This window comes from Streptomyces sp. Je 1-4 4N24, from assembly GCF_026239515.1.
In the GTDB taxonomy this organism is placed as follows: Bacteria; Actinomycetota; Actinomycetes; order Streptomycetales; family Streptomycetaceae; genus Streptomyces; species Streptomyces nigrescens.
This window is the reverse complement of record NZ_CP110836.1, coordinates 1,769,275-1,884,617: the sequence shown is the minus strand read 5'-3', so window position 1 is coordinate 1,884,617 and position 115,343 is coordinate 1,769,275. Positions and strand designations below refer to the sequence as shown.

At 68.5% G+C, this 115,343-nt stretch carries 88 protein-coding genes and 21 pseudogenes (2 of these 109 only partly in view); 52 read left to right on the top strand and 57 right to left on the bottom strand.

The window, feature by feature from the left end; genetic code table 11:
* Positions 1 to 549, top strand: partial view of an ABC transporter substrate-binding protein gene (locus SLV14N_RS07985; protein WP_263268772.1) — the 3' portion only. It extends 591 nt beyond the left edge of the window; 549 of the gene's 1,140 nt are visible here — the last part of the coding sequence; its start codon lies beyond the left edge, outside the window; it ends in the stop codon at positions 547 to 549.
* A gap of 233 nt (positions 550 to 782) precedes the next feature.
* Here the strand turns inward: SLV14N_RS07985 and SLV14N_RS07980 are convergent, their stop codons facing one another.
* Both SLV14N_RS07980 and SLV14N_RS07975 read right to left on the bottom strand, forming a co-directional pair.
* Positions 783 to 1,157 (bottom strand): hypothetical protein, encoded by a 375-nt coding sequence (locus SLV14N_RS07980; protein WP_263268770.1) that lies wholly within the window; start codon positions 1,155 to 1,157, stop codon positions 783 to 785.
* A gap of 399 nt (positions 1,158 to 1,556) precedes the next feature.
* Positions 1,557 to 1,970, bottom strand: a complete 414-nt coding sequence (locus SLV14N_RS07975) for a MerR family transcriptional regulator (protein WP_263268768.1) — start codon at positions 1,968 to 1,970, stop codon at positions 1,557 to 1,559.
* Positions 1,971 to 2,399: 429 nt separating this feature from the next.
* Here SLV14N_RS07975 and SLV14N_RS07970 point away from each other — a divergent pair, with 429 nt between their 5' ends.
* The 5 genes from SLV14N_RS07970 to SLV14N_RS07950 all read left to right on the top strand — a co-directional run bounded on the left by SLV14N_RS07970 (position 2,400) and on the right by SLV14N_RS07950 (position 8,605).
* On the top strand, positions 2,400 to 3,905 hold the full coding sequence (locus SLV14N_RS07970) for a SulP family inorganic anion transporter (protein WP_263268766.1): 1,506 nt from the start codon (positions 2,400 to 2,402) through the stop codon (positions 3,903 to 3,905).
* Between the two features lie 422 nt (positions 3,906 to 4,327).
* The gene (locus SLV14N_RS07965) at positions 4,328 to 6,031 is read left to right on the top strand and encodes an amidohydrolase (RefSeq protein ID WP_263268765.1); all 1,704 of its coding nucleotides are present in this window, start codon (positions 4,328 to 4,330) and stop codon (positions 6,029 to 6,031) included.
* A gap of 31 nt (positions 6,032 to 6,062) precedes the next feature.
* Positions 6,063 to 6,836: a LuxR family transcriptional regulator gene (locus SLV14N_RS07960; protein WP_208680351.1), complete on the top strand. Its 774-nt coding sequence runs from the start codon at positions 6,063 to 6,065 to the stop codon at positions 6,834 to 6,836.
* Positions 6,837 to 6,982: 146 nt separating this feature from the next.
* Entirely contained in the window at positions 6,983 to 7,762 is a 780-nt protein-coding gene (locus SLV14N_RS07955; protein WP_259670179.1) for a peptidase E, read from the top strand.
* 249 nt (positions 7,763 to 8,011) lie between these two features.
* Positions 8,012 to 8,605 carry an isochorismatase family protein gene (locus SLV14N_RS07950; protein ID WP_208680349.1) on the top strand — a complete coding sequence of 198 codons (594 nt, stop codon included), beginning with the start codon at positions 8,012 to 8,014 and terminating at the stop codon, positions 8,603 to 8,605.
* A gap of 138 nt (positions 8,606 to 8,743) precedes the next feature.
* On the opposite strand, the gene SLV14N_RS07945 is transcribed toward SLV14N_RS07950, so the two are convergent.
* From SLV14N_RS07945 to SLV14N_RS07890, 12 genes are all read right to left on the bottom strand, one after another.
* Positions 8,744 to 9,907, bottom strand: coding sequence for an oxygenase MpaB family protein (locus tag SLV14N_RS07945; RefSeq protein ID WP_208680348.1), 1,164 nt, complete (start codon positions 9,905 to 9,907; stop codon positions 8,744 to 8,746).
* Between the two features lie 45 nt (positions 9,908 to 9,952).
* Entirely contained in the window at positions 9,953 to 11,005 is a 1,053-nt protein-coding gene (locus SLV14N_RS07940; protein ID WP_263268646.1) for a polyprenyl synthetase family protein, read from the bottom strand.
* Complete coding sequence (locus tag SLV14N_RS07935) at positions 10,998 to 11,279, bottom strand: hypothetical protein (RefSeq protein ID WP_263268644.1); 282 nt, start codon at positions 11,277 to 11,279, stop codon at positions 10,998 to 11,000. Before SLV14N_RS07935 ends, SLV14N_RS07940 begins: the two co-directional genes overlap by 8 nt.
* A gap of 334 nt (positions 11,280 to 11,613) precedes the next feature.
* Complete coding sequence (locus tag SLV14N_RS07930) at positions 11,614 to 12,432, bottom strand: urease accessory protein UreD (protein WP_208680347.1); 819 nt, start codon at positions 12,430 to 12,432, stop codon at positions 11,614 to 11,616.
* A complete protein-coding gene (gene ureG / locus SLV14N_RS07925) occupies positions 12,429 to 13,130 on the bottom strand; it encodes an urease accessory protein UreG (protein WP_208680346.1) in 702 nt (233 codons plus the stop codon). Before ureG ends, SLV14N_RS07930 begins: the two co-directional genes overlap by 4 nt.
* A 40-nt stretch (positions 13,131 to 13,170) precedes the next feature.
* Positions 13,171 to 13,845, bottom strand: a complete 675-nt coding sequence (locus SLV14N_RS07920; protein WP_208680345.1) for an urease accessory protein UreF — start codon at positions 13,843 to 13,845, stop codon at positions 13,171 to 13,173.
* A 73-nt stretch (positions 13,846 to 13,918) separates the two neighbouring features.
* Positions 13,919 to 15,892 carry an urease subunit alpha gene (locus SLV14N_RS07915; RefSeq protein WP_208687762.1) on the bottom strand — a complete coding sequence of 658 codons (1,974 nt, stop codon included), beginning with the start codon at positions 15,890 to 15,892 and terminating at the stop codon, positions 13,919 to 13,921.
* 5 nt (positions 15,893 to 15,897) lie between these two features.
* The gene (locus tag SLV14N_RS07910; RefSeq protein ID WP_263268761.1) at positions 15,898 to 16,611 is read right to left on the bottom strand and encodes an urease subunit gamma; all 714 of its coding nucleotides are present in this window, start codon (positions 16,609 to 16,611) and stop codon (positions 15,898 to 15,900) included.
* Positions 16,612 to 16,891: 280 nt separating this feature from the next.
* Positions 16,892 to 18,196 carry a hypothetical protein gene (locus SLV14N_RS07905; RefSeq protein ID WP_263268759.1) on the bottom strand — a complete coding sequence of 435 codons (1,305 nt, stop codon included), beginning with the start codon at positions 18,194 to 18,196 and terminating at the stop codon, positions 16,892 to 16,894.
* 41 nt (positions 18,197 to 18,237) lie between these two features.
* Positions 18,238 to 21,855: a hypothetical protein gene (locus SLV14N_RS07900; protein WP_263268757.1), complete on the bottom strand. Its 3,618-nt coding sequence runs from the start codon at positions 21,853 to 21,855 to the stop codon at positions 18,238 to 18,240.
* Positions 21,848 to 24,196 (bottom strand): hypothetical protein, encoded by a 2,349-nt coding sequence (locus SLV14N_RS07895; RefSeq protein WP_263268755.1) that lies wholly within the window; start codon positions 24,194 to 24,196, stop codon positions 21,848 to 21,850. The genes SLV14N_RS07900 and SLV14N_RS07895 overlap by 8 nt, the downstream gene beginning before the upstream one ends.
* A complete protein-coding gene (locus SLV14N_RS07890) occupies positions 24,193 to 28,941 on the bottom strand; it encodes a YncE family protein (protein ID WP_263268754.1) in 4,749 nt (1,582 codons plus the stop codon). Before SLV14N_RS07890 ends, SLV14N_RS07895 begins: the two co-directional genes overlap by 4 nt.
* A gap of 414 nt (positions 28,942 to 29,355) precedes the next feature.
* On the opposite strand from SLV14N_RS07890, the gene SLV14N_RS07885 reads away from it, so the two are divergent.
* Positions 29,356 to 30,063 carry a hypothetical protein gene (locus SLV14N_RS07885; protein WP_263268753.1) on the top strand — a complete coding sequence of 236 codons (708 nt, stop codon included), beginning with the start codon at positions 29,356 to 29,358 and terminating at the stop codon, positions 30,061 to 30,063.
* 434 nt (positions 30,064 to 30,497) lie between these two features.
* Positions 30,498 to 31,478, top strand: coding sequence for a helix-turn-helix domain-containing protein (locus SLV14N_RS07880; RefSeq protein WP_263268752.1), 981 nt, complete (start codon positions 30,498 to 30,500; stop codon positions 31,476 to 31,478).
* A 107-nt stretch (positions 31,479 to 31,585) separates the two neighbouring features.
* Here SLV14N_RS07880 and SLV14N_RS07875 read toward each other — a convergent pair whose 3' ends face one another.
* The 4 genes from SLV14N_RS07875 to SLV14N_RS07860 form a co-directional block, all read right to left on the bottom strand.
* Positions 31,586 to 32,455 carry a hypothetical protein gene (locus SLV14N_RS07875; protein ID WP_263268751.1) on the bottom strand — a complete coding sequence of 290 codons (870 nt, stop codon included), beginning with the start codon at positions 32,453 to 32,455 and terminating at the stop codon, positions 31,586 to 31,588.
* 148 nt (positions 32,456 to 32,603) lie between these two features.
* Complete coding sequence (locus SLV14N_RS07870; RefSeq protein ID WP_263268749.1) at positions 32,604 to 32,978, bottom strand: peptidase inhibitor family I36 protein; 375 nt, start codon at positions 32,976 to 32,978, stop codon at positions 32,604 to 32,606.
* 1,079 nt (positions 32,979 to 34,057) lie between these two features.
* Positions 34,058 to 34,864 carry a S9 family peptidase gene (locus SLV14N_RS07865; protein ID WP_030984182.1) on the bottom strand — a complete coding sequence of 269 codons (807 nt, stop codon included), beginning with the start codon at positions 34,862 to 34,864 and terminating at the stop codon, positions 34,058 to 34,060.
* A 122-nt stretch (positions 34,865 to 34,986) separates the two neighbouring features.
* Positions 34,987 to 36,531, bottom strand: a complete 1,545-nt coding sequence (locus tag SLV14N_RS07860) for an FMN-binding glutamate synthase family protein (protein WP_263268746.1) — start codon at positions 36,529 to 36,531, stop codon at positions 34,987 to 34,989.
* 382 nt (positions 36,532 to 36,913) lie between these two features.
* Between SLV14N_RS07860 and SLV14N_RS07855 the strand changes: the two genes are divergently transcribed.
* The gene (locus SLV14N_RS07855; RefSeq protein ID WP_263268744.1) at positions 36,914 to 38,344 is read left to right on the top strand and encodes a cellulase family glycosylhydrolase; all 1,431 of its coding nucleotides are present in this window, start codon (positions 36,914 to 36,916) and stop codon (positions 38,342 to 38,344) included.
* A gap of 367 nt (positions 38,345 to 38,711) precedes the next feature.
* Here the strand turns inward: SLV14N_RS07855 and SLV14N_RS07850 are convergent, their stop codons facing one another.
* Both SLV14N_RS07850 and SLV14N_RS07845 read right to left on the bottom strand, forming a co-directional pair.
* Positions 38,712 to 39,287 (bottom strand): hypothetical protein, encoded by a 576-nt coding sequence (locus SLV14N_RS07850; protein WP_317633738.1) that lies wholly within the window; start codon positions 39,285 to 39,287, stop codon positions 38,712 to 38,714.
* Positions 39,241 to 39,492: pseudogene (locus SLV14N_RS07845) on the bottom strand (serine/threonine protein kinase); the annotation flags it as partial. The gene SLV14N_RS07850 and the pseudogene SLV14N_RS07845, both read right to left, overlap by 47 nt.
* 501 nt (positions 39,493 to 39,993) lie before the next feature.
* Here SLV14N_RS07845 and SLV14N_RS07840 point away from each other — a divergent pair.
* Positions 39,994 to 40,572, top strand: a complete 579-nt coding sequence (locus SLV14N_RS07840; protein WP_208680330.1) for a hypothetical protein — start codon at positions 39,994 to 39,996, stop codon at positions 40,570 to 40,572.
* Positions 40,573 to 40,902: 330 nt separating this feature from the next.
* Here SLV14N_RS07840 and SLV14N_RS07835 read toward each other — a convergent pair whose 3' ends face one another.
* Entirely contained in the window at positions 40,903 to 41,076 is a 174-nt protein-coding gene (locus SLV14N_RS07835; RefSeq protein ID WP_263268742.1) for a hypothetical protein, read from the bottom strand.
* 14 nt (positions 41,077 to 41,090) lie between these two features.
* Positions 41,091 to 41,225, bottom strand: a pseudogene (locus tag SLV14N_RS07830) (hemerythrin domain-containing protein); the annotation flags it as partial.
* A 526-nt stretch (positions 41,226 to 41,751) separates the two neighbouring features.
* On the opposite strand from SLV14N_RS07830, the gene cseB reads away from it, so the two are divergent.
* The 8 genes and pseudogenes from cseB (at position 41,752) to SLV14N_RS07790 (ending at position 49,417) form a co-directional block, all read left to right on the top strand.
* A complete protein-coding gene (cseB, locus tag SLV14N_RS07825) occupies positions 41,752 to 42,450 on the top strand; it encodes a two-component system response regulator CseB (protein ID WP_221174681.1) in 699 nt (232 codons plus the stop codon).
* A gap of 5 nt (positions 42,451 to 42,455) precedes the next feature.
* On the top strand, positions 42,456 to 43,718 hold the full coding sequence (locus SLV14N_RS07820; protein ID WP_263268739.1) for a HAMP domain-containing sensor histidine kinase: 1,263 nt from the start codon (positions 42,456 to 42,458) through the stop codon (positions 43,716 to 43,718).
* Between the two features lie 156 nt (positions 43,719 to 43,874).
* Positions 43,875 to 44,627 carry an ABC transporter ATP-binding protein gene (locus tag SLV14N_RS07815; protein WP_127155576.1) on the top strand — a complete coding sequence of 251 codons (753 nt, stop codon included), beginning with the start codon at positions 43,875 to 43,877 and terminating at the stop codon, positions 44,625 to 44,627.
* An 84-nt stretch (positions 44,628 to 44,711) separates the two neighbouring features.
* On the top strand, positions 44,712 to 47,240 hold the full coding sequence (locus SLV14N_RS07810; protein ID WP_263268737.1) for an ABC transporter permease: 2,529 nt from the start codon (positions 44,712 to 44,714) through the stop codon (positions 47,238 to 47,240).
* Between the two features lie 13 nt (positions 47,241 to 47,253).
* The gene (locus SLV14N_RS07805) at positions 47,254 to 47,910 is read left to right on the top strand and encodes a hypothetical protein (RefSeq protein WP_317633733.1); all 657 of its coding nucleotides are present in this window, start codon (positions 47,254 to 47,256) and stop codon (positions 47,908 to 47,910) included.
* A 277-nt stretch (positions 47,911 to 48,187) separates the two neighbouring features.
* A pseudogene (locus SLV14N_RS07800) lies at positions 48,188 to 48,277 on the top strand (3-oxoadipate enol-lactone hydrolase); the annotation flags it as partial.
* 254 nt (positions 48,278 to 48,531) lie between these two features.
* The gene (locus tag SLV14N_RS07795; RefSeq protein WP_263268734.1) at positions 48,532 to 48,867 is read left to right on the top strand and encodes a hypothetical protein; all 336 of its coding nucleotides are present in this window, start codon (positions 48,532 to 48,534) and stop codon (positions 48,865 to 48,867) included.
* Between the two features lie 295 nt (positions 48,868 to 49,162).
* Entirely contained in the window at positions 49,163 to 49,417 is a 255-nt protein-coding gene (locus SLV14N_RS07790) for a restriction endonuclease (RefSeq protein WP_263268732.1), read from the top strand.
* 468 nt (positions 49,418 to 49,885) lie between these two features.
* Here SLV14N_RS07790 and SLV14N_RS07785 read toward each other — a convergent pair whose 3' ends face one another.
* Positions 49,886 to 50,629, bottom strand: a complete 744-nt coding sequence (locus SLV14N_RS07785) for a tetratricopeptide repeat protein (protein ID WP_263268731.1) — start codon at positions 50,627 to 50,629, stop codon at positions 49,886 to 49,888.
* On the opposite strand from SLV14N_RS07785, the gene SLV14N_RS07780 reads away from it, so the two are divergent.
* The gene (locus tag SLV14N_RS07780) at positions 50,536 to 50,892 is read left to right on the top strand and encodes a hypothetical protein (protein ID WP_263268729.1); all 357 of its coding nucleotides are present in this window, start codon (positions 50,536 to 50,538) and stop codon (positions 50,890 to 50,892) included. The two genes, SLV14N_RS07785 and SLV14N_RS07780, sit on opposite strands and share 94 nt — an antisense overlap.
* Positions 50,893 to 50,972: 80 nt before the next feature.
* Here the strand turns inward: SLV14N_RS07780 and SLV14N_RS07775 are convergent, their stop codons facing one another.
* From SLV14N_RS07775 to SLV14N_RS07745, 7 genes and pseudogenes are all read right to left on the bottom strand, one after another.
* On the bottom strand, positions 50,973 to 51,698 hold the full coding sequence (locus SLV14N_RS07775; protein WP_263268728.1) for an SDR family oxidoreductase: 726 nt from the start codon (positions 51,696 to 51,698) through the stop codon (positions 50,973 to 50,975).
* A gap of 89 nt (positions 51,699 to 51,787) precedes the next feature.
* A complete protein-coding gene (locus SLV14N_RS07770) occupies positions 51,788 to 52,117 on the bottom strand; it encodes a type II toxin-antitoxin system PemK/MazF family toxin (RefSeq protein WP_208680322.1) in 330 nt (109 codons plus the stop codon).
* Between the two features lie 93 nt (positions 52,118 to 52,210).
* A pseudogene (locus SLV14N_RS07765) lies at positions 52,211 to 52,333 on the bottom strand (IS5/IS1182 family transposase); the annotation flags it as partial.
* Positions 52,334 to 52,422: 89 nt separating this feature from the next.
* Positions 52,423 to 53,457 carry an NADP-dependent oxidoreductase gene (locus tag SLV14N_RS07760; protein ID WP_263268725.1) on the bottom strand — a complete coding sequence of 345 codons (1,035 nt, stop codon included), beginning with the start codon at positions 53,455 to 53,457 and terminating at the stop codon, positions 52,423 to 52,425.
* A 165-nt stretch (positions 53,458 to 53,622) separates the two neighbouring features.
* Positions 53,623 to 54,519, bottom strand: a complete 897-nt coding sequence (locus SLV14N_RS07755) for an RNA polymerase sigma-70 factor (protein WP_263268724.1) — start codon at positions 54,517 to 54,519, stop codon at positions 53,623 to 53,625.
* A 93-nt stretch (positions 54,520 to 54,612) separates the two neighbouring features.
* Positions 54,613 to 55,821 (bottom strand): NAD(P)/FAD-dependent oxidoreductase, encoded by a 1,209-nt coding sequence (locus SLV14N_RS07750; RefSeq protein WP_263268723.1) that lies wholly within the window; start codon positions 55,819 to 55,821, stop codon positions 54,613 to 54,615.
* 367 nt (positions 55,822 to 56,188) lie between these two features.
* Positions 56,189 to 56,563, bottom strand: a pseudogene (locus SLV14N_RS07745) (pyridoxamine 5'-phosphate oxidase family protein); the annotation flags it as partial.
* A gap of 66 nt (positions 56,564 to 56,629) precedes the next feature.
* Here SLV14N_RS07745 and SLV14N_RS07740 point away from each other — a divergent pair.
* Both SLV14N_RS07740 and SLV14N_RS07735 read left to right on the top strand, forming a co-directional pair.
* Positions 56,630 to 57,145: a winged helix-turn-helix domain-containing protein gene (locus SLV14N_RS07740; RefSeq protein WP_263268719.1), complete on the top strand. Its 516-nt coding sequence runs from the start codon at positions 56,630 to 56,632 to the stop codon at positions 57,143 to 57,145.
* Positions 57,142 to 57,732 carry a transposase gene (locus SLV14N_RS07735; protein WP_263268718.1) on the top strand — a complete coding sequence of 197 codons (591 nt, stop codon included), beginning with the start codon at positions 57,142 to 57,144 and terminating at the stop codon, positions 57,730 to 57,732. Before SLV14N_RS07740 ends, SLV14N_RS07735 begins: the two co-directional genes overlap by 4 nt.
* A gap of 162 nt (positions 57,733 to 57,894) precedes the next feature.
* Here the strand turns inward: SLV14N_RS07735 and SLV14N_RS07730 are convergent, their stop codons facing one another.
* Positions 57,895 to 58,683 carry a hypothetical protein gene (locus SLV14N_RS07730; protein ID WP_263268717.1) on the bottom strand — a complete coding sequence of 263 codons (789 nt, stop codon included), beginning with the start codon at positions 58,681 to 58,683 and terminating at the stop codon, positions 57,895 to 57,897.
* 357 nt (positions 58,684 to 59,040) lie between these two features.
* Here SLV14N_RS07730 and SLV14N_RS07725 point away from each other — a divergent pair.
* The 3 genes from SLV14N_RS07725 to SLV14N_RS07715 all read left to right on the top strand — a co-directional run bounded on the left by SLV14N_RS07725 (position 59,041) and on the right by SLV14N_RS07715 (position 61,376).
* Positions 59,041 to 59,870 (top strand): IS5 family transposase gene (locus SLV14N_RS07725; RefSeq protein WP_263273057.1). Its coding sequence is split into 2 segments (ribosomal slippage): positions 59,041 to 59,359 and positions 59,359 to 59,870, totalling 831 coding nucleotides; the frame shifts between segments, so codons are not numbered across the junction.
* 151 nt (positions 59,871 to 60,021) lie between these two features.
* Positions 60,022 to 61,077 (top strand): hypothetical protein, encoded by a 1,056-nt coding sequence (locus SLV14N_RS07720; protein WP_263268715.1) that lies wholly within the window; start codon positions 60,022 to 60,024, stop codon positions 61,075 to 61,077.
* A gap of 23 nt (positions 61,078 to 61,100) precedes the next feature.
* Positions 61,101 to 61,376 carry a hypothetical protein gene (locus SLV14N_RS07715; RefSeq protein ID WP_263268713.1) on the top strand — a complete coding sequence of 92 codons (276 nt, stop codon included), beginning with the start codon at positions 61,101 to 61,103 and terminating at the stop codon, positions 61,374 to 61,376.
* Positions 61,377 to 61,693: 317 nt separating this feature from the next.
* On the opposite strand, the gene SLV14N_RS07710 is transcribed toward SLV14N_RS07715, so the two are convergent.
* Positions 61,694 to 61,846 (bottom strand): hypothetical protein, encoded by a 153-nt coding sequence (locus tag SLV14N_RS07710; protein WP_263268712.1) that lies wholly within the window; start codon positions 61,844 to 61,846, stop codon positions 61,694 to 61,696.
* Between the two features lie 387 nt (positions 61,847 to 62,233).
* On the opposite strand from SLV14N_RS07710, the gene SLV14N_RS07705 reads away from it, so the two are divergent.
* Positions 62,234 to 63,247 carry a DUF2599 domain-containing protein gene (locus SLV14N_RS07705; protein WP_263268710.1) on the top strand — a complete coding sequence of 338 codons (1,014 nt, stop codon included), beginning with the start codon at positions 62,234 to 62,236 and terminating at the stop codon, positions 63,245 to 63,247.
* Positions 63,248 to 63,325: 78 nt separating this feature from the next.
* Here SLV14N_RS07705 and SLV14N_RS07700 read toward each other — a convergent pair.
* The 6 genes and pseudogenes from SLV14N_RS07700 to SLV14N_RS07675 all read right to left on the bottom strand — a co-directional run.
* Positions 63,326 to 63,585 (bottom strand): annotated as a pseudogene (locus SLV14N_RS07700) (alpha/beta hydrolase fold domain-containing protein); the annotation flags it as partial.
* Positions 63,586 to 64,113: 528 nt separating this feature from the next.
* Positions 64,114 to 64,560 (bottom strand): cupin domain-containing protein, encoded by a 447-nt coding sequence (locus tag SLV14N_RS07695; protein ID WP_263268708.1) that lies wholly within the window; start codon positions 64,558 to 64,560, stop codon positions 64,114 to 64,116.
* Between the two features lie 30 nt (positions 64,561 to 64,590).
* Positions 64,591 to 65,322 (bottom strand): SDR family oxidoreductase, encoded by a 732-nt coding sequence (locus tag SLV14N_RS07690; protein ID WP_263268706.1) that lies wholly within the window; start codon positions 65,320 to 65,322, stop codon positions 64,591 to 64,593.
* A 230-nt stretch (positions 65,323 to 65,552) separates the two neighbouring features.
* On the bottom strand, positions 65,553 to 66,689 hold the full coding sequence (locus SLV14N_RS07685) for a recombinase family protein (RefSeq protein ID WP_263268705.1): 1,137 nt from the start codon (positions 66,687 to 66,689) through the stop codon (positions 65,553 to 65,555).
* A 21-nt stretch (positions 66,690 to 66,710) separates the two neighbouring features.
* Positions 66,711 to 67,187 carry a DUF4158 domain-containing protein gene (locus SLV14N_RS07680; RefSeq protein ID WP_263268703.1) on the bottom strand — a complete coding sequence of 159 codons (477 nt, stop codon included), beginning with the start codon at positions 67,185 to 67,187 and terminating at the stop codon, positions 66,711 to 66,713.
* Between the two features lie 205 nt (positions 67,188 to 67,392).
* Positions 67,393 to 67,539, bottom strand: a complete 147-nt coding sequence (locus SLV14N_RS07675) for a hypothetical protein (protein ID WP_263268701.1) — start codon at positions 67,537 to 67,539, stop codon at positions 67,393 to 67,395.
* An 894-nt stretch (positions 67,540 to 68,433) separates the two neighbouring features.
* Here SLV14N_RS07675 and SLV14N_RS07670 point away from each other — a divergent pair.
* Together SLV14N_RS07670 and SLV14N_RS07665 are read left to right on the top strand one after the other, a co-directional pair.
* Positions 68,434 to 68,826 (top strand): peptidoglycan-binding protein, encoded by a 393-nt coding sequence (locus tag SLV14N_RS07670; protein WP_263268700.1) that lies wholly within the window; start codon positions 68,434 to 68,436, stop codon positions 68,824 to 68,826.
* Positions 68,827 to 69,776: 950 nt separating this feature from the next.
* Positions 69,777 to 70,576, top strand: a protein-coding gene (locus SLV14N_RS07665; protein WP_263273055.1) for an IS5 family transposase whose coding sequence is annotated in 2 segments (ribosomal slippage) — positions 69,777 to 70,116 and positions 70,116 to 70,576 — 801 coding nt in all. Because the reading frame shifts where the segments join, the coding sequence is not laid out codon by codon here.
* Positions 70,577 to 70,606: 30 nt separating this feature from the next.
* On the opposite strand, the pseudogene SLV14N_RS07660 reads toward SLV14N_RS07665, so the two are convergent.
* Positions 70,607 to 71,423: pseudogene (locus tag SLV14N_RS07660) on the bottom strand (IS5 family transposase).
* 357 nt (positions 71,424 to 71,780) lie between these two features.
* On the opposite strand from SLV14N_RS07660, the pseudogene SLV14N_RS07655 reads away from it, so the two are divergent.
* A pseudogene (locus SLV14N_RS07655) lies at positions 71,781 to 71,969 on the top strand (transposase); the annotation flags it as partial.
* Positions 71,970 to 72,080: 111 nt separating this feature from the next.
* Here SLV14N_RS07655 and SLV14N_RS07650 read toward each other — a convergent pair.
* The 5 genes and pseudogenes from SLV14N_RS07650 to SLV14N_RS07630 all read right to left on the bottom strand — a co-directional run.
* Entirely contained in the window at positions 72,081 to 73,871 is a 1,791-nt protein-coding gene (locus tag SLV14N_RS07650) for a SelB C-terminal domain-containing protein (RefSeq protein WP_263273053.1), read from the bottom strand.
* A pseudogene (locus SLV14N_RS07645) lies at positions 73,868 to 74,611 on the bottom strand (aminotransferase class V-fold PLP-dependent enzyme); the annotation flags it as partial. The pseudogene SLV14N_RS07645 and the gene SLV14N_RS07650, both read right to left, overlap by 4 nt.
* Before the next feature lie 7 nt (positions 74,612 to 74,618).
* Positions 74,619 to 76,184 (bottom strand): annotated as a pseudogene (locus SLV14N_RS07640) (DUF4118 domain-containing protein); the annotation flags it as partial.
* A gap of 96 nt (positions 76,185 to 76,280) precedes the next feature.
* On the bottom strand, positions 76,281 to 76,421 hold the full coding sequence (locus SLV14N_RS38965; RefSeq protein WP_369292828.1) for a potassium-transporting ATPase subunit C: 141 nt from the start codon (positions 76,419 to 76,421) through the stop codon (positions 76,281 to 76,283).
* Between the two features lie 456 nt (positions 76,422 to 76,877).
* Positions 76,878 to 77,159: pseudogene (locus SLV14N_RS07630) on the bottom strand (hypothetical protein); the annotation flags it as partial.
* A gap of 93 nt (positions 77,160 to 77,252) precedes the next feature.
* Here SLV14N_RS07630 and SLV14N_RS07625 point away from each other — a divergent pair.
* Both SLV14N_RS07625 and SLV14N_RS07620 read left to right on the top strand, forming a co-directional pair.
* Positions 77,253 to 78,061, top strand: a protein-coding gene (locus tag SLV14N_RS07625) for an IS5 family transposase (protein WP_263268696.1) whose coding sequence is annotated in 2 segments (ribosomal slippage) — positions 77,253 to 77,592 and positions 77,592 to 78,061 — 810 coding nt in all. Because the reading frame shifts where the segments join, the coding sequence is not laid out codon by codon here.
* A 95-nt stretch (positions 78,062 to 78,156) separates the two neighbouring features.
* Positions 78,157 to 78,273, top strand: a pseudogene (locus tag SLV14N_RS07620) (IS5/IS1182 family transposase); the annotation flags it as partial.
* On the opposite strand, the gene SLV14N_RS07615 reads toward SLV14N_RS07620, so the two are convergent.
* Positions 78,232 to 79,248 (bottom strand): hypothetical protein, encoded by a 1,017-nt coding sequence (locus SLV14N_RS07615; RefSeq protein ID WP_263268695.1) that lies wholly within the window; start codon positions 79,246 to 79,248, stop codon positions 78,232 to 78,234. The pseudogene SLV14N_RS07620 and the gene SLV14N_RS07615 overlap by 42 nt on opposite strands.
* A 387-nt stretch (positions 79,249 to 79,635) precedes the next feature.
* Here SLV14N_RS07615 and SLV14N_RS07610 point away from each other — a divergent pair, with 387 nt between their 5' ends.
* Complete coding sequence (locus SLV14N_RS07610) at positions 79,636 to 80,376, top strand: helix-turn-helix domain-containing protein (protein WP_263268693.1); 741 nt, start codon at positions 79,636 to 79,638, stop codon at positions 80,374 to 80,376.
* 35 nt (positions 80,377 to 80,411) lie between these two features.
* Positions 80,412 to 80,639, top strand: a pseudogene (locus tag SLV14N_RS07605) (transposase); the annotation flags it as partial.
* Here SLV14N_RS07605 and SLV14N_RS38960 read toward each other — a convergent pair.
* The 4 genes from SLV14N_RS38960 to SLV14N_RS07590 all read right to left on the bottom strand — a co-directional run bounded on the left by SLV14N_RS38960 (position 80,610) and on the right by SLV14N_RS07590 (position 83,470).
* Positions 80,610 to 80,714, bottom strand: a complete 105-nt coding sequence (locus tag SLV14N_RS38960; protein WP_369292818.1) for a DUF397 domain-containing protein — start codon at positions 80,712 to 80,714, stop codon at positions 80,610 to 80,612. The pseudogene SLV14N_RS07605 and the gene SLV14N_RS38960 overlap by 30 nt on opposite strands.
* An 11-nt stretch (positions 80,715 to 80,725) precedes the next feature.
* Positions 80,726 to 81,835, bottom strand: a complete 1,110-nt coding sequence (locus SLV14N_RS07600; RefSeq protein WP_263268691.1) for an alpha/beta hydrolase — start codon at positions 81,833 to 81,835, stop codon at positions 80,726 to 80,728.
* 94 nt (positions 81,836 to 81,929) lie between these two features.
* On the bottom strand, positions 81,930 to 83,033 hold the full coding sequence (locus SLV14N_RS07595) for a DUF1648 domain-containing protein (protein WP_263268690.1): 1,104 nt from the start codon (positions 83,031 to 83,033) through the stop codon (positions 81,930 to 81,932).
* On the bottom strand, positions 83,030 to 83,470 hold the full coding sequence (locus tag SLV14N_RS07590) for a GntR family transcriptional regulator (protein ID WP_263268689.1): 441 nt from the start codon (positions 83,468 to 83,470) through the stop codon (positions 83,030 to 83,032). The genes SLV14N_RS07595 and SLV14N_RS07590 overlap by 4 nt, the downstream gene beginning before the upstream one ends.
* 294 nt (positions 83,471 to 83,764) lie before the next feature.
* On the opposite strand from SLV14N_RS07590, the gene SLV14N_RS07585 reads away from it, so the two are divergent.
* On the top strand, positions 83,765 to 84,235 hold the full coding sequence (locus SLV14N_RS07585; protein WP_263268688.1) for a hypothetical protein: 471 nt from the start codon (positions 83,765 to 83,767) through the stop codon (positions 84,233 to 84,235).
* Between the two features lie 492 nt (positions 84,236 to 84,727).
* Here the strand turns inward: SLV14N_RS07585 and corA are convergent, their stop codons facing one another.
* Positions 84,728 to 85,819 (bottom strand): magnesium/cobalt transporter CorA, encoded by a 1,092-nt coding sequence (gene corA / locus SLV14N_RS07580; RefSeq protein WP_263273051.1) that lies wholly within the window; start codon positions 85,817 to 85,819, stop codon positions 84,728 to 84,730.
* A gap of 79 nt (positions 85,820 to 85,898) precedes the next feature.
* The gene (locus SLV14N_RS07575) at positions 85,899 to 86,852 is read right to left on the bottom strand and encodes an IS481 family transposase (protein ID WP_263268687.1); all 954 of its coding nucleotides are present in this window, start codon (positions 86,850 to 86,852) and stop codon (positions 85,899 to 85,901) included.
* Positions 86,853 to 87,196: 344 nt separating this feature from the next.
* Between SLV14N_RS07575 and SLV14N_RS07570 the strand changes: the two are divergent.
* The 7 genes and pseudogenes from SLV14N_RS07570 to SLV14N_RS07540 all read left to right on the top strand — a co-directional run bounded on the left by SLV14N_RS07570 (position 87,197) and on the right by SLV14N_RS07540 (position 92,126).
* Positions 87,197 to 87,532 (top strand): annotated as a pseudogene (locus tag SLV14N_RS07570) (ArsR/SmtB family transcription factor).
* Positions 87,532 to 88,245, top strand: a complete 714-nt coding sequence (locus SLV14N_RS07565) for a cation transporter (protein ID WP_263268685.1) — start codon at positions 87,532 to 87,534, stop codon at positions 88,243 to 88,245. Before SLV14N_RS07570 ends, SLV14N_RS07565 begins: the two are co-directional and overlap by 1 nt.
* A gap of 201 nt (positions 88,246 to 88,446) precedes the next feature.
* Positions 88,447 to 88,758, top strand: a pseudogene (locus SLV14N_RS07560) (transposase); the annotation flags it as partial.
* A 48-nt stretch (positions 88,759 to 88,806) separates the two neighbouring features.
* The gene (locus SLV14N_RS07555; protein ID WP_263268684.1) at positions 88,807 to 88,965 is read left to right on the top strand and encodes a hypothetical protein; all 159 of its coding nucleotides are present in this window, start codon (positions 88,807 to 88,809) and stop codon (positions 88,963 to 88,965) included.
* Between the two features lie 101 nt (positions 88,966 to 89,066).
* Positions 89,067 to 89,159, top strand: a pseudogene (locus SLV14N_RS07550) (3-oxoadipate enol-lactone hydrolase); the annotation flags it as partial.
* A 494-nt stretch (positions 89,160 to 89,653) separates the two neighbouring features.
* A pseudogene (locus SLV14N_RS07545) lies at positions 89,654 to 89,797 on the top strand (IS256 family transposase); the annotation flags it as partial.
* Positions 89,798 to 90,257: 460 nt separating this feature from the next.
* Complete coding sequence (locus SLV14N_RS07540) at positions 90,258 to 92,126, top strand: Ig-like domain repeat protein (RefSeq protein ID WP_263268681.1); 1,869 nt, start codon at positions 90,258 to 90,260, stop codon at positions 92,124 to 92,126.
* A gap of 706 nt (positions 92,127 to 92,832) precedes the next feature.
* On the opposite strand, the gene SLV14N_RS07535 is transcribed toward SLV14N_RS07540, so the two are convergent.
* Both SLV14N_RS07535 and SLV14N_RS07530 read right to left on the bottom strand, forming a co-directional pair.
* Positions 92,833 to 95,481: a SpoIIE family protein phosphatase gene (locus SLV14N_RS07535; protein ID WP_259670169.1), complete on the bottom strand. Its 2,649-nt coding sequence runs from the start codon at positions 95,479 to 95,481 to the stop codon at positions 92,833 to 92,835.
* A gap of 400 nt (positions 95,482 to 95,881) precedes the next feature.
* Positions 95,882 to 97,225 carry a CitMHS family transporter gene (locus tag SLV14N_RS07530; protein WP_263268676.1) on the bottom strand — a complete coding sequence of 448 codons (1,344 nt, stop codon included), beginning with the start codon at positions 97,223 to 97,225 and terminating at the stop codon, positions 95,882 to 95,884.
* Positions 97,226 to 97,393: 168 nt separating this feature from the next.
* On the opposite strand from SLV14N_RS07530, the gene SLV14N_RS07525 reads away from it, so the two are divergent.
* From SLV14N_RS07525 to SLV14N_RS07500, 6 genes and pseudogenes are all read left to right on the top strand, one after another.
* A complete protein-coding gene (locus SLV14N_RS07525; RefSeq protein WP_208680313.1) occupies positions 97,394 to 98,317 on the top strand; it encodes a LysR family transcriptional regulator in 924 nt (307 codons plus the stop codon).
* A gap of 201 nt (positions 98,318 to 98,518) precedes the next feature.
* The gene (locus SLV14N_RS07520) at positions 98,519 to 99,736 is read left to right on the top strand and encodes a CaiB/BaiF CoA-transferase family protein (RefSeq protein WP_263268674.1); all 1,218 of its coding nucleotides are present in this window, start codon (positions 98,519 to 98,521) and stop codon (positions 99,734 to 99,736) included.
* Positions 99,726 to 100,670: a CoA ester lyase gene (locus tag SLV14N_RS07515; protein ID WP_263268672.1), complete on the top strand. Its 945-nt coding sequence runs from the start codon at positions 99,726 to 99,728 to the stop codon at positions 100,668 to 100,670. Before SLV14N_RS07520 ends, SLV14N_RS07515 begins: the two co-directional genes overlap by 11 nt.
* 197 nt (positions 100,671 to 100,867) lie before the next feature.
* Positions 100,868 to 101,650: a CoA transferase subunit A gene (locus SLV14N_RS07510; protein ID WP_208680310.1), complete on the top strand. Its 783-nt coding sequence runs from the start codon at positions 100,868 to 100,870 to the stop codon at positions 101,648 to 101,650.
* Entirely contained in the window at positions 101,650 to 102,300 is a 651-nt protein-coding gene (locus SLV14N_RS07505) for a 3-oxoacid CoA-transferase subunit B (protein ID WP_208680309.1), read from the top strand. Before SLV14N_RS07510 ends, SLV14N_RS07505 begins: the two co-directional genes overlap by 1 nt.
* Before the next feature lie 147 nt (positions 102,301 to 102,447).
* A pseudogene (locus tag SLV14N_RS07500) lies at positions 102,448 to 102,754 on the top strand (hypothetical protein); the annotation flags it as partial.
* A 69-nt stretch (positions 102,755 to 102,823) separates the two neighbouring features.
* On the opposite strand, the pseudogene SLV14N_RS38780 reads toward SLV14N_RS07500, so the two are convergent.
* Positions 102,824 to 103,167 (bottom strand): annotated as a pseudogene (locus SLV14N_RS38780) (IS630 family transposase); the annotation flags it as partial.
* 928 nt (positions 103,168 to 104,095) lie between these two features.
* Here SLV14N_RS38780 and SLV14N_RS07485 point away from each other — a divergent pair.
* Positions 104,096 to 104,878, top strand: a complete 783-nt coding sequence (locus SLV14N_RS07485) for a carotenoid 1,2-hydratase (RefSeq protein WP_263268669.1) — start codon at positions 104,096 to 104,098, stop codon at positions 104,876 to 104,878.
* 220 nt (positions 104,879 to 105,098) lie between these two features.
* Here the strand turns inward: SLV14N_RS07485 and SLV14N_RS38775 are convergent.
* Positions 105,099 to 105,409, bottom strand: a pseudogene (locus tag SLV14N_RS38775) (IS630 family transposase); the annotation flags it as partial.
* A 50-nt stretch (positions 105,410 to 105,459) separates the two neighbouring features.
* The gene (locus SLV14N_RS07480; RefSeq protein WP_208680307.1) at positions 105,460 to 106,101 is read right to left on the bottom strand and encodes a TetR/AcrR family transcriptional regulator; all 642 of its coding nucleotides are present in this window, start codon (positions 106,099 to 106,101) and stop codon (positions 105,460 to 105,462) included.
* Here SLV14N_RS07480 and SLV14N_RS07475 point away from each other — a divergent pair.
* From SLV14N_RS07475 to SLV14N_RS07460, 4 genes and pseudogenes are all read left to right on the top strand, one after another.
* On the top strand, positions 106,100 to 107,173 hold the full coding sequence (locus SLV14N_RS07475) for a carotenoid biosynthesis protein (RefSeq protein WP_263268667.1): 1,074 nt from the start codon (positions 106,100 to 106,102) through the stop codon (positions 107,171 to 107,173). The genes SLV14N_RS07480 and SLV14N_RS07475 overlap by 2 nt on opposite strands.
* Before the next feature lie 344 nt (positions 107,174 to 107,517).
* The gene (locus tag SLV14N_RS07470; protein WP_263268665.1) at positions 107,518 to 110,376 is read left to right on the top strand and encodes an AAA family ATPase; all 2,859 of its coding nucleotides are present in this window, start codon (positions 107,518 to 107,520) and stop codon (positions 110,374 to 110,376) included.
* Between the two features lie 1,404 nt (positions 110,377 to 111,780).
* The gene (locus SLV14N_RS07465; protein ID WP_208680305.1) at positions 111,781 to 112,608 is read left to right on the top strand and encodes an alpha/beta fold hydrolase; all 828 of its coding nucleotides are present in this window, start codon (positions 111,781 to 111,783) and stop codon (positions 112,606 to 112,608) included.
* A 413-nt stretch (positions 112,609 to 113,021) separates the two neighbouring features.
* A pseudogene (locus SLV14N_RS07460) lies at positions 113,022 to 114,091 on the top strand (transposase).
* Positions 114,092 to 114,099: 8 nt separating this feature from the next.
* On the opposite strand, the gene SLV14N_RS07455 reads toward SLV14N_RS07460, so the two are convergent.
* Positions 114,100 to 114,738, bottom strand: coding sequence for a TetR/AcrR family transcriptional regulator (locus SLV14N_RS07455; protein WP_263268661.1), 639 nt, complete (start codon positions 114,736 to 114,738; stop codon positions 114,100 to 114,102).
* Between the two features lie 170 nt (positions 114,739 to 114,908).
* On the opposite strand from SLV14N_RS07455, the gene SLV14N_RS07450 reads away from it, so the two are divergent.
* A protein-coding gene (locus tag SLV14N_RS07450; protein WP_263268659.1) for a DUF3500 domain-containing protein crosses the window boundary here: on the top strand, positions 114,909 to 115,343 show its start. Its footprint extends 2,493 nt past the window's final position; only the first 435 of its 2,928 coding nucleotides appear in the window; the start codon lies at positions 114,909 to 114,911; its stop codon lies off the right edge, out of view.

Sequence of the window (115,343 nt, the reverse complement as noted above, 5' to 3'; positions counted from 1 at the left end):
ACCAAGTCGGGTTCGGCCTTCGGCAGTGTGTACGCGGCCGCCCTCGCCAACGGTGGCTCCTTCGACTACATCCAGCCCGGCCTCGACTTCTTCGCCAAGCTCAAAAAGAACGGCAACTACACGCCCGTCCAGTCCACCTCGGCCACCATCACGAAGGGCAAGACGCCGATCGTCCTCGACTGGGACTACCTCAACGCCAGGTACAGCGACGAGTTCAAGAGCAAGGGACTCGACTGGCAGGTCACGGTCCCAGAGGACGGCAAGTTCTCGCAGTACTACTCGCAGGCCATCAACGAGGAGGCCCCGCACCCGGCGGCCGCCCGACTGTGGCAGGAGTACCTCTACAGCGCCGAGGGCCAGAACCTCTGGCTCAAGGGCTACGCCCGCCCGGCTCTGATGGCCGCCATGGAGGAGGACGGCACGCTCGACAAGACCGCGGCCGCCAAGCTGCCGAAGGTCTCCGGCACGCCGAGATTCCCGACCGAGTCGCAGCTGGGCCATGCCAAGGATGACATTGCCCAGGGCTGGGGCAAGGCCGTCGCCAGATAACCGCGACTCTCACCAGGGCCGACGCGGTGCCCGCCGTATCTTCGGAGCGGCGGCGCCGCGCGGCCGGCTGGTGCCCGCGCATCTCAGCGGCGTCCCACTGGCCTTCGCCTTCATCGGCCCCCTCGGCACCATGATGCGCTTGTGGTGGCCCGGGTCAACGGAGAGGGCTGGGCCCCGAGGGAGCTCGTGCAGCCCTCCCCATGTGTGTCCGTGTCAGCCGGGGCCGCCCGACCTCAGCGGTCCTCGCAGGCAAGTGTCAGGCACAGCATCAGCACCTCGTAGGGGCTGCGCGTGCTCTGCGTGGTGGTCGTCTCCTCGGAGTCCGCGACGAACCGCCACTGCGACGGCTGGGCGTGCTTGGTCTCTCCCTTCTTCTCCACCTCGACGTGGAGTGTGCGGGCCTGTGGATCGTTCGTCTCGACGAGCACTTCGTCGCCGCCGACCGAGAAGTGGTCGTGTAACAGAACCAGACCGAACCGGTCCAGGTTGCCGTGCTTCTCCAGCACGGCCTTGATGTCCCTGGCGAACTCCGCGTCCTGTGGGCCGAGCGGTTCTGCGTCTTCGAAGCGAGGAAGGTTGTGCGATGTGCGGCCGGTCTGCGTAGGCATGAGGCTCTCCCTTCGACCGCACTCTGCGGTCTCAACACACCATAGGCAAGGGTGAGTTGCGGCAGAAGTACCCGACGGCGGCAGGAATCCGACGCGAGCCGGGCGGCGCTGCGGGGACTCAACGCCCACGCCGGGGTGACGAAAAGGCGGCACGGCAGGCCACCCGCATCCCCCTGTGCCTGCCGGCCCATCGAACCCGGCAGCTCACCGACCCGATCCAGGACCTGGAACGCCGCCTGGCCCGGCTCGCGGAGCCCGGAGCGCCTGTGCGGCGAGGCATCCTTCGCCGCGCTGTGCGGAGTCAGCCTCGTCGAGCGCTCCTCGGGCAGTCGACCACAGGCCGGCGCCACCACACCGGCGGCTCAACCGGGACGCGGGCCGCCTTGCCGAAGGCGCCGCTCAGGAGCCGACGGCGGGGGCGATCTGCTCCAGCCGGGCGCGGAGAGTGGACGCGAAGTCTTCGGCGCGGGTCAGTTGGACGCGCAGGTCTTCGATCTTCTGGGCGGCGGCCTGCTCGTATTCCCGGACGCGGTCGAGGAGGGCTTCCCGCTCGTCGGTGTCGACATCCCCGCCGGTGTCGAGGCGGTCGGTCGCCTCAAGCAGATCGCGCATCTGGTCGAGGGTGAAGCCGAGCGGCTTCATACGGCGGATGACCAAGAGGCGGGCGACGTCGGTCTCGGTGTACAGGCGAAAGCCGCCCTGGGAGCGGGCGGAGGGGACGACCAGTCCGGTCTCCTCGTAGTGCCGGATGGTGCGCAGGGACAGTTCGGTCCGCGCGGCGACCTCGCCGATCTGCATGTGCTTGCTGTCCACGCCCGTGCCCTTCTCGTCCCGGTGCTGTCACACCCCGTGCGGCGGCACCTCAAGCCCTACTCTAACGTTAGGGTAGAGTTGCTGACGTCAGGGGCGGACCGTGCCGCCCTCGGCCACGTGACGTGCGGGGAAGTGAGAACCCCGCCCACTGCCGTGCCGGGGCCGATGTCGTCCCCGGCGAAGACCCGAGTTCTGCAGGAGCGAGCGTGCGCGTGTCCATGGTGCCCGGCGCCGCTGCCTGCCCGCCGTGATGTTTCGTTCCTGACGCGAGCGCGGCCGTACGTTGCGCGGTCGGCGTCGTGTGATCCGCCTGACCGCTTCCGGCCCGCCGTGAGGGCCGTCCGCGGGGTGCCGGCCCGGTGTCCCGCATCCTCTTGCATGCCCTGGTCTGCCGATGGGTGTGCCCGAGCACGACAGGTTTCTCTCGTCTTGTCTTCCTCCGTACTGTCCCCGGCCGCGTGGCTGCGCGGTTCCCGACGTCCGTCCTGGTTCTCGCCGAAGGTGCTGCGTACCGAGGTGCTGGCCGGTCTCGTGGTCGCCCTGGCGCTGATCCCGGAGGCGATTTCGTTCTCGATCATCGCCGGGGTTGACCCGGCGGTCGGTCTGTTCGCCTCGTTCACCATGGCCGTGACCATTGCGATCGTCGGCGGTCGCCCGGCCATGATCTCCGCGGCCACCGGTGCCGTCGCCCTGGTCATTGCACCGCTCAACCGCGAGCACGGCTTCGGCTATCTCGTCGCGGCGGTCCTTCTTGCCGGTGTCCTCCAGATCGTCCTCGGCGCGCTCGGGGTGGCGAAGCTGATGCGGTTCGTGCCGCGCAGCGTGATGGTCGGTTTCGTCAACTCCCTGGCCATCCTGATCTTCATGGCGCAGGTGCCGGAGATGATGGACGTGCCTTGGGCCGTCTATCCGCTCATCGCCGCCGGCCTGGCGCTGATGGTGTTCTTCCCGAAGGTCACCAAGGTCGTTCCGGCGCCGTTGGTGTCGATCGTCATCCTCACCGTCATTACGGTGGCTGCGGGTATCGCGGTGCCGACCGTGGGGGACAAGGGCACCCTGCCGTCCTCGCTGCCGGTCCCGGGCCTGCCGGATGTGCCGTTCACCCTGGACACGCTGACGACCGTCGCCCCGTACGCGCTCGCCATGGCGTTGGTGGGTCTGATGGAGTCGCTGATGACCGCCAAGCTGGTCGACGACATCACCGACACCCGTTCCTCCAAGACCCGTGAGGCCGTCGGCCAGGGCATCGCCAACATCGTCACCGGTTTCTTCGGCGGCATGGGCGGCTGCGCGATGATCGGCCAGACGATGATCAATGTGAAGGTCTCCGGGGCCCGTACCCGCATGTCCACGTTCCTGGCGGGCGCGTTCCTGATGGTGCTGTGCATTGTCTTCGGCCCGGTCGTCTCCGACATTCCCATGGCCGCGCTCGTCGCCGTGATGGTGATGGTGTCGGTGGCCACCTTTGACTGGCACTCCATCGCGCCGAAGACCCTCAAGCGGCTGCCCGCCGGGGAGATCACCGTCATGGTGATCACCGTCGGGTGCGTGGTTGCCACCCACAACCTCGCCATCGGCGTCGTCGTCGGCTCCCTGACCGCCGTGGTCATCTTCGCCAAGCGCGTCGCCCACCTCGTCCATGTCACCGCCGTGACCGACCCCGAGGGTGGCAGCGCCGTCTACTCGGTGACCGGTGAGCTGTTCTTCGCCTCCTCCAACGAACTCGTCGGCCAGTTCAACTACGCCACCGACCCCGACAAGGTCGTCGTCGACCTGTCCGCCGCGCACATCTGGGACGCCTCGTCGGTCGCCGCCCTGGACGCCATCGAGAGTAAGTACGCCCAGCGCGGCAAGAGCGTCGAGATCATCGGCCTGAACGATCCCAGCGCCGACCTCCACGGCAAGCTCAGCGGTGAACTCGCCGGCGGCCACTGACACCACCGCTCCGTGCGACGGCCGCCCGGGAACCACCAGGTCCGGGGCGGCCATTGCTACGTCTTGGAGTGCTCGCTTCCCGCGGACGGCTGCCGGACTCGCTGCTGCGCGTACCGGGCTTACGGCTCGCCGACGGCCACCCGTGCGCTCGGTGCCACGATCGGGACGCGAGGCTCCGTCGCAGCCGGCCCCCGATCGCCCAAGAAGTCGATGACCGGAAGCGGCGATGCACAAGTGCTCACCTCGATACCTCCCCCGGCTCCTCAGGCTGCTTGCGCCGGGAGCCGGCTGGCCGTCAGCTGCCACTGCGAGAGCGCGTATCGGTGGGATGACCGATGTGCGGGGGGCGGGGGCCTGGTCATAGTCCTCGGGAGATCGTTCGCGGGTGGCCGTGGTGCGCCCGGTTTTCGAAAGGAACTTCTGTGGACACGTATGCGGATCTGGTGTTTCTCGGTGGCCGGGTGGTCACGGTCGATGCGGAGTTCTCCGTCGCCTCGGCCCTTGCGGTGACCGGTGGGACCATCAGTGCCGTCGGTGGGCGGGACGACATCGCGCCGCTCGTCGGACCCGACACCCGCGTCGTCGACCTGCGGGGGGCGACGCTGCTTCCCGGTATCAACGATTCCCATCTGCACGGATGCGCCTTCGGCATGGCGACGCCGCCGCTCTCCCTCGACCTCGGCCATCCAGCCGTGTCCTCCCTCGCGGACGTGGCCGAGGCGGTACGGGAGGCCGTCGGGCGGGTTCCGGGCGGGCAGTGGATCACGGGGCACGGCTGGGACACCGGTTACCTCGACGAGTGCGTCTCGGATCCGTCGCGGCTGCCCTCGCGGCGCGATCTCGACGCCGTGAGTCCTGACCACCCCGTCGTCCTGTACTCCTTCTCCGGGCACGCCACCTGGGTCAACTCCAAGGCGCTGGAGCTCATCGGGATCGACCGGCACACCGTCGCGCCGCCCGGCGGGGCCATCGTCACGGACGAAGCCGGGGAGCCGACCGGGTTGCTCCATGAGGGCGCCCAGGCCCTCGTCCAGAACGCGCTGCCGCCGCTCAGCCGGCAGGAGCGGACCGACGCGATCAGGTCGACCCTCGCCACGCTCGCCCGGCTCGGCGTGACCAGCTACACCGAGCCCGGGCTCGGCCCCGGCGGCGACGGCATCATGCGCGGCGCGCTCGGTGCGGAGACCCTCGACGTCTACCGCCGGCTGCTGGCCGACGGCGAACTGACCGCCCGCCTCGGCGTCCTGCTCCTGCCCACCGGAATGGCGAGCACCGCTGAGGAGTTCGCCCGCACCCTCACCGCCCTCGGCGAGTCCGGCGACACCGATCCGCGCCGCCTCGCGATCCACGGAGTCAAGATCTTCGCCGACGGCATCGTCCCCAACAAGACGTCCTGGATGCACGAGCCGTACGTCGGCGGCGGCTGCGGCTCCCTGTGTGTCGGCGGCGAGACCGACGACGAGCGGATCGCCGAGATCGACGCCATCATCCGGCACGCCCACGTCGCCGGGCACCAGCTGGGCGTCCACGTCACCGGCGACCGGGCCTGCGACACCGTCTCGGACGCCTTCGCCGCGGCGATGGCCGAGCACCCGCGGTCCGACGCCCGCCACTACGTCATCCACGGCGACTTCCTCACCGCGCACAGCATGAAGGTGCTGGCCGCGCACGGCTTCGGCGTCAACATGAACCCCACCATCAAGTGGACCGTCGCCGACATGGAGGAGGAGTTCGTCGGCGTCGGCAGGGCCGCGTACGCATGGCCCTACCGCGATGCCATCGACGCCGGAGTGCGGGTCGCGAGCGGGTCCGACGCCCCCGTCACGTACCCGGACTGGCGCCAGGGCGTCGCCACCATGGTGCTGCGCGAGTCGAAGGCGGCCGGCCGGGTCAGCGGCCCCGAGCAGCGCATCGGCCTGGCCGAGGCGATCCGTACGTACACGATCGACGCGGCCTGGCAGGACTTCGCCGACGACTGGAAGGGCTCCCTGGAGCCGGGCAAGGTCGCCGACCTCTGTGTGCTCGACGGGGACCTGCTCACCGCCGACCCCCATGACATACCGGAGATGCCCGTCGTCCTCACCGTCGTGGACGGGCAGGTCGTGCACGACACCCTTGGCGATTGACGTATTCCGGGCACATGATCATCCTTGGGGGATGGCGGCGAAGCGGAGCACGGCGGACATCCTGGACGCGGCCGTCCATGTCCGTGAGGCCGCCAGGAGTGCCACGAGCGGCGCGACCGGCGTCGGCACGGTCCTGGCGGCGCTGTCGGAGGTGATGGAGTACGACCACGCCTCCCTGGCCCGGTGGGATCCGCTGCGCAGGCGCCACACCACCCTGGCCGGGAGCTACCCGGACGACGTCACGGCCTACATCGAGACCCGCCTCCACCACGACCCGGTGTTTCCCGTGCTCCGCAGCCCGGCCCGAGGCGGTCTCTGGCTCAGGGACGTCCCCTGGCAGCTCCTGGCGACATCCCCGGGATTCCAGGAGGTGCTGTGTCCCCTCGGCATCGAGGACGGCGTGGCCCAGTGCCTGTTCGCCACCGACGGCCGGTACGTCGGCATGCTGAACGTCAGCACCCGCCGGCCGCGGCGCGCGCCCGATCCGGCGCGCGCCGCGGTCACCCTGCTCACCGAGTCCCTCGCCGCGGCCGTCGACCCCCGCTCGGGCCCCCCGCCCGAGGAGACCGCCGCGGCCGACCCCGCCGCGGACGCGCGGCGGCCTGGCGGACTCTCGCCGCGGGAGCTTCAGGTGCTGGCTGAACTGACCGCCGGCCGCACCAACCGGGAGATCGCCGAGCGGCTGTACATCACGCCGCGCACCGTAGGGACCCACATCGAGCACATCCTCGCCAAGCTCGACCTCCCCAACCGCGCGGCCGCCGCCGCCCGAGCCGCCGCCTGGGGAATCGAACTCTCCCGCTGACGCGAGCCCGGCAGCGCAAAACGCCTGGATCGCGGGCGTGCCCCTGCAGGACACGCTGGTGTATTCGATTGCGGAGCCAGTCGATGGTCCGGCAACGTTCGGGGCGCCCTTCCGCTCCTGTGTGCCGTCTGCTGTGGAGGAATGCCGTGGCTGTCGTTCCCGTGCGTCGTCTGGCTCTCCTTGGGGGTGGCTTCTCCACCGACGACGATGAGTTGTTGGACGACTGGGTGCTCGGTCACTCACGTGCTTCTCGGCCCAAGGTGTGCTTCGTACCCACGGCCAGTGGAGATGCCCCCGCCTATGTCGAGCGCTTTCTCACCGTGTTCCGGTCACGCGACTGCGAGCCCAGTGTGTTGCCGCTGTTCCGGAGGGAACTTGATGACGAGGCGCTGCGAAGGTTCCTGCTTTCTCAGGACGTCGTATATGTAGGTGGCGGCAACACTGCGAACCTGCTGGCGGTCTGGCGTACGCACGGCGTGGACCGGCTGCTGCGTGAGGCCTACGACCGCGGAACACTGCTGTGTGGTATCAGTGCCGGCGCCAACTGCTGGGCCGAAGGGTCGCATACCGACTCCTTCGGACCACTGACGTTTCTGCCGGATGGGTTGGGCCTGCTGTCTGGCTCGGTCTGCCCGCACTACGACAGTGAACCGGGCCGCCGTTCCTCCTACCAAGCAGCCGTAGCAACCGGCGCGCTCCCCGCCGGATGGGCGTTGGAGGACGGTGTCGGCGCACTCTTCATGGCTGGTGTCCTGACGGAGACGGTGACCCGCACACCGCAGGCCCACCTGTATCAGGTAGAGCCGGACGGGGACAGCGGAGTCAAGGAGCGGGCCGTGCCGGGCTTTCCCCTTCTGGGAACTGTGGCGGAGACCCTGGCAGCGGGAAGATCGCTTCCACCGGCCTTCCCGCCCCTTGGTCGATGAAGCCCTGACATCGTCGGCGTCGTGCATCGATCCTGCGGTGAACCTGCTGGTCCAGGCGGGTGACGCAGGCCGCGATAGCCGCACGGTGGCCTGTCGACCTGGGCAATGACCAAGGGGACGGACTTCGTGCGCGGACACGGTCGCCTCCCGCACCCCGGTGGCGTAGGGCAGGCGGTGCCCGCACCTCGGGCCGGTTCAGGTTTCCCAAGTGGCCCTTTCTGTGTTCCACAGTTCTGAAAGGTGTTCGTGATGAGCCGAGGCTTGATCGTCGTGGATGTGCAGAAGGACTTCTGCGAAGGAGGCAGCGTTCCCGTCGCGGGAGGCGCGCGGATTGCCTCGGCGATCGCGGAACTGGTTGAGCGGAGTGCGGGGCGTGACTACCAGTACGTGGTGGCCACCCGGGACCATCACATCGATCCGGGCAGCCATTTCTCCGAGACCCCGGACTTCCAGGACAGCTTCCCCGTCCACTGCGTGGTGGGGAACGAAGGCGCGGAATTCCATCCTCATTTCGCACCTGTCGTCACGGACGGCAAGGTGCACGCCGTCTTCTTCAAGGGCGCTCACAGTGCCTCCAAGAGCGGCTTCGAAGGCGCGGACGCGGAGGGAACCTCCCTGGCGGACTGGCTGCGCATCCGTGGGGTCGAGGACGTCGATGTGGTGGGCATCGCAACGGACCACTGTGTGCGTGCGACCGCCCTGGATGCCGTCGCGGCAGGGTTTCGTGCACGTGTACGTCTCGACTACTCGGTCGGGGTTGCCCCGCACACAACAGCGTCCGCCCTGGACGACTTCCGCCAGGCAGGTGTCGCGGTATCCGGCGAGGCACCGGGCCCGGAATAGTCCTGACACCGGTTCGAGGCGGGGCATGGATCGTCTACGCCGACGAGCAGCATGACGTCGCTGTCACCGGCCAGGGGCGCACGGTGCAGATAGGAGGAGACGTGACCGGCCGCCTCCAAAGGAGACGCGCGGCTGGTCCTACGTGGTGACGCTCGGGGCGGGCGGTGTCCAGCGGTTGGTGCGGGGGGTGGCAGAGGTGACGCCGAAGTCCTTCTTGAGCTGTTCGGGGATGGCGTAGTGCATGACCCGGCCGCGGGTGAGAGAGCTGAGTTCGAGCAGGGTGGTGAAGTGGCCGAGGCGGTCCAGGGCCCATGCCCCCATGGGCGAGCGGTCCTCGATCTTTTCGAGCATGCCGAGCAGCGCAGGTGCGGCTTTGATGGCGGTGTCCCAGGCGGTGCGGGGTACGTCGAGCCAGTCGGCGCAGGTGTCTCCGATGAGGTAGCGGATCAGCGCTCCGACGACGGGGTCGAAGAGGGTGCCGGGCACGACTTCTTCGTAGAGGTCGATGAGCTGGCGGGTGAGGTGGGCGCCTTCATCGGAAGGACCCATATAGCGGGTCATGTACAGGTCGAAGAACTGGCGGGCGGTGTCGAGGTCCTTGGGGACTTGATCCTGGTCGATGCCGAGCATGGCGCCGACCACGCGCCAGGCGTAGAAGTATGCCTCGGCTCCGTCGATGCTCATGTGGATACCCAGGCGGTGCAGGCTGTCCAGGACCAGCAGGGAGAAGAGCATCTGCCCGCCGATCATGTCCTCCTGGCAGATGGGCGTGCCGAGGCTGTCGGTGTCCCAGCGGTCTTCGCGCTGGAGATGGTGGCGGATGGAGGCGTGCAGCAGCCGGACCTTTTGCGCGGCCGGGATGAAGCGGCTGCCCGCTTCGAAGGCGCCGGGCTGCATGAGGTAGACCGTGAACTGTCCGGTCTCCGCCATGCGCTTGGAGGGGTACTTCAGGGAGTGGGTGGCACTGAGCAGCTTCGCGATGTGCGGGATGACGTAGCAGGCGGGCATGGAAGCGAACGACAGCGCGGTGGAGATGTGCACGTTGTTGTCGATGAAGAACAGGCGTGCCTTCTCCATCTCGCCCCAGTCCACCCAGTCCGGCGGTGCGCTGGTGGCGTGCAGGTATGCGCGGGCCACCTCCGGCAGTCCGGCGGGCGGGTCCTGGCCGGTGGTGGAGAGGTAACGCATGAGGGTGTTGAATTTCCCCACTTCCCCCCGCTCGAACAGGGTGGCCACGGTCGCGTCGGCGAGCTCGTCTCCGACCCGCCGGAGCGTGTCCATGGATGCTTCGGTGTAGGTCACACGGCTCCTTGCGGGCGGACTTGGTGAACATCGAGGGCGGTCCGGTCAGTTGCGGCGAACGGTGGCGGTCTGTGCCAGGCCGGCGAGTGCGCGGGCTGCGTCGGCGGGCAGGTGGGCCTGGTGCAGGGCGGTGGTGGCGGCCTGAACCCGTTCAGTGATCATGTGCTCGATGCGGGCGGGGGCCCGGGTGGCGTGCATGATCTCCCGAACCCGTGCGACCGACGCCTCGTCGAGGCTGCGACGCCCCAGCATCTTGCGCAGCTCATGCCGTTCCGCACCGGTGGCGTCCTGCCAGGTGAGCGCCAGTAGCGCGGTGGGGCGGTGCGCGGCGATGTCGTCCCCGTTTGCCTTGCCGGTGCGGTCTGGGTCGCCGAACAGTCCCAGCAGGTCGTCGCGGAGCTGAAATGCCTCGCCCAGAGGGAGCCCGAAATCAGTGAATAGCTCCCGCAGTTCCTGGGAGGCTCCGGCCAGGGCCCCGCCGATGTGCAGGGGGTGCTCGACGGTGTACTTGGCGGTCTTGTAGCGGATCACCTGCAGAGAAGCAGCCGTGTCGGGGCGCCCGCCCGTGCGCAGGATTTCCAGGCATTCCCCGGCCACCAGTTCACGGGCCAGCACCGCCCATAGCGGGCGTGCTCGCGAGAGATAGGCGGCGGGCAGGCCGCAGGTGGTGAACAGCTGCCCGGCCCACGACATCAGCAGGTCCCCCACCAGCATCGCCAGAGAGCGGGCCGCGGCCTTCGGGCGCGGGCCCTCGGCCACTGCGGTCCGCAGCCCGAGGTGGGCTGTGGGCAGGCCGTGCCGAAGCGCACTGTTGTCGATCAGATCGTCATGGACGACAGCCGCTGCATGGACGAGTTCCATCGCGGCAGCCGCCCGGACCAGGGCGTCCGAGTCCGGCTGCCCGGCCGCCCGCCAGCCCCAGTAGCAGAAGGCTGCCCGCAGGCGCTTTCCGTGCGTCGTGATGACCTGAAGCTGTTCAGCGACGGGTGTCAGATCCGTGTCGATCGCCAGCAGGTGATCGACTTCGTCCTCGACGAAGCGGTGCAGCGCCTGGTCCACACGGAGCTTGAAGGCAGCCTGGTTGCTGGTGTCAGCCATCGGTGGAGCCACGGCGGGCAGCGACGTGCTGGGCCAGTACCTCCAGATGCGCCGGTGAGCCGGCGGCGAAACGGTCCAGGGCCAGACGCCCGCGGGCTTTGAGCTCCTGCCGCCCTTCATCCGCCAGCTCGCCCACGTCCGCGCGGCCGAGCAGTCCGCGCACACCGCGCAGGACGGTGGTCAATCCGCTGACCGCCATGTCGGCGATACCCGCCGCCAGTAGTGCCGCATCATTCCCCTGGGGAACGTGCCCAGGCCCGATTCCGTGCGTCATGCCGCCCCCTCGTTCACAGGCAAGCTGCCGGCAGGCAGTGCCAACGGGCCGACGCCTCTGACAAGCCACCGGCGCCCCCGCAGGCAGCCTGCCCCGGAAGCTCCCGCGACACGACGGGAACCACTGATCGGGCGACTCGCCAAACGGGCGTGCTGGTGCGTTGTTGATCACGCCATTCGCCTGTCGGATGTGGTGAGTTCCATGCGGCGTTCCGCAACAGTCCCCATCCGACAGGTCCATGGCCTTGGCGGACAGCCCGGGGTTCATCTGCCTGGACGGTGAAGTCGATGCGCGCCAGGTCATGTTGGGCGCCGACCGTTGGCGGTGGATCGGTTCACGCCCTCCTCGGTCGCCTCATCCGTGCCGCGTCGAGGAGGCGACGCAGACGGAGGCCATCCGGGGCGATGGCAGTGACGAGCGCGGCGGGTCCCGCGAGGGGTGTCAGGACGGCTTGGCCGCCTTCCGGCTCGTCGACGAAGAGTTGGACTGCGGGGGGCTTGCTTTCGAAGGCCGGGTCGACGATGAGGATTTGCCCGGCCGCGCGGTGGCCGGAGAGGACGGCGGGGCCGTCCCAACCGGGTGTGTCCGGGCCGTACTCGGTTTCCTGGTCGAGGAGCATGTGCCCGCCGCGTCGGACGGTGAGTCGGGTGGCCACATGGCCGGACGGTTCGCCCGCACGTCCGAGTACCTGCTCCTCGCGCAGCACGAGCCGTGCGGTGGGGGCGAGGTCGACGGTCCACGTCTGCCGCAGATTACTGCCGGCGGCACAGATCAACGGCTTGGGCAGCCAGTGGAGCTCCGCGTCCTCCGCCACGGTCAGGTGTACGTCGTAGGTGGCGTGTTCCGGGGTGGGGCCTGGCAGGGCGAGGGTCGCGGCGGCAGAGGTGATGTGGAGGGCCGCGCTCTGCTGGGCGGTGGCTTCGATGCGCAGCCGGTCGCCGCCGAGGGGGGCGCACATGGCGCCGACCACGCACACGCGTGCCTCGCTGCCGCGCGAGCGCAGGCGCCGGAGCTCGAAGGGCCCGTCGCCGTCGAGGACGGGCAGGGTGGTGGTACCGCCCCTGAAGGCTGCCGTGATGCGGGCGGTGGCTTGTACGCCTGCGGCAGGCGCCGGCTGGGCGGCCGGCGCGGTGTGTTCGGTTGCGAGGGTCATACGGGGCCTTCGCTCCAGTTGGTGAGGCGTTCGCGGACCCAGTCGGCGACTGGTTTGACGCCGCCCTCGGTCTTGAGGGAGGTGAAGGCGACGGGGAGGTCGCCGCGCTGGGCCTGCGCATCGCGGGCCATGCCCTCCAGGTCGGATCCGACGTAGGGGGCGAGGTCGGTCTTGTTGACGACGAGGAGGTCGGCGGTGGTGACGCCGGGGCCGCCCTTGCGCGGGATGTCGTCGCCACCGGCTACGTCGATGACGAAGATCTGCGCGTCCACGAGCCCCTTGGAGAAGGTTGCGGTGAGATTGTCACCGCCGGACTCCACCAGGACGAGGTCGAGCGGGCCGACCTCGTCTTCCAGGTCCTCGACGGCTTCGAGGTTGGCGGAGATGTCGTCGCGGATGGCGGTGTGCGGGCAGGCTCCCGTTTCGACGGCTTTGATGCGCTCGGGCGGCAGCACCGCTTCACGCAGCAGGAAATCGGCGTCCTCGCGGGTGTAGATGTCGTTGGTGACGACGGCGATGGCCATCTCGGCGCGCAGCGTCCGGCACAGGGCGGCGACTGTGGCGGTCTTGCCCGAGCCCACCGGCCCGCCCAGGCCGATCCGCAGGGCGCGCCGGGTGCCGTCGGGGCGCTTGGGGGCGGCGGCGCTGTAGGTGTGCCGGTGGGGAAACTTCTCGTCGAGATCGTGACCGAGGTGCATGCGCATTCCCGTCTTGTGCGAGGTCTTGTGGTGTGGGTGGTCAGGAGGCGAACAGGCGTACCGGCCAGGCGGCGTGGTGCTGGGCGGTGATGTCCAGCAGCGGCGCGGAGGCGGCGGGCAGCGCGTCGATGCCCTCGTCGGGGATGCGCTGGGCGGCATCGGCTGCGGCTGCGGCGACCTGGTCGAGTTCTGGGGCCAGGCGGGCGAGGACAGCGGTGGCGTCGAACGGGTCCAGGCTCAGCAGCCGGACCGTTGCCGTGGCCGGTCCGCTGACGGTTTCGTACGCCGCGGCACAGGCGGCGTCCAGTGGCGCCAGCCCGGCTGACCGGGCGGCCAGGCCCAGTACCACCGGCTGGTGCGCGCCCTGCGGCCGGGCCGTGGCCAGTTGGTCCAGCTCGGCCGAGGGCCATGTGGCGCGGGCGGCGCGCATCATCTGCCGCCCGAGTTTGCGGGCGGTGGTCCGAAGGGCCTGCACGGGGGTGCGGGCGTCGGCGGCCTCGTCCAGCTGAAGCGGATCGTGCCCCGCGGCGGCCGCGGCGGCCAGCGCCGCCGCGACCAGGCCCGCAGTATGCAACCGTCCCCGGCAGAAGTCCTCCAGCGTCTCCGCATCCCTGATGCGGCCCGCGGCGACGGCCGGTTCGGCTCCGCCGGAGTGCGCGTGCCCTCCGGCCGGGAACCGGCCGTCGGCCAGGACGAACAGCGCGGCACGGTTCATGGAGCGCAGGTCACCTTTCCTTCGTTTCTTCGCGATGGGTCTGCTGCGTCACCGGTGGATGCCTCTTGGCGGATCAGAAGAGGAAGTACCTCTGGGCCATGGGAAGTTCAGAGACATGGGCACGGTCGACGATCTGGCCTTCGACGAAGGTCGTCACATCCGTCACCTTCGCTCCGCCGATGATGACCTCGTAGGTGTCGGGGTCGATGCGGACGTCGGGTGTGGCGTTGTTCTCCTTCATGTGTTCCTTGAAGACGCCACGCGTGTCCTTGATGGCCTTGAACCGCTTGTTGAGCGTGCGGCCCTTGGACAGGTTCTTCTTGACGGCCCGCTCGGTGACGAAGTTGTAGGAGAGGGAGCCAGGAGCCAGGCCGGTGGCCCCCCACATGGGGCGCGGCAGGACCGGCTGCGGCGTGGGAATGGACGCGTTGGCGTCGCCCACCTGCGCGTAAGCGATCTGCCCGCCCTTGATGACCATGTGCGGCTTGACCCCGAAGAACTTCGGCTCCCACAGCACCAGGTCGGCCAGCTTGCCCGTCTCCACCGACCCGACGACGGCATCGATGCCCTGGGCGAGGGCCGGGTTGATGGTGTACTTGGCGACATACCGGCGGGCGCGCCTGTTGTCGGCGAGCGGCGGCTCAGGCTCCGGCGTCTCGTCCACCGGCGTCTGCCCCTTCGCCTTCTTGCCCTTCGGCTTGTTCTCCGGCTTGTCCGCGGGCTGGTCTTCTTCCAGGAAGCCGCGGCGTACCTTCATCACGTGCGCGGTCTGCCAGGTACGCATGATCATCTCGCCGATGCGCCCCATGGCCTGGGCGTCCGAGGACATGATGGAGATGGCGCCGAGGTCGTGGAGGATGTCCTCGGCTGCCATCGTGGAGGGCCGGATCCGGGAGTCCGCGAAGGCCAGGTCCTCGGGGACGGCGGGGTTGAGGTGATGGCAGACCATCACCATGTCGAAGTGCTCCTTGACCGTGTTGACGGTCAGTGGCCGGGTGGGGTTGGTGGAGGCGGGCAGCACATTCGGCTCGCTCACCATCTTGATCATGTCGGGGGCGTGGCCGCCCCCTGCGCCCTCCACGTGGAAGACATGGAGGGAACGCTTCTTGATGGCGTCGAGGGTGTCCTGAACGAAGCCGGCCTCGTTCAGCGAGTCGGCATGGAGCGCGAGCTGGACACCGGTCTTCTGACACACCTGCAGGCACTTGTCGATGACGGCGGGGGTGGCGCCCCAGTCCTCGTGCACCTTGAACCCGATGACGCCGGCATCCACCTGGTCGAGCATGGACTCCGTGGACATCGTGGCGCCCTTGCCGAGCAGCCCGATGTTGACCGGGTAGGCGTCCAGCGCCTCAAACGTACGGTCGATGTGCCAGGACCCGGGCGTCACGGTGGTGGCGGTGCTGCCCTCCGCCGGGCCGGTGCCGCCGCCGATGAGCGTGGTGACACCCGCGGCCAGCGCCTCATCGATCTGGTCGGGGCAGATGAAGTGGACGTGGGTGTCGATGCCTCCGGCGGTAAGGATCCTGTCCTTGCCCGCGATGACCTCGGTGTCGGGACCGATGACGAAGTCGGTGGGCTTCGGACCGATACCGTTGTGGCTGACCCCGCCGTCGTGCAGACGGTTCATCGTCTCGGGGTTGTACGCCTTGCCGAGCGCGACGATGTCGCCGTCGCGGATGGCGACATCGGCCTTGACGATGCCCCAGTGGTCCAGGACGACAACGCCGGTGATGACGGTGTCAGGGGGCGGGGCCGCAGCACTGCCGGGTGACGTATCCGTCTTGCCCTTGCCGGGGTCGCGCGGCACGACGGACTGCCCCATCGATTCACGGATGACCTTGCCGCCGCCGAACACCATTTCGTTGCCGCTGCGGCCGGGGCCGCCCGACCAGTCATCCTCGATCTTGATCCGCAGCGCCGTGTCGGCGAGACGGATGCAGTCGCGGGTCGTCGGGCCGAACCGGTCGGCGTAGTCGGACCGGGGCAGCGGGTCGAAAGGCCCTTTCTCTTCCGGGCAGCAGGAGCAGTTGGGGCACTCAGCCATCGACGTCACACCCGCTCCTTGTCGAACGAACCCTTGGTGTTGTCCAGCGAGCCATTGATCTTCTCGGGCAGACCCTTGATCTTGCCGCGCAGACCGTGGACCACGCGCTCACCCTCGATGGGTACGAGCTCGACTTCTTCGGTGATGCCGGGCTCGAAACGTACAGAGCTGCCGGCGGGAATGTTCAGACGCTTGCCCCACGCCCTCTTGCGGGGGAATTTCAGCCCGTCGTTGGCCTCGGCGAAGTGATAGTGGGATCCGATCTGGACGGGTCGGTCCGTCGGGTTTTCGACCGTCAGCTTCGTGATGCGGTCCAGTTGCCTGGCGCCGTCGTTGAAGGACACCTCCTCGTCGCCCTTCCGCTGGGAGAAGTCCACTTTCCCCGGGGAGATGTTCGGCTCTTCGTCCTTGCCCACTTCGGGGAACGGACTGTGGATGGTGACCAGCTTCGTGCCGTCGGGGAACGTGGCCTCCACCTGCACGTTCTCGATCATCTCCGGGACGCCCTCCATCACCTCCTCCCGGGCAAGCACCTTCCGCCCGGAAGACATCAGGTCGGCAACGGTCCTGCCGTCCCGGGCCCCCTCAAGGACGTGCACGATCAACAGGGCCATCGTCTCGGGGTAGTTGAGCCGCACCCCCCGGGCCCGCCGTTTCTCGGCGACATCCGCCGCCAAATGAATCATCAAGCGTTCTTGCTCATGCGGAGTCAGGTGCACTGCCACGTCCCTGCGTTCGCCCCGGCCCAGAACTTCTGTCCTGGGCCCGCGTGCTGGGACCGGCCATCCGCCAGCGGCACGAGGCGAAGCCTCCACGGCAATTCACCCCATGCCACCGGCGCAGCACAGCTTCCGCCCTCGATCGCTCGGCCCCAACCCGACGTGGGACCATCCTGATCACGTCGGCAGAGCAGAAACGGCACTCCTCCCGACCGGCACCCAAAAGAGTGGTAGCAGCTTGCAAGTCGGGCCTGGCTGCCCAGCGCAGCCCTGACACACCCTAGTTCCAGGCCAGCCGGAACACGCCTCCGTCGTGATACACGCCCTTGCTTCCAAAGTCGGCGTACACGGGCAGGTGTGTGTCGCCGCGATAGACGAACACGCTCGCTTCGTGGCTGGTGTCGTTCCAGCACTCGTTCCAGAAGTTGAACTTGGCGTTGCCATCGGTGAAGTTCTTGAGCTTCGACCACTCGCCGTCGTTGATGCCGTACTTGTCGAGGCCGAGTGCGCCATACATCGTGAACAGCTTGCTGCTGCTCTCGACGTCGAACATGTCGGTGTCCTGGTACCTGACTTTCAGGTTGGTGTACTGGTTCTGGAAGATCTTCCAGTTCGCGATGTTCAACGTGCCGGCGAGCGCGAGATCCTTTTCGGCGGAGAGCGCGGCCTTCGCGGTGAGATCCTTGTGCACGGTGAGCCCCTGAAGGTCGGCGGCCCCACTCACCGTCAGCGCCTGCTCCGCCTTGAGGTCCCCACTCGCCGTCAGCCCCTGGACTCCGGTGGCGCCGGTGACCTTGACATCACCGTCCACCGTCAGCCCCGTCAGCTTCGGGTTCGTCACCGTGACCGTGGTCGTGAGGGCGTGCGTGGTCCCGCCCGTGACGTACGAGAGCTGGAACGTCGTGTCGCGGTCGATCGTCGTGCTGTACCCGTGCTGCTTACCGACCGGGTGCGCACTGCCGCCGTGCGAGACCGTGTAGTCGAGCGTCGACGGGCCGCTCCACGTGAGGCGGACCGAGGTGCCGGCCGTCACCTCCAGCTTGTCCGCCGTGAAGTCGGAGACCGCCATGGCCGGGATCTTCGGCGCCGGGAACTTCGTGAGGGCCAGCTTGGTGAAGCGCGGGTTCTCCGGCCACTGGTCCGTGTTCGTGGTGGCGAACTCGCGGATCTCGATGCGGGCCGTGCCGGGAAGGGGGCTGATCTTCAGGTCCTTCAGGGTGATGACGAGGCCGGAGGCGTCGACCGGTACGCCCGTCTTCTTCTTGTCGTCGCCCTTGGGCGTGGCCTGGAAGCGGGCGTAGTCACCCGACGGCAGGGCGGTCTGCGTGCCGGGCTGGAGGCATACCACGTCCCAGTCCTTGGCCCAGCCGTCGCCCGCGGGGGCATTGACCAGGCTCTGGGCGAGATCGCCCTTCGGCAGGTAGAAGACGATCTCCCGGCAGTAGACGGTTTCGCCGCCGCCGTTCGAGACCACGATGTGCAGGGCCGTGGCGGGGTCGTCGGTACCGGTCGTCGCGTACAGCGGGAACGGTTCGCTGATGATGGCGTAGTCCAGCAGGGGCAGGGGGGCGTCCGGCTCGCTCACGGAGTCGGCTCCTTTCAGGGTCGGGTGCGGGTGCTGCGAAGTCACTTGGTCTCGAAGCCGCCGGACAGGCGCAGGAAGCCTGTGCGTACGGTCGGGCCGTTCTCGTCCAGTCGGGCCGTCTGGTCGATCTGCACGATCGACTCGTGGTTCCACTGCGGCGCGGGGCCGGCGCCGGCGGGCGCGTCCGGGACGACCAGCTCGGCCCAGTCCCACGTGCCCTGGGGGGACGTGGGGTGCGGCATGGCGAGGGCGTGGACGAAGCCGGACGACGCGTCGCCCACGCCCACGTCCTTGGCCGGGACCTTCCGCGTCGTGGTCAGCACCGGGCTGAGCCGCAGCGCCACCCGCATCGCGGCCATGGCCGTCCGGGTAAAGCGCGACGGGAGCTGAAGTCCCGTCACGGGAAGGATGTCCGTGGTCGCGTGGACGGTGGCCAGCGGGTCGAGCAGCAGCGTGAGGTGCGTCTGGTCCGTCGAGTCCGCCCGGAGCCTGGGCCAGTTGGCCTCGGAGATCCGCGCCACGTAGTCCGTGTGCGGGTGGTCGCCCGGCGTGGCCACCGAGTAGAACGTCCCGTAGTCGGCCTCGGAGAAGTAGCCGACCAGACCGTCGCCCTTCTGCCCGGCGTTGCCGAGCCGGACAGGCCACTGGTAGTCGAGGTGGGCCATTTCGGCCGGCGCCGTCTCGCCCTGACGCGTGGCCCACGCCTCCTGCGTCTGCCAGTCCAGCGCGTACTGCCAGCCCCCGTCGGCGACGGGGAGGCCGTCCAGCTCGAAGCCGAGCCGGGCGCGGACCAGCGCGAGTGGGCGCCCGAGCAGCGCGCCGAGCACCTCGTCGCCGTACGGGTTGCCCGGGTCGATCCCGGCGAGCGCGTTGTCGACGGTGGCCAGCAGGTCGGCGAAGGCGTCCGGTCCCTTCGCGGCCAGCTCGCCGGCGAACGCGTAGAGCTGCGGCTGGGCCTCCCGCAGCGCGTCGATCGTGTGCACTTGGGAATCCGGCAGGGGGCCCCAGCCGACCATGGCCGTCATGTCGCCGCCAGTGCCCTCACGGAGTTCGAGGCGCAGTTCGCCGAGCGGCTCGCCGGTCGGCGCGTAGCACAGCAACGAGCGGTCGACGTAGTTGGGGACGATCCATGCGCTCACCGGCGTCGTGTTCGCGGTGAGGTCGACGAGCCGCGCGTCGTCGTGCTCGGCGACGAAGTCGAACCGCAGCCGGGCGGCCTGGAGCAGGCGCGGCGGCATCTGGACGAACCGCCCTGTGTCCGTGGGTTGGACGAACTTGTCGTGGGTGTGCAGGCTGTCGCCCACCTTGGGGACGAACGTGGGCGCGTCGCCGGGCAGCAGGACGTCGAGGCTCTGGCCGAACTCGTCGACGATGCTCAGCCTGTTCACCGCGAACTGCCCGGCCCGGATCTGGGTGAATCCGGAGTCCTGCCAGCCCCGGAACGGCACGGGCAGCGTGCCCGGGTTCGGCAGGTGGCGGAACGCGTCACCGACGAGCTCGCCGATCCTGCCGGGCGGACTGACACCGGGCGCGGGGTCGCGCAGGGCGAAGGCGTCGGTGAGCCCGTCCAGCCGCTGCGAGAGCAGGTCCAGGTCCTTGATCTGCGCCGCCGCTGTCATGAGTGCCTCGGCGGTCGCCGCGTCGGGGTGGTCGGCGGCGTGCTGTTCGAGTCCGCTGCTCGCCGTGTGCTGCGGCAGCGGTACGAGGAAGCGGCGGCCGGTCACTTCGATGGCGTTGGCGGCGGGGGAGCCGTTCGTCCACTGGTAGTGGCTGCCGTCGAACGTCCAGTTGGGGCTGTTCAGGGTGCCGTAGGGCACCTGCCAGTGCTCGATCCGCCACTGGAACAGCAGCGGCTTCCACGGCTGCCGCCAGGGGACCGGGGCGATGTCGGGCGGGTACTTTCCCGCGTCCTTCGGGTCGAGCACGCACGCGAACTCGATCAGCAGGGCCGGCACGACCGGCGGCAGCCCGCTCAGCTGGAGCGAGGTGAAGGGGTTCGCGCGCCCGTCGCTGACGATCTGCGACGGCATGCGGCAGGTGAGTGCCCCGCCGCCTGTCAGCGGCCTGTGCGCGGTGTGGCCCTTCGCGCCGGCCAGCACCATCGTCGGGTCGGTGACCTGGTAGAAGGGCGGCAAGGTCTCCTTGCGCAGCTCGTAACCCGCGGGCAGCTGATGGCGGCCCAGGCAGTCGGTGACGGCCTTCAGTTTCTTGTTCTTCAGGTCGTTCTGCGCGGCGGCCACGCGGGCGGCGAGGCCGTCCGTGTTCGCCGGGTCGATCTCGGCGTGAAGTCGCTCGCGGCGGTACTGCGGCGGGATGAGCGGCAGGCTGTGCATCCACCACAGCGCGTACAACCGCTGTTGCAGTGCGGTGAGTTTGCGCTCCGCTGCGTCGTATGCGCTCTGGTATCCGTTGAGCTCCGCCAGCCACGCCTCGTGCTCGGGCGCGACGCCGGACCACGTGACCGACTTCGGGTTGCCGGAGACGTGGCCCTTGTCGGCGGTGTCGGCGAGGCGCCACACGTAGCCGCCCGGCACCTGCTGGAACCAGCCCTTGTGCAGGGCCTGGGCCGTGAGGACGCCACCGTCGGGCTCGTCGAGGGTGTTCAGCAGGCCCTTGCCGAGCACATGCAGGAGGGCGGGGTCGGTGGCGTGGTCGATGGCGTTGCCGGGGCCGTCGGGCAGTGCCGCGCGGGCCTTGGCGACCAGCGCGGCATGCGCCTCGTCCGCGCTGCTGCCCACGGCGATCCGGTCACGGACGTCCGTCTTCTCCGGGCGGTCCGAGTCCGGAGCGCTGCCGTTGCGGCTCCACCGCACCTGGAGGGCGCGGCCGCAGTAGGTGGTGCTGTCGGGTGTCCAGGTGCCCGGCAGGTCGGCGACCGTCCAGCCGAGACTGGCCAGGACGGACGCGACCGTCGCGCCCGCGCCGCCGAGGCGGCGGCGCAGCTCCTCCTGGGCCGGGTCCGAATACCAGCCCACGACCTGGTAGTTCACGGTCGCGGAGTCGATGCCGTCCAGCGGGTCGTGCAGCGAGAAGACGTTCTCGTGGTACGGCTGGTAGACGTGGAAGGTCATGATGCCGGGGCCGACCGCGGTGAGGAACAGCTCCTTGCGCGAGGCGTCCGTGGGCTCGCTCCACGTGCTGCTGCCGCTGATGCTCTGCTTCTTGCCGATCTGCGTCGTGATGATCGTCGAGCGGTACGGCGTGATCGCCGGATCCCCGGCGTCGGGCCGCACCGGGTGCAGGAAGCGCGACGTGCCGTCCTTCGGGTCGAGGAAGTCGCTCTCCACCACCCAGCCGGCGGTCAGGTCGTCCCTGCCCTGCACCTGCCGGACGACGAGCCAGCGGTTGGGCACGAGCGGGAACTCCGTACGCTCGCCCTCGCCCCGCGCGGCGCCCTGGCGCAGCGCGTCGGGCAGCTCCCAGCGCACGTGGACGCCGTCGTACTTCTTGTATTCGTCGTCCGGATCGCCCTGCCGGGTGGCGTTCCACGGGTCCTCGTTGGTGAACGGGGCCACCTCGGGGCTGAGGCTGTGGCGCAGCAGGTTGAAGTTGGGGCGCCAGCGTCGGAAGCCCTGGCCGTCGCGCTGGCGCAGGTCTTGGTTGACCACCAGGGCGTCCACGTTCACCGGGACGATAAGGGTGTCGTCGCGGTCAGCCATTGGGGTGGTCTCCTGTCGTGAAGGGGGTGTGCGCGGTGGAAACGGTGGTGAAGGTGCGGCGCTGCGCGGCGTTGATCATCTGGATGGCGAACTCACTGGGCGTCAGCGGACGGTTCAGACTCAGCGCTCCTTTCAGCCCGTCGGCGAGCGCCGCGACGTTCAGTACGGTGTCGGGGCCACCGGTGCCCGCGGTACGCAGGAAGGAACGCAGTCCCGGCTGCGTCGGGAACTGTGCGCCGGTCTCCTGCCCGAGGGGCGTGGGGCTCTTCGGGTCGATCTCGCGCAGCCGGATGATGCCGTCATCGACCGGGTCGTCGCTGCCGCCTTCCTCCGGCTCGTCGATGCCGAAGTGCACGCCCTGCTGCGGCTCGGCGAGCTCGACCCGGCCCGGCACGCCCTCGACGAGCACGAGCAGGACGTCGTCGGCGAGTGCCTCGCGGCGCAGTACCCGCAGGGCCGTTTCCCCTTCGGTGGTCCGGGGGTTCCTGTACGGGCGGACCTCCAGCGCGGGCCAGCCACTGACGAGCTCCGAGCGCAGCAGCAGACCCGTGACCGGTGTGGCCTGCGGCGGCAGCGGGGCCACGCCCGTGGGCCCGAAGACCAGGTCGTCCGAGGTGAGGTCGAAGGTGTGGGCGAGACCCACGCTCAGGGCGCCGTCGAGCAACGTGGCGGTCCAGTTGGCGTCCACGTAGAAGAAGCGCAGGCTCTCCGTGGGCAGCATCCGCGTGTCGGGCACGAGGTGTGCGAACGGCACGCCCGTCAGGTTCCGCAGGTCGAGCAGCCGGTTCCGGACGAGGATGAGGTCGTCGTCGTGCGGGTCCACCAGTGGTGTGTCGTCCGACGTGAGCCGCATGTGCAGGTCCGCGTCGGCGCGCAGGCACTCCGGGGTGAGCCCTGCGGTGGCGGGCAACTCGGTCGCGGCGGGTACGGGGGTGACGCCGGGGCGCTGCACGGGAGCGCTGACGGCCCGGGCGCGGGCCGGCGTGGTCAGGACCTCGCGGAGGTGACCGGCGAGGCCGTTCGCCGCCAGGTGCTCGATACGGGACCGGGCCCCGGTGATCGCCGTCGCACGGCTCCTCTTCTCCGCCGCTCGCCGTACCTTGCCGCGCAGGCGCAGCAGCGCCGCGCCGAACTGGTGGTCGGCGAGGGCGACGCCCCGGCCCGCGGTGAACGCGGTCGCGAGGCTCACGTCGAAGACGCCGTACTGCTGCAGCTGGATCAGCGCCTCCGTCGCACAGCGGCGCCGTTCGCGGTCGGTCTCCGGCGGGACGTACCCGGCGGTGAACGGCCCCCGGTACCAGCCGAAGGTGGAGCGCCCGGACGCGGTGCGGCACGAGATCGGCAGGTAGCCCCGGCCGAGCCGGTCGGCGACCTCCTGCTGGTCCTTCCCGGACAGCGGCAGGTCGGGCAGCGGCACACGCAGCAGCAGCGCGGAGCCGTCCGTGCCCTCGGTGTCGACGAAGTGCTCGGTCAGCGCGGCGAATCCGGGGGCGTGGTCGGGGATCGTCTCGAACGCCCACGACCACAGGGAGATCAGCCGCAGTTTCTCGTCGGGTCCGTCGTACGCCTTGGCGCCGTCGGGCAGGCGGGACTGCCAGCCTTCCAAGGAGACCAGATGGGCGACATAGCGGCCGCCCGCCGCGCGGGGCAGGCGGTTGCCGACGACGACCGCGTAGTCACCGACCTGGATCAGGTCGTCGCCCAGCGCGACGCGTTGGTGCTCCTCGTTGACCCGGCGCACATGCGTCAGGAGCGGCAGTTCAGCCTCGGTCGGGGCCAGCGCGTGAAAGACAGCGGCGGGCACCAGGACGGTGCGGCACACCTGCTGCTTGTCGTCCTCGGTGATGGGATCTGTGGTCCGGTCGAAGGGGGGCAGGACGACGCCGCTCTCGGAGCCGATCAGGTCGGCCACCGTCTTGGCGTCCGTCTGCCCGAGGCAGTGCGGGTCGGTGTCGGGCAACTCACCCTCGCCGAAAATGAGGAGGGCCGGCCACGGCAGGCGCGTACCGCTCTGCGCTCGCGCCTCGCGCTCCCACGGCAGAGTGGCCCGGTCGAGCGTGACGTGCGGCAGCACGTCGTCGTACAAGCCGCCGGCGCCCGGCGCCGGGTACGCGCCGTGGATCCACTCCGGCTGCACGGTGAAGCGCGGCGCGCGGACCTCCACCTCCTGCGTCACCGGGGTGTCCAGGTAGTTGTCCGTGTCGACCCGGGTGCCGCCCTTGGTGAGGGACTGGTGCGCGGTGAGCTTGTACCGCCCTGCGGTGAGCGTGGGCACCAGCGAGTCGACGAACTGCACGTTCAGCGACGGGTCGGGGTCCGGGGCGTACTCGGGGTGGCTCATGCTGCACCGCCTTCGGTGATTCGGGTGACACTGGGGGTTGCCGGGGTGTCGGTGACGGTCGGCGGTACGGTGACGGCGAGCGCCACCGGGTCGTCCTTGAGGGGGACGGCGACGGGGAGCAGGACCGGCTGCTCCGACGCGACATCCACGACCTGGACCTGCTGGACCTTCTCCCGGGCGACGTACAGCCGGTCACCCATGGCGGACACCGCGAGCGCGATCGGCCGTTTCCCCACCCACACGGGCTCGGCCGCTTCCCGCGGCAAGTCACCGCTGGTGTCGAACACGGAGACCGTGCCGGTCACGTAGTTCGCCACGTACAGCCGTTTGCTGTCGGCGGAGGCGGCCAGGGCGCTCGGGCTGGTGCCGGTGCGGAGCGTGGCGACGATCTGCTTGGCGGCGAGGTCGGTGACGGTCACCGTCGACTTGGTCGGGTTGAGCGCGTAGAGCCAGCGGCCATGGGGGTCCACGGCGAGGCGCGTGGGGGAGGGGCCCGTGGGGAGGTTGTCACCCGGGTTGGTCGTGGGGTACTTCCCGTTGGTGACGTTCACCTGGGCGACGGTGTTCAGCTCGGGCTTGGCGACGTACACGATCTGCGAGGTGTCGTCCCACCGGGCGGCGGGGACGACCTCGCCGAGGACCGCCTGGAGGCCGAAGTCGTACTTTTTGGCAGGCACATCCGGCTGCAGGTTGAGCACGAGCAGCTGCTGCGACTGCGTGGCGGTGACGTACGCCCACTTGCTGTCGGGCGAGACCGCCGCTCCTCGCGTCTGCTGGTATCCCCAGATGCGGTCGTGGAACAGGGACGTGGTCTCTCCCGGTGGGTTCGCCGAGACGTCGCGCACGTCGATGTTCTGGTCGTTGTCGACCGCGCACAGCCGGTGGCCGCCTGGGCTGACGGCGAAGTGAAGCGGTGCGGAGGACCCCTGGGCGAACTCCAGCGGGACGCGGTCGTACGCCGTCAGGCTCTGCGCGTCGACCGGCGTCACCGAAGCCCCCGCGCCCAGCACGTACAGCCGCTCGCTCGCGGTCGGGGTGCCGGGGACCGGGGGCGCGGGCTTCGCGTCGATGTCGCCCGCGACCAGTCCGTCCGTGGCGGTGAGCCGCTCGTTGGTGCCGGGGCTCACACCCAGATAGTCCATGGCGGCGAAGAGCCGGTCGCGGGACTGGCCGATCAGCGCGCCGGCCTGGCCGCCGGTGACGACAGCCACGCTCGCGCCGACCTCCGGCACCGGCGCGGCCTCGGCGACGAGATCGACGGTGACCGGCCGCACGGCCTCGACCCGTGCCGGCGCGGCCTCCACGGCGGGGACGGCCGGTACGACGGCTGGCTGCGTCAGCGGCAGCTTGCCGTTCGGCGTCCGGTCGTCGTGCGCGATCGTCCCGGCCTTGATGGGGCCGGGTGTGCTGCCCGGTGTGGGCTGCGGCAGACGCAGATCGACGCCCGTCAGCTGGCCGTCGACGCGCTGCTCGCTGCCGGTGGTCAGCTTGCCGTCGTACTTGCCCCACAGGGCTGCGGGCAGGCTCGCCACGTTCGGTGTGGTGGCCCACTTGCTCAGGTCCTGGGGACCGTCCTTGCCGGTCAGTGTGATCGTGAGCTTCGAGTCGAGGTGCTCGCCGCCGTCGCGGAGGGGACGGATGTTGACATCCGTGGTGCCGATCCCGTTCTGCTGCTCTTCGCCGAAGTACAGCTTGCCGACCGGGGCGGCCGTGCGCACCGCGAAGGAGAAGGCGCCGGTGCTGACCGTCCACAGTCCCGGCTCGTCCTTGGACTCCACCGGCGTCAGCCCGTCCATGGGCACCAGCCGGACGGCATCCTTCGCCGCGGGCAGCTGCTTGACCACGTCGGACCAGGGCGCGGCCTTGTCGCCGCTCGCGCTGCCGTCACCGAAGCCGATGGTGAAGGAGATGAACCAGAGGTGGACGGTGACCTTGCCGGCTGTCGGCGGGCCCCAGAGCCGCAGGGACGCGCCGACCTCGACGCTGATCGTCTCGCGTACCAGCCACAGGTCGAGCACAAAGCTGACGCCGATGCTCACGTCGATCCCGGCGTCGAAGTGGAACGGCGCCCATTCGATGAGGATGTTGGCGTGCGCCGTCAGCCAGGCGTGCAGGTCGCCGGCGCGGAAGTTCACGTCCAGCGCGCCACCGGCCATGATCGCGCCGGGGGTGAGCGCGAAGTACGAGCCACCGCTGATGGTCAGCTCCGAGGTGACCGGCCAGTTGAAGCCCAGCCGCGGCACCTGCGGGTAGTGGCCGGGCACCGGGTAGCCGGGGTAGTAGCCGCCCAGGGTGAGGACGAAGTCACCGGCGTGCGCGCCGTCGAACCAGGTGTACAGCGCGAAGCCGCCGGTCAGCACGCAGTCCTCGGACAGGAGGAACGAGCCGGGCGCGAGCTGCGCGGTCAGCTTCAGCACGCCCTCGCTGGCGCGGTACTTGGCGGACAGGCCCAGCCGGACCTTCGCGTACGCGGGCAGGGACTGGTCCTTGGGGAACTGCGCCTCCGCCGTGCCGAGCACCGCGACGGCGAAGTCGTCGCCGACCTCCAGCACCAGCAGCGCCTGACCGCTGACGAACTCGAAGACCTTGAATTCGAGGCCGGCCGCGAACCACAGCTGTCCGGAGGCAGGGCGCACCCAGGCGTCCTGGCCCCCCATCAGGTTGTTCAGGACCACCAGCGGGTCGGTCTCGGGCGAGGACATGTCCGCGAGGAACGGGAAGTCCAGCACGTGGTCGCCCTCGGGCAGCCGCAGGTCGGTGTTGAGGCCGAAGCCGGCCATGATGCCGGTGATCAGCACGGGCGGCGGCCCGCCGAACTCGCCGTTGACCTTGCCGAAGAGGAACAACGATGGCTGGTCGGGGTGCTGCTTCGTCCGCGCGTACGCGCCCAGCGCCGTCAGTCCGAACTCCTCGGCCGTGACGGCCAGGGCGCCTTCGATCAGGGTGCTGTACGTGTCGTCCGGGGGCCGGTTGACCAGGGCGCCCTTGATCGCCAGCGGCGGACGGGCGTAGCCGACGCTCAGCCCGTCCAGCCGGAAGTCCGGCGGCACGGGGTGGGACAGGTGGATGCCGATGCCCAGCCCGTCGACGCCGACGGTGAGCCCGGCCATACCGAGGGAGGCGTCGAACAGCACCCACACGGTGTCGTCCGCGAAGCCCACGCCGACGCGGCTGAGGCTGAGAGGGCCGATGGCGCGCTGGACCTTGAGCCAGGCGACCAGGGGGAGGCCGGTGGGGGTGGCCGGCGCGCCCTCGGCGACGATTTCGGTGACGTTCTGGGCGGCGTTCTCGGCGACGGGCGTGGCGTCCTGCGTGATCAGCCGTGGCCGCGGGGGAGCCTCGACGGGGGCCTTGGTCTTCTTGCGGTCGCCCCGGACGACGACCGAGGTGGTCTCCGAGTGCCCCGGCAGCTGTAAATCGACCGTGAAGGCCGGCCCCTTGCCCAGACCGTCGACGGGCAGCAGGGGCAGCGTCCCGTCGCTCGCCGCGAGGGCCTTGTTGAGCTCGGTGATCCGGTCGGTCCTCAGCGCCTCGGAGGTGAGCAACACGCCCAGCCCGCGCACGCCGAGGTCCTGGCCTTGGGGTACCTGCCCCTGGAGCAACGGCAGGTCCGAGAGCTTGGCGTCCAGCCCGACGCCGGCGCGCACGGCCCAGGCACGGGTGCCGCCCTTCGGCTGGTCCGAGACGACGACGAGCGAGCCGCCGCCCTTCTCCTTCGCGGCGAGCACAATGGACTTGCGGGCGGACGCGTACCCGACCGTGAGGCCGGAGATGGCCAGATCGGCCAGGAACGCCGGCGGTCCCGCCATGCCCAGCAGTCCGGCGAGGTCCGCGAACGACACGCCCTTGGAGTCCTCGCAGGTCGCGCTGAACTCGGCGTGCTGGACGTCCTTGATGTCGAACGTCAGGGTGCGGACGGTGTCGTCCCCGCCCCCCTGCGTGGGGACACCGAGGACCAGCCGCGCCTCGTACTCCTGGTCGTACGTCTGGCTCCCGCCGGACTTGGACAGGGACACCATGACGGCGAGGTCGGCGTCGAGGCCGCCCAACGGGAAGTCGACGTCCACCTCGACGCGGAACCCGGTGGAGCCCTGGCCGTGATCGTAGGCCAGCATGAGGCGCTTGAGGGCGATGTCCTTCAGGACGGGTGGCGGGGCCACGCCGAACAGCCCGAACAACGCCTCGGCGACGTGCCATTCCTTTCCGTCCTCCGGCTCCACGACGAACTCGTAGCTGGTCCGTCCGGCTTCGAAGTCGAGGGCGCAGGTGACGAGGAGCGGATCCCCGCCATCGACGGCGAGCTTCGCCCGCGCGGAGAGCTCGCGGACGGCGGCACCGTCCACGAGGTGAATCGTGTAGAGCAGGAGGAGGTCCTGCAGCCCGAGGGCGCTGAAGACGGACATCACGGGGTGGCTCTTCAGCGACAGACCGAACTGGACGCCGGTGACGGTGGCGTCGTCGGGGTTCCCTTCCTCGTCACTGAAGAACCAGAGGGAGACGTTCGGGGTTTCCGTGACGATGATTCCGGTGACGCAGAGATGGTCCGGGTCCGGAACCATCCTGGTGAGGGTGGTCCCCATGGTGAACCAGTCCGACAGAGCGCCGGGGTTCACCGCGTTCTTGAGGGTGCCCTGGTCGCCCAGGTTGTCGGGGAGCCCGTCGGGCAGCAGCAGTTCCTGAGTGGGGGATGAAAGGGTCTTCAACCATTCCCTGAGTCCGCCGACGGTCATCGCGGTCACCGCCACAACGCATCCCCTCCTGACCGATGGGCCGCGCCGGGCACGGGCCGCCGTGAGTATGTGGACGTGAGATTTCGGCGCACGCTAACAGCGGGAGGGACCGGTGACGGCGGTGATCAGGCCAGGTGGCGGGGGAAGAGGGCGCGGCGCTTTCGTTGATTTCCGCGACAGAATCCGGCTGTTGACGGGTTTGCCGGTATATAGGGCATTACACCGTGATTGTTCTCCGAGAGTCGATCATGCGCCGGGGGCGCGTGCTTCGGGAGGGCCGAAAGTGGGCCGGGTGGCGACTTCCACAGGGTGACGGCGTCGCGACGGGGTGTCACCGGATGACGTCCCAAACTGATCGCTGCGTCTTCAGGCAAGGCTGTCAGGTGCTAGTTTCCCCCGCTCCATGGATCGTTGACGGGAAGGCCGAGCATGCCGAAGACCAAGCCCCGCAAGCCGGATGCAGACGTCAATCTTCGGCATGGCGGCCACGCCACGGACACCTGCCCGAGGTGTCATCACGTCAGGAACAAGAAGGACCAGGGGAAACTGCTCCACGGCATTCCGGAACTGACCGACAGCGCGAAGCTGCGCAGCGTCGTGGGACAGATCAAGGACAACCTGATGCAGGACAAGAGCCTGGTCGGCGATCCGGCGGCCGTCTTCATGATGGGCGTACTCGAAGCGAGGATCAGCGGGCGCGAGTACTACCTCTTCGCCTCCAGCGGGCGCACCGCAGAGCCATGGATCAAGCCCAAGCACCTCGACGGGATCACCTACCACCCGGGGAAGTGGACGCCGGCGAACCCCGCCATTCCCGCGAACAACAGGGGATGGCTGACCGTCCGCGGCGAGAAGGTGGACCTGGGCGCAGACATACAGGGCGTCACCCGGCCGTGCTCCGCCATGAAACTCCTGCTCGGACTCGGCGCGATGCACCTCGACTGGAAGTCCGTCGACTACGTGCGCATGAGCGAGATGGTCTACGTCGGCCCCAAGGCGGAGGACGCCAAACAGATGCGGGTGTGGCACGGACACGGCGCCACGAACTCCTGGACCGCCCACTCCTGCGACGCGTGCGAAGCCCGCATCCCGTACCTGATCTGCGACGTCCCTCCCCACTGGATCGAGAACCCCTGACCCGGAAGCCCTGGTCGAAGGCATCCACCGCCGGCGGTTCCCCCGCGACCCGCCGCGCCTGCCGCGCCTGCCGCGCCACGTTCCGGGGTGGTGGCCCGACTTCCCCGGCACTGACGCTCGTCGCGTGAGCGTTGGGTAAACGCTCAGCACCGTTGGTCCACGTTTCATCCATGACGAGGATCGCTCGGAGCTTCTCGCTTCGTGCCCAGGGCAGTGTGGCCTGATTGCCGGCGCGGACAGCCTGGTGGACTGAATAAGCTCAGACTTCGGCCCGAGGCGGTACCACGCCCTGGCTCTGCTCACGTCGCTGACAGGGCAGAAGGCTACGGGCGTACTCCCGTCTCCGGCCCCGTGACTGACCACCACGGGGCGCCGGACGGCGGCCACTCGCCGCGTGAGCTCAAGGACGCAGATTTACCCAAGGGGGAAGAACGATGACGATGGAGACGATCTTCCGCAGTAGCGATGTGCCGACGCCTGACCGATTCGATGTCTGGCGTCAACACCTGGCCAAGACGATCTGCCCCATGGAGACCAGTAGCGAGCACTCCGGTGACTTTCACGGTGAGCTGCGCAGTCTCCAGCTGGGGCCGGTATCGGTTGTGCCGACGAAGGTTCAGCCAGTCACGGGGCTGCGCACAGCCAAGTTGATTCGGCAATCCGACCCGGAGTGTTACACCCTCGCTCTCCTCCTGCGCGGAACCCTGGGAATTCGCCACGGCGGCCACGAAGCAGCGCACGGTGCACAGCAGATGTATGTCGTCGACACCTCACGCCCCTGGGAGACCGTAGCCGGCGCAGTGACATCGGTGGGAATGGGGATACCCAAGAAGTTACTGCCATTTCCTTCCAACAGCGTTGATCGCTTTCTCGCCCGCTCCTTACCCGGCCGGGAAGGAATCGGAGGTCTGCTCGCGCAGTTCCTCATGCGCATGGCCACCGACACCACGCCCTACCGGCCCGCAGACACTACTCGGTTGGGCACGGTGGCCCTGGACCTGCTCACCGCCACCCTCGCCCACCACCTGGAAGCCGACGACCAGGTACCCCCCGAATCCCACCGACGCGCTCTGACCCTGAGCATCCAAGCCTTCATTCATCGACATCTGGCCGACCCGGACCTGCGGCCCCCGACGATCGCAGCCGCACACCACATCTCCACCAGCTACCTCCACCGCCTCTTCCAACACGAAGAGACCACCGTTGCAGCCTGGATCCGCCGGCAACGCCTCGAACGCGCCCGCCGCGAACTCGCCGATCCCACCTGGCGCACCACCCCCATCCACGCCATTGCCGCCCGCTGCGGGTTCCCCCACGCAGCCGACTTCACCCGTACCTTCCGAACCGCCTATGGCATGCCGCCAAAGGACTACCGGAACGCGACCTGCCCCCGGATAGCCAGGGCTTCGACGTGACGACGTTCGGATGCGCGTGACCTGGAAGGTCGCCCACGCCTGCTCCCGCGAGTACACCCCGGCAGCAGAGACACTCCCGTCACCATCGAACACATGGCACACGCGGTTCAGTCGTCCTCGCGGTTCAGGACACGGCGGGCGGCTGCCAGCCAGCGGTCCTTGCGGGCCTTCGCCTCGTGCAGGCGGTCGGTGTTCTGCCGGATCAGGCGGTGTTGGACGCGGGTTTCGGCCGCTGCCCATACCTTCACCAACCTGGTCGACTTCTGGCAGGCCACGTCGGTGCGGGCGGTGGCGCGTTCGGCGGGTGTGGGTTCGGCCGTTTGCCAGCGCTTGTCGCCGGCTGCGGCATAGGGGTCCGGGTAGTCGAAGCCTGCCTTCGCCATGCATGCGTGCCATGTGCGCAGGGCGTCGCGTACTTCGCGGGTGCGCCGGGAGGCCTCCAGCGCGGTGCCGGTCAGCTGGTTGAAGGCGTCGTAGTCGGGTGGGGCGGTGTCGCCGACGAGTTGGTGCTGCGCTGCCTTGAGGCAGCCGCCTTCGCCGGAGCGGCCGTAGGCCGCTTTCTGGACCTCCGCGGGGAGGGCGTCGCGCTCGTCCCAGGCACGGTTGCGTCGTACTACCGAGGGTGGGTCGGGGCGCGGGTGGTATCCGTAGCGGACGGCCGCGGCCTCGTCGGCTCCGTATCGTCGGAGGTTCGGCGGCTTGGTGTCCTGGGGGTCCACCGGCGGCAGGGTCTTCCACTCCATGTCCAGGTCGTTCATGCACCGACGCATGAGGATGTCCTGTGCGTCTTCCACGATGTGGGTCTCGGCCACGGTTGACGCATAGGCGTCCAGTGGCAGCCGGAGCTGCTTGGCCTGCCGGGACACGGGCGGGGAGTGCGGGGCGGGCGTGGACTCGTGCTCCGCGGCTGTGCAGGCGGTGGTGGCCATGAGCAGCAGTGCGAGCGCGGTGGTGGCTCGGGCGCGGGAGGGCGACATGGTGGCCTCTCGTCGTGCGGTGTGCGGTGTGCGGTGTGCGGTGTGCGTTGAGTGGGGTGTGGTGCAGGTGGGTGGGGCGGGGTGCGGCCCCGGTTGCCGCACCCCGCCCGTCAGGAGTGCCTTACTGAACAGGCCTGCTGACCTGCCGTCAGTCGAACTCGATGGAGCTCGTGGCGTCGCTCATGCCCGCGTGGTGGCCGAAGTGGGCCTCCTTGTGGTGCGGCTTCAGCGAGAAGCTGGCGCCCGTGTAGTTCTTGTGCTGGTAGAACGTGACCCTGCGGTTGCCCAGGTTCTTGGCGGAGCTGATGGTGTCGTTCCAGCCGTCCTTCTTCAGGTTCCGCATGTTCTCGGTGAAGGTCGTGTTCCGGTTCTTGAAGTTGGCGTCCTGGTAGACCTTGACCTTCTTCACCGCGCGCTTGGCCGCAGCAACGTCCGCATGGCCGTCGGCGGCGGCCGGCAGCGCGATGCCGAGGGTGAGTGCGGCAGCGGTGGCGCCCGCGGCGGCTATAAGACGGATACGCATGATGTCTCCTCTTTCACTGGTTCTTGTGCGTTGACGTGATCCACTGGCGCGCTACGTGATGTGTCGACCGGAATAGAGTCCCAAGCCCTCAAGGACGCGTCGTTAGCAGAGAGACCACACTTCCTTGACAAGGCGTCTACGCACCGAGCAGTGATCCGCGATCCGAGGTCGTCGGCCGGGGCCCTCGACAGCACACCTCGCCACCATCGCCGTGATGAGGCAACAGCTCTTGGGCTCAAAGGGCGCGTTGCCGCGGACGATGCAGCCCTTCAGCTGGCCGAGCGGCGGTGGAGACCCACCACCTGATCGAGATCAACAGCCCCATGTCCAGCCTGCGCCGGGCCCGACACGTCCACGGGAGGAGTCGCATGACCACGCCACCGGACGACCCGAGGACCGAGCCGACGAGGCGTGTCCCGATAGGGGTCTTGCCGCAACGCCCGGCTCGTCGAACGCCACGCCTCGCAGCTGCTGATCCCGGTGGGCATCGGCCCGGACACGGCCGTCACTCTGCTGATCACGATGGGGGACACCCCCGGAATGCCTGCACAGCTACGTCGCTCGCGAGGTGTTCCACCTGGTCAGGCCCACACATCCACGACCTCCGCCATAGGGGCAGCGTGAGGGGTGAGGAACCCCCCGTCGGCTTGCTGGCGGGGTTTCCTGCGTTCGGGGACGGGCCCGGTGGGCCGTCTTCTCCCGACACCGGCCAACCTCATTCGGATCCCAGCACCCGGCAAGACAGTCGTCATCTATGCCGAGCCTTCCAGGCGGACGCGCACGGATGTCGCGTGGGCAAATCGATTGGCGGGACGCTTGGCCGGTTACGCGGAGCGGGCGGAGCCGGGCGCTGGCTGACCGCTCCTTGGCTCCTGCCTCGGCGGGAGCCGCGGTCAGGGTCTTGTCGTCCCTGGGACGCGACGCGTGGTACCAGCGGAGCGAACGTCGACGGGGAGGCAGACGAGGGTCATTTGCCACGGGGCGCCGTCGTTCGCTGGTCGTTTGGGGGCGCCGATCCGGGCGGCTCTCTCGTCTGCGTCCGTTGACTGGGTGCCAGCCAGGGGGTGCACCCTGCGGGACTATCCGAGCGAGCTCTTCACCACCTGAGATGTGTCTCCTGCGGGCCGTGGTCCGTGGATGTACTGGTCGGCCCAGGCGCTGATGATGTGGGCGGCTCGCTGTGCTTGTCCTCGGGCGGTCAGGAGATGGTCTGCTCCTTCGAGTGAGACGAAGCTTCGCGGGTGTCGTGCCTCGCGGAAGATCTCTCCGGCGTTGTCGATGTCGACGGTGTTGTCGGTCGGCGAATGCAGGACGAGCAGCGGCAGATCCAACTCGCCGATCCGATCCCGCAGGTGAGCACGGCGGACGTCTTCGACGAAGGCACGCTTGAGGACCAGGGTCCTCCCGCCGACGAACCACTCGTGCGACCCTTCACTGAGCACGCGATCCACGACCGCGTCGTACTGTCGCTCGACGTGGCTGGGATCGACCGGCGCCCCGATCGTGGCGACCGCGCGGACGCCGGTTGCCTCGGCCGCCGCGGCGAGGACGGCGGCGCCTCCCCATGAGTGCCCCACCAGCAGGTCTGCCGGAGTCCCGCGCTCCGCCATCATGGCTGCGGCACGGATCGTGTCCTGGACCTTGACGGTGAAGGAACCGTCCCCCCAGTCGCCGTCGGAGTCCCCGATCCCGAGGTTGTCGAAGCGCAGCATTCCGATCCCCTCGCGTGCCAGCTGCTTGCTGACACGCGACGCGGCCGGCGAGCCCTTGCCGAGTGTGAATCCGTGCACGAAGATCCCCCAGCCGCGGATCTCGCCGTCCGGCAGGTCGATGGCTCCGGCCAGTTCGGGGCCGACGACGCTCGGGAATCTCACTTTTTCGCTCATGTTCTGATCACCTAGGCAGGGGCTGTTCGTGGAGCAGGGAAGACAAGGGTGCCACCGGCCGGCGCCACGCGCGCGCTCCGGGCAGGGGAGCGGCGAGCGCGGTGCCTGCCGTGATCGGCGCGTCAGGCGGTCGGCTTCTGGTCGGAGGACTGCTCGGAGGTGAGCAGTGCGGTGATCTCCTCGGCGAGGTGCGGGCCGAGCTCGCCCCAGCCGTCCTTGTAGCCGTAGACGCCGGCCAGGGTGCGGGCCTCGTAGTCGCCGTTCATGATCTCGATGTCCGTGGCCGTGATGAGCGCCGGGTGGGCGACACCGACGGCCGCCGAGACCTTCATCAGCTCCTTGCGGAGGGTCCGCAGGTAGACAGCGGCCCGGGTGGCCTTCGAGGACGGGTCGAGGCCGCGGGCCAGCCACGGGCTCTGGGTGGCGACGCCGGTGGGGCACTTGTCGGTGTGGCACTTCTGCGCCTGGATGCAGCCGATTGACAGCATCGCCTCACGAGCCACGTTGATCATGTCGGCACCCAGAGCGAATGCGACCGCGGCGTTCTCGGGCAGGCCGAGCTTGCCGGAGGCGATGAAAGTCAGGTCGTCGGTCAGCCCCCGCTCGGCGAAGGTGCCATAGACCCGGGAGAAGCCCATCCGGAAGGGCAGCGACACCGAGTCGGAGAAGGTCAGCGGCGCCGCCCCGGTGCCGCCCTCGCCGCCGTCGATGGTCACGAAGTCGACACCACGGTCACCACGCGCCATCAGCGTGGCCAGCTCCTGCCAGAACTCCATCTCGCCCACCGCGCTCTTGATCCCGACCGGCAGGCCGGTCTCGGCGGCGAGCAGTTCGACGAAGTCGAGCATCGAGTCGACGTCGCCGAACGCGGTGTGCCGCGACGGGGATGCGCAGTCCTCGCCGAGCGGGATGCCGCGGATCTCGGCGATTTCCGGTGTCACCTTCGCGCCCGGCAGCATCCCGCCCAGCCCCGGCTTGGCCCCCTGGGAGAGCTTGATCTCTATCGCCTTGACCGGGGCGCCGGCGACCACATCCCTGAGCTTGTCGATGTTGAAGCTGCCGTCCTCATTGCGGCAGCCGAAGTAGGACGTACCGATTTGCAGGACGAGGTCGCCGCCGTTGCGGTGGTACGGCGAGAGACCGCCCTCGCCCGTGTTCTGCAGGGTGCCCGCCAGCGCCGCCCCCTTGTTGAGCGCCGTGATCGCCGCGCCGGAGAGCGATCCGAAGCTCATCGCCGAGATGTTCACCACGCTCGCCGGTCGGAACGCCTTGGCGCGCCCGCGCGGCCCGCCCAGCACCTTGGCTGACGGCAGTGGGGCCTGCGGGTCGTGCAGGTCGGGCAGCGTGCCGGCGAACGTGCGCTGCTTCAGGTACGCGTGTCCCTGCGTGTGCTCGACGTCGTTGTCGGTGCCGAATCCGAAGTAGTTGTTCTCCCCCTTCGCCGACGCGTAGATCCAGGTGCGCTGGTCACGACTGAACGGGCGCTCCTCGTCGTTGGAGGTCACTATGTACTGCCGCAGCTCAGGCCCGATCGTCTCCAACAGGTACCGGGCGTGCCCCAGCACGGGGAAGTTCCGGAGCAATGCGTGCTTCTTCTGGACAAGGTCACGAGCGGCCACCAGTGCCAATGCTGTTGCGGTGGCCGTGGCGATGGTCCGGGCGCGCATGAACGTTCCTCTCCTCGGTGCTCGACTCCATTGCCATGCGGTGGAGTCGTCGTGCCGGGCGTTGGGCGGCGGGCACGACCCAGCGGGCGTCAGCGTCCGTCGGAGGACGCCAAGCGATATTAGGGGCTCGCCCGGATAGTGGGTCGCGCGTGGGGTGGTCTTCCCAGCGGTGGGTGGTCCAGGCACGTCGGAACAGGCTACGCACGGTGACGCTCGCATAACACGGCGTAACGTCTGAGCGTCGGCCTTGCGGTGTCGGTGAGACGAACGCGTATGGGTCAGGAATCGCGGCGAACTCCTGGGAACTTCACCCACCCGCCAGTAGCATCCGGCCGGCCAGTAGCACGCCGCCCAAGCAGCCATCCTCGAAAGGGGCTCCTGCATGCGCTTGACCTCCCGCGTCGCCCCCGCCGCCCTCGCCGTGGCCGCCCTCCTGCTCGGCGTCCTCCCCGCGCAGGCCCAGGCCGACCCCGACCGCGCCCCCGACCGCGCCCCCGACCGGGTCACGGTCGGTGACCGCACCTTCATCGCCGACGGCCAAGGCCGCGCGCTCCAGTGGCGCGGCTTCAACCTCGCCGACAAGAGCAGCCGAGGCACCAACGCGTTCGCCGACATTCACGAGAGCGACCTCAAAGACATGGCCGCCCGGGGCTTCAACCTCGCGCGCCTCGCGTTCTTCTGGGACGACCTCGAACCCACCCCCGGGCACTACGACCGCGGCTACCTCACCAAGATGCGCCGCATCCTCGACTGGGCCAACCGCTACCACATCAAGGTCATCCTCGACGCCCACCAGGACGTATACGGCCCCCACTTCGGCTCCCGCGGCGTCCCCGACTGGGCCACCCGCGACGAGGGGTTACCGTTCTGGCCGATACCCGACGACTGGTTCTCCGAGTACTTCGAGCCATCCGTACAGACCGCCTTTGACCACCTGTACAAGGACGCCGACCTCCGCGCCGCGCACGCTCGCATGTGGATGACGGTCGCCTCCGCCCTGGGCAGGCACCCGGCGCTGCTCGGCTACGACCTGATGAATGAGCCGTTCGCGAAGTTCCTCGAAGGCGAAGACCTCCCCGCCGCCGCGGCCCGCTTCGAGGCCACCGAGCTCACCGAGCTGTGGAACCGCCTTGCCCGGGCGATCCGCCTGGTCGACCACAGGTCGTGGGTATTCGTCGAACCAACCGTCATCGTCGGTGTCGGCGTCCCGACCCAGATGGGCCACATCGACGACCCGCACGCCGGCTACGCGCCGCACTTCTACGAGACCGCGATGGAAACCGGCGCCGACTACGACCCCAACGGCACCTTCATCCCCGCCTACGAGGCCGCGATCAGCGATTACCCGACCCGTCACCGCATGCCGGTGATCGTGGGGGAGTGGGGCGGCAACCCCTACGTTCCGCACGCAAGCCAGTTCGTCACCGACATGACGGCCTCCCTGGACCGCTTCGCCAGTGGCTGGACGTGGTGGCAGTGGTGCCGGGGCGGCGGCTACTGCTTCCTCGACCAGACGGGCGCCGCGAAGCCCAACGCCCAGCTGCTCGTCCAGCCGTACGCGCGGGCCGTCGCGGGCGACCCGCTCAAGTTCGCGTACGAGCCGGCTACACGCACCTACACGCTCACCTTCCGCACCCGCGACAACGCAGCGGGACCCACCCGGATCACCGTGCCCAGGGACACGTACCCAGGCGGCTACCGCGTCGATATCCAAGGCGACAAGGCCAGTTGGGACGACCACGGCCAGGCCGTCACCGTGAGCACTCACGGCAGGGCCGGAGCCACCTACAGGGTCACGATCAGCCCGAGGTAGCCCACCCGATTCGCTCGGGGGCTGCGGCCCGCGGCGGGGGCTGCGGCCCGCGGCCCCCGCATCAACTCAGGAAACAGCACCGTCGGCTTCGACGAGAGAGATCGTCCGGTGCCTCAAACGCTACTCATCTCTCGGGTGGCGAACTCCCGGCCGGGCCGTTTGAGATACCAGGGGACTCGCTCCCCGTAGCTGCGCGCCACCCCTCCAGATCACCACGCGTCGAATCAGTACGGCGCTCCGAGTGATCGCAAGTCGTGGGCCTGGGTATACCGGTTGAGGTATCCGCGCGCTGGGTTCTGGCTCGTGAGACATCGGACCCGGGTGTCCGGTCCGTCCTTCGTCGTTCCCTTCGGGCTCGGGCCGTTCCTCACTGGGTCTTCTTCCGGTCGAACCAGATCGTCGCAAACGTCGGCGCGAGCCCTGCCCAGAACAGTATCTGCGGCAACATCCTTTCCTCCCAGGGTATTTGGGCGATCAGCAGTGCGCACAGCATGGCCCAGGCCGCCTGGGCCAGCACTGTGCGGGGCCACCGGCGGCGGCGTATCAGTGACCGCACATTGAGCTGGACGCCGGCGCGCCTGCGCCGGTAGCGCAGCACGGCGCCGACGATCCAGATGGCGGTCACCGGCACGAGATACCACAGGCGCTGACCGAGGGGCAGCGGCAGTTCCCGCGCCACCTCGCCCTCACGGACGAACATGTCCAGATCCAGCATCGCCCCGGCCAAGCCGACACAGAGCAGAGCCAGCCACCGCACCCCGCGCAGCATGCGGTATGTGGCTTGGTCGAGACCGCGCTGCATCTCGGCGGAGTCCGGTGCGGCGGCGAGCCCGGTGGCGTAGAGGTCGGCGGCCCGGGCGGCCTTGACGCCCGGGGCGTTGGCGGCCTTCTGGGTGCTCGGCCTCAGGGGCAGCGTCGACCACGGCGGCGGTGAACGCGCCACTCACCTGCCTCGCCGCCGTCACCTCCTGCCGAAAGCGGATGCGGAACTCGTCGTCCGCCGCGAACTGCGGGTGGATCAGTTTGATCGCGACAGGACGCCCCGAACTCGTACGAGCCAGAAAGACCGTGCCCATGCCACCCGAGCCGAGTCGCGCCTCAAGCGGATAACCGCCGATCTCGGCTGGATCACCTGCGCGCAGCGACACTCTTCCCGACCTCCCGTCCCTCGTGCACCTCTGCCACCACGGGCCTGCGTACCTCTCCTGCACACAAATTAGCCGCAGGGCAGTACAGCAGAGCAGAGTGGGTGACGAACAGGACCTCAGGGCTGCCGCTCCCGCGCCGCACGCGATGAAGCCTCGCCAAGAGGAGGGCGCGCAGGGCACCCATGAGGACCTGGTGGCGGCGCGTGCCCGTGGTGAGCGCATCAGCCGGCCGCTCGCGATGACGGAGGAACAGGTCCTGATAAGACATGGCGCAGGGCGGGTGATTCACCAGGGGCTGTTCGTGCGTGTTTCTGATCCTGGGCTGCCCTGGTCAACCAGCCGAACGAACGGGGCACCGACTCGCACTTCCCCTGCCCGGGGGAACACAAGCAGACGACGTGGCCTGCTCGAACATGCTGTCCGCGAGACAACCGAGCCGCTGATCTGACTGTTCCGCCGCACCAGGGCAGTTGTCAGTCCTGATCACTAGGATCCAGGCGCATGACCTACATCTTCGATGTCTTCACCGGTGCGCGCCGTGGCTCCACCCTCAACGGCAGTGTTCAGTACCGCGATCCCGACAACTACGGGTTCTCCCAGGGGCCCGTATTCGGCCTGCAGCTCATCATGGATGCCTGGAAGGAGGGTGGTGACTTCGGTGCCGGGCCTGTCTCCGCCGCAACGGAAGCCGAGTTCAAAGAGCTTTTCGAGTTCTACCTCGGCCCGACGGTGCGTGTTGACGAGGAGGGCTATCTGCTGGAGGAGGGCTCCACCCAGGTGCGCCTACCTCGCGTCAAGGCGAAGGAGTTTTACCAAGGCCAGCTCGACCCCCACGGCGGGCGGGGCTTCTCGGACGGCACCCACTACATATGCCTCGCTCCGCGATCGGATGAGTTTGCACGCCGCGCCGAAGAGATCATCGTCTCCTGGGAGATCCGCGAGGACGACTCCACCGATCTCGACGAAGACGAGGGGACGTCCGCCGACTTCACCCTCGAAGTGAGTGACCCCCGCTATCTCGAGCACTTCACCAAGAACGCGTACTTCCAAACGGCCTTCACAGGCCACCTCCCCTCGTAGGTTCGACCAGCCGGTACTTCACTGGCGTCCGGCGGCCTTCTGGGCTTGCCGGTCATCGGGTCAGGCACCGAGGAGAAGAAGCGCCGTCAGGTGTCGGCTGGCGCTTGTTTCCTCAGCCAGCTGGGGGTGGCGCCTTTCCGGGGCAGAAGCCTGGTCAGAGGGTGATGGCCGCCCAGGTGATCAGCGTCTCGGAGTGTTGGATGAGCGCCGCGGTCACTGACCGGCCCTGAACCCGCCGGTGAGCTGTGCTGCTCACCGGCCCCACGGTGCGCCGCAGGCCCGCACCTGCGGCGCACCACTGCGTCCAGCTGAGCGCCCTGCGACGAGAACTCAGCTTCTGGAGGGCTCGTCGATGGCGGGCATCGGCTTCCCACCTGGATTCCACCCGCTGAGGAAGCTGGCTTGCCTGCCGACGTCAACGAGCTCGATCCGTGCACCGACGCTGTCCATCTGGTGATAGGCGAACGGTCGACCATACGGGCAGCCGGAGAAGTCCACGGGCATGCCCTCTTCTTCCAAACGAGCCGGTCGAAGTCGGCGTCGCCGGCGTCGCGGCCCTCAAGCTCTTTGAGGAGGATCTCGACGCTGGCGTGGTCGGAGATCTCCTTGTCCGCCAGTGCGTCGCCGCCGTCCAAGTGCTCGCGCACAGCCGGGCAGGGCTTTGGAGGAGACGCGGCTCACCGGGGCAGGCGCAAGTTTCAGCCGCTGGTGCCCGGTCGTCGTCGTAGCGGACGAGAGCCGGGGCGTGCGTCTCGGGGGCCGGGCGCCCCGGCCTATCCGTCGCCCGGCCGACAGGTCGTCATGGACTGAACTTGAGGATTTGTATCGGGCGGGTATCAGGTAACGCTTCATTGCCCATCGAATCGGTCGGTGAGCCCGGCCGCGGCGAAGGGAGGCCGCGAGCCGACACGCCGTGGACCCGGCACGGGCCGGAGCCATTCCACCCCGTCTGGCCTGGAGGTTTACGGGTGGACGGGGTGGTGAGGGTGCGATGCGGGTCCGCCGTGTGACGCGGTTGCCGGGTGCGGTGTCTGCCTTATCGTTCCTTTCAGGTCGTCGATCGCGCGTTCACTGCGTACGGGACCGATGCCTCACCTGAACCGTTTGAACTGTCTGAGCAGGAGTGATCCGTCCGTGTCCTCGTCCGCCCCGGCTCCGGCCTCTTCGCGCCCTGTCCGCGTGTTGCTGGTGGAGGACGACGACTTGATGCGCCGGTCCTTCACCGTCGCCTTGGAGCGCTACGGCTACGAGATGGCGGCCGCGGCCGACGGTCTCGCGGGCCTTGAGCTCTTCCGCGAGGAGAGCTTCGACCTGCTGATTCTGGACGTGATGCTGCCCGGTCTGGACGGGATCGGTCTGTGCCGCAGAGTCCGGGAGACCAGCCTGGTGCCCGTCTTGATGATGTCCGCTCGCGGCGACGGGCTCGACGTCGTCGCCGGTCTGGAGGCCGGAGCGGACGACTATGTGGTCAAGCCGGTGGAGACCGGCGTGCTCGTGGCGCGCATCCGGTCGCTGCTGCGGCGGGCGGCCTACGCACCACCCGCACCGGAACCCGCGCGGGCCAGGGGCGACGAGCTGCCACCGGCTGAGAAAGAGGTGCTGGTCTTCGGGGACCTGACCATCGACACCGGCGGCCTGGAGGTGTCCGTCTCGGGAAGCCCAGTGGCGCTGACCCCGACCGAGCTGAAGCTGCTCCTGGAGTTCGCCGCCCACCCGGGAATCGTCCTTGAGCGGCACACCCTGCTGCGCGAAGTGTGGGAGTACGGCTGGGACGGCGACAGCCGGGTCGTGGACCTGTGTGTGCAGCGGCTGCGCCGGAAGCTGGGCCGGGACCGGATCGAGACGGTCCGCGGCTTCGGCTACAAGCTCAGGCGCTGAGGCCGGTGCATCCGTTCCACCGGCTGCGTCCGGCCCGCGCGTCCCTGCGCTGGAAGATCGCGGGGCTGGCCGCGGCCACGGCCTGCCTGGTCGCGGCGGCTGTGGGCGTGCTCGTGCACATGTGGACCGCGCGGGACATCCGCGACCGGGCCGGAGCACAGGCCACCAACAGCGTCTACGCGGCCATGGACACCTACCGGCGCACCGGAACCCTCACCGACGGTGCCGAGCTCGATCCGGCCGGCCTTCCCGCCGCACTGCGGCACCCGGCCGACAGCGATCGGCACACGGCCTACGACGGGCGCGTCGACGGGAATGTGGGCCCGAGCGTCTGGGGCGCCCAGCGGATCGGCGGGCCGGGCAGCCCAGTGCTGGCCGTGCAGGTCAACATGAGCTCGGAGCTCTACACCCTGCGCCAGCTCGACGTGACCATGACGTTGTCCTCGCTGGTCGCGCTCGCGGCGGCCGTACCCCTGGCGGTCTACGGAGCCGGGCTGCTGGGGCGTCGGCTGCGGCGGGTCTCCGAGACCGCCGTCCGGATCTCCGCCGGGGATCTGGATGCCCGCACCGGGCACACCAAGGGCCGTGACGAGGTGGCGGACATCGCCGCCACCGTCGACCTCATGGCGGACAGTCTCGGCCGACGGCTGCGCACCGAGCGGCAGTTCACCGCGGACGTGGCCCATGAGCTGCGTACCCCCGTCGGCGGTCTGCTGGCCGCCGCCGACCTGCTGCCGCCCGGTGAGACGGAGGATCTGCTCCGGGCCCGGGTGCGCGACCTGCGCGGCCTGGTCGAGGACCTCCTGGAGATCTCCCGGCTCGACGCCGGGGCTGAGCAGCCGGTCCGCGCCCGTGTCCCGCTCGGGGCGGTCGTGTCCGAAGCCGTGACGCGCACCGGCCTCGACACTGAAGTCACCGTCGCCGACGCACCGGGCGAAGAGGCCGCGCAGACCGTGGAGACCGACCCGCGCCGCCTCGAGCGGATCGTCAGCAACCTCGTCGTCAACGCCCACCGGCATGGGGGCACCCCGGTACAGGTCACCGTCGAGGGCCGTACCGTCGTCGTCCGCGACCACGGCCCCGGCTTCCCCCCGGACCTGCTGCGCGACGGCCCGCGCCGCTTCCACACGGGCGCGGCGGAGCGCGGCTCGGGCCACGGCCTGGGCCTGACCATCGCCCTGGGCCAGGCCCGGCTCCTCGGCGCCGAACTGCGCCTGGACAACGCCCCGGACGGCGGTGCCGTCGCCACCCTGCGCCTGCCGGCCTGACCGCCCGGTCCCTGCTACAGAACCGATACGCAGCGAAGCGGACGCCGATACATGGCGGCCCAGACCCCGATACGTTCCCCGGACACCCTTCGAAGTGCACCTTCCGCACCCGAAGAGGAGTCCCCTGTGACCGCCCACTCCCTTGCCCCGCACGAGCTGCGTACGACGACCGGGATCGCGGCCGCCACCACCGACCTGTCGAAGGTCTATGGCAGCGGCGACACCCGTGTCGTCGCCCTGGACCGGGTCAGCATCGCCTTCCGGGAGGGCGAGTTCACCGCGATCATGGGTCCGTCGGGCTGCGGCAAGTCCACCCTGATGCACTGCGCCGCCGGGCTCGACTCGCCCAGCTCCGGCTCGGTGCGCGTCGGCACCACCGAACTGAGCACGCTGGGCGACCGACAGCTCACCGCGCTGCGCCGCGACCGGATCGGCTTCATCTTCCAGGCGTTCAACCTGCTGCCGACGCTGACCGCCCTGGAGAACATCACGCTGCCGCTGACCATCGCTGGTCGTCGCCCCGACCAGCAGTGGCTGGACCGTGTGATCTCCATGGTCGGCCTCTCCCAGCGCCTCGACCACCGGCCCGCGCAGCTGTCCGGCGGGCAGCAGCAGCGCGTAGCGGTGGCCCGCGCCCTGGCCTCACGGCCCGCGATCATCTTCGGCGACGAGCCCACCGGAAACCTCGACTCCCGCTCCGGCGCCGAGGTCCTCGGCTTCCTGCGCGACTCGGTGCGCGAACTGGGCCAGACCGTGGTCATGGTCACCCACGACCCGGTCGCCGCCGGCTACGCGGACCGCGTGATCTTCCTCGCCGACGGCCGCCTGGTCGACGACATGCCGAGTCCCACCCCTGGGCGGGTGCTGGACCGGATGAAGGACTTCGACACCCGTTCGCGCACCAGCTGACGACCAGCCCGTACACCGGCACCGCACCAGCCAGCCAGCCCATCCGCTCGCCTCCGTCGAGCCGGCCTCCCAGGATCCGCACCCATGTTCCGTACCGCCCTGCGCAACGTGTTCGCGCACAAAGCCCGCCTGCTGATGACCGCATTCGCGGTCATGCTCGGCGTCACCTTCATCACCGGCAGCCTCGTCTACGGCGACAGCCTGAACCAGGCCACCACCGCCCAGGCGACCGACGGCTACGAGCGCATCGCCGTCAACGTCGCCGCCGAAGCCGACCCCGCAAACGGCGGCCGACCGGGCGACCTCGACGCCCGCACCGCGACCGCGCTGGCCAAGCTCCCGGGCGTCGCCGCCGCCGCGGGCCGGGTCGACGGCTTCGCCGCCGTCGCCGACCGCGACGGCAAGCCCCTCGGCAACGGCAAGGACGCCCAGGGCGGCAACTTCGCCCCGGCGGCGGACGGCAAGGACCCCGCGTACCGCTTCACCGAGGGTTCCGGCCCGACCGGCAAGGACACGATCGCCCTCGACGAGGCCACCGCCGCCCAGGGCGGCTACCGCGTCGGTGACACCGTGCGCGTCGGCACGAACAAGGGCGCCTCCTCCTACACCCTCAGCGGCATCTTCCGCACCGACGGGACCAAGCTCCCCGCCGGGGGCAGCCTGACGCTGTTCGCCGGCGCCACCGCCCAGAAGTTCTTCCTCGAACCGGGCCTCTACCAGAACATCGAAGTCACGGCCACGCCCGGCACTGACGTGACGCAGCTCCTCAGCCGCGTCGAATCGGTGCTGCCCAAGGGCACCAGCGCGGCCACCGGGGCCCAGCTCGCCCAGATCCAGGCGAACCTCGCCACCAGCCGCACCAGCACCATGAGCCAGATCCTGGTCGGTTTCGCCGCGGTCGCCCTGTTCGTCGCCACCTTCCTCATCGCCAACACCTTCACCATGCTGGTCGCCCGGCGCACCAGGGAGCTGGCCCTGATGCGGGCCGTCGGAGCCACCCGCGAGCAGGTGCGGCGCATCCTGCTCACCGAGTCCCTCCTCGTCGGCGCGATCGCCTCCGTGGCCGGCCTCGCCGTCGGCACCGGGGTCGCCGCCCTGCTCCAGACGCTCTTCGCCGACACCCCGGCCGCGCCGCTCGTCCTCACCCCGACCACCGTGATCATCTCCATGCTGGTCGGCACCCTCCTGCCCATGGTCGCCGCATGGCTCCCGATCCGCCGGGCCATGGCCATCCCGCCCGTCGCCGCGCTCAGCGCCGCCGAGCACACGGCCCCCGCACGCCCCGGCTCCCTGCGTACCGGCCTCAGCGCCGCACTGGTGCTCACCGGCAGCGCCGCCGTCGTCTACGGAGCCCTCACCACGGAGAAGGACGCCCGGACCGTCATCGGCCTCGGCGCGGCCCTCGCCCTGACCGGGACCATCGGCCTCATCCCGCTGCTGTCCCGGCCGGTCGTCACCCTGTTCCGGCCGCTGCTGACCCGCCTGGCCCCGGTACACGGCGACCTCGCCATCCGTAACACCGTGCGCGACCCGCGCCGCACCGGCGCCACCGCCGCCGCGCTCGCCATCGCCCTCACCCTCGCCTCGGGCCTGTCCGTCCTGGGAGCCTCGGCCACCCAGTACCTCGACCGCGCGACCACCCACGCCCTCAGCGCCGACTACGTGGTGAAGTCCGCGGGCGGCCAAGGGATGACCCCCACCACCGCCGCGCCCCTGAAGAAGCTGGCCGGCGCCACATACAGCCCGCTCAACCAGTCCACCGAGTACTACCTGGGCGGCAGCAAGTCCGTCCTGACCGGCGTCGACCCCGCCACCATCGGCAAACTGCTGCGGTACGACGTGATCGAAGGCTCCCTCGACAGCCTTGCCAAGGGCCAGATCGCCGTGGCCGACTTCAAGGCTGAGCAGGAAGGCTGGCACGTCGGGCAGACCCTGCCCCTGAAGAGGCAGAACGACCAGCACGGCAGCCTCACCATCGGCGCCATCTACCAGGCGGACGAGCAGAGCGACCTGATGCCCAGCATCACCGCACCCGACTCCCTCGTCGCCCGCTACGACTCCACCCCCAGCACCGACAGGATCCTCGTCGCCACGGACGGCGGAACCAGCCGGGCCGCGCGCGCAGGCGTCACCCACGCCCTCGGCGACAACCCCACGCTGAGCGTCCTCGACCAGGCAGACATCCGCGCCCAGGACAGCCGTGGCATCGGCGACCAGCTCAACGTCTTCTACGCCCTGTTGAGCATGGCCCTGGTGATCGCCGCACTGGGCATCGCCAACACCCTCGCCATGTCCGTCCTCGAACGCCGCAAGGAGCTCGGCACGCTGCGCGCCCTCGGTCTGGACCGCGCCGGAGTGACCCAGATGATCCGCCTGGAAGCCCTGCTCCTCGGCGCGCTCGGCGCGACCCTCGGCACGGTCATGGGCGTCTTCCTCGGCTGGGCACTGGGACGCACCCTCCAAGCGAACGTCGCGGGCTACGAGTTGGTCCTGCCCTGGGGCCGCCTCGCCCTCACCATCCTGATCGCCCTGGCAGGCTCGCTGCTCGCCTCGCTCTGGCCCGCCCGCAGGGCCGCCCGCGTCGACATCCCCGCCGCGACAGCAGCCCAGTAAACCCCGCCGCGGCCTGCCCCGCCGGGAGGACACCCTCCTGGGCGGCAACGGCAACGACACCCTCAACGGCGGCACCGGCAACGACACCCTCTCGGGCGAAGCCGGCAACGACGTCCTCAACGGCGGCGCGGGAACCAACACCAACAACGCCAGCACCGGCCGCAACACCTGCCACCAACCCCACCACCGGACCCGGCTGCACCATCTGACCCAGCCCCGCACACAACCCGGTACCGCGGCCTTCCCCACGCGATCACCGGGTAACCAAGGCCCGGGCGGCCAGCCGCCCGGGCCTCCGCGCCGGCCCGTCTGGCTCTCCGGTCCCGGTCCCGGGCAGGCCGGCCAAGCCCGAAACCTTCCGACCGCGGGGCGACAGCCCCGCCAAGGCGCCTGGCACACCGCGCGAAAACCGCTCCCGAGCCTCGGTGAACGACCGCCCGCCCCCCTTGGTGCAGCCGTATGCCGGCGGCCAACTCCGTGCTGCGGGTGCAGGGATAGCTGGTGCGGAGGGCTGGCGGCAGCCGCTGGGGACCTTCACCTGGTAGGTCTCGCCGATCCGTATGTCCTGGACGCGCACAAGGGGCTCCTGAGCCCCTGTCCAGCCTCTCTCGAGCGGTCCAGGCCAACCAAGTCGGCGCTGCCGCCAGCGCAACGGACTCCTGGATGGTGATCGAGACCACTGAGCAGGACCAGCCCCGGCCGCTGCCCCACGGGGGGAAGGGCGGCGACCGAGGCCGATGCTGCGCACACTACGGGCTCGATCGACCGGACAGGAGTAGCTCACGTCAGGCGCCGGCGAGGAAGAGACACGCGATCGTCCACGTCGTCTCCACGCTGAGGCTCTGACCTGCGCAAACCCTGCTTCGGGCACGGTCGGCGGTCACGATCCGACGGCTCTTCCTGACCCGGGTGTAAGGATCGCGTCAAAGAGTCGGTAGCGTGGTCGGGTGAGTGAGAAGACCCTGCAGCACCGGGTTGACGGCCCCGACGACGCCCCCGTACTCGTCCTGGGCGCCGCTCTGGGTACCACATGGCACAGGTCGTAACGACCATCCAGGAGCGTCCACCCATTCCAGTGGGGGCACGAAACTGCAGGTCGGGGCCTACTGGTCCGGGAGAGTGCGCCCAGTTCGTGATAGCTGTGTGATAGCGGGTGAAGCGGCGAAGCCCCGTCGGGACCGACGGGGCTCTGCACCGAGCGGCCACCACGGAGTGCGGCTTCCGCCATGGCACCGCTGTCCGATCACCAACACCCTCGGCCTTCTGCTCGCGGTGCCGGTCACCGCCGCCAGTGTCCAGGACTCCGCCGCAGGTCAAGTCTCCTCGACCAGGTGGCCGTCGCCGTCCCACCATCCGCAGGGTCTGGGGCGACGGCGGCTACCGCAATCACTACGTCGAGCACGCCGCCGCCCTCGGCATCGATCTCGAAAGCGTCCAACGCACGCCCCAGATGAAAGGGTTCACGCCGATCCCGAAATGCTGGACCCTGGAGCGAACCTACGGCTGGTTCATGCTCAACCGCCGCATTGCCCGCGACTACGAAGCCCTCCTCACACGCTCCGAAGCCATAATGCACCTCGCCATGACGAACCGCCGCCTTACTGGCCAGAGCGCCAAGCCCTCATAACGGAATAAAACAATGGGAGAAACGGCCTCTTGCTGTGCCAGATCAGACGGCCGTCGCGTCGGTATTCTTGGGCGCGGTCGCCCGAACGCGGGTGGAGCGGCAGGGAGAAGAGATCCATCGAGTCGGCTCCTGTCAGGGGGAGAGGTAGGTTCGGCTCGTGCTTCACACATGGGTGCAAAACGCAGAGGAATAGTGGCTTCGGTACGAGCGCCGTATCGCGGAAGAGGCCCGTCGCATGTATCCGGATGCGCGGGTGCAGCACAACGCCCAACTCCCTGGGTAAATCAGCGGAAGAATGCGGCAGATAGATGTACTGGTGACTGCTCGTGTAGGGCCGCATGAGATCAAAGTCGTGATCGAGTGCAAGTGGCACCGACGGCCCGTTGGTGTCGGATTCGTCGACTCCCTTGCTGGCAAGCTTCGAGACGTCAGCGCGGACCGGGGCGTGCTGTTCGTCAACCGTTTGCCGACCAAGGCTGCGCAGCAACGGATGCTGAAGGCAACACAACCGACCATTGACGCTTGGATGTATGAGATTGAAGCGCGCTAGTCCGAGGCAGAGTCACGGGACATCGTGCGAGCGTTCGACTGGTTCGCGGGTGAAGAGGAGGCGCTCGACGCGAGGGACTGAGCGATGCTCAGGGAAGCCGCAGAGGCTCTCGGACTGATCGATATCCGAGGGCGTCGACCGGGCGGGGCCCGCTGGGCGCTGTTGAGGGAAGCCGAAGAAATTCTCGAATTGCCCTCGGGCGGTCGGCATCTGCGACGCCATGCACACTGACGAAGCCGCGCAGCCATGCCGAGCGGCGCAGGTCGCCGCAGGGGTGTGGGCGCGAGGTCACGAGGGCGCCGCTGCGATTGGCGAGCAGCGGGCGGACGATGGCGCCACGACGTTCCCGCCTCATCCGCCGGCATAGGGGCGTACCGGATACCTCGGCGATCACCCGCCGGCATCTGCCCTCCACGCCGCGCAGGATGCCGCGGCATCTGGACCCGACGCTGACCCAAGAGACAGAACCTAGTCCTCCAGAAGGGCACGGGCCTCAGCATGTCGGCCCAGCTCGCCATAGGCGGCCGCCAAACTCGCACGTGCCTGAATCGTGTGGGGGTGGTCGGAGCCGAGAATCCGCTCCCGGTCGACAAGCACCCGCTCCTCCAAGTCCGCAGCCTCAGCATGCCGGCCCAGCTCGCCATAGGCGGCCGCCAAACTCGCACGTGCTCGGAAGATTTCAGGGTGTTCAGGGCCTAGGACGCGCTCCACATCGGCAACGACATGTTCCATCAGGGCCAGTGCTTCCGAGCTTCGGCCGAGGGCGTGGTAGGTAGCAGCAAGGTTGAATCGGGCGCGAATAGTCTCTGGGTGGTCAGAGCCAAGGACGCGTTCCCGGTCGTAAAGGACCTGCTGTTCCAGGGTGAGTGCCTCTTCGGCCCGGCCGAGGTTGCCAAGGGTGAGGGCCAGGTTCGCTCGTGTGGCAAGGACGTCGGGGTGGTCCATGCCGAGTAGACGTTCGCTGTCTGCCAGGAGCCCCTCGGTAAGGGCCAAGGCGTCCTGGTGCCGACCGAGATTACCAAGCGTGTGGGAGAGGTTACTGCGGGCTCGCAGCGTGTTGGGGTGGTCGGTGCCAAGTAGGCGTTCGCTCTCCAGGAGGACTGGCGATCCGCGCGGCCATGGACCGCATCCTGCAGGGCACCCCGCAGCACTCCAACGGCGCGCTAACGGTCGTCGCCCTGGCCCAAGAAGCGGGCGTACCGCGCAACGCACTCACCCAGCGCCATCTGGCTCTCAAGAACAACTTCTACGCGCAGGTCAAAGAGAGAGGACAACCGACCGATGCCGAGGTCCGGCTGCGCCTGCAGGTCGTACGGCTCAAGGAGCTCCGGCAGAAGGACAAGGCCGAGCTGGCCCAACTACGCACCGATGTGGAAGCACTGGTGCGCGTGGTCAACCAGCTGGCGTCGGAGAACCGGCAGCTGCGCGAGGACCCGGCCTCCCATTCAGTCGTCCGCGCCTTTCCCGTCCGCTGACGGTCCACCACGCACACCTGCCCGGCCTGCCACGGCGCCCGCCTGGCGCCCGAGCCCGCTGGCTACCCCTGGGCGGGCGCCTACATCTGCTCGAAGTGAAAGGACCGGATGAAGCAGTCTCGCGGCTGGCCGATCGCGAACAGGACGCAGTCGAGCACGGATTGGGCGGTCAGTGGGCCGTCTTCGGTCCGGGCGTGATCCCAGGTGGAGTGGAGCGGGTCACCGTCCGTGAAGTCCGGCGGATAGAGCGAGATGACACGGATACCCTCGGGTCGGAGCCGGTGGGAGAGGATGTCGGCGAAGCCGGCCTGGGCGGCCTTGGCCGCGTAGAACGCGGGGTGTGCCTGGGAGCGGTGGTTTCGGGCTTCCGCGGCGGAGGAGATCACGTTGACCACGTCCGCACCAACAGAGGCGCGCAGTAGTGGCAGGAAGTGTTTGACCGTCAGCAGTGTGCCGGTGGCTCCGGAGGCGATGGTGTCGGTGATCGCGTCGTCGTCGGCGTCCCACAGATCGGGGCCTTCCAGGTAGCGAGCACCATTGTTGATCAGCACATCCACGCCGTCGGCGTGGGCGGCAATCCCCTCCGTGAAGGCCCGGATGGAGGATGGGTTGGCCAGATCGCAGGCGAACGCGTCGACTCTCGCGCCGCTGTCGGTCGCCACCTCATCGGCCACCCTCTGTGCCGCAGCCAGAGCACGTGCGGACACGAACACGCGCGCACCCAGCCGGCCTGCCAGCAGGGCCAACGCTCGCCCGAAACCACGCCCCGCCCCGGTAATTACCACTGTGCGCCCAGTCAGATCCACAAGCACACACCTCCTTCTACATAGGGTCTGTCTCTTCGAGCGCGATCGGAGCCAGACGAGGAGTGCGTTGGCGGTCCCGGTGCAAGCCCCTACTCAAGTCCACCGAGGTGGAGGAGTTCCTGAAGATCGCCAAGCTTCGCGGACGACAGGACTCCCGCCTGCTCGACCAGGTCCTTCCGAGTCAAGGTGACCAGCCACGTGCAAGGAATGAGGCCGGGGCGGGGGAAGGCGACTCGCAGGACGCCTTCAACAGGTAGTCCTTCGGAGGCACCTACTGCCAGCTCAGCGGCCACCCCTCTGAGCTCGGTGCCGGCGGGAGCGACGACCTGCATCGCCCGGAGCTCGGACGCTTCCTCCGAGAGCAGTACGACCGGCCGCAGCTCGTCGATATCCGCCCACCAGACTTCGCCACGTTGCACAGGTCCTCCTTGCATAGAGCGGCGGGCGAACTCTGCGGTGCGCCCCGGTTCGAACACCTCATTGTCGGCCCCATCCGTGTGGGCTCCGGCCGATCATGAGCAGAGCCAGATAACGCCTGCGGCGGCGGTGACAGTGCCGAGGTAGACGTGTCCGCGCTTGTCACAGCGGGTGGCCACGGCTCTGAACTGCTTCAGTTTTCCGATGACCCGCTCCACTGAGCATGTCTGGGCAGGATGCGAGCATCACCTGACCGTTTTTCAGAGGGTGCCATCACGTCACCGGGCCGGCGCCGGCGTCGCTCGGGTCAGGGGGTCAGGATGGTCTTGCCAGCCAGCTCTCCCGCGGCAGCCGGGGCGCGGACCGCGGCCCGGTCGGCGCGCAGCCGCTCGGCCAGGTCTCCGCCCTCGACTCGGGCGGCCAGCTCGGCGATCTGGGCGAACCGGCCGGCGGCACGGGCGTGGACCGTGGCCAGGTCGGCCAGTGGCAGCCGCTCGGCCACCTCGATCGCCAGATCTCCAGCATCGACGCGGGCGACCAAGTCAGCGAGCTGGGTGGCGTCGCTGCGCCCGAACACGTGCACCGTGCGCACCCCGCGCCCGGCATCCTGCGGGCCGGGAGTGGTGACGCTGACGAAGGCTCCGCCGTCGGCGACCAGGTCGACCAACTGCGCGTTCTCCTCGGGTCCTGCGGGAGCCAGCTGCAGCACCATGTCGAAGTGCTGCCCGGCCAGCGCCTGCACAACGGGGGTCATGGCGTAGTCGACGATCCGATCCGCGCCGTAGGAGCGGACACGGTCGCGGCTGCGCGCACCGGCGGTCGCGGTCACGGTGGCACCGGCCTGCGCGGCAAGCTGGACGGCGTACCCGCCCACTGCACTGCCCGCGCCATTGATCAGAATGTTCTGCCCGGTCTTGAGGTCGGCGTGTTCGAACAGGACCTGCCATGCCGTCAGCCCGACGAGCGGCAGAGCCGCGGCGTCGGCCAGCTCGACAGTGCGGGGCGCGGTGGCCAGCGCCTCGGCGGATGCGGCGACGTATTCGGCGGCCGCGCCGGGCGCGTCCGCCGGCAGCAGCGCGACCACCGCGTCCCCCACGCTCCAGTCGGACACCCCCTCGCCGACCGCGCTAATGACTCCGGCCAGGTCGAGGCCGGGAATGTGCGGGAAAGCCAGTGGCAGCAGGTCCTGTCGCAATCCCGCGCGGAGGCCCGAGTCCGCGTCGTTGTACGAGGTGCCGGCCACCTGCACCACTACTTGCCCCACGCCCGGCGCCGGCCGGTCTGCTTCCTCGTAGACGAGGACATCGCTGCCGCCGTAGGAGTGGTAACGCACTGCCTTCATGATTTCTCCTCTTCGCTCGCTTGATGGCTCATCGGTTGTCCCCCTGGCGGGTCAGCTGGTGAAGGACTCGCGGCTGAAGCGGCCCCACGCCATGCGGCCAGGGCGAGGTAGGCCAGGTCCACTGCGTTGGCAGGATTGACGTCCGCGGTCGGGGACCGTTGGTGTTCAGCGCAGGGTGAGCGGGGTCGCGGATGTGAGGTGGGACAGTTTCTCGGGGTTGCGGACGTAGTAGAGGCCGGTGATGAGGGCGTCCTGGACACTGATCGCCATGACGCCGTCGATCTCGCCGTCCAGGCGGACGAGGAGTGCCGGGTTGCCGTTGACCTCGGTCGGTTCGGCGGTGAGCCGGTCTTCGAACTTGCCGATGCCGCCGGCGAACATACGGGACACCCGCTCGGCGCCGGTGACCGGCCGCAGCGCGGCGTGTTTGATGCCGCCGCCGTCGCTCATCAGGACGACCTCAGGTGCGAGGACCTCAAGGAGGGCCTGCGAGTCCCCGGTTTCGACCGCGCGGTGGAACGATTCCAGGACCGCCTGGCCCTCGTTCGAGGAGACCACCCGGCGGGGGCGGCGGGCGTCGACGTGCCGGCGGGCGCGGTGGGCGATCTGGCGGACGGCCGCGGGGCTCTTGTCGACGGCCTCGGCGATCTCGTCATAGCTGATGTCGAAGGCTTCACGCAGCACGAACACGGCACGCTCGGTCGGTGACAGCGTCTCGAGGACGAGCATGAGCGCCATCGAAACGCTCTCGGCGAGCTCGATGTCCTGGGCCACGTCCGGCGTGGTGAGCAGCGGTTCGGGTAGCCAGGAGCCGACGTACGCCTCCCGCTGGCGCTTGATGGTGCGCAGCCGGTTGAGCGCCTGGCGGGTGGTGATCCGAACGAGGAAGGCACGCTGGTCGCGTACCTGCCCCTGGTCGGCCTTGACCCATTGCAGCCAGGTCTCCTGGAGGACGTCCTCGGCGTCGGCCGCCGATCCGAGTACCTCGTAGGCGACGGTGAACAGCAGGTTGCGGTGGGCGAGAAATGCCTCGGTCGCCGGCTCGGTGGCGTCGTCGCTCATCTCTCGTCCCTTCTCCTCGTCCTTCGCAGTCGGGCGTGGCGGCCTACCGCGTTCGCGTGCGTGCACAGCAAGATCCTCCGCAGCACCCACCGGTCAGGCTGCCCGGTCGGCTGCGGCCGGTGTCCCGGCGCGGTGGGCGCGCAGCATCTGCTTGCGCTTGGCGACGCCTCCCGGCATGCGGTGCAGCCTGAACGAACCGGGCTTGTGCGCCTCCCCGGCCAGGTGCTTGGGGATGCCCGTGCAGACCATTTCCTTGATCCGGGCGCCCAGGCCATCGTCGATGTGCAGCCGCACCGCGACGTCGGACCTGTTGGCGAACTGGTAGATGCCCGCGCTTCGGCCCAGGCTGATGCACTGGGCGTACATCGACTGGTGGAGGTTCTCCGGCTGCTCACCCGCGAGCCGGCTGAGCACCGTGTCGGCGGCCCGCGCGCCCAGCGGCGTCGCATTGAGGCAGCTCATCCGCAGCGGCAGGCCGGAGGGTGCCGCCGAGTCCCCGGCCGCGACGATGCGCGCGTCGTCCACACCCGTCAGCGTCTCGTCCGTGAGCAGGCGCCCCACCGCGTCGGTGCTCAGCCCGCTGCGCGAGGCCAAGTCGGGAACGCCGAAACCGACGGTCCAGACGGTGATCTCGCTCGGCAGCTCACGGCCGTCGGCGAGCCGTACGGCGTCGCCGGTCACCGCCGTCACCTTCGTGTCCGAGCCGTCGACGACCGTCACACCGAGCGCAGCCAGCCGCTTCGCCACCGAGCGCCGGCCCCGCGTGTGCAGGTACGGGCCGAGAGCTCCGCCGCAGACCAGGGTCACTTGGCGGCCCTGTTCCGCCAGTTCCGCGGCGGTCTCGATGCCGGTGGGACCGGCGCCGACCACCGTCACCGGGGCCGTCTCCGGCGTGGCTTCGAGGACCGCACGCAGCCGCTGCGCCGCCTCCAGGGTGGCGATCGGGTAAGCGAATTCAGCCGCCCCCAGCACGCTCGGTTCGGCGCTGCCACTGCCCACCGCGTAGATCAGGTAGTCGTAGCCGAGCGTGCCGCCAGCCGACAGCGTCACGCTGCGCTCGGCCGCGTCGATCCGGGTCACGGAATCGACCACCAGCCGGACCCGCTCGGCCAGGACGTCCTCGTACGCGACGACCGCGTCGTCGGACCCGCCCACCAACTGGTGCAGGCGGACCCGGTGGACAAGATCCGGGCGCGGGTTGATCAGCGTCACCGTCACGTCGTCGCGCTGCGTCAGGCGGTTCGCGGCCATCACGCCGGCGTATCCGCCACCGATCACGAGCACATGCGTGTTCCCAGTCATGGCGCCTCCTTCGGTTCCAGGTGTTCGGCCTTAAGTCACCGCATAGCCGGTCGCTGTGACAGGTTGTGAATCAGATCACTTCACTGGGCTCGCCCGGAGCTGTGACCGCAGTGGCTCAACAGGGTGGGTCAGGCGACGGTTTCAAGAGCGGCACGGTGACTCGGCTTGTCCTCGCCCTCGCTTGACCACGGGCGGCTGCGGTCAATCCGTCCGCTCCGGGCTCAGGTGGTCGCGGTGTAGCGGCCGGTGGCTCTGTCGGGGGTGCCAGTGGCGACGATGGTTCCGCCTGCGACGCCGCCGCCCCGTCCCCATGTCGATGACCTGGTCGGCGCTGGCGACTCTCCCACCCCAGCCAGCGACATCAGTCTCAGGACGGAACGACGGCATAACTGAGGTCCTGGACCTTGAGCGAGGCGGGCCTCAAACGCAGCCACATCGTGCCTCGTTCACCCGGATTGTCATACAGATAGCCCACGAACCGCGCATCCCAGAGAGCCACATCCACCTCCAGATAGCGGACCAGCTTGCGTCGGCCTCTCGGCGCGTCGAACGGCACGAGCTCAGCTCGCCCCCTCGCGATCACCTGCCGGACACGTCCCGTCACGAGATCGCATTCATCCACCACGAGCGCGACGTTCGGATCGTTCTTCACCCGGTTGAACAACCGGGTCCACGGACCCGTCAGCACCCAGAATGCACCGTCCTCCCACAAGAACCAGACCGGGCGCACGGTGGGCCCATTCGCGTCTTACTGATCTTTTCGTAAGTTCAGTGGGTGTGGTGGCTTTGTGGGTGGGAGGCTGTCGGGATGGCTTATCGACCTTTGTCCTCTGCGTCTGGTTCTTCCGTACCTCCTTTGTCACGGCCGCAGTTGGCGGAGGCGCGTCGTGTTCGTGCGGTCGAGCTGTTCGAGGAGGGCGGGTCGAATCCGGAGATCGCGCGGGCGGTGGGAGTGTGTGCCGAGAGCGTGCGGCGGTGGAGGCGTGTGTGGGAGGAAGGGGGTGCACCAGCCTTACGCCGGCGTCCGGCCACCGGTCGCCCGCCCAAGCTGAATGACGCCCAGGTCGAGACTGTGCGGGCCGCCTTGGAGCGAGGTGCCCAGGCTCATGGATTCGAGGCCGATCTGTGGACCCTGGAACGAGTCGGCGCGGTCGTCGAGCGGGTGACAGGAGTGTCCCTGTCACGGGCGTCGGTGTGGCGTCTGCTGACCGGCCGGCTGGGGTGGAGTCTGCAGCGGCCTGAGCGGCGGGCGGTGGAGCGGGACGAGTCCGAGATCGCCCGCTGGATCACGCACGAGTGGCCGCGCATCAAAAGGGGGCGGTGAACACACGTGCCTGGATCGTGTTCCTCGACGAATCAGGCGTCTCGCTGCTGCCCCAGATCCGCCGTACTTACGCACCTCGCGGCCGCACGCCGCTTCTGCGACACCGGCTGAACTGGAAGCGTGCGTCGATGGCTGCGGCTCTGGGCTACCACTCCACCGACTTCGACCGCGGTCCTCGCCTGTGTTTCCACCTCAAGCCCGGCAGCTACGACACCATCGCTCTCATCGAGGTCCTTGAACAGGTCAAAGCGTTCTACCGTGGCGAGCCAGTGATCCTGGTCTGGGACGGCCTGTCCGCCCACTGGAGCCGGGCGATGCGAGCCTGGGTCACCGAGCAGGACTGGCTCACCCTCGAGCGATTACCCGCATACGCACCCGAGCTGAACCCGGTAGAACTGCTCTGGTCGTCGCTCAAGAAGCGCGAACTCGCCAACCTCGCCGGCGACCACCTCGCCGACGTTGCCGACGCCACCGAACAAGGCGTCCACCGGATCAACCACAACCAGTACCTGCCATGGTCCTACCTCGCCCACACCGGCCTGACCATCCAGCCACCACACCCACCGAACTTACGAAAAGATCAGTAGGGCGTGTTTCGGAAATGGGTCTTGGAGCGGCTCGGCGTCTGGCGAGAGCGTGTCCGCCTCGCAAGATCGGCAGCGGTCGGTGGGCAGGTGCTGGTAGTAGTCGGCCATGGCAGGAGCGAAACATGCCCTAGCCCCAAGGCCGTCCGCATCACAGAGTACGCATCAGGGGAGGAGTCCTTGCAGCACGGAGCCCCACGTATCCATGGCCCTCTGCAATTGGTCTCCGCTTGCTGCTGCCGTCGACAGTGCGAGGAGTACGGAAGTTATGAGCCCGCGATTCCGTTGCTGAGGCTGAGTATTTGCAGCGGTAGCCAGATATTCGACGTTATCAAGCAGGACCTGGCGCTGCGAGTCTTCCAGGCCGTCCTGGCTCAGGACAGCCTGTTGAAGCCCTTTTAGTGCGTCTGCTACTTCCGAGCCGCTTTGCTGAGCGACACCAGCAATAGTGGATTCAATGTTGGCGATCTGAGCGGCAAACTGGACGCCATGGAAGGACCCTCCATTAAATGAGAAAGAAACTCGTGGCTCCGGTGATGTCCGTCTAGACGCTTTAGCGTAGTCCGGCACTCGTTCAAGCACCGCCTCCAAGTATTCCAAACCGATGGACAGATGAGCTCGCGCTAGAGCTGTCTGGTCAGGAAACTCAGGATTCACGCAATTACCAACATCCTGGATTAAGCTTCGGAAACCCCACTGAACCACCCATAAGCCCCCTCCAAAACTCGGCGGAGGCTCCCCGATGAAGCCGTCGAGTAACCTCACAGATTCCTCGCACCATTCCGCGATGGCAGGTTCCACCGATGAGCCAGTCGCTAGTGACTCTTCTAGGGCCCGCCCAGCGTTGATCTGACGAGTGAGGTCCTCGGCTGCCAGTCTGGCCAGCGTGACCTCAGCCAGTCGTATGTGGCGAGGCAAGTGAGCGTTGATGCGCCTGGCGGCTTCTTCCTGCATGGCGACCATCGTGGCGACGTGGAGTCGCGTGAGGCAAGGGGGCGTACTGCACAACTCACCTCACACCAGCTCGCAGGCCGGTACCGTTGAGAGCGGCTCGGCCGGAGAGCCCGGCGTTCACGCCCTGGGACGGTTCCGCGGCGGACTGAAAACGAAGATCCAAATGCAGGTGGTCAACAGCGGGAACTGCTCGCAGGTTCGGCAAGGCAGCCGGAGAGGCAGGTCTACGGACATCTCACTTCATCGCTTCTGCCTGCGGTCCGCCCGTTGATCCAAACCAACCCACCTAGAGCGTGTCTCTTTGATGGTTTGATCAGTTGATCGGATGTGTCCGTCCGATTAGTGATCACTGATGCGATGTGGGACCGGATCGAGCCGTTGATGCCGGCGGATCCGGTCCGCGGACGGCGGTGGGCCGACCACCGCCGAACGCTGGAAGCCATCGCGTGGAAGTACCGCACCTGCTCGCCCTGGAGGGATCTGCCCGGTGAGCTCGGTTCGTTCCAGACCGCTCACAAACGCCTGCTGCGGTGGGCCGTCGACGGCACGTGGGAACGCATCTTCACCGCCGTCCTGGCCGCGGCGGACGCCGACGATGACGTCGGCTGGACCGTGTCGGTGGACTCCACCGTCTGCCGGGCTCACCAGCACGCCGCCGGAGCCAGCAAAAGGGGGCAGCCGAGCGGTCCGAACCCACCGATCACGGACTCGGACGCTCCCGCGGCGGGCTGAGCACCAAGGTGCACCTGGCCAGCGACGGCCGGGCACGACCACTTGCTCTTGTTGTCACGGCAGGCCAGGCCGGTGACGCTCCGGCCTTCGAAGCCGTGATGGCCCGCATCCGAGTTCCACGGGCCGGGCTCGGAAGACCCAGAACCCGGCCCACGGCCGTTCTCGCGGACCGCGCGTATTCCTCCCGCGCGATCCGCAGACATCTTCGACGCCGAGGCATCCGCTCAGTCATCTCACAGCCCACCGACCAGATCGGCCATCGCCAACGACGCGGCCGACTCGGCGGCAGGCCACCCGCCTTCGACGCTGAGGCATACAAGCAGCGCAACACCGTCGAACGCTGCATCAACCGCCTCAAGCAGTGGCGCGGACTGGCCATGCGAACCGACAAACTCGCCATCGCATATCAGGCTGCACTCCACCTCGCCGCCATCCTCATCTGGGCCCGACGCTGACCAAAGAGACAGAACCTAGCGGCAAGTGTGCGGGGCGGCTTTGGGGTGCAGACCCAGACGGAGAAGCGTTCTGCGCCGCCTGTCGGCCATGCACACCCGATTGCTTCGTAATCGGGTGTGCATGGCCGACTGAACACAGCATCATCGAGCCGTGACCTACGCGGACGAAGCACATGCGGCCATAGTGCCCCTGCTTGCTCTTCAGGAGCAGTTCCAAAGTGATCTCTCTTTGGAGGAAGGCGGGTTCAACTGGTGGCAGGACTTCGCCCTCTCGGCGGGGCGCAGGATCCTCATCAGCGACTACCTGATGAGTCTCCCGTCCTCGGTGGAGACCAACCTGGTCGAGGCCGTCATGCACGCACACAAGCTCAAGGAACTCCGGTACGCGGAGGGTGTTCGCTGGCGACAGCGCCTTCGTCAGCGAACGGACACCCAGGGCTGGTTGGAACGCAATGAGCGGGACCTGGACCGAGATGTCGAGGGCTCAGCACACCTGGCCGGTTTCTTCCGCTGTGTGGGGAGCGTGATCGACAACCTGGCTGGCCTCGTCATCGGAGTGGCAGGCCTTCGGGTCAAGATCCCCAGGGCCGATGCTGGCAGCCTGCGTATGGACAGAGATTCCGCTGACGGCCTGGCTACGGACGGACCGCCCCGCGAACTGCAACTGGAGCTGGTTCGAGCAATGAAGGGCGCCATCCGAGATGGCCCGGAGGGCTGGTGGGAGTGGGCTGACGACCTGCGCAACACCCTCGTCCACCGCGCCCGTCGATTCGAGGCGAGCATGTACGACGGCAATGAGGACAACGCCATGGTGTGCCCGCTCCCGCGTCACCCGAAGCAGACAGATGCCGAAGCCCGCGCCCGGTCAGGCAGGCAGCTGGGCGAGTACCTCGATGAGGATGGCGAGGTGACCATCGCCGGAATCCTGAAAGTAACGATCGAAGTCACGCGGGCCACAACCAGTGCGGCCGTGAAGACCTGGGAACGGAGGAGGCGCGAGCCCGGCTTGGTCCCGCAACCTTTCGAACAGTGGCCCGAGATGAAGCAAGGGCGTGAAGTCGCCTTTGCCGGCTGCAATCCGACCGGCCTGCCTCGGCAGCGCGCGGGCTCGATGCTGCTGATGCACCCCAACCGGACACGGCGTCTGGCCGCGGGAAAGCTTACGGACCCGGACTTGCATGTGTGGAAGGACTGGTTGACGGAATGACCCCCGCCTCAAGTGCGGATTAGGTGTGGTCCCGCGAGTGGAACGACCACGGCTCAGCGCTTGGTGAGCTGTTCGCGGAGAGCCGTGTTCTCGGTGAGCATGACCGCGATGACCGTCGCTGCGGCGTCGACCTTGCCCTGGAGTCGCTGTCGCTCCTGTCGGTTCTTCTTGAGCTGGCAGCGAAGAAGGCTGATCTCCTCTGTCTGCTTCCGTTCGCGAAGGCTCGCCGGGCTGGTGTCGATCCGGTTGTCCCACTCGGTGAGGATGTTGGTTTGCGCGATTCATTGAAGCTCTGCTGACGCCGGCTTCGCGCCACAGGTTGTTCTTGGTGAGCTTGCCATCGGTGTGAGTCGGCTGGCCGGTAGAGAGCCGCTCCAGGCCTCCCGCAGGGCCTGCTCGGCGCTGGCGGAAACCTTCGGCTTTGCGGGAGAGGTCATGTCGCCTCCGCTTCCCTAAGCATGGTTTGCTGCCCCATTCAGCCTGTGGCCGGTGGTTCGGAGCCCGAGCGGCTGGCACGGGCGTGCACAAGATCGAGATCACGGAGTGCCGTATGGCCTCGGTGGCTGTCGTCGCTGCCCAGTAACCTCATGGCGGTTTAGGGGGGTATGCCCTTGAGTTACAGGCTGTCGGCCCACGAGGGGACGGGGTAGGTGTGGGCGTCGCCGAGTGCATAGCGGAGCGGTCCGAAGAGGCGGTGGGCGAGATGGGGGGAGAGGTCCTCTACCGCGAGTGCCACGGCGGCGAAGCACACGGACTTCTGTTCCCGCATCAGAACGTCCCTTGCGTGGACGACGGCCTATCTCGCAAAGCCGTCCACGTATTGGCCTCGGCCGTCACTTAAAGGAGCTGAGCGTGCGCCCGTGCGCCTGCCGGCGCAACACTGCGCTGACAGCGTGACGTTGTCAGCATGGTGCTGTGTCGAGAGGGTGAGGGCTTGACGAACACCGACGAGCCGACACGGCCGTGGCCTCGAACAGCCGTTAGCGGTAGGGGGAGATCTTGGCGCTTAGCACTGTGATCGCCTGCGCTCCAGAGGTTCGGGGAAAGATCGCGTGAGCTGTCCGGCATCGGGTTAAGACCGCTCCGCGCTGTGCGCAGGAAGCACCGCGACTGGCGCATGCACACCACCTCACCTGACCAATGAGAGGACTCTGCCGTGACAACACGGACTCGGGCCACGCTGCTCAAGGGCGTAGCCATCACCGTTGCCGCGCTCACCGCCCTGACAGTCCCAGCCGTTCCGGCTGCCGCCGACGAGACGCCCTGTGGGCATCAGGTCGGCGGCGACATCCTCGCCAAGTACAACCAGATCGGCGGGCAGGGATCGCCGCTGGGCTGCCCGACGTCCGACGAACTGACCACCCCGAACGGGAAAGGCAAGTTCAACACCTTCGTTGGGGGAGCGATCTACTGGACCCCCACGACCGGGGCGCACCCCGTCTGGGGTGTGATCCGTGACAAGTGGGGTGCCCTTGGCTGGGAGGAAGGAAAGCTCGGCTTCCCGGTCGGTGACGAGCTGACCAACTCCGACGGGAACGGGAAGCGGCAGCAGTTCGAGGGGGGCACTGTCTACTGGCATCCGACACTCTCCAACGGCGCCCATCCCGTGTGGGGAAAGATCGGCGAGCAGTGGGGCGAGTTCGGCCAGGAGGGCGGCCCCTTCGGTTACCCCACCAGCGACGAAGAGCGGAACGACAGCTACAACGGTTACGTCCAGCGTTTCGCGAAGAACAACACGCTGTTGTTCTGGAGCAAAAGCATGGGTGAGAAACAAGGCACATGCGAGGGGGAATGCATCGGCTACGAGGCCCTGAGCGATGCGAAATGGGTGAAGCGCACCATGGTCAGGCGCGCTGTTGCCAACGGTGATCTGGACGTAGTGGTGATCCCGACGGAGGCTGGATTCGACGACGCGGACACCGACTACGACGCCCTGTGGGACCAGACGTGGAAGAAGGTCCCCTATCCGGACAGTCTCGTCACCGACGAGCAGGGGTCCTCGATCTACAAGCAACTCGCCTGTCACGCCCGCTATGCCTATGAGCTACCGGACGGGAGCCACACCAGTCACGAGTCGTGGGACCTGGAGGCATGGAGGCGTGACGTGTCCTGGGACTTCGCGATGAATCCCCTGGTGGTCCCCTTCCCCTTCCACCAATGCAACTGGTAACGAAGAGGTAAGCGGCAGGCCAGGCCGGCGGTGAGCTTGCGGGCTGCCAGGCGCTCGTTGTTGCCCTACCCCTTGCCGCTGCGCGGTGGCGTAGCCCTGCTCGATGGCCACAGGGTAGTGCGCCTCGGGCGACGGCGTGTACTCCACGAAGGCCACTGCCGCACGGGCGCCGACCGCCAACTCGCGCACCAGGCGGTCGTGGGTACCGGCATTGCCCAGCACCCAGCCACCGCCGTGCAAGTCGGATCCAGCTCGTACAGGAACGGATGTTGCGAGGTTGCGTCGGCGAGCTCCTGTGCCTCGGGCTCGAGGATGATTGAGGCGGTTTGACCAGCCATGGGAATGCTCCCTGGGAAATCCGAGAAGCGCATCAGAGAGCGCGGGGCGCTGGAGAGCGCCGCGGCTGCGGGGCGGTCGGCAGAGCCTCCGCCCTTGTTCAAGCCCCTGATGGGCATGTTTGTCCATTGTAATTGCCCGTCCTCCGCAGATGCATTCCAAGGAACCGCCTCATCGTTCGCCGGGTGCTCGGCTCGGTGATGACCTGGCATCCTCGGGTCGGTGACAGGCTCACCGACGGCGGACACGCCGACCGACCATCACTGACGGGATCGCGTGTGATTCAAGGGTGAATTCTTCAACGCCGTGGTCCGTCCAGCACCGGTGGTTGTCCGCTCTGCTGCCCTCATGGGGTCATGTGCGGGAGCGGGACGCGTCCTGCGGTCTTTCCGCAGACGCCGCCACGCACGTCGAAGGGCGCGCCCGCGTTGCCATTTCACCCTCAGGAGTGGGAAGCCACATGCTCACTCCGGGGCACTGGGGCGACGCCCCACGGCTCATCGCGGTCAGTCCCGGCCGTCAGTGGCGGGTCAAGTGCCCGGGCAGGGAGCTCGTAGGTGCCGGCGCTCGGCCAGCTCTTCGTCGTCGACCAGAGTGAGCATGGGCTGACCCGGTGCGCACATCATGGTGACGAGGAAGCGGCTCCGGGAGTCCGTCCGGTTGTTTCCGTCCTGGTAGTGGATGACATCGCCGCCCGGCTCCCAGAACGTCTCCCCGGCCTTGATCACCCGCTCCGGTTCACCTTCCAGTTCGAAGAGCATCTCCCCCTCCAGCATGTAGCCGAAGGCAGGTCCCGAGTGCCGGTGCGGCGGGGTGCCGGGATCGCCGGGAGGGAACTCGATGATAACCGTCATCGCTTCCGCCCCCTCCGGAACGAACGGCGGTTTCGCCGATTGCAGCACGGTGAGCGCCGTCTTCCATGCTTCCGAGCGCGGCTGGCTCCCGGCTCCTTCTGCCGCCTGTTCGTTGTTCGACATGGCGAGGTCTCCAGTGCCGGGCCGGCCGGGTCAGGTGAGCCAGTCGGTGTAGTGGGTGGGGGCGATGCGGGCGTCGCCCTTGGTGGTGAGCACATCGCCGTCGACGGCGGCGAACATGCCGGCGGTGTCGTCGGTGATGACCGTGCGGCCGTCGGGTCGGGCGTTCAGGGTGATCCGGCCGAGTTCGTCGAGGGGATGGACGTCGGGCCCACCGACGTCGAGGGTTCCGTTCAGAGGGGTACCGGCGGCGACTTCGGCCACGGTGTCGGAGACGTCCTGGGCGGCGATCGGCTGGAGTGGGGTGGTGGGCAGGCGGACGGTGTCGCCCTCGGTGGTCCAGGACATGACGGCGTCGATGAACTCCATGAACTGGGTGGCGTGGACGATCGAATAGGGGATCGGCCCGGCCTTGAGGATGTCTTCCTGCAAGACCTTGGCGCGGTAGTAGGCGAGGTCGGGCACTTGGTCCGCGCCGACGATCGAGAGGATGACGAAGTGCCCCACCCCGCCCTTGTGTGCGGCGGCCAGGAGGTTGTCCATCGAGGTCTGGAAGAAGGCGGGAGAGGCGTCGTCGAAGGTCGGGGAATTCGTCAGATTGACGACGCCGTCGGCTCCGGCCACAGCCTCCTCCACGCCCTGGCCGGTGATCACGTCGACACCTGTGGACTGCGAGTGCGGCACGGCCTCATGCCCGGCGGCGTTCAGCTTCTTCACGACCTGCGACCCGATCAGACCGGTACCGCCGATGACTGCGAACTTCATGGGTCACCTTTCGTCGCGCACCGATAGGTCATACGTCCAGATTGCGGCGGTGCAGTGCACGGCGCACGCTGGCCCGTGCGTTCAGCCCGAGCACGCCGGTGACGAGGAGGGCCAGCTTGGCAGGGTCGGACGCGACCCCGGCCACGGTCGACGCGGCCGATCAACGTCATAGCACTGGGTCGACGTACATGGCCCTGTTCTCCCGAGGCTGCCGCGAAGTGACAAGTAACTCAGCGTGTCGTTAGGGCCTTGACCTCTGTACGAGGTTCAGGAACCTCGCTGCCAGTGAGGGTGGCGAAGTCGGAGTGGGCCGCCTCGACGGCTTCGGGGTACGCCTCGCGCTTGGTGTGCTCGGCGAGCGCCCGGTAGATGCTGGCGACGGAGGGGCTGCGTCCTTTGCGCTTGCCGGTGGGGATGATCAGGTCGGGCTGGATCTGCTCGACGGACTCGCCGTTCGCCCGTCGGCGGAGCACGGTGTGGAGCATGTCGTCGGTGATGACCGGGGGCCGGCCGCCGTGCTTGCCCTTGCGGGCGGCGGTGTCGAGCCCTTCGAGCGTGGACTCGCGGATGTTCTCCCGCTCGGTCTCCGCCATCGCCGCGAAGAACGCGAACAGCAGCTTCCCGGGCCCGGTGGGGCCGTAGATGCCGGGCAGGGGTCCGGCGAGCATCGCCAGGATGAGGCCGTGGGCGGTGAGGTGGTCTGCGAGCGCGGTGAGTTCGGCGGCGTCGCGGCCGAGGCGCTTCATCTCGTACACGGTGAAGATGACCCGGCAGTGCGGGGCGTGCGCCTTGACCTCCCGAGCCGTACTCAGCGCCTCCTCGGACTTCGGGCGGACTCGCACCCGGGTGCTGATCTTCTCGCTGAAGATCTTGTCTCTCGGGATGCCGTGCTTGCTGAGCGCGTCGAGCTGGGAGTCGAGTTCCTGCCCGAGCGTCGAGCATCGGGCGTACCCGATGCGGATGTCCGCGCTCGGCAGGTCTGGATCGTTCTTCTCCGACCGTGTGTTGATCTTCTGCACGAGCTGGATGAACAGCTCCACCAGCGAGTCGGTGATCTCCGTCTGACGCACGTGGCACAGTGTGTACCGCACCGGGCCGGCCGCCGCCCGCAGGTCCGAGGCGTACTCCTTCGACGCCCGCGCCCGCCAGGCCGCCACCAGCTTCTCCGACACGTCCCCGAACAGCTCCGGCGGCAGCTCCAGCGCGCGGACCCGCTGGAGCTTATTCACCTCCGCCAGGAGGCTGTCCAGCCCCAGCGCGCCCGGGTCGGCCTTCAGCTCGGCGAAGAACGTGCCCCCGCCACCCGCGCTGTCCTCGGCGATCAGATCATCCAGCCGGGACCGCGTCGCCGCGGACAGCCGGCCCACCGTGGCCGCGCAGAACCGTTCCTAGAAGGTGCTGACCGCCGACCCCACCAGACGGGCGACACGCCCCGGCGTCGGCGGCTCCAGCCGGTCCTTGCGGCAGCGGGCCACCACCGCCTCCGCCAAACGGTCCCTCGACAACTCCACCCCGCACAGCTCCACCGCCAGCCACTCGGCGAGCTGCGCCTGGTCCTCCTCCGTGCACTCACGGAAGCCGAACGCGCCCCGGATCTCCACCCGGTGCCGCTTGATCGCCCGCCCCGCCCAGTTGTACGCGGCCCACTCCTCAGCGGGAACCTTCACCTGCTGGGCGACGTACGCCACCGCCGGCGCCGGAATCTCCCCGGCGTTCTCCGGGAACCGGGCCTCCACCTCGAAGAACTTCAGCAACAGCGCGAACCCCAACCGGTTCGCCCCCGACTTGTTCCGCAGCCGCTCCTGATCCTCCTCCAGCAGCGTCCAGACCTCGATCAGGTCCTCCGGCTCCCACGCCTGCCGCACCCCGGGCTCCTTCCGGTCGTCATGACCGGACCAACGTCGCCGAGCACGGCCCCGGATGAACCCAGAAGATCGAAAACGCTGACAAGCACACCCCAGATCCGCTACAGAGAGCTACTTGTCACTTCGCGGCAGCTTCGGGAGAACAGGGCCTACAACTAGAGCTCGAAGGGCTGGGCGGCCTGCGACGCGGGCCGCCCAGGCGTGATCACTTGGCTTCTTCGACTGCGTCGATCGCGTCGAGATAGTTGTCCTCGTTGGGCTGCGGGACCTTGGCGATGCGGCCGGCGAGGGCTGCCTGGCGTCCGTGTGGATCCCGCCGCAGCCGGCTGCTGCCGCAAGCGTTCGACTCCATGAGGACAACGGCGGGATGTGGATGGCTTCCCGTAACGCGGGATGAGACAAGGTCGCACGGCTTGCGTATTACCTCAGAACGAAACAGCGAAGCTGGCCCGTGGACGTTCAGGCGAGCCGTCGCTGACCACGGACGTTGGTTTGAGGAGGACTGCCGGTGGGATTCAACGACACCGAACCTCAGCGAGCTCACGGTTCAGCTCCTGATGCCGCGCAAGACATCTGGGACTCCTTCCAAGCCGTGCTGGACTCCCTGGACGCCGCACGCGCCGACCTCTACGCGTTCGACGAGCGGCAGGGCTGGGCCGAAAGCCCGCCGCCGACCTGGCGCGAACGCAGCGAATCGGCCAGGAACGCCGGCTTGGCGGAGCCGATCCCATCCCTGTTCTCGGCGCTGGCTCCGCACCCGCCCCGGCCGACACAGCCGCCGGGGGACAGGCCGGAGGGTCGGGATCCGGGGCGTCCGCAGGCCGTCGCGCCGTCTACCGTGGAGCCGAAGTGGACCGGTGGCGTAGACCAGGTCGATGCTCCGCAGGACGTCGTGGTGGAGCCGCTGTGGTCGCGCAACAGGCAACTGGAGGCTGTTCCGCTCCCACTGACGGGAAAGCAGCCGACGGCCAGTGGCCCAGACGAGGCGTACGCCTCGCCGCCGGTGACCTTACTGCCCCCAGCTCCCCTGCAGGAGGGCGCGCCCCGCCGGGCTGGCCCGAGCTCGGACACCACCGGGTCCGCCACCCCCCAACACCCGGCCACGCCCTCGGAGGAACTCCTCGCCCCGTCCCTGGGGGCGTCACCGCCACGAGTCCGTGCGCACGCGAAGAACAAGCGCCGAGGATGGCGGCGATTCACTAGCCGACAGGACACTCGTGTCGCCGGAGCCTTCGGTTTGGGCGCCGTGAGCGGACTGATCGTCGCCTCTTCGCTGCTGGGCAGCGACAACCCGACCCCGGCCGTCCCGCCCACGTCCTCCGGGCAACTGGCCCCTTCGCTGCCCGACGACCCGGCCCCGCCCTCCGGGCAGCTGGGCGGGAACCCGGCTGCCGCCCTCCGCGAGATCCCAGGCACGGGCGTGCTGCGCCAGGGTGACAGCGGCCATGGCGTATACGAGTTGCAGGTACGTCTGCTCCAGATCCCGAACGTCTACGAGGGGGGCGCGATCGACGGCCGTTACGACGCAGACGTCCGCGCGGCCGTGGCCCGATTCCAGAAGTGGTATGGCGTCCGCGGCGACGAGACGGGCGTCTACGGCGACCAGAGTCGACGTGCCCTGATGTTGCGGACCAAGTAGTGGCCGTCAGGTCTGTTTGCGGTTCCTCCTGACGGATCGGCCGGTCAGCAGAGACCGGAGGCGGCGCGGGCCGTTCCCGGTCCAGCACCGCACTGACCGATCCCGCTCCCGTCTCCCACAGGAGGTTCCTGTCGTGGAAGTCACCCTGGGGCCAGCCGGCCGGGTCCCGGTCACCCTTCCTGGGGCCGCTGAGTCCGCAGCCGAGGGGCCACCGATGACCGCGCCACCCGCACGCTAAGGGCTGCCACCGCGCGGCTCCTCTGACCCCCACTGCAGCCTTACACGCCCGCGCCGAGGAAGCCTGGGAAGTGCTTACGGCTGCGCTGGGACAGTGTCGAAGCCCTTGGAGACGGTTGGGACAGCAGATTGAGCCCCTCCGTGTCCGACGAGGCACGTTGCGTATGGCGTGGAACGATGCTGACGGTTTGCTGACCTCTCAGCGCGAACTCTGCCCTGTCTTGCGATGATTTCATGGCGCCGGGGAGAGCGTCGATTTGCCAATCGAATGGCATTCTGGTCGAGTTGATACTCTTCTCGGAGGGTGCGAAGAACGTTGCGAATTTCGCTAATTCCTAATTAGGGAATTGCGGGGGCATGGATTACGCCTGCGTGCCCTGGGGGAGCGGCCCTACGATCTCCCCAGGCAGGGTGGCAAACATGCAGGTCGGAGCCGGTTTCTGTGCCTCTTTCGGCATGTGCACGTGTGGCAGGCTGGAACCAGGTGTGGCAGGGCTGGTGCTGACCCGATGCTGACTCTTGTGACGGAACGTCAGGTTCGGTGTCTCCTCTTCATATGCCCAGGCATCTGGGAGCGCAACTTGCCGCCCGTCGGGGCTATGGGCCCCAGGTCGGTGTACGGATCCCTGGCGGCATTCGTGCGTCAGGGCCGTGCCAGCTTCTTAGACGCCATCTCATTTGGGTGGCTCACTAGACTGTCGGTCGTGGTGGGGATCGTTGAGCGGCTGGTGCCGGAAGAGTTGTGGGAGTTGTTCCAGCGCGTGGTGCCGGAGGCGCCGTCACGGCCGCAGGGTGGTGGGCGACGCCGGCACGGCGACCGGGAAGTGCTGGCGGCGATCGTGTTCGTGGCCACGTCGGGATGTACGTGGCAGCAGTTGCCCGCTGCGTCGTTCGGGCCATCCGGAGCCACGGCCCATCGGCGCTTTTCCGAGTGGACCAAGGCGAGGGTGTGGGCCAAGCTCCATCGCCTGGTCCTCGACGAGCTCGGCTCCCGTGGCGAGTTGGACTGGTCCCGCTGTGCGATCGACTCGGTGAACATGCGGGCCCTGAAAAGGGGGACCTGACGGGGCCGAATCCTGTGGACCGGGGCAAGTACGGTTCGAAGATCCACTTGATCACCGAGCGGACCGGTCTGCCCCTGTCCGTCGGAATCTCGGGGGCGAACCTGCACGACAGCCAGGCCCTGATCCCTCTGGTCAAAGGCATACTGCCGATCCGGTCCCGCCGAGGACCCCGACGACGCAGGCCAGGCAAGCTGCACGGCGACAAGGGCTACGACTACTCCCACCTGCGGCGATGGTTACGCAAGCGCGGCATCACCCACCGCATCGCCCGCAAGGGCATCGAGACCTCCCAGCGACTGGGTCGGCACCGCTGGACCATCGAACGCACCATGTCCTGGCTCGCCGGCTGCCGCCGCCTTCACCGACGCTACGAACGCAAAGCCGAGCACTTCCTCGCCTTCACCAGCATCGCCTGCACCCTCATCTGTTACCGCAGACTCGCCAAATGAGATGACGTCTAAGTAGACTTAGACCGTGTCCTATGTGGTGAGGCGGACGTATCGCTTGTAGCAGCAGATGGCTGCGGCGAGGCCGAGAAATGCCAGGTAGTTGCGATGGTCGCGTTCGTAGCGGGGGCTGAGTCTGCGGTAGCCCGACAGCCACGACATAGTGCGCTCGATCACCCATCTACGCCGCCCTAACCGTTCACTGGACTCGATGCCTTTGCGGGCGATCCGCACACCGATCCGCTTTCCCCGTAGCCATTTTCGCAGGTCGGGCTGGTCATACGCTTTGTCGGCGTGCAGGCGTTGGGGCTTGAAGTACCGGCCGCGGTGCGGGTCGTGTCTCGTTTGGTGACCCTCGACCATCGTTTCAGCCCTCCGCTGTCGTGGGTGTTGCCAGCCGAGACGCCGACGACCAGGGGCAGTACGTTCGCGTCCGACAGGATGTGCATCTTGGAACCCGGCTTGCCCCGGTCCACGGGGCTCGGACCTGTGAGTTCGCCCCCTTTTTGGCCCTGAGATGGGCTGAGTCCAGGACCACGCGGGAGACGTCGATCAGGCCAGCGTCGTCGAGCCGGTGCAAGACCGCCTCGTGCAGCCGGCCCCACATGCCGGCCCGCGACCAGATCAGAAACCGGCGGTGGGCAGTCGACTTCGATATCCCGAAGCACGGCGGCAACGCACGCCAGGCACACCCACTGATCAGCACGTAGATGATCGCCGCGAACACCGTCTCATCAGGCGTGTCCTGGGTCCCACCACCCTGCGGCCGCACCTTCGACGGCGGGCTCAACGGCTTCGCGATCTCCCACAGCCCATCCGGAACAATCCAATTCCACGTACCCCGCCCCATACCCGGACCAACGTCCGCCTCACCACATAGGACAACGTCAACCGGTGGACCTCCACGATCCCGGCGATCTCCGACACCGTCCGCCCTTGACCCGACAAGCGCACACACTCCAGCCTCATCCGCGTGTGTGCAGGCAGATCAGGCACTCGCAACCGCTCCTCGATGTCACTCCTCTGATCCTGCGTAAGCTCCAGTCTGAGCTGTTTCGGCACGGCGGACCCCCTCCCACCAGCCGATATGCCCACCGAGCATCCGACTTACGCAAGACCGCTCAGGGCGTGTATTGAGTCGTGATCGATTTGCGGGATGTGCCTTCGCGGCGGGGCCCGATCCGATAGACCGTCTTGCGTGACGTGAGTGCAACTGACCGAGCGGCAGTGGGAGTTCGTCGAGCCGTATCTGCCGATCGGCGAGTACGGCCCGTACCCCGAGCGGCTGCGGCAGCAGTTTGAGGGCGTGATCTGGCGGTTCCGGACGGGTGGGCAGTGGCGGGAGATGCCGAGGGAGTTCGGTGCCTGGTCGACCGTCCAATTGAAGGTGGATCGGTCCACGATCGCCGTGCATGACCGGGATGAGGCCGTGAAGCTGAGTCATGGACCAGCCCGGTCAGCCGATCGAGGCGGTGCCGGGCAAGATCGGCCAGGGAGATCTTCACGTTCAGTCGGTGCTCCTCGGTGAACTGGTCGGCGCAGCGCTGAGTCTTCTGTGGCCGTCGTCGGTGACTTTTTCGGTGATGCCTTGGCGATCGAGATGTTCCAGCAGGGGTACGACGATGCGTCGTGGTGCATCCAGGGCGGTTCGTGCGTCGCTCACCCGGAAGGGTTCAGGCAGTCCCTGGAGCACGGCGACGGCCTGTTGTATCGCGTCCGGTGTGAGGTAGACGTCCGGTGCCGGCCGCACGAGCACGCCGTGCCGGGTCAGCGCGCGGAGTTCGGCGGTGCTGACGCCGAGCTCGCGCCATCGGAGGGCGGTTGGCGCTCGCAGGCCCGCTGTGGTGAGTTCCCAGTGGGCGATCTCGGCGGCCTTGTGCAGTGCGGCCGGCAGTGGGGCGTTGGCCAGGCCGATGCGCCCGTGATCTTCTCTGAGGTGGGGAGACATGATGAGGTCGATGACCCGGGTGTCGGGGAGTCCCAGCGCGTCCCGTATCTGTTCCCTCGTGAGTTCCGGTACATCGGGGGAGAGTTCGCGGTGGCTCCATACCAGGACCATCAGGCGCTCGGCGAGCTGATGCCGGTGTTCTGGGTCGATCAGCCATTCCTGCTCCGGCCGGCCGGCGGGAAGCGGTATGCCGAGACAGCGCATGTCGGCGCTGCGGACCAGGCCGCGGCGGGTGAGCTCGTCGGCGAGCAACGGTCTCCCGGTGGCAGATCGCAGTGCGGCCCTGAGCCGCGCTGCCGCGCCACGACCGGCGGTGTGCGCGGCCATCGGGTCCAGCACGGTCGCGCCCAGCACCGTACGCGTGCCGGGGTCGCGCACCGCGAGCCGGTCTCCCACGTGCAGCGGCAGCGGAGCGGACAGCCGGAGCCGGGCGAGGTCGTCGGCAAGGCGGCGTAGCCGGGCCGGGCGACGGGCGGTGCCGAGGTGGCACATGACCTCGGCGGGCAGCGCCGCCGGCTCCGAGTCCGGCGCGTGCAGCCGGACGTCGACCAGCGTGCTGGTAACCCATGCGTCCGGGGTGAGCAGGGCGCTGCCGCGGGGCACCGCGACGAGCGGAACGCGCCGGAGGTTGACCGCGAGGCGGGTGGGCCCCGATGCCTCCGTCACGGACCGGTCGCACACATGGAGTCCTCGGACGGTCGCGGTCGGACCGTCCCCACCGGAGGGGCACAGCTCCACGCGGTCCCCGACGCGAAGTGTTCCGCCGAGCAGGGTGCCGGTCACCACGGTGCCGGCGCCGGAGACGGTGAAGGCGCGGTCCGTCCACAGCCGTACCGGTCCCGGGCCGGGCGGGAACGACAGCGAGAGCCGGTCGAACGCGGTGCGCAGCGCATCGAGTCCCTGGCCGGTGTGCGCGCTCGTCGCTATCGGGTCCGGGGCGGGGAGGCCGCGCCCGAGCAGCTCGCGGTGGGCGAGGGCCGCCGCGGGTCCGGGATCGGCCAGGTCGCAGCGGGTGATCACGAGTAGCAGGTGCGGTACGGCGAAGGCGGCCAGGGCGTCGGCGTGCTCGGCGGTCTGTGCGGACCAGCCCTGGTCCGCCGCCACCACCAGCAGCGCGGCGCGGACGGGGCCGAGTCCGGCCAGCATGGTGTGCAGATACCGCTCGTGCCCCGGCACGTCGACGAAGGCGGCCCGCCGCCCGCTTGGCAGGTCGCACCACGCGAACCCGAGATCCAGGGTGAGTCCGCGGCGGCGTTCCTCGGCGAGCCGGTCCGGGTCACGGCCGGTGAGTGCGCGGACCAGGGCGCTCTTGCCGTGGTCGACGTGCCCGGCCGTGGCTGCGACGATCATGATGCGGCCCGCACGGCGTCGACGACCTGACCGTCCTGCCGTGGTTCGACCGTGCGCAGGTCGAGCAGGCAACGGCCGTCCGTCACCCGGCCCACGACCGGCGGCGTGCCGGAGCGCAGCGCCGCGCCGTACCGCTCGGGCAGGCTGAGCGCCACGCTGGGCAGCACGACCTCCGGGGCGCCGCCGCCACCCACCATGGCCGTCGAGGCCACGATGCGCGCGTCCGCGTCGGCCAGCTGAGCCGCCATCCGCTGGGCGCGTGCCCGTAGTTCGGCCGGCACAGCGTGCAGCGCCTGCACGACCGGTGGGCGCGGTCCGCGAACGGTCGCCTCCAGCGCGGCCAGCGTCAGCTTGTCCGTCCGCAGCGCGCGGGCCAGTGGATGCCGGGCCAGCCGCCGGACCGTGTCGGCGTCGCCGAAGACCAGGCCGGCTTGTGGGCCGCCCAGCAGCTTGTCCCCGCTCGCGGTCACCAGCGCCGCGCCGGCCCGCAATGCGCTCTGCACGTCGGGTTCCTCGGGCAGGGCGGAGTCGCGTTGCAGCAGTCCGGAGCCGACGTCGGCCACAACCGGGACGTCCAGTGCGGACAGAGCGGCGACGTCGACCGACTGCACGAACCCGGTCACCACGAAATTGGACGGATGTACCTTCAGTACGAATGCGGTGTCCTGGTGGATCGCTGAGGCGTAGTCGTCCAGCGTGGTCCGGTTCGTGGCACCGACCTCGCGCAGCCGGGCGCCTGTGCATCGGTACCGCTTGGTCACCACGGAGGATGTTCCCGGCCATGGAGGAGAGGGTCTCCGCCTCCGCGGTGGCGCTGGCAGCGCGCCGCGCCAGCCGTAGCGAGCGGTCGACGAGCGCGGCGACCGTGACGGCGACGACCACGAAGACCGCGAGGGCAAGCGCGTTGTTGGGCTCGGTGATGGGGCACTGCCCGCTCGGCGGGATGAAGTAGTAGTTCAGCAGCAGCGAGGCGGTGAGGGCGGCGAGCAGCGCGGAGACCACACCGCCGAGGCAGGCCACGCCGATGACGGTGACGAGGAAGAGCAGGGCCTCGCTGGTCAGGTTGAGTGTGCCGCGGGTGTTGGTGAGGGCGGCGGTCAGCAGCAGAGGGAGGACGAGACCGGCGAGCGGTCCCGCGACGCGGCGCAAGTGCGGCAGCGGCCGGCCGCCGGGTACGGGCAGCCGACGTCCACGCCCCGCGCGTTCGTGCGTGACCATGTGGACGTCGATGTCGCCGGAGAGCTCGACCGTGTCCTCGCCGATACCGCGCGGCGCCACCAGACGGGACAGCCAGCTGCGGCGGCTCGTGCCCAGGACGAGCTGGGTGGCGTTCTCGGCACGCGCGAAGTCCAGCAGCGCGGTGGGCACATGGTCGCCGACGACCGAGTGGTAGCTGCCGCCCAGGCTCTCGACCAGTTCGCGTTGTTTCGCCAGCGCGGCGGGGGAGGCGTCGGCGAGACCGTCGCTGCGGGCGACATGAACGGCCAGCAGGTCGCCGCCCGACGAACGGTCCGCGATCCGTTCGGCCCGGCGGATCAGTGTCTCGCCCTCCGGGCCACCGGTGAGCGCCACCACGACCCGCTCGCGGGTCTCCCACACCGTGCCGATGCCGTGCTCGGAACGGTACTTCTGCAGGGTCTCGTCCACCCGCCCGGCGACCCACAGGAGCGCCAGCTCTCGCAGGGCCGTCAGGTTGCCGACGCGGAAATAGTGCGCGAGCGAGGCATCGACCTTCTCCGGCTTATAGATGTTGCCGTGTGCCATGCGCCGGCGCAGCGCCTCGGCGGGCATGTCGACCAGCTCGATCTGGTCGGCGCGGCGGACGATCTCGTCGGGCACGGTTTCCCGCTGCGGGACGCTGGTGATCTTCTCTACGACGTCGTTCAGCGACTCCAGATGCTGGACGTTGACGGTGGTGACGACGTCGATCCCGGCGGCGAGCAGCTCTTCTATGTCCTGCCACCGCTTGGCGTTGCGGCCGCCGGGAATGTTGGTGTGAGCCAACTCGTCGACGAGTGCGACCTCGGGGCGGCGGGCGAGGACCTGGTCGAGATCCAGCTCGCTGAAGGAGCTTCCTCGGTATGCGCGGTGCGTGCGGGGAAGTATTTCCAGCCCTTCGAGCTTTTCCTCGGTGAGCGGTCGGCTGTGGCACTCCGCGTACGCCACCACCACATCGGTGCCGCGCCGAGCACGGCGACGCCCCTCGTCCAGCATCCGGTAGGTCTTGCCGACCCCCGGAGCTGCCCCGAGGAACACCTTGAGCTTTCCTGGCCGTACGCCTGGCGTATCGGCTGCGACAACCCTCGGCGCCACCGAAAGCCCCTCCCTCACCGGTCTTGCATGTCCCACGTCGCCTGGTGCTGCGAGGGAGCCCGCGGGTGGCCAAGCGGCATAGGTGGTGATCCATGGTCACATCAGCGCGGCGAGCGCGTGGTTGAACGCGACGACGTTGACGTTTTCCTGACCCAGGAATCCCAGGACGCGGCCTTGGAGGTGTTCGGTGACCAGCTTCTCGGCCCTGCCGGGTGTGAGGTTGCGGGCCCGGGCCACCAGGTTGACCTGTCGTACGCGTACGACGGAGAGATCGCCGGGTCGAGTCCGGAGCCGCTGGCGACGACGTCGTTCACCGGGACCGACGAGGGGGCGGTCCCCTTCGAATTCCGCCACGCTGGCACGGCGTTGCCGCACGGTCCTGATCAGCTCGGGGCTGTTCGGCCCGAGGGCGGGGGCGCCGGAGGCCAGGGGAACGCAGCCGCCTGCGGGCGGACGCGGGCTGGCTCCACTTGGGGTTGGGCCGCAACTCCTCGTTCCGACCCTCGGGGTTCCTCTTCGGCCGGGTGAATTTCTGGCCGAGCAGGCGGGAAGCGACCGGCTGCAGGCCCGAACGGCTACGGCAAGCTGCGCTGGTCCTCGGTCGGGAAGAAGATGGCGCTCACCAGGTGGGGGTTGCGGCCGGCCGCAGGCTTGTTGCCCGCGCTGGTGAACGCCAGCCGTTGCACGGCGTCCTCACCGTCGACCGGTAGCCGGTTGGGGTCCGGTCGGCGGGTGGCAGCCGCAGGAGTCTTCGTCCGCGGCAGGTACCGAAGCGGAGGGCTTGGGGGCGCAGCAGCCCTTCCCTTGCCAGGCGTTGCGCCCCTCCTTGACCGCAATGGCGGCGATGACGAGTGCGGCGGTCGGGTCGGCCCAGGACCAGCCGAGCAGCAGGTTGGCGAGCAGGCCAGACAGGAGTACGGCGGAGAGGTAGGTGCACAACAGGGTCTGCTTGGAGTCGGCGACAGCCGTGGCCGATCAGACGACTAACTCGTTGGCTAACTGTTCGTTTCAGAATGAGTTCGGTGGGGCGGTTGATGGTTGAGGGCGGCTTCGGGCAGGGTCTACGAGGTGTTAGAGGATCTTGTTCCTGATGACCTGTGGGAGCGGATAGCCCCGCTGCTTCCGGCCCGTCCGCCACGGCGGCGCCGCTTCCCCGGCAGGCTGCGGGTGGACGACCGCGTCGCCTTGGCTGGCATCGTCTACGTGCTGTGCAAGGGAGTGAGCTGGCGGGATGTCCCGGCCGAGCGAATCGGTTGCAGTGGGGTGACCTGCTGGCATCGCCTGCGGGACTGGACCGAGGCTGGCGTATGGCGTCGACTGCACGAGACGCTGCTGGTCGAACTGCGCAGGGTCGGTCTATTAGCGATGGACGACGCGGCAGTGGACGGCTCGCATGTCCGGGCCCTCAAAGGGGGGCTCACACCGGCCCTTCGCCGGTCGACCGGGGACGGCCGGGTAGCAAGCACCACGTGATCGTCGATCGGCACGGCACCCCACTCGCCGTATCACTGACCGGCGGCAACCGACACGACGTCACCCAGTTGATTCCTCTGTTGGACGCCATTCCCCGCATTCGGGGACTGCGAGGACGTCCCCGGCACCGGCCTCGACGGCTGTTCGCCGACCGCGGCTATGATTTCGACAAGTACCGGCGCCTGATCCGCAAGCGCGGGATCACCCCGAAGATCGCCCGCCGCGGCACCCCGCACGGCTCTGGCCTGGGCAAGACCCGTTGGGTGGTAGAGCGCACCTTCGCCTGGCTCCACCAGTTCAAACGCCTACGGATCCGCTACGAGATACGCGCCGACTTCCACCAAGGACTCCTCGAACTCGCCTGCAGCATCATCTGCTTGAGGCGACTACGCACAGCAGTCTGAAACGATCAGTAAGGCGTGTCCGACAGATCGCGCGGCTGCGTTGCCCTGCTGCCGTTACGGCTGGCGTGGGGCTCGGCATGCGCGACTGCGGGGCCCTCGAGCGTGGGGTCGCCCGGCTGAAGGTGTGGCGGATCTTCCGCCGCTCCCGCTGCAGCCCGAATCGCATGTCGTCAATGGCTAAGGCCGTCCTCACCCTGGACAGGCAACGCTGACGTTGCTGATTGGTATGCCTCAGCCATGGCGTGGAATGAGCGTTTCGGTGCGAGGCTGCCGTCGGACATGACCTTGCACACTCCGTAGGAGGCCATGTCGAGGTCGAAGCGCGGGTTCTCGTGGTGCGGAGATGTGTAGCCGGCAAAGGTGAACCAGAAGGCGGTGTCCACGCCTTCCTCGTTGAAAACGGCCAATTGTTGGCGCAGGTAGCGGGCTTGTTCGTCTTCGTCACGGATGTAGTCACCGTCGAGGCGGGGCGGGTCCGCATCGTGGTCGACGATGGCCCAGCCGATGCCACCGCGGGCGGCGGCACCTCGGTAGGTGCAGCAGCCGAATTCGGTCGCCGCGAGCGGCTTGCCGTGCCGGAGATATTCGCGCAGACCCTGCCGGAAGGCGTCACTGGCATCGCCGTAGGCGTCCGCACTGACGATGTCGAAGGGCGCCCAATCGATCTGTTCCCAAGTTCCGGACGCGTAGGTGAGCTTTCCACGGAACCGTGAGCGGACCGTCGCTGCGATGTTGGCCAGCAAGGAGTTCAGCCGGGCAGGAACCTCGTCGAGCCCGGCCAATGTTGTCTCGGGGGCGCCGCTGATCAGGGCTTCGATTCTGGCGAGGCTGTCGTCTCCGGGGAGAATGTCGGCGGCGAACAGGCTCAGCTCGCAGCCGGCGACGAAGACGTCCGCTCCCACCTCTTCGGCGCGATCGGCACAGGTGGCGAAGTAGGGCAGCAGCTCTTCGGCGGACAGTTCGCAAGGGAATGGAGAGAACCAGACCTCAAGCCCGGCATCGGCGGCGTGCCGGGCCGCAAGGGCCAGTCGCCCAGGGTCGCCGCCGGTGATCCGCACGGCACCACAGTGCAGGTCGTCTGCGATGACGCGGATCTCGCGTCGCACCGCGTCGGCGTCGAAGACGGGCCGCGAACTCTTTCCGCCCGGAGTGAAGCCCGTGTCGTAGGTGATGCCTTTGGCTCGCATGGAATGCTCCTGACAATCGATCGACATCTGTTGCTGCGTCTCACCGGGAGTCGATGGGAATCGGTTCGGCGGACGGATCGCATGGACGACTCGGGGTGCGTCTGGAGATCAGCTCGACGGCGACCTTGGCCGCGCTGCCACCTCGCTTCTCCCTGGGAGACCACCTGACACCCGTGTTCGGCGATCGGAGCCGAACGTTAGGTACGAGTCGAAATGCCAGTCAACGGCGATCTCCTCGGGACCGTGCTATTTGCGCTGGTCAGCTACGGAACTGTCGATTGCAATGACATTGACGGTCAACGCACGGCGAAAGAAGGGATGTTGCAACGGTCGGCGACCAGTGCACACACTGTGTGCCGAGACGACCGAACCAGAGGAACCGACCCGATGCCAGGACGTAGGCTGACCCGAGCCGACCGGCAACAGATCGCCGCGGGGTTGGCGCAGCGCCTGAGTTACGCCGACATCGCCAGACGTCTGAACCGTCCCGCCTCGACGGTGAGCCGCGAGGTCGCGCGCAACGGCGGACCTGCCCGGTACCGCGCGGAACTGGCACAGCTCGCGACCACCCACCGAGCCCGGCGCCGGCCGCAGCCCGCCCCGGTGCAGCGGACCATCGAGCATCTCGGCCCCTACCCCGACGCAACGGCCGCGTTCGTCACCGACCTCACCACAGCACTCGTCGAAACCGGCCTCCCGCGCACCGCCGCCCGCGTGATGGCCTGCCTGTTCGCCTCCGAGACCGGCAGTCGCACCGCCATCGAGATGGCGCAGCACCTGCAAGTCAGCGCGGCGACCATCTCGCACGCGGTCCGCCTGCTGGAACGGCAGGATCTGATCCGCCGCGGTCGCGATGACCGTGGCCGCCGCCACCGGTATTTCCTCGACGACAAGGCGGGCTTGCGGACCGTCGCGGCCAGCGTCGCCGCCAACCAGCGGTTCGCCGCCACCGCGCTGCGCGGCGCCGAGCTCTTCGGAGCCGAGACCGCTGCTGGATCCCGGCTTGCCCTGGCAGGCCGATTCCTCGAACGCCTCGGCGACGACCTCATCCGCTCCGCTGAAAAGCACTGGCGTGACATGGTTGGTGATAGGGGCGACGAATACACGCTGACGGGCCACGTGGAGTAGCACGCGGCCTCACTCGCCCTGGCGATCGACCAGGCATTCGAGAGGCCCGGAGCCTGAAGATGGCCCGCCGCGGCACCCCGCACGGCTCCGAACTCTGCAAGACGCGGTGGGTGGTGGAGCGCACCTTCGCCTGGCTCCACCAGTTCAAACACCTGCGGATCTGCTACGAGATATGTGCCGACCTCCACTTGGGACTGCTCGAACTCGCCTGCTCCATCATCTGCTTGAGACGACTACGCATCGCATTCGGAAACGATCAGTAAGCCCGTGAACGCCGACCATTCAGCAGGGCTGACGGCCAGAACCGGGCCGCGGCCGTGGTCCTTGGTGTCCCTCACGCGTGAGTTGCTCAGCTCGCTGTGAGGCGCCGCCAGGGGCGGACGAAGTCGTGCAGGGCACTCTGCGCGGCTGGGGCGATCATCTGGTCGTTGGCCGGGGTGCCCGCGGGGTGAAGGTAGTGGTCGAGGCCGGGCAGGATCCGTAGCCCGGGGCCGGTGGTGTGGGCCGTGGCCAGAGCGGCGAGCAATGGCGGCGTGGTCCGGCACGGCACGTTGGTGTCCGCGGTGCCACAGGTGACCAAGGTGCGGGTGCCGCGGGCGACGCGTCGGGCGATGTCCGGCGGATAGATGGCGTCGTCGCTTCGGACGAAGGTGGCGTTGTGCGGACCGAACATTCCGTTCAGCAAGGAGTCGACGAAGGGCAGCAGTCCTGAGGTGTCCACCTGGCGCTTGGCGCGGAAGTCCGCGATGGCCCGGGACACGCCTGCCTTGTTTAACTGCGCCTGCTGAGGGCTGAGTTCCCCCGATGTGACGAGTCGGTCCAAGATGCCCGCGAGTTGATCGTCGACCGCGTCCAGGAGTCGAGTGGCCTGCGGGGCGATGAGCGCGAGCCCGGCGGGCTTCGGCCGTACGGTGCGGCTTACGAGCAGGGCTTGGAGGCCTCCCTCGCTGTGCCCGACGATGAGCAGCCCGTTCGGGGCGGCCTCGGGCTGGGCGCGCAGGGTGTTGTACGCGGCCACGGCCTGTCGGGTGTACGCGGCCATGTCGATGTGGTCGGAGTTCTGGTACCGGCCCCATCCGGTACGGCCGGTACCGTACTTGTCGAAGCGCATGCTCATCACGCCGTCATCGCCGAGGGTGCTCGCGAACAGGGCGAGGGTGTGCGGGGTGGACGCGGGCGGCTGGTCGCCGTTGCGGTCGGTCAGGCCGCTGCCGGGGATCAGCAGGGCGGCGGCTAGCCGGTGGCCCGCGCGATGGGCGGGGATGTGCACGGTGCCGTACGCGGTGGTGCCGTCGGCAGTGAACCGCACCTGGCGATCGCTGGCGGGTATGAGCGCTGGGGAGCGGGTCGATGTGGCCGCTTCAGCCGACCCTGACACCGGCCCGGCCGTGGTGAGGGCGACCGCGGCCATGAGTACGGCCAGTGTGCAGCGCCGCCAGGTGGTAGTACTCCCACGCATGTGTTCTCCCAACGGGGTGAGAATTCAGGAAGGTGGTGGTCCGCAAGGTGGTGGTCCGCAAGGTGGTGGTCAGCAGATCTGACTCCGCCAGACGTCAGCGGACGATCAACGGCAGGGCGAGCGACAAGCCCAGGATGAGCGCGAGCAGCAGCACCGCGCGTGGATTGCCGAAGTTCAAGGTCCAGCCGAAACCGAACCGTTTCTGTACGAACAGCGACGGGTCGTCACGGTTGACGTAGAGCGATCCCGCGCCGCGCCAGTACTGGTCGTCGTCGCGTCGGACCACACCGGAGTTCTCCTCCTCCGGTGCCCCGTCGTCCGCGGCGGGCAGGCGGCTACCTCCTTGCCCGGTACGGAGCGCGACGCCGACGACGATGGCGAGACCGGTCAGGAGCGGCAGCAACACGAGCACCGGCGACAGATTCTGGTCGGCATGCCAGATCGGCCAGGCCCCGGCGAGTATCGACACGTCGACGCAGCCGGCCAGCAGCAGGAGGGAGATCACGGCACGCACCGAGAAACGGCGGTGCCTGCGCGCGGAGTCGGCCGGTCGCGCTGGGTCGAGCTCCGGCCGGGCCCGGAACGAGAACCAGGACAGCACCAGGATCGTCGCGGTCACCCCGGCTTGCACGAAGACCGGGAAGAACACGCTGCCGACCGACTTGGTGGCGAAGCCGTCGGGGATGCCGGAAGCGTTGAAGTGCACGGCGAAACGGTCGGGTACCGAGGGGTACAGGACGATGCCGGTCACCACCGTGCCCGCGACGATCAGCAGCGCGGGGATCGACCAGAGATGGGGAAAGCGTTCCGGATCAGTGCGGAGCGAGGTGTCGGTCACCACGCCCTGGCGAAGGCCGCGGTACCAGTCCTCGTCCCGCTTGGCCGCCGCGATCGCCACCCGGGCCTGGCGGAAGGCGGCCAGGCAGACAGCGAGGATCAGTGCCGGCACCACGCCGGGCCAGACCAGATGGGTCGTGGCCGACAGCCCGACGTTCAGGGCGACCAGCGCTCCGCCGGCCGTGCCCACCAGCCGTCGATAGCGCTTGCGTTGCTCAGCGATCACCGGAGAGTCCGCCCGCACGGCGGGTATGTGCACCCCGAAGGGCAGCGTCGGACTGGTCAGTGAGGGCGTCAGCCACGCCACTGCCAGAACCAGCAGTGGTACGGCCGCGTCGACCAGTAATGCTCCGCTGTTCATGACACCGAATCTCCTTGCTTCGTGCCGTGGTGCGCGCCGCCTGCGGCAAGTGCCGACGAGGTGAACGAGGTCAGGACGGATCCGCAGCTGTCCAGCACCGCTGGATCGCCGACGCCGTGGGCGACCGCTTCGGCGAGCAGCGTCCGCAGCCGTGTCTCCCACTCGTCGGTGAAGCCGGGCTGCGGCGGTCCGGTGCGGGCGTCACGCTGCACCAGGGCGCCGCTCTTGCGGTTGATCCGCAGGAGCCCCTCCCGCCGTAGCAAGTCATACGCCTTGTTCACGGTGTGGAAATTGATGCCCAGATCGACGGCGAGCTGCCGGGTCGAGGGCAGCGAACTGCCTTCGACGAGTTCACCGGAGGCGATGGCCTCGACGATCCGGTTCCGGATCTGCTGGTAAATCGGCACCTCGCTGTCCAGGTCGAGGCTGAGGATCACGTTCGGGCTCCCGCTGTCGCTCTGTTATAGCGTTTATAGAACAGTGCGGCGGGTCGCGGTATGGTCGAGAGCGCTAAGGAGGCGACAAGGATTCGGTGGCGCGCCGGGTGCGTCCTTAGAGCTTGAGGACCGACATCGCGGTGACACAGAGAAACCAGCGGGATCGAGGGGTCTGGACGGTGCTCTGGTGAGAACTCGCTGGGGCGTGGCCGTTTTTGGCCGGGGGTGCCGCGCGGGTTCGGCTTTGGCTCGTGCGCCAAGATGGGGCCTCCGATCGGTGGAGGGGGCGTTGGGATGGGCTACGACCTGCAAGCAGTGATCGCTGGCGAAGAGGTGCTGCGCGCCGCTTCGCGGGATCTGCCTGGTGCTCGGATGGCGTCGCTCGGACAGGGCCTGTCGCTGATGCCAATGACAGACGCCTTCTTCGATTCCGTCGCGGACTGCAGCGATACGGGCGCTCTGGGGTTCTGGCGGCTGTCGGGAGGGTTCGAGAAGACCCTCGCCGACTGGTCAACCGCTGGGCCGGTGGCCTACGTGGAAGCCGCGTACTTCGGCGGTGTGGGCGAGCAGCAGGCTGCCGTGTGGGATGGCGGCACCATCGTGCTGGGACCGCTCCATGTACAGGAGGGCCAGCCCTTTCCGCCAGCCGGCAGCGCCGTCTCGCAGGCACTTCGACGGCTGGGCGTGGTGGCGAGCGCCGGAGAGGACGAGTTTTCAGCTGTGGGATTGGACCGTCACCGACACGGTGAGGGATGGATCGCCTGAGCAGCAGCTTCCGGATTCGCGCATAGACCAGGCCGCGCAGCTGAACTGCCAGGCAGGGCCGTTCCCTGGCCGGCCATTCATGTACGGAGCCAGATGGTTACTGCCGCGGCAGTTAGGGGCAGCTCCAGGAGGATCGTCAGCGCTGATGCCCGCACCTCACCCGGAGGTCCCACCCGGCCCCCGACTCCTCTTCTCCGAACCCAGATGCAAAGCAGCAGTCAGGTCTTGGTGGCCGAGGTCTTGTTCGGCTGGCGGGGGCGGTCTTGGTCTTGTCGAGGTGGCCCAGCACCGTTGAGTGGCGGACGCCGAACGTGTCGACGATCTGCTGGATCGTCTTCAAGGACGCCAGGCGGCCCTCGGCCACCGTGCTGCAATGGATCGCGGAGGACAGACGTAGCCACCTCGCCACCAACTCGGGCTGACACAGGAGCACTTGTGCCCGGCGAGGGGGCGGCGACACCCCAGTTATCGCATGGCCGGCCGAACGGGCCCTCAGAGCCAGCCGTTGCGGCGGAACCCGCGGTGCATGAGGAAGCAGACGGTGGCCATGACGCCGAGGACCAGCGGATAGCCATACGTCCAGCGCAGCTCGGGCATGTGGTCGAAGTTCATTCCGTACACGCCGCAGACCATGGTGGGCACGGCGATGATGGCGACCCAGGCGCTGATCTTGCGCATGTCCTCGTTCTGAGCCATGGTCACCTGGGCCATGTTGGCCTCAAGGATCGAGTTGAGCAGCTCGTCGCAGGCGGTGACGTGCTCGATGACCCGGGCCAGGTGGTCGGCGACGTCACGGAAGTACTTGCGGATGTCGCCATCGACCAGCTGCGTGGGCTGCTCGGCGAGCAACTGAACAGGCCGGTCCAGCGGCAGTACGGCGTGCTTGAGCTCCAGCAGTTCACGCTTGAGCTGGTAGATCCGGCCGGCATCCACGCCGCGTCCCCCGTGAGCCGAGAAGACCTCGCTCTCCACCGCGTCGATGTCGTCCTGCACGGCGGATACGACCGCCAGGTAGTCATCGACGACGTGGTCGGCTATGGCGTGCAGTACGGCAGAGGGGCCCTTGGCCAGATGACCGGGCACCGATTCGAGGCTTTCGCGGAGCGGCCCCAGCGAGCCGTGGCCGCCGTGCCGGACAGTGATCACGAAGTCGGGGCCGGTGAAGACCATGATCTCGCCGGTGTCCACCACCTCGCTGGTCGCGGTGAGACGGTCGTGCTCGACATAGGTGACGGTCTTGAGCACGGTGAAGAGTGTGTCGTTGTACCGTTCCAGCTTCGGCCGCTGGTGGGCATCCACGGCATCCTCCACAGCCAGCGGGTGCAGGCCGAAGAGTTCGCCGATGCCGGAGAACTCCTCCTCCGTCGGCTCGTGCAGGCCAATCCACACGAAGCCGCTGCCGGTCTCGCGGACCCGCTCGATCGCCTCGCGCGCCGGGCAGTCGCTGAGCTGGCGCACACCGTCCACGTAGACCACGCAGTTCACGACGGAGTTGCCGAGCGGCGACCGTGCCGGATGGCTGAGGTCCACGCCGTGAGGGCGCGCGCTCGGGATGCGGACTGCTTTGCGGAGGTTGTGGATCATCGACACGCTGGCTCCTACCTGGTGGCGTGCCCGCCAGTATGCCTAGTGCTGTGACCGGTTCGCAGGGAGGTCGGCGGTGCTAGATGTGCTGTCCGGAGAGGTTGGTGACGCGGCTGGCTGGGGTGTGGCCGCTGATGCCGGTGTGGGGTCGGTGGTAGTTGTACCAGTCCAGCCAGTCGGGAAACGCTGCCTGCCGTTCGGCGTCTGAGGTGTAGGGCCGGTGGTAGGCCCATTCGTCGAGCAGGGTGCGGTGGAAGCGTTCGACCTTGCCGTTCGTCTGCGGGCGCCAGGGCCGTGTCCAGCGGGGCTGGATGCCCAGGTCGCGGCAGGTCTGGCGCCAGGTGTTCTTGCTGTAGGACCAGGCATTGTCGGTCAGGACGCGTTCGACGGTGACGCCGCGGGCGGCGAACCATGCCGTGGCCCGTGTCAGGAAGCCCGCGCAGGTGCCTGCCTTCTCGTCCGGGAGGTCTTCGGTGTAGGCCAGGCGGGTGTGGTCGTCCAGGGCGGTGTGGAGGTAGGCAAGCCCGGCTCCGTTGCGGTTCTTGCGTCCGGCCGCGCGGCCGAGGACTTTGTGGCCGCCGCCGTCGGGGATGCGGCCGAGTTTCTTGACGTCGATGTGGACCAGCTCGCCGGGACGGGCGCGTTCGTAGCGGCGGACGGGCTCACCGGTGGCCCGATCCACTGCGGCCAGCGGCGGCAGGCCGCGGCGGGTGAGGATCCGGTGGGCGGTGGAAGCTGCGACGCCGGCGCGGGCGGCCAGTCGCAGTGGGCCGATCCGGTGCTCGCGTCGCATGCGGACGATGTTGTCCTCCACCGCTGCGGACGTGCGGTGAGGCTGGTGGTGGGGCCTGCTGGAGTGGTCCTTCATCCCCGCCCGGCCGTGCAGTTGGTAGCGGCCGGCCCAGCGTGCAGCGGTGGTGTGGCTGACCTGGAAGCGTTCTGCGGCCCGGCGCAGCGGCCAGCCGTCGTCGACGACGCACCGGGCCAGACGCAGCCTTCCGGTCGGCGTCAGCGGGGCGTTACGGTGGATCACGAGGGCCTCCTGCACTCGGCGGTAGATGTCGCAATCCCCACCGAGCCAGAAGGCCCTCACCTCGTTCAAGCACCAGCCAGGGCATGTCGCGTCACCAACGTGCCGGGACAGCACAGCTAGCGGCTTATGCGGATGCGGACATGTCCAGCGTTCTTCACGTGGTTCAGGTGCGGCGGTCACCGCGGCTGGACGAGTCTGTCGCTCCCGCCTTCCGCTGGGCTTGGCTGTGTGACTCTTCGTAGTCGAGGGGCAGTCGCTGAAGGGTCTCGGCGCGGATGGCGGGGGTCCGCGCCGCGACAGGATGCACCATTCCCTGAATTCAGGATTCCATGTACTGTTGAAGTGTGCTGACCGTTGCTTCCGAGGTCGAGGTGCTGGTGCGCTTCGGCCGCGCTCTTGCCGACCCCATCCGCTGCCGACTGCTGCTCGCGCTCCGCGAGGCCCCGGCCCATCCCTCCGATCTCGCCGACCGGCTGGGGATTTCCCGTACTCGACTGTCGAACCACCTGGCCTGTCTGCGCGACTGAGGCCTGGTCGTGGCCGTACCGGTCGGGCGACGCACCCGCTACGAACTCGCCGACGCACGGTTCGGCCACGCCCTGGACGATCTGCGGACCGCCGTGGTCGCCGTGGAGACGGACCGGACCTGTACCGACGCGGAAGAGAGGGACTGCTGCTGATGGCGGACATACCCATATCCCCCGGCCCCTCTCCGGCTCGCCGGGACGTGCTGACCCGTCGAATACGCCTGCTGGTCGCCGCCACCATCACCTACAACGTCATCGAAGCGGCCGTGGCCATCACCGCCGGCACCCTCGCCTCCTCCACCGCCCTGATCGGCTTCGGCCTGGACTCGGTCATCGAGGTCTCCTCCGCCGCCGCCGTCGCCTGGCAGTTCTCCGCCGCGGATCACGCAGTCCGCGAAGCCCGCGAGAAGACGACACTGCGGATCATCGCCATCTCGTTCTTCGTCCTCGCTGCCTACGTCACCGCCGAGTCCCTCCGCACCCTGGCCGGCACCGGCGAAGCCGAACCCTCCCTCCCCGGCATCGTGCTCGCCGCTCTGTCGCTGGCGGTCATGCCGGTCCTGTCCGCCGCCCAACGCCGCTCGGGACGCGAGCTGGGCTCGGCCTCGGCCGTCGCGGACTCCAAGCAGACCCTGCTGTGCACCTACCTGTCCGCCGTCCTGCTGCTGGGCCTGGTGGCCAACGCCACCCTCGGCTGGACGTGGGCAGACCCGATCGCCGCGATCGTGATCGCCGCCGTGGCAGTCAAGGAAGGCCGCGACGCCTGGCGCGGCGACTCCTGCTGCACCCCGATGCCCAGTAGCACCGTTACCGAGATGCCGGCGGGCGGCTGCGGCGACGGCTGCTGCGGGAGCAAGGAGGTCTGATGCACATCTGGCTGACCGGTCTCGGCATCGACGTCGGATGCATGCCGGCCGGCTGGGGCGTGCTCGTCCTCCTCGCCCACACGCTGCCCCCAGGTCCTGCGCGACCTGGCCGCCTTCATCCCGGACTGCCTCACCACCGTCCGACGCCTGGCGAGAGAGGCACGTGGAGGACCACACCGTAGATCGCCCACGGCCGTCACTTTGCTGATCACGATGGGGGACAACCCGGAACGTCTGCACAGTGAGGCGTCGTTTGCAGCGCTGTGCGGGGTCAGCCCCGTAGAACGCTCCTCGGGCAGTCGGCAGTTCCGTCGCCTCAACCGCGGCGGCGATCGGCAGGCCAACGCCGCCTTCCACCGAATCGTGCAGACCCGCCTGCGCTTCGACCCGCGCACCCTGGACTACTACGAACGCCGCACCAAGGAGGGCAAGACCCGGCGCGAAATCGTCCGATGCCTCAAACGCTACGCAACCCGCGAGGTGTTCCACCTGGTCAGGTCCACACAGTCATGACCCCCGTCATAGGGGCTGCTGTGAGATTTGAGAGCGTGCAAGGCGTGAGTGAGCTGTCCGCGCCCACCCCGCAACGCCGCTTCTCCGGGCCAGAAGACCCCGGCCCTGATCACGAGCAAGGCACCGCATCCGTACCAGCAGATCACGGTGAGCTACGGCAAGCCGGGGCACGCGATGGTCGACGTCGTCTCCACGTTGAGGCTCTGACCTGCGCAAAGCCTGCTTCGGGCACGGTCGGCGGCCATGCTCCGACGGCTCTTCCTGACCCGGGTGTAAGGACCGCGTCAAAGAGTCGGTAGCGTGGCCGGGTGAGTGAGAAGACCCTGCAGCATCGGATCGACGGCCCCGACGATGCCCCCGTACTCGTACTGGGCGCCGCGTTGGGTACCACATGGCACATGTCGTGACCCGTGTCCTGGGGCGTCCAGCCGAACCAGGGAATGACTCCCCAGGCCATGTCGGGGCCCTGAGTCCGGGGGCGTCCACACAGTCTGTGAGACGCAAGTGAGAGCACGCGTGAGAGGTGAGGAACCCCCGTCGGCTTGCCGGCGGGGGTTCCTGCGTTCGGGGACGGCCCCTGTGGGCCGTCTTTTCCCGACACCGGCCGACCTCATTTGGATCCCAGCACCCGGCAAGACAGCCGTCATCTGTGCCGAGCGTTCCAGGCCGACGGGCCGGATGTCGCGTGGGCAAATCGATCGGCGGGACGCTTGGCCGGTTACGCGGAGTGGGCGGAGCCGGGTGCCGGCGGCCCGCTCCATGCTCCCGCCTCGGCGGGAGCCGCGGTCAGGAACTTGTCGGCCCCCGGGACGCGGCGCTTGGTACCAGCGGAGCGAAGGTCGACGCCTGTGGATCACTCCTGCCGGAAGGAGGCGCACCTTCCCGCTGGGGAGTCTTCGACTTCCCGGCCGAGCACTGGATCCCCTTGCGGACCACGAATCCGATCGAGTCGACCTTCTCCACCGTCCGGCGGCGGGCCCGTGGCACCGCAGCCCTGGCCATGGTCTTCAAGCTCGTCGAGTCCGCCCAACAGCGGTGGTGGGCGGGCGGTCAACGCGCCTCACCTCGTCCCCCTGCCCAGCTCCACGTTCCGGGCCACATTGCGCGCCAGTTCGTCCTCTCCAACGACGTGCCCGGGTGGGGCTGTGTGTTGGTCCGTCCGGGTGAAAGTCGGGTCAATATGGTGGTGTCTTATTGGCCATTTCGGGTTAATGGTGGTGACCGTTTTCCGGTGGGTTGCCCATCTCTCCGGGGAGAGATGGGCAACCCCTGCGGTGCGCCGGTGGGTGGTACGTGTCGGTGTGTCCTCTCTCTGTCCCGGTGTGCAAGCGGTGATCCGGTTCGCGTATTCCGGCGCTGTACGACGCGGGCCCCGGTGGGAGTTCTTGGGCGGCCCTCTCAGCTGAGAGAGGTTTGTCATGAAGCCGACTACGGGTTGGTTGGGAGCTCCGGCGGTAGCCGGCGGGGTTCGGCCGGTTGTACCGGCCGGTGGATCTGTGGTGCCCGCTGTACGGGGGCTTGTGGCCGCGCCGTTCAGTGCGGCGTTCTCCACGGTGACGATCCCGGCGGGCACGAGCCCGCTGGCGGTGGCCGTGGCCCCGAACGGCAACGTCTACGTCGGCAACGCCAATTCGAACAACGTGACGGTGATCGACAGTGTCACGAACACCGTCCTGGCCACGGTCCCCGCCGGCTCAGGCCCGGCCATGATTGCGGTGGCGGCGAACGGCAACGTCTACGTCACCAACCAGAGCTCGAACACCGTGACGGTGATCAGCAGCGCCACGAACACCGTCCTGGCCACCGTCCCCGTCGGCGGGGGCCCGTTCGCACTGGCGGTGGCGCCGAACGGCAACGTCTACGTCGCCAACAGCACTTCGAACAACGTGACGGTGATCAGCAGCGCCACGAACACGGTCCTGGCCACCGTCCCCGTCGGCGCGGTCCCCGACGCGGTGGCGGTGGCGGCGAATGGCAACGTCTACGTCGCCAACCGGAACGCGAACACCGTGACGGTGATCAGCAGCGCCACGAACACCGTCCTGACCACCCTCCCCACCGGTGGTTTCCCGGGCGCGGCGGCGGTGGCGCCGAACGGCAATGTCTACATCGCCAACCAGACCTCGAACAACGTGACGGTGATCGACAGCGCCACGAACACCGTCCTGGCCACCGTCCCCGCCGGCACGGTCCCGGGAGTGATTGCGGTGGCGCCCAACGGCAACGTCTACGTCACCAACACCGTTTCGAACAACGTGACGGTGATCGACAGCGCCACGAACACGGTCCTGGCCACCGTCCCCACCGGCGGGGGCCCGTTCGGGGTGGCGGTGGCGCCGACCGGCAACGTCTACGTCGGCAACAGCAGTTCCAACAATGTGACGGTGATCAGCAGCGCCACGAACACGGTCCTGGCCACCGTCCCCGTCGGGGCGTTCCCGTTCTCGGTGGCGGCGGCGCCGAACAGCAACGTCTACGTCACCAACGCCAATTCGGCCAACGTGACGGAGATCTCGCCGTTGACGGTGACGACCTCGCCTGTGGCGCCGGTGTGCGGGCAACCGGTGACGTTCAGCATTTCTGGGGGGACTCCGAACGGAACAGCGGTGGTGAACTTCGGGGACAGCAGCCCTACGGTCACCGTCCCCCTGGACGCCACCGGGAGCGGGCAGACCACCCACACCTACACCGCCGGTACGTTCACCGCGACCGTGAACGGCAACCCCACCCCCGTCACCGTGAGCCCCAACCCCACAACGACGACGCTGTCGGTGACGCCGAACCCCTCCACCTGCGGTCAGAACGTGACGGTATGCGCCACCGTCACCCCGACCACAGCCACCACCACAGTGCCGACCGGCACGGTCACCTTCACCCTCCCCAACGGCCAAACCCAGACGGTCCCCGTCAACGCCTCAGGGCAGGCCTGCTTCACCACCACGGCCCTGACCACCGGCACCCTCACCGCCGCCTACGGCGGTGACAGCTGCTTCACCGGCTCCTCCACCAGCACCCCCGTCACCGTGAACGCCACTCCCACAACGCTGACCGGGCAGCCAGGCACGATCCGGCTCCGGCTGACCCCGCTGCCCGAGTTCTACATCCCCACCCTCAGCGCCACCCTGAAGACCACCTCGGGGATGCCGGTGGCCGGTCAGCCGGTGACCTTCACCGCCACCACGCTCTTCGGCCCGGTCAACCTCGGCACCGCCGTCACCGACGCCAACGGCACCGCCACCATTCACAACGCCATCGTCCCCGTCTTCGCCATCGCCACCCCCTTCTACACCGCCGCCTTCCCCGGCAGCTCCTGCTACACCTCCGCCACCGCCCACGGCATCCTGCTGTTCATCCCCCTCCCGGGCTGATCTCACTGGCTCCGAAAACCCCACGTCACCTGGTCTGCTGCGACGGGAGGAACACACCGTGGCCCAACTGGACGAGCCGCCCGACCAGTCGAGGGGGTTGGCGGCACGCGTGGATTCCAGAGACGGGGCTCCGGCCGTGAGGGCGGCTCCAGCATCGGCACGGTGACCGGCAGACCACGGCGCAGGAGGGGCGGCAGAACAACCCGACTCCGCGCTCGCGAGCTGCGCTCGGAGGGTGCCCCAGCGACGGTGATGACGGCAACGACGGCACACATCGGCTGCCAAACGGCCACTCTGACAGCACAGCCTTGAGGAGCGGGAGGGCCATGTGTAGGAACTCTCCCGACCCTACTGATTTACAGGTATTGACAATTGCTCCCGCCCGGCTAATGCGTTGACCGCGTGGTTCGCCGGGTTGGCGCTCTACGAACGCCGTACCAAGGAGGGCAAGACCCGACGCGAGATCGTCCGATGCCTCAAACGCTACGCCGCCCGCGAGGTGTTCCACCTGGTCAGGTCCACACAGTCATGACCCCCGTCATAGGGGCTGTTGTGTGGGCAGGAAGCCGCCCGCGTTGATCTCCGCGCCGGTGAGTCCGAGCGAGGCGAGGACTCACGCAGGTGGTGGTCCGAGCCGTTGTTGGTGGTTGGCGCGGTGCCACTGCTGTTGCGGCGTGAGTGGCTGGGTCTGCTCAACGGGGGTGGTTCATTCGTCCCACTGGTCGAGCAGGGCGTCGGCCAGGTCGGCGCTGGGTTCTGTGGCTCCGTCGTGGAGGGCCTGTTCGGACCAGATGACCTTGCCGCGGGGGAAGTAGCGGGTGCCCCAGCGCTGGGCGTACTGGGCGACGAGGAACAGGCCGCGTCCGCCCTCGTCAGTGGTGGCGGCCCGGCGCAGGTGAGGGGAGGTGCTGGAGCCGTCGGAGACCTCGCAGATCAGGGTGCGGTCGTGCAGCAGGCGGACCCGGATGGGCTGGGTTCCGTAGCGGATGGCGTTGGTGATCAGCTCGCTGAGGATCAGTTCGGTGGTGAAGGCGATCTCCTCCAGCCCCCACTCCTGCAGCCGGCGGGCACACTGGGTGCGGATGGGGGCGACGGCCGCGGGGTCGGACGGCACGTCCCACTCGGCGACCTGGGCGGGGTCCAGCAGGCGGGTGCGGGCCACCAGCAGGGCGATGTCGTCGCTGGGGCGTTCGGGGAGCATGGTGTCGAAGACGGTCTGGCAGGTCTCCTCCGAGGTGAGGTGCGGTCGGCCGGTCAGGGTGGTGCGCAGGAGGTCCAGGCCCGCGTCGAGGTCGCGGTGGCGGTGCTCGATGAGCCCGTCGGTGTAGAGGATGAGGCGGGAGCCCTCGGGCAGGTGCAGTTCGGCGGTCTCGAAGGGCAGGCCGCTCGCGACACCCAGGGGAGGAGAGACAGGCACGTCGGGGAACTGCATGGTGCCGTCGGGGTGTACGACGGCGGGCGGGGGGTGGCCGGCGCGGCCCAGGGCGCAGTTTCCGGTGACCGGGTCGTAGATGGCGTACAGGCAGGTGGCGCCGGTGATGCCCGCGCTGTCCTCTTCGGCGGTCTCGTCGGTGTCGGTCCGGGCGACCAGTTCATCGAGGTGGGCGAGGAGCTCGTCCGGGGGGAGGTCGAGGGCGGAGAAGTTGTGGACGGCGGTACGCAGGCGTCCCATGGTGGCGGCGGCGTGCACGCCGTGGCCGACGACGTCGCCGACGACCAGGGCGACGCGGGCGCCGGGCAGGGGGATGACGTCGAACCAGTCGCCGCCGACGGCGTGGGCGGGCAGGTAGCGGTAGGCCACCTCAAGGGCACCCTGGTCGGGCAGGCCGCGGGGCAGCAGGCTGCGCTGCAGCGTCACCGCGGTGGTGTGTTCGCGGGTGTACCGGCGGGCGTTGTCGATGCAGACCGCGGCGCGGGCGGCCAACTCCTCGGCCAGGGCCACATCATCTTCTTCGAAGGGCTCGGGCTCCGCCGAGCGCAAGAAGCTGGCGACTCCCAGCACGACGCCCCGGGCGGACAGTGGGACGGTGATCAGGGAGTGGATCCCGTATTCGAGGATCCGCCGTGCGCGCTCGGGGTCCTGTGCCCGCCATCCGGTCGCGGTGCGCAGGTCGGGCTCAAGGACCGCCCGCCCGATGGCCAGGCCCTTCACCTGTGGGCTGGAGGAGACGAAGCTGATCAGCTCGCCGGTGGGGTAGAGCGGATGGTCCTCCCGGATGCCGGTGGTGGCGGTGCGGCGCAGCTTCTGCTCCGTGCCCTTCGGCTCCTCGCCGTGCAGCACGGACTCCGCCAGGTCGACGGTGACGAAGTCGGCGAACTCCGGCACGGCCGCCTCGGCCAGCTCCTCGGCGGTCCGGGTCACCTCAAGGGTGGTGCCGATGCTCACGCTGGCGTCGTAGAGGACTTTGAGGCGTTGCCGCGCAGCCTTCACCTTGCCGGACAGCGCCCGCAGCTCGGTGGAGTCCCTCAGCATCGCGACGCTGCCTGGGGGGCCTCCGTACCGGTCGGTGGGCCGTTGGTTGACTGCCAGCAGTCGGCCCCCGGCCCGGTGCACCTCGTCGGTGGCCTCCCGGCCCGACGCCAGGAGCTCGGCGGTGAGCGGTGGGAGGCCGAGCTCGTCCACGTGCCGGCTCTCGGCCTCCGGGGGGAGATCGAGAAGGCGCTGCGCCTCATCGTTGGCGAGCAGCAGCCGACCGTCCTCGTCGAGGATGAGGACGCCTTCCTTCACGGAGTGCAGCACCGCGTCATGGTGCTCATACATCCGCGTGATCGCGGCCGGGCCCAGGCCGTGGGTCTGGCGCAACAGCCGTCGGCTGAGCAGCGCCGCTCCGCCCGTGGTGACGGCCACCGCGCCGGCGGTGGCGCCCAGTACGGCCGGCAGCTGCTCCGCGACCCTGTTGCCGACATGCTCAATCGTGATCGCGGCGGCGACCGCGCCGACTACCGAGCCATCGGGTTGCTTGACGGGGACATAGGCCCGTGTCTGAGGGCCGAGAGAGCCCACACCCTCCTCCCTCACCGTCCGCCCAGCCAACAAGGGAGCCATGTCAGTAGTGGTGTGGAGACCGATGCGGCCCGGCACGGAAGCGGCGTAGTAGTTTCCGGCCCGGTTCAGGACGCCCACGAAGTCCACGCCGGAGCCCTTCCCGGCCTCCTCGACCCGCGGCTGCAGCACCGTGGTGGGATCTCGGGACTGAAGAGCCTCCACGAGCCCCGGAGAGCTGGCGAAGCCCTGCGCGACGGCGAGTGAACGATTGCCGGCCTCGCGGGTGCTCTGGCGCTGGGCGGCCAGCACCAGCATGACGACGGCCCCGATGGCCAGCAACAGCACGACCGCCAGCTGCAGCAAGAACATCTGGCCGACGACACTGCGGACACTCAGTACCGAACGCGGGCCCTTTCGCCGGCTGCGAGCGGGACTGTCCACGTTGCGAGCAGCCGCGGAAGGCCTGGATCGGATTCGAAATGCGGACATATGACATCTTTGCACCCTTGGCTGTCAAGCTCTGGAGCTGACCACACGGTTACAGCTAAAGATCAAGGCCAGAGACGGCGATGCCCACGCGCACACGTCCGCCGTGGTGGCAGGCGGCTGGGAAGCGGAGCGTGGCCGCGGCGATGCCGACCTTGCGCTGCTCCTGTTCCGGGCGCCACAGCCGGGCCAACACCGGCAAGGACACCGGCGGGGCAGGAAGGGCAGCTCGACCACGAGGGCCGCTTCTCTGGGCGGGTGGAGGAGGTGAAGTGGAGCAGATTCAGAGGGAGAAGGCACCGGTGAGCACCGCCGCGGCGGTCATCACGAGGGTGGTGGCGAAGGCCCAGCGGAAGATGAAGCGCTGGTGTTCGCCGAGCTGTACGCCGCTCATGCCGATCAGGATGAAGGTGGAGGCGGTGAGCGGGCTGAGGGGGAAGCCGGTGGTCATCTGGCCGAGGATGGCGGCCCTGGCGACTTCGGCCTGGTCGGTGCCGAAGCCGGCCGCGGTCTCGGAGAGCACGGGCAGTACGCCGAAGTAGTAGGCGTCCGGGGTGAAGGCCAGGCTCAGCGGCATCCCGGTGACGGCTACGAGCACCGGCAGGTGGCCGCCGAGGGAGTCAGGGACGACGGATACGAACGCCTCGGCCATCTCGGTGATCATCTTGGTTCCGGTCAGGACGCCGGTGAAGACACCGGCCGCGAAGATCATTGTGGTGACGAGTACCACGCTCTTGGCATGCTTTTCGAGCAGTGCCTGCTGGCCTTCCCAGGTGGGATGGTTGACGAGCAGGGCGAGGGTGAAGGCAAGAGCGAACAGCACCGGCAGCGGCATTACCTCCAGGACCAGGCTGACCAACAGTGCAATGGTCAGTACCAGGTTGAAGATGTTCAGCCAGGTCCGAGGCCGCGCCGGCACCCGGGGGGTGCCCGGACCGTCCCCGACCGTACGGGTGGGCTGCTCGCTCCCGTCCCGCTCCGTGCCGGCGTCCGTCCCGCCCTGTGGCACCAGCGTGCCGAGACGGCGCCGCTCCCGGCGGCCGATCAGATACGAGGCCAGCAGGACCCAGGCGATGCCGCAACACATCGCGGGCAGGACCGGCGTGAAGACCTCGGAGCTGTCCAGCTTCAGCGCCGCCATGGCCCGCACCGTCGGGCCGCCCCAGGGGATCATGTTCATCACGCCCGCGCCCAGGCAGACGACCCCGGAGAGCACCAGTGGGCTCATTCCCAGTCGCTTGTAGACGGGCAGCAGCGCGGAGACGGCGATGAGGAAGGTCGAGGCGCCGTCACCGTCCAGGGCCACGCACATCGTGAGGACGGCTGTGCCGACGGTGATCCGCGCCGGATCGTTCCGGGCGGCGTGCAGGATCCCGCGTATCAGAGGATCGAAGAGGCCGGCGTCCACCATCAGGCTGAAGTACAGGACCGCGAAGGCGATCATGATGCCGGTAGGGGCCACCGTGGAGAGCCCGTCAAGGACCATCCCGCCCAGCTCCCCCGCGAAGCCGCCGGCGAGTGCGGCCAGCACCGGGAGCAGAACCAAGGCCACCAGGACCGATACGCGTTTGGTCATGGTGAGCAACAGAAAAATGCCGATCGTGGAAAAACCCAGAGCTGCCAGCATGGGTGTCGCTCGCTTTCTCGAATACGGCTCCCGGCGGCGGGGGAGCGGGGCGCCTTGAGGCTGCCGATGCGTTGCGGATGAGTGTCCGAGCGGCGACAGATCGGTGTCCAGCATCGAACCGAGATCTATCCATGCGGTCTGCGCATCAATCGCCTATGCTCGCTGGCCATGGAAGCCAGTTTGCGTCAGCTGGCGGCGTACGCGGCCGTCGCCCGGGCGGCGAGCTTCACCGCGGCCGCCGCGGAGCTGCACGTCTCGCAGTCCTCGCTGAGCCGCGCGGTCGCGGATCTGGAGCGGCTACTGGGTGCGCAGCTGCTCGCACGCGACACCCGCAATGTGCAGCTGACCGCCGCCGGCGTGGAGGCCCTGCGGGTAGCCGACGAGATCGTCAACGCCCACCGAGCGGGCATGAAGGAGCTGGAGCGGTTCCTGCTCGGCGAGTCGGGAACGGTCGCCGTGGCCACCCTCCCCTCGGTCGCCGCGGTGCTGCTGCCGCAAGTGATCTCCGCCTTCCGCACGCAGCGGCCGCAGGTGACGGTGCGCCTCATGGACGGTCTGGAACGGTCGGTGCTGGGCCGGGTCCTGTCGGGAGACGCGGACTTCGCGATCACCACGGTCGGCGAGCCGTCGGATCAGCTGGAGCACCGCCCTCTGGTCCGGGATCGATTCGTCGCGGTGCTGCCCGAAGGCCATCCGCTTGCCGACCGCGAGGAGGTGCAATGGGAGCACCTGGCTCGCCATCCGTTCCTCGCCGTCGGACGGGATTCGAGCGTGCGCCGGCTCACCGACGCGGCATTCGCCCAGGTCGATGCGCACGCGGCACCGGCAGCCGAGGCGGGAAGCGTGGCGACGGTGGGCGGACTCGTGGCAGCCGGCCTGGGGGTGTCCGCGATGCCCGCCCTGGTACTGCCGCTCATGGGGACCGGGCCCGTCGTCTACCGACCGCTGGTCGAGCCGGTGGTCGACCGGCGCCTGGACATCGCCCTGCGCGCGCGGCGAACCCTCCCGCTCGCGGCGCACCGGTTCCTGGAAACACTGGAGCAATACCGGGAGCAGGGGCGCGACCTCCCGCCCGGGATCTCCTGGGCCTGAGGCGCATCCGGACCGCACGCCGACAGCCGGCCACTCCCCCGTCAATCTATGCGGAATGCGCATGGATTGATGGTCTTCTTTTGCTGGACAGGCATTTCTTTGCTTCGGCACGCTGGAGCCCTCGGGAGCAGCGGGCCGGCCACAGCGGCCGGTTCGCGGCCCGATGCGAGCCAAGAACAACGAGGGCGAGGGAGCACCGTGGTGTCGAATGAGTATCGGGATACCGGCGGACACGGGCAGCTGCACGGGCTGAAAGTGGTCGAGTTCGCCCACGTGGTGGCCGGCCCACTGGCGGGCTCGATGCTCGCCGACCAGGGAGCCGACGTGGTGCACGTCGAGCCCCCGGGCTCCGGGGACGCCGCCCGTGCGATGGGACCGAAGAAGGACGGCCAGCCCCTGTGGTTCAAGGTCGCCGGGCGCAACAAGCGCTCGGTCACCCTGGATCTGCACCACGAGGCCGGCCGGGCCGTCGCCCACCGGCTCATCGCCTGGGCGGACGTCGTCATCGTCACCCTTCGTGCCGGGCGCCTGCGCAGCTGGGGGCTCGACTGGGAAGCGGTGCACCGGATCAACCCGAAGGCCGTACTGCTGCAGATATCCGGCTTCGGCGCGACCTCCTCGCAGGCCGACGCACCCGGCTTCGGCAAGATGGGCGAGGCGCGCAGCGGAGTGGTGCATCTGACCGGGTTCCCCGACGGCCCGCCCGTGCACACCGGCTTCTCCCACGGTGACGCGGTGACCGGGCTGATGGGCGCCTACGCCATCCTCGCTGCCCTCCACCGCCGTGATCACGACCCCGACTTCGACGGCGAATGGATCGACCTCGCCCTCTTCGAGCCCCTGTTCCGGCTCGTCGAGTGGCAGGTCATCGTCCACGATCAACTGGGGACGGTGCCTGAGCGCGCCGGCAACCAATTGGCGGTCGCCCCCGCGGCGGTGATCAACACCTATAGCTCCCGCGACGGCGAGTGGATCACGGTGACCTCCGCGACGCTGCGCTCGGTAGGCAACATTGCCCGTCTGCTCGGGCTGCCCGAGGAGGAGTTCGCCACGGCGGAGCAGCAGCATGCCGGGCGCCGACGGCTCGACGAAGGCCTGCGCGCCTGGGTGGCGGAGCGCACCACCGCCGAGTGCCTGGAAGCGTTCACGCACAACGAGGTAGTGGCCTCAAGGGTGTTCAGCGCCGCGGACATCGCCGCCGACCCCATCTACGCCGAGCGCGACGACATCGTCACCGTCGACGACGCGGACCTCGGCCCGGTGCAGATGCAGGCGGTGATCCCCCACTTCCGGCAGAACCCCGGGAAGGTATGGCGGACCGGACCCGCCCTGGGGCAGGACAACCACCTCGTCTACCGGGAATGGCTCGGGCTCGACGAGGAGGAACTGGCGGATCTGGAGAAGAACGATGTCGTATGAGGCGGACGCGGCGGCGGTGGCCCGGCCCCCGCTGCGCTCCCTGCTCTTCGTGCCCGGAACCAGGACGGATTGGCTGCCCAAGGCGCAGGCGGCCGGCGCCGACGCGGTGATCCTCGACCTGGAGGACGCGGTGCCGGAACAGGGCAGAGCGTCCGCCCGTGCACAGGTGGGCGAAGCCATCGCGCAGGCCGCCGCAGACGCGGCGGGTCATCCGGCGCTCTTCGTCCGGACCAACCCACTCGACGGCTGGTCGGCGGCGGAGGAACTGCGCACGGTCGTACGCCCCGGGCTCACCGGGATCGTGCTCCCCAAGGTGCGCCATGCCCAGGACGTGCGATTCGCCGACCGGCTGCTCGGCTGGTGCGAACGCGAACAGGGCCTGCCCCGGGGACAGGTCGCCCTGGTGCCCCTGCTGGAGACGGCTCGCGGTCTGCGAGAGGCTTACGACTGCGCGGCAGCCGCCTCGCGCGTCGCGTACCTGGGCGCCCTCACCGGCGCCGGCGGCGATGTCGAGCGCGCCGTCGGCTACCGCTGGAGCCCAGAGGGAACGGAGACGCTGGCGCTGCGCTCCCGGGTCCTGCTGGACGTGAGGGCGGCGGGGGCGCTCCACCCGGTCGCCGGACTGTGGACCCGCATCGCCGATCTCGCAGGACTGCGCTCCTTCGCCGAACAGAACCGCTCCCTCGGCTACGAGGGCATGATGGCAATTCACCCTTCCCACATCTCCGTGATCAACGAAGTCTTCTCGCCCGGCTCCGACGAACTCGCCCGCTGTGCACGGCTGATCGCCGCCGTGGAGGAGGCACAGGCGAACGGGGCGGGTGCGGTGTCGTTCGAGGGAGAAATGGTCGACGAGGCCATGGCCACGACAGCCCGGCTGATGCTGGAACAGCACACCCGGCACAGGGCTGTTCGCGGTTCGCAATCTTCCTGACCGGCCGGACGTAGAACTCAGGTAGACCCCACTCGTGCCGCCGAGCGGAACAACAACAGGGTTGTGCGGACCTCGCTCACACGATGGCCGAGAACGCCCCGCACATCGGCGCTCTCCACTCCCACCGTTCGCCGCACATCAGCAACGGAAACCATCTCCTCGCCGGTCACCGCAACGTCTTGAAGGGAAAACCAAGCATGGACAAAGTCTGCAGGACCGCCGCCGACGCGGTCCGGGACATCGGCGCCGGGGCATCGCTCGCTGTCGGTGGCTTCGGCCTGAGCGGCGTACCCGACGTCCTGATCCAGGCGCTCTACGAACAGGGCGCTACGGCCTTGAGCGTGGTGTCCAACAACTGCGCAGTGGACGGCAAAGGCCTGGGCGTCCTGCTCGCCGCCGACCGCATCGCCCGCGTCACCGCCTCCTACGTCGGTGAGAACAAAGAGTTCGCCCGCCAATACCTGAGTGGAGAACTCGAAGTCGAGCTCATACCGCAGGGCACGCTCGCCGAGCGGCTGCGGGCCGGCGGCTGCGGCATCCCGGCCTTCTTCACCCCGGCCGGTGTGGGCACCCAGGTTGCCGAGGGCGGGCTTCCGTGGCGTTACGCCTTCGATGGGACCGTCGCTGTCGCCTCCCCGCACAAGGAGGTCCGGGACTTCGACGGCCGTCCGTATGTGCTGGAGCGGGGCATCACCACCGACTTCGCGCTCGTACGGGCTGCGAAGGGGGACCGGCACGGCAATCTCGTCTTCCACCGCTCCGCGCGGAATTTCAACCCGCTCGCCGCGATGGCCGGTCGTGTGACGGCCGCCGAGGTGGAAGAACTGGTGGAGCCGGGCGCCCTGAGCCCGGACGAGGTGCACCTGCCGGGGGTTTTCGTCCAGCGGGTCATACCACTGACGCCGCAGCAGGCGGCGGACAAGCAGATCGAACGGCGCACTGTTTCCGCGCCTCCGGCACGAGGGACGGTGCGGCGCTGATGGCTTGGAACAGGGACGAGATGGCCGCCCGGGCGGCAGCCGAGCTGGCGGACGGCTCCTATGTGAACCTCGGGATCGGCCTGCCCACGCTGGTGCCGAACTTCCTCCCGGCCGGGGTGGACGTGGTGCTGCAGTCCGAGAACGGGATCCTCGGCGTCGGCCCGTACCCTCACGAGGACGAGGTCGACCCCGACCTGATCAATGCGGGGAAGGAGACGGTCACCGTCCGGCAGGGCGCGTCCTTCTTCGACTCCTCGCTGTCCTTCGGCATGATCCGCGGGGGTCACATCGATGCCGCCGTCCTCGGTGCCATGCAGGTCTCGGCCCGGGGTGACCTGGCCAACTGGATGGTCCCCGGCAAGATGGTCAAGGGCATGGGCGGGGCCATGGACCTCGTCCACGGCGCGCGCCGGGTGATCGTGCTGATGGAGCACACCGCCAAGGACGGCAGCCCCAAGATCGTTGAGGAGTGCACCCTGCCGCTCACCGGCAAGGCCTGCGTCCACCGCATCATCACCGACCTCGGCGTCCTGGACGTGACCGACCAGGGGCTCGTCCTCGTCGAGACCGCCCCCGGCGTCACGGCCGACCACCTCGCACACCGCACCGCCGCTCCCGTGCGCACCGGTGCCATAGCGGCTGCCCGCTGACGGTTCACCGGTCCGGCGTCCCGGGCAGCCCCGGACCGGTGAGCTTCTCCCCAGTTCTCGCACTCACCAGCCGCATGACGTTACAGATCGACCGGGTTCGACTTCCCGCCGACTCCTCGGAGCCGTTTTCTCCGACAACGGCCCGCGGTGCGCATCGAGTTCACCGTCCGGGCGGGCGCATGCGTGTTCCCCGACCCACGGCACCTTCTGCTCCTGGCCCGCCCCGACACGGTCTTGCGCTGGCGTCGTGAACTGCTCAGGCGACGCCATGCCGCCATCTGCGTACCCAGGCGTCGCGGACGCCCACCCACCATCCGATCGAGCCGCGCCCTGGCCCTTGCGCCTGGCCAGGGAGAATGCCTCAAGGAAGGATCGCCTGATCCACGGCGAACTCGCAGCCCTGGGGATCAAGATCGCTGCCTCCACCGTCTGGAAGATCCTCCGCAAGCACGGCAACCACCCTCCCCGAACGGCAGAGCACGATCTGGGCCGGCTCCTCCGCAGTCAGGCCGACAACCCCGGGCACGCCCTCCTCGCGGAGCAGGCTGCGCAGGCCCTCGTGGCTGATGTCGTCGACCACCCCCTCGGCGTCCAGGAAGTCGGCCAGTTCAGCCAGGCTCAAGGTCGAGCACGGCAGGCCGTGCTCGACCGGCTTGACTTGGCGATCTTCTTGGCCTCCCGGCGTTCGGGGGGTGAATGCCTTGGGCCGGCCGCCTTTGCCTTCGGGTAGAGCGAGTCGAAGACGTCGGCGTTGTGGATCACGTCCCGGACCCGGTCCGCGCTGGTGAACGACACCTCGGCGATCTTCGCCACGGGCATGCCCTGCGCGGATAACAGCACCGTTGAGTCCGGCCTCGCGGCACAGATCCTTGACCCCGGTGGCCCATGTAGCCCTGGGTGCCGAAGAGCTTGAGGGCTGCCTCGATCAGCTTCGTTCGCCGAGCTGCGATGCGCTCGGAGGCGCCGACCCCGGCGTAGGCACGGGCGGGCGGAGGGGGTGTCATGACCACCAGCCCAATTGACGAACAGGTTCTTCAGTTTTACTATTCTGGCTATCGAGATCGTCGACTTTGTCGTCGGCCCGACCTGCTCGCTCGCCGCATCGGCGTCCCCCTAAACAACGGAGCAGCGAAGATGAACCAGCACTCGAACCAGCGAGGCCAGGGCAGTCAGGTGACGCCTGGCCTACGTCGAACGTCCGGTATCCGGAAGTGACGAGCATCTGAGCTTGGCGACGTGAGTGGCGTCGAGCGGCTGCCGGGCCCCGTTGCTGCCGTCCTCCGTCATCGACGGAACACCCCCATGACGTCCAGGAGTTCGGCCCGCCCGGCACACCGTGCCCGCAGTCCGCCGCATCGGGCCGCAAGTGAGCCACAGAATCCGACAACTGCTCGCATCCGACGTTCACGCGGTCAAAGCGCGACTTGACCGGACGAGCACCCAGAAGGAAAGGCCATTTCATGCCCCTCACCTCCCGGTTCAGGACATACAAGATTCATCGTCTGGCTATTGCCGCTGCTGTTGCAGCCGCCGTCGCCCTTGTACCGCAGGCCAGTTCGGCCACCTCCCAGGCTTCTTCCGAGACCGTGGCCAAACGCGCTGCCGACGCCTCCCAGGCTTCTTCCGGGGCCGTTGCCGAAAGGGCTTCCGGCACCTCCCAGGCCTTCCCGACCTTTGTGAATCTGCCGGCTGACATGGCGGCCCATCCCGACGCCACCGACGAGTGGTGGTTCACGGTCGGGCACGTATCGGCGAATGGGCACAGGTATGGCTACGAGGTGGTGCTCACGACGGCATGGCCCAGCTCGCCATCACCGATGTCACGGCCGGCAAGCACTATGCGCACACCTCTCGCTTCGACGCCGGGGACTTCAGCGTGTCCTCGAAGGAACTCGACGTCCGTATGCCCGACGCGCGCCTTACCGGCACCATGGACGCGATGCACCTGACCGCGAAACTGCCCGAGGGCAGCCTCGACCTCCGGCTGAGCGCCAAGGGCCACGTGATGTACCCCGGCGGCAACGGGCTGATCCCCTTCGCCGGCGGCTCCAGCTACTACTACTCCCTGCCCAACCTCAAGACCTCCGGGACGCTCACCCTCAACGGCAAGACCAGCAAGGTCACCGGGAAGTCCTGGCTCGACCGCCAGTGGGGCGAATGGGACTGGTCCCAGGTGCACAAGTGGACTTGGATGGCCATCCAGCTCGATAACGGCGAGTTCATCAACCTCGCTGACCTCTTCGACACGCAGGGCAAAGAGGAGCACTATGCCACCGTCCTGCACCGGGACGGCTCCCAGAGCGTCGTCACCGTCGAACCGCTCGCCCGCGACGCGGCCCGCTTCGAAACCAGCCCCGCCACTGGCCAGCGCTACGCCGGCAAGTGGACCGTCCGCATCCCCAGCCTCGACACCACCCTCACGGTGACAGCGAGGCCGATATTGCAGGAGATCCCCACCCCCGAGGGCTCCAGCAAGGACCTCAAGAAGAACGAGGCCGCCTCCTCCGTCTCCGGCACGTACAAGGGCCGTCCTGTCAGCGGCAAGGCGTACGTCGAGCAGTTCGGCAACTGGAAGTAGGCCGACCGCACTAGCCGCGAACCCTGCCGCGCATACGTACACGCCCGGAGCCCTTCTCTTCAGGGCTCCGGGCGCACGTTCCGCGTCACCTCCAGGGCGACCTGCACGTTCTCGGCCGCCGGCGAGGGGAAATCGCTCGCTGCATCCCGCCCTCAACCGAACGGCAGAGCACGACCTGGGCCGGCTTCCTCCGCAGGTCAGGCCGACGCACCCCTGAGAAGTTGAGCGGGCCGAACTCGTCCAGGCAGAAGGTGACTCGCCGTCTTCGGGTATGACCTCGCCGTCGGCGATCGCGTAGAGGTGTTCGACGCGGGCCTCCTTGGCGTTGACGTTGTGGATCACGTCCCCGACCCGGTCCGCGCTGGTGAACGACACCTCGGCGATTTCGCTACGGGCATGCCCTGCGCGGATCACAGCACCGTCTGGGCCTGCCGTCAGGCCACCACTGATCAGGTGCCTCCACGGACGATCCGCAAAATGCGCTGCCCCCTCGTCATCATCGATCTCGCGGGCGCGTACTCGTTCTGCCACCCGGACAGCCCGGCGACACCGCGCTGCCCGGATCAGCATCCGAACGGCGCTTAGGAGTGCGACCTGCCCGCCCGGACGACGGCCTCGAAAACCCGGACACAGTGTGCGATCAGGGCCTCTGCCGGGATGTCCACTTCCTTGCTGTGCCAGGCGGTGACCGCCTGATGCATCGACCCGATGGCCGAGAGGGCCGTCATGCGGAGTTGGGTCTCAGGTGTGTCCGGCGGCAGGATGTCGCGGATCATGTCGGCGACGAGCTGGACGAAGCGCACGATGCCGCCGCGGGCGTGCTGTCGCACGGCTTCGTTGACGCCGTGCACCTCGATGAAGATCAGGCGGGCCTTGCGCGGGTCTGCGGCGAGTTCGCGCACGAATGCCTCGACCATGGCCTGCTCTCGCTCCGGGGACGTCTGGGGCCCCGAGGCCGCCGCCTGCGTGATGCGGTCCAGCAACTGCTCGGTCACGGTGTCGAACACGGCGAGGAGCAGGGCCTCCCGGTTGGCGAAGGATTCGTAGAAGTAGCGGTCGGTGAGTCCGGCCTCGCGGCACAGGTCCTTGACCCCGGTGGCCATGTAGCCCTGGGTGGTGAAGAGCTTGAGGGCTGCCTCGATCAGCTTCGTTCGCCGAGCGGCGATGCGCTCGGAGGCGCCGACCCCGGCGTAGGCGCGGACGGGCGGATGGGGGGTTGTCATGGCAGCCAGTCTAATTGACGAACGGATTCATCAGTTCTACATTCTGACTATCGCAGTCGTCGGTTTTTCCGCCGGCCCGACCGGCTCGCGCGCCGCATCGGCGGCAGCCCTGAACATCGGAGCAGCGAAGATGAACCAGCATTCGAACCAGCGAGGCAAAGCCTCAGCCGGCCTTGCCCTGTGGGCGGTGGTCGCCGTGTTCACGTTGTGCACGCTGCTGACGCCGGTACTCCCCGGCGCTCTGGCCGACCTGACATTCATGGTCCCCTTGATTGTTTTCGGGGCGGTGCACGGCACGAAGCGTTACGGCTGGCGGGCCGTGGTGGCCTTCGCCGTCATCACGCTGGTCGTCAGCAACATCATGGAGAACCTGAGCATCATCACGGGCTTCCCCTTCGGCCACTACCACTACACGGACGGACTGGGCGCCAAGCTCTTCCTCGTACCGTTGCTCATCGGACCCGCATACATCGCTGTCGGGTATCTGTCATGGGTGATGGGCACCGTCCTGATCGGACCCGTGCGAAGGGGTTCGCGCCTGTTCAACACCGTGGCCGTCCCCGCCGTCGCCTCGTTCGCGATGGTCTTCTGGGACATCTGCATGGACCCCGGCATGGCCACCGTGCAGCAGAACTGGATCTGGGAGGAAGGGGGCGGCTTCTTCGGCGTGCCGCTGGTGAACTACCTCGGCTGGTTCCTCACGGTCTACCTGTTCTTCCAGCTGTTCGCGCTCTTCCTGCGCCACCGCGGCGAGGCCACGGTCGACGTCATACCGCTGCCGAAGTCGTACTACTACCAAGCCATCGCCATGTACGGCGCCGTCGCGCTCAAGTACCCGACTCGCTACCTTGCCGACTTTGTCAGCGGTGGCAGCGAGTCGGTGATGGATGCGGCCGGCCACACATGGTGGACCGGGGACATCAATGAGACCGCCGCGCTGATGAGCATCGTCACCATGTTCTTCGTGGCCGTCCTCGCCGCACTGCAGCTTGCCCAGAGGCGGCCCACCCTGCCGCGGACGGATCAGCCGGATACGCCGGCCCTGAGCGCAGCCGGTCAGCGCGCCGCATGACCACGGGGTGCCTCCGGCACCCCGCCCGGTATACGGCCACCGGCAGAACCCGTGTGCGTGGGACGCGGAGACGCAGCGGGGCAGCTTCCCGCGGGCGACGCACCGTCGCCCGGTCTGCTCCGCTGCGTCAGTTGACGGATGGAACAGCACCCGCGTACTCCGAGACTCCCACGCGCAGCCTTCCGTCTTCCGGCAGAGGGCGTGCGGCAGCGGAGTGCGTCCGTTGCCGCAGTTGACAATCACCCCCGGATAACCGCTGTGTGAGGAGCGCCATGAGCCGAAACCTTCCGATGCCTCCGCGGCTTCCCACGGGGCGATCCGGTCCGGTCCGGGAGGCTGACGACGTGACCTCGGGACGGCAGCACGGCCCCGGTGACGGGCACTGGCCATTGATCGGCCGGGACGACGAGTTGGCTTCACTGGACGCCGTGGCCGGTCACGTGGTGACGGGCCGGCCTCGTGTGGTGCTGCTCGAAGGTCCCGCCGGGATCGGGAAATCGGCTCTGGTCAGTGCCTGGTGCCGGACGGACGACAGATTTCTGGCCCTCCGGGCCCGCTGCCACCCCCGGGAGGAGCAGACCGCGTTCGGTGTGGTCCGGCAGCTGTTCCAGCCGGTGATCGCATCGGCCGGCGAAGAAGCGCGGAAGGCGCTGCTCGCCGACGAGATGTCCGCGCGGCAAGTCCCGGGTACGGGGCCTGCGCCGGGCGGGCCCGATACCATGGCTGCCCTGCTGACCGGGCTCGTCCAGCGTCCCTCGGCCCAGCAGCCTCTCCTGCTGGTCATCGATGACGTGCAGTGGATCGACCCGCCGTCACTCGCCTGGCTCGTCCGATGCCTCAGGTACGCCGACACGTGCCCGGTACTGATCGTGGCCGTCACCCCCACCGCCGACTTCCGTAGTCCCGATCCGCTCCTTGCCGAGCTCCTGCACCCCTCGCACTGCCACACCATCAGCCTGGGGCCGCTCGGCGTCCTGGACGTGCAACAACTGGCGCAGGCGGTGTGGGACGGAGCGGACCCCGATCCGTCATTCTGCGCGACGTGCCATGCCACCACGCATGGTCACCCGCTGTTCCTGCGTGCCGTGCTCCACCACGCTCGGCTCGGCGGCCTGCGGCCCACTGCCGAGTTCCAGGACCGCCTCCGCAGTGTCTCCCCGCCCACCCTCAGACGGGAGATCCGCCACCGGCTTTCCCAGGGATCCCCGGAGGCGGTCGGCCTGGCGCAGGCGCTGGCTCTCCTGGGCGACGGCAGTCCGTGGCACCTGCTTGCCGCGCACTGCGGAAGAGGGGAAGCAGTGTTGCGGGCGGCGGCCTCGGACCTGCGGGGTCTCGGCCTGCTGCGAGCGGACACCGCCCCGAGTTTTGTCCACGGGGTCGTGCGCGACACCGTCCTGGAGACGATGTCTGCGGAGGAACTCGGTCAGCAGCAGGCCAGCGCTGCCCATGTGTCCTACCTTGACGGCCGGTCCGACGAGGAAGTCGCCGCCCACCTGCTGGCCGCCGATCCGGTGCAGGGCACGTGGGCCGTGCCGGTCCTGCGCAGGGCGGCCGACGAGGCCCTGCGCCGCGGCGCACCGGACCGGGCCGCCTCCTCTCTGCGCTGCGCCTTGCGCCAGCCCCCACAGGCCGCCGAAAAGGGCCCCGTTCTGTTGCGCCTTGCCGTGGCCACCAGCTGCTGCAACGCCGTCCAGGCCGCGTCGTATGCGACCGGCGCACTGGAGCTGCTGACCGATGCGACCGGCCGCCGGGAAGCCCTGAGCCTGCTGACCTCCTGCCTGTTGCTCGCCCCTGGATCAGGTGTGGCACGCTCTGAAGTGGATCGTCTGCTCGGAGAGGAGCACAGCCGGGCGGAGGCCCAGGGCGCAGACCGGGAACTCGAACTGCGCGCAGGGGTGTTGCGCTCCTGGGCGGAGTACGAATGGCCTACGGCCCGCACGGCAGCACCCACGCCGCCGGCCGACCTCGACCACCTGCTCGGACGCACACCGGCCGAGCGTCAACTCCTCGCCCTGCACGCGTTCAGCGCACTCCGTGCAGGACGCCCGGCGTCCTCCGTCCGTGCACTCCTCGACCGGGCATCGGGAAACCTGCGGGTCCTGTCGCACGAGACGTTCCCGCTGCACTACTTCGTCGCTCAGAGCCTCCTTCACCTCGATGAACTCGACACAGCCGACCGGTTGAGGGTGCAGCTGACCCAGGGGATCGCGGGAACGGGCAAGAGACTGCTGGAGGGATCGGTCGCGGCGTTCCACGCGGCGTCGGCCCTGCGCCGAGGGGACGTCACGGAGGCACTGGACACGGCGCAGAAAGCCTTGGACCTGGGCCGCGCAGCTGGGCGACCGCCGTATGCGACCACCCTCGACGCCATCAGAATCGATGCGCTTCTGCTACAGGACAGGGTCGACGCGGCGGAACACGTGGCGGCCGGCCGCCCCACCGAGGGGCCGGACCAAGGCGCCTGGGAGACACCGCTGTTCCTCATGAGCCTGGCGGCGCTGCGCACCGCCCAGGGCGACATCCGCACGGGACTGTCGCTGCTGCACGAGTGCGGCCAACACCTAGACGCCGCAGGGACGGTCAGCCCGGCGGTCAGTCCGTGGCGCTCCCGGGCCGCCGCCGGGCACTTGGCACTGGGGGAAACCGCCACTGCCCGGGAACTCGTCGAGGAGGAGCTCGACCTTGCCCGGCGCTGCGAGATCCCACGAGCCGTCGGTACGGCCTTGCGCATGGCGGGCAAGGTGGCGTCCGGCGGGCAGCGGATCGAGCTGCTGAGTGAAGCGACAAGCGTGCTCACCGCCACCCCGGCACGTCTCGAACTCTCCTGTGCGCTCCACGACTTGGGCGGCGCTCTGCTGCACCGCGGGGACATCGCCGGCGCGCGCCGGACGCTGCGGAGGGGCTGGACGCTGGCGGTCGGGTGCGGCGCCACCGCGCTCGCGAGCCGCCTGCGGCAACGGCTACGCGACGCCGGCGGGCGAGCCGGAAAAGGCTCGGGGCTGCTGACTCCCGGCGAGGAACGCGTCAGCGCCCTGGCCGCCCAGGGCCATAGCAACAAGGAGATCGCCGAGCGGCTCGTCGTCTCCTTGCGGGCCGTGGAATCGCATCTCACCGGTGCCTACCGCAAGCTGGGGATTACCGGGCGCTACGAACTGGCCGCGGCCTTGGCTGTGTCGGCCACTGCGGCCACAGGAGCCGGGTGAGCAACTCGTGGTTCCCACGAAGCTTTCCCGCTGGTTCGCCACACGGTCTTCGCCAGAACCGAAGCCTTTGCGATCCGCGGTTCCGGCGGGAGTCCTTCCATGGCTTTACTTGCACAGTAGAGACCCCAGATCAACTGGGGTCTCTACTGGTGTCCGGGGGGGGGGACACGCACCGTACGCACACGCCGTACTGCGGGGCGAATAGCCATTGCCGTAGCCACCGGTTCGCGCCCTGGGCAGCGGCCACACGGCATAGCTGGTCGTGCTCGGAGCGCTGATCTGCGGAGTGCGGAAGCGAGCACAGGCTGAGCGGAGTCCCCTGACCTCGGACGCCCCAGCGGCACCGACCACCGGCCGCCCCGCCGACGGGCACCGCCGTCTGCCTGGCACCTCCCGCGCAGTTCGCGCGGACCTCCCGGCACACGGAGCAGCTGACGTCCACGGCGTACGGCCGCACCGCTCTCCGGTATGCCCGGCGCCACCACTGTGCGCCGCGGCAACCGTCGGGATGTGTGCGTGGTCTTCGACTTCCGCCGCCACCAGGACGACATTGTGCGACTCACCCATTACGCCCACGCGGGCAGCACGCCGTCGTGCACGCCCGACTGGGCCCGGCGACCGAGGAGCGGATGCGGGCCGCGGAAGAGGTGTGGCGCGGAGGGCCGAGGCCTCATGAAAGAAGCATTTCAGGACCGCCCTTGACGCTCCACTTGAAATGAATGTTTCATAAGGGGGTCTCGGGCCACGCTCCATGCGGCCCCTTCCGCTCGGGAGAGCCGTGCCCGATCATCCTCATACCTCACGCAAACTGCGGCTGTGGGAAGCCCTGGCCCTCTCCGTCGCTCTCATGGGTCCGCCGCTGGCGTCGCGGCCACCGTAGGGCAAGGCCGTGTCCCTGGTCCTCCTGCTCGTTCTGCTCGGCGTCGGCCTCGTAAGGGCTACGGCTTCTGGCGGCTGACCCGGCACTTCCACCCCGCGGGATCCGTCAGCTTCGGCCACGGCCCAAGAGCAGCTGGCGCGCCTCACCCTGTCCGAGAAGCTGACGATCGTGGTGGTGCGCCCGTGGAAGTTGTCGCCCGCGAGGGATTCAGCCCCTTCACCCGGTGGCTTCCGTGCCGTCCCCTACGGCGACAGCGCGGGTGGCCTCCGCGCGAAACACCGTCCTACACCGCGCGGCCCAGCGCACAGGGAGGCCAACCGGGTAGTGGACGGAGTCCCCCGGTGGTTCGCGTTGCCTATCACACCGAAGCCCGCACGATGGGCCGGAGAGGGCCGACCGCCTTGCTCCCCCTCCTCGCCCTTCCGAAGTTCCTCATTCATCTGCTGACCGGCACCGGACTCCTCCCCTCGGAGGCCCGACTGCCCGGCCCACCGACAACCAGCACACCGACAAGGAAGAACACTATGCCTACTCTGACCACGCGTGACGACGTCGAGATCTTCTACAAGGACTGGGGCACAGGGCGCCCGGTCGTCTTCATCCACGGCTGGCCGCTCAACGCGGACGCCTGGGAGGACCAGATGAAGCTCGTCGCCGACAACGGCTTCCGCGGCATCGCCCACGACCGCCGGGGCCACGGCCGGTCCGGTCAGCCCTGGGGCGGCTACGACTTCGACACCTTCGCCGACGACCTGAACGACCTGATCACCACGCTCGACCTCCAGGACGTCACCCTGGTCGCCCACTCCATGGGCGGCGGCGAGCTCGCCCGGTACATCGGACGCCACGGAACCGGCCGGATCAGCAAGGCGCTCCTGCTCTCGGCGATCCCGCCCCTGATGCTCAAGACCGACAGCAACCCCGAGGGCGTGCCGGCCGACGTATTCGAGACCATCAAGAACGGCATGCTCAACGAACGCTCCCAGTTCTGGAAGGACTTCGCGCCGGCCTTCTTCGGCGCCAACCGCCCGGGCAACAAGGTCACTCAGGGCAACCTGGACGCGTACTGGCTCATGGCCATGCACCAGAGCATCAAGGCAGGTGTGGACTGTGTGACGGCATTCGCGGAGACGGACTTCACCGAGGACCTCAAGAAGTTCGACATCCCCACCCTCTTCGTGCACGGCGACGACGACCAGATCGTGCCGATCGACGCCACCAGCCGAAAGGCCGCACAGATCGTCCCCAACGCCACCCTCAAGGTCCACGAGGGCGGCTCCCACGGCATCACGGCCGTCCCCGGAGAGAAGGAGAGGTTCAACCAGGACCTCCTGGACTTCCTCCAGAGCTGACACCGCGAAGCCGGGCGACCGATTTCGCCGCCCCGCTTCCTTACGTGGCGGTCCACCGTCGATCAGGCGGGCGGTGGCCTCGGTTGTTTGCCCGCCGGATGCACACAGGGCGCGTGCGCTGTCCCATCCAGACCCGTTCGCCGTCAGCGGGTGTGGCCACCCCCGTCACCCATGGGAATCTGGGTTCGGCAAGCAGGCCCCTGTCGTGCGACCTCACTCGAACTGATGCTCACCGTGATCGGTAGAACAACACGTTCCTAAAACCAAGCTCTTAGCTTGATCTTTAACCTGGGGTCTCGAACGGCGTCTCGCACTTGATCACTCGCGTTGGTAACTGCCGTACACGCAGGAGGCCTTCGGCTGACCATGTGCTCCGGCTAAGGAATACACGTGATCAGCACGAAGGCCGTGGGATGAGTCTGTTGCACGCTGCTGTCCGGCAGGCACCGTTCGCGGAACTGTCACGCTTCCGGGGCGAGTTCTACTCGTGCCCGACCTAGCGTTCGGATGCGCTGTTCGAGCTGGTCGATGCCGTGCTGTGTGCGGACGGCCCGATCCGCTCGCTGGTGGAGCTGTCGCTTGTTGGTGAGCATCGCCGCGGGCACGGCGGGCTGTATGACGTCCTGGCCGCGGGCTGAGCGGACCTCGCTCGGCTGCGGCGGGCACCTGCCGCGGTGCCGCTGCCACGGGCGGCGGACGGCCGGCTGGTCCTGGCCGCCGATATCACCTGCTGGCTGCGGCCGGACGCGGACACCTCACCGCAGCGGATCCTGTGCCACACCTACGGACGTGGAAAGGACCAGCACATCCCCGCCCCCGGCTTGCCGTACTCGGTGATCTGCGCGCTGGAGGCGGGCCGCAGCTCGTGGACCGCGCCGCTGGTCGCCCTGCGTCTGGCGCCGGGCGACGACGCCGCCACAGTCACCGCCCGGCAGATGCGCGAGCTGACCGAGCGGCTGATCGAGGCCGGACAGTGGAAGGACGGCGACCCGGACATCCTCATCGTGGTCGATGCCGGATACGACGTGCCCCGCCTGGCTTTCCTGCTCAACGATCTGCCGGTGCAGGTGCTGGGCCGGATACGCTCCGACCGTGTCCTGCGCCGCGTGGCCCCGGCACGCGAACCCGGCACCCGGGGCCGCCCGCCCCGCCACGGCGGCGAGTTCGTCTTCAGTGACCCGGCCATCTGGAACACCGCGTTTGTATGGCACCGCCACCGCCACCGCCACCGCCCGGGCCTGGGATCGGCTCCACCCGCGGCTCACCCACTGCTCAGCATGGACCTCTCAGCTGGGCACGCTGCCGGAAGACCGCCTGCCCCGCCCAGGCAGCGAAACCCTCCCGCCCCGGCCCAGGACGGCCACCCGGCCGCAATAACACCCGGCCCACCCCACGCCATGACGTGCACACAGTCCGCAAAACAGACACGGAGAAACCCCGAAGAAAGAAGTCAACGACCCCACGGCCGCGCCGCACAGGTTAAAGATCAAGCTAAGCCCTGTTCCAAAAACCTCTTGCGCTGTTCGTGACAGCGGATGACTGCTCTCTGGGCACCCCCAGGATCCGCAGGTGGGTCACGGCCAGAGCTTCGCCGACGGCATCGGGATCGGCGCCGTTGATCACATCCCGTGCCCCGGCTGCGAGTGTCGCCACCAGCATGCTGGCCACAAACGGAATGGGACAGTCGACGGTGAACTCGCCAGCGTCGACGCCTGCTCGTACATCGTCATCCGGCTGTACGAGCGGGCTGTCGAGCGCGTCGTGCCGCTCCTCAAGGTACTGAAGCATGATCGCACCGAGTTCCGGTTCGTCGGCAACAGCCCTCATGGCCCCGATGGCGCCCAGAGCGATCCGCTCGCCGTATCCGTGTGCCTGCTGAATGGCGGCCAACTGCTCGGTGAGGTCGCGAATCACTACCTTGGCGACGGCACGCTCCAGTTCCCGCTTGTTTGCGAAGTAGTGATAGAAGGTGCCGTTCGCCACCCCTGCCGCCTTCGTCACGGTCAGGACGGAAGTGCCCGCGATGCCCTTCTTTGCAAACAAGGGCACTGCCGCACGGATGAGGTGCTCACGCCGGTCGTCGGGCTGAAGGCGGGTCCGCGCTCGGCGGCCCTCCGTATGCCGGGTCACCCCTGCTCCTTCCACGGCTCCACGCCTGTAGTGGTTCACCCGCAAGGTTACCGGGTGCGCAAACCGCCAGGCCAGCCGACATCCAGCCCCCTATTGAGAGTACTCTCAATATGAAGTATGGTCATGAGCTACCTGAGGGCCGTCGGTCGCAGAATCTGGGAAGGACGACGATGTCTGAAGAAGCACGCGACGTAGCGCCGGTTGTCATCGCAGGTGGGGGCGTGGTCGGCATAACGACGGCCCTGCTTCTCGCCCGCCGAGGAGTCAGGACGGTGGTGCTTGAGCGCGCGGGGCAGCCTCACCCCCTTCCGCGGGCGCATGCCGTCAACCCGCGCTCCATCGAGATCCTGCGCGAACTGTCCATCAACGCCGACCAGCTGCGCACTGTTGCTGCACCAGCAGAACTGACCAAGGAGGTCCGCTTCGTCACCACGATGACGGGAGCGTGTTTCGGCACGCTGCCGTACGAGAGGCAGGGCGACGACATCGGTGATGCTGCCGCCACCGGAACGCTGAACATTCCCCAGCCCGCGTTGGAATCCCTGCTCTTCGATCTGGTGGCAGGCGAGCCACTGATCGATCTGCGCCGAGAGCATGAATGGGTG

Excerpts from the sequence above, each read along its gene's own strand:
- SLV14N_RS07875 (WP_263268751.1), bottom strand. The coding sequence starts at position 32,455 with ATGTCGCCCTCCCGCGCCCGAGCCACCACCGCGCTCGCACTGCTGCTC.
- SLV14N_RS07900 (WP_263268757.1), bottom strand. The coding sequence starts at position 21,855 with ATGGCTGACCGCGACGACACCCTTATCGTCCCGGTGAACGTGGACGCC.
- SLV14N_RS07980 (WP_263268770.1), bottom strand. The coding sequence starts at position 1,157 with ATGCCTACGCAGACCGGCCGCACATCGCACAACCTTCCTCGCTTCGAA.
- SLV14N_RS07695 (WP_263268708.1), bottom strand. The coding sequence starts at position 64,560 with ATGTCGAACAACGAACAGGCGGCAGAAGGAGCCGGGAGCCAGCCGCGC.
- SLV14N_RS07710 (WP_263268712.1), bottom strand. The coding sequence starts at position 61,846 with ATGCGGGAACAGAAGTCCGTGTGCTTCGCCGCCGTGGCACTCGCGGTA.
- SLV14N_RS07855 (WP_263268744.1), top strand. The coding sequence starts at position 36,914 with ATGCGCTTGACCTCCCGCGTCGCCCCCGCCGCCCTCGCCGTGGCCGCC.
- SLV14N_RS07810 (WP_263268737.1), top strand. The coding sequence starts at position 44,712 with ATGTTCCGTACCGCCCTGCGCAACGTGTTCGCGCACAAAGCCCGCCTG.
- SLV14N_RS07530 (WP_263268676.1), bottom strand. The coding sequence starts at position 97,225 with ATGCTGGCAGCTCTGGGTTTTTCCACGATCGGCATTTTTCTGTTGCTC.
- SLV14N_RS07615 (WP_263268695.1), bottom strand. The coding sequence starts at position 79,248 with ATGCGAGCCAAAGGCATCACCTACGACACGGGCTTCACTCCGGGCGGA.
- SLV14N_RS07865 (WP_030984182.1), bottom strand. The coding sequence starts at position 34,864 with ATGAGCGAAAAAGTGAGATTCCCGAGCGTCGTCGGCCCCGAACTGGCC.
- SLV14N_RS07525 (WP_208680313.1), top strand. The coding sequence starts at position 97,394 with ATGGAAGCCAGTTTGCGTCAGCTGGCGGCGTACGCGGCCGTCGCCCGG.
- SLV14N_RS07760 (WP_263268725.1), bottom strand. The coding sequence starts at position 53,457 with ATGAAGGCAGTGCGTTACCACTCCTACGGCGGCAGCGATGTCCTCGTC.
- SLV14N_RS07690 (WP_263268706.1), bottom strand. The coding sequence starts at position 65,322 with ATGAAGTTCGCAGTCATCGGCGGTACCGGTCTGATCGGGTCGCAGGTC.
- SLV14N_RS07600 (WP_263268691.1), bottom strand. The coding sequence starts at position 81,835 with ATGCGTGGGAGTACTACCACCTGGCGGCGCTGCACACTGGCCGTACTC.
- SLV14N_RS07835 (WP_263268742.1), bottom strand. The coding sequence starts at position 41,076 with ATGCCCGTGGACTTCTCCGGCTGCCCGTATGGTCGACCGTTCGCCTAT.
- SLV14N_RS07610 (WP_263268693.1), top strand. The coding sequence starts at position 79,636 with ATGCCAGGACGTAGGCTGACCCGAGCCGACCGGCAACAGATCGCCGCG.
- SLV14N_RS07780 (WP_263268729.1), top strand. The coding sequence starts at position 50,536 with ATGGACCGCATCCTGCAGGGCACCCCGCAGCACTCCAACGGCGCGCTA.
- SLV14N_RS07960 (WP_208680351.1), top strand. The coding sequence starts at position 6,063 with ATGGCGGCGAAGCGGAGCACGGCGGACATCCTGGACGCGGCCGTCCAT.
- SLV14N_RS07535 (WP_259670169.1), bottom strand. The coding sequence starts at position 95,481 with ATGTTCTTGCTGCAGCTGGCGGTCGTGCTGTTGCTGGCCATCGGGGCC.
- SLV14N_RS07870 (WP_263268749.1), bottom strand. The coding sequence starts at position 32,978 with ATGCGTATCCGTCTTATAGCCGCCGCGGGCGCCACCGCTGCCGCACTC.
- SLV14N_RS07475 (WP_263268667.1), top strand. The coding sequence starts at position 106,100 with ATGGCAGCCAGTCTAATTGACGAACGGATTCATCAGTTCTACATTCTG.
- SLV14N_RS07750 (WP_263268723.1), bottom strand. The coding sequence starts at position 55,821 with ATGACTGGGAACACGCATGTGCTCGTGATCGGTGGCGGATACGCCGGC.
- SLV14N_RS07880 (WP_263268752.1), top strand. The coding sequence starts at position 30,498 with ATGACGATGGAGACGATCTTCCGCAGTAGCGATGTGCCGACGCCTGAC.
- SLV14N_RS07465 (WP_208680305.1), top strand. The coding sequence starts at position 111,781 with ATGCCTACTCTGACCACGCGTGACGACGTCGAGATCTTCTACAAGGAC.
- SLV14N_RS07505 (WP_208680309.1), top strand. The coding sequence starts at position 101,650 with ATGGCTTGGAACAGGGACGAGATGGCCGCCCGGGCGGCAGCCGAGCTG.
- SLV14N_RS07860 (WP_263268746.1), bottom strand. The coding sequence starts at position 36,531 with ATGCGCGCCCGGACCATCGCCACGGCCACCGCAACAGCATTGGCACTG.
- SLV14N_RS07790 (WP_263268732.1), top strand. The coding sequence starts at position 49,163 with ATGCGGCAGATAGATGTACTGGTGACTGCTCGTGTAGGGCCGCATGAG.
- SLV14N_RS07675 (WP_263268701.1), bottom strand. The coding sequence starts at position 67,539 with ATGGAGTCGAACGCTTGCGGCAGCAGCCGGCTGCGGCGGGATCCACAC.
- SLV14N_RS07515 (WP_263268672.1), top strand. The coding sequence starts at position 99,726 with ATGTCGTATGAGGCGGACGCGGCGGCGGTGGCCCGGCCCCCGCTGCGC.
- ureG (WP_208680346.1), bottom strand. The coding sequence starts at position 13,130 with ATGCACCTCGGTCACGATCTCGACGAGAAGTTTCCCCACCGGCACACC.
- SLV14N_RS07510 (WP_208680310.1), top strand. The coding sequence starts at position 100,868 with ATGGACAAAGTCTGCAGGACCGCCGCCGACGCGGTCCGGGACATCGGC.
- SLV14N_RS07755 (WP_263268724.1), bottom strand. The coding sequence starts at position 54,519 with ATGAGCGACGACGCCACCGAGCCGGCGACCGAGGCATTTCTCGCCCAC.
- SLV14N_RS07950 (WP_208680349.1), top strand. The coding sequence starts at position 8,012 with ATGAGCCGAGGCTTGATCGTCGTGGATGTGCAGAAGGACTTCTGCGAA.
- SLV14N_RS07915 (WP_208687762.1), bottom strand. The coding sequence starts at position 15,892 with ATGGCTGAGTGCCCCAACTGCTCCTGCTGCCCGGAAGAGAAAGGGCCT.
- SLV14N_RS07740 (WP_263268719.1), top strand. The coding sequence starts at position 56,630 with ATGGCTTATCGACCTTTGTCCTCTGCGTCTGGTTCTTCCGTACCTCCT.
- SLV14N_RS07565 (WP_263268685.1), top strand. The coding sequence starts at position 87,532 with ATGGCGGACATACCCATATCCCCCGGCCCCTCTCCGGCTCGCCGGGAC.
- SLV14N_RS07585 (WP_263268688.1), top strand. The coding sequence starts at position 83,765 with ATGGGCTACGACCTGCAAGCAGTGATCGCTGGCGAAGAGGTGCTGCGC.
- SLV14N_RS07885 (WP_263268753.1), top strand. The coding sequence starts at position 29,356 with ATGCCGAAGACCAAGCCCCGCAAGCCGGATGCAGACGTCAATCTTCGG.
- SLV14N_RS07930 (WP_208680347.1), bottom strand. The coding sequence starts at position 12,432 with ATGACCCTCGCAACCGAACACACCGCGCCGGCCGCCCAGCCGGCGCCT.
- corA (WP_263273051.1), bottom strand. The coding sequence starts at position 85,819 with ATGATCCACAACCTCCGCAAAGCAGTCCGCATCCCGAGCGCGCGCCCT.
- SLV14N_RS07595 (WP_263268690.1), bottom strand. The coding sequence starts at position 83,033 with ATGAACAGCGGAGCATTACTGGTCGACGCGGCCGTACCACTGCTGGTT.
- SLV14N_RS07730 (WP_263268717.1), bottom strand. The coding sequence starts at position 58,683 with ATGCAGGAAGAAGCCGCCAGGCGCATCAACGCTCACTTGCCTCGCCAC.
- SLV14N_RS07840 (WP_208680330.1), top strand. The coding sequence starts at position 39,994 with ATGACCTACATCTTCGATGTCTTCACCGGTGCGCGCCGTGGCTCCACC.
- SLV14N_RS07650 (WP_263273053.1), bottom strand. The coding sequence starts at position 73,871 with ATGATCGTCGCAGCCACGGCCGGGCACGTCGACCACGGCAAGAGCGCC.
- SLV14N_RS07920 (WP_208680345.1), bottom strand. The coding sequence starts at position 13,845 with ATGAACCGTGCCGCGCTGTTCGTCCTGGCCGACGGCCGGTTCCCGGCC.
- SLV14N_RS07895 (WP_263268755.1), bottom strand. The coding sequence starts at position 24,196 with ATGAGCCACCCCGAGTACGCCCCGGACCCCGACCCGTCGCTGAACGTG.
- SLV14N_RS07940 (WP_263268646.1), bottom strand. The coding sequence starts at position 11,005 with ATGGCTGACACCAGCAACCAGGCTGCCTTCAAGCTCCGTGTGGACCAG.
- SLV14N_RS07935 (WP_263268644.1), bottom strand. The coding sequence starts at position 11,279 with ATGACGCACGGAATCGGGCCTGGGCACGTTCCCCAGGGGAATGATGCG.
- SLV14N_RS07485 (WP_263268669.1), top strand. The coding sequence starts at position 104,096 with ATGGCCCAGCTCGCCATCACCGATGTCACGGCCGGCAAGCACTATGCG.
- SLV14N_RS07480 (WP_208680307.1), bottom strand. The coding sequence starts at position 106,101 with ATGACAACCCCCCATCCGCCCGTCCGCGCCTACGCCGGGGTCGGCGCC.